Annotated in this window: 105 protein-coding genes, 1 tRNA gene and 5 pseudogenes (2 of these 111 running past the window's edge); 83 read left to right on the top strand and 28 right to left on the bottom strand. The window is 37.5% G+C overall.

From position 1 onward, the window contains the following. From NYE63_RS11315 to NYE63_RS11345, 7 genes are all read left to right on the top strand, one after another. On the top strand, window positions 1-1,430 hold the 3' portion of the coding sequence (locus NYE63_RS11315; protein ID WP_342605193.1) for a sugar ABC transporter ATP-binding protein. It extends 136 nt beyond the left edge of the window; only the last 1,430 of its 1,566 coding nucleotides appear in the window; the start codon falls outside the window, past its left edge; the stop codon is at window positions 1,428-1,430. After that, window positions 1,427-2,413: an ABC transporter permease gene (locus NYE63_RS11320; protein WP_034304565.1), complete on the top strand. Its 987-nt coding sequence runs from the start codon at window positions 1,427-1,429 to the stop codon at window positions 2,411-2,413. Before NYE63_RS11315 ends, NYE63_RS11320 begins: the two co-directional genes overlap by 4 nt. Before the next feature lie 55 nt (window positions 2,414-2,468). Further along, on the top strand, window positions 2,469-5,516 hold the full coding sequence (locus NYE63_RS11325) for a GH32 C-terminal domain-containing protein (protein ID WP_342605734.1): 3,048 nt from the start codon (window positions 2,469-2,471) through the stop codon (window positions 5,514-5,516). A gap of 117 nt (window positions 5,517-5,633) precedes the next feature. Next, window positions 5,634-6,599 (top strand): carbohydrate kinase, encoded by a 966-nt coding sequence (locus tag NYE63_RS11330; RefSeq protein ID WP_230163125.1) that lies wholly within the window; start codon window positions 5,634-5,636, stop codon window positions 6,597-6,599. Window positions 6,600-7,611: 1,012 nt separating this feature from the next. After that, window positions 7,612-7,857: an AbrB/MazE/SpoVT family DNA-binding domain-containing protein gene (locus tag NYE63_RS11335; protein WP_048689328.1), complete on the top strand. Its 246-nt coding sequence runs from the start codon at window positions 7,612-7,614 to the stop codon at window positions 7,855-7,857. Window position 7,858: 1 nt separating this feature from the next. After that, entirely contained in the window at window positions 7,859-8,260 is a 402-nt protein-coding gene (locus tag NYE63_RS11340; RefSeq protein WP_342605194.1) for a type II toxin-antitoxin system death-on-curing family toxin, read from the top strand. 25 nt (window positions 8,261-8,285) lie between these two features. Then, entirely contained in the window at window positions 8,286-8,405 is a 120-nt protein-coding gene (locus NYE63_RS11345) for a biotin/lipoyl-containing protein (protein WP_342605735.1), read from the top strand. 276 nt (window positions 8,406-8,681) lie between these two features. On the opposite strand, the gene NYE63_RS11350 is transcribed toward NYE63_RS11345, so the two are convergent. Both NYE63_RS11350 and NYE63_RS11355 read right to left on the bottom strand, forming a co-directional pair. Next, the gene (locus NYE63_RS11350; protein ID WP_342605195.1) at window positions 8,682-9,803 is read right to left on the bottom strand and encodes a type II asparaginase; all 1,122 of its coding nucleotides are present in this window, start codon (window positions 9,801-9,803) and stop codon (window positions 8,682-8,684) included. Window positions 9,804-10,112: 309 nt separating this feature from the next. Further along, complete coding sequence (locus tag NYE63_RS11355; RefSeq protein WP_342605196.1) at window positions 10,113-11,360, bottom strand: cation:dicarboxylase symporter family transporter; 1,248 nt, start codon at window positions 11,358-11,360, stop codon at window positions 10,113-10,115. A gap of 728 nt (window positions 11,361-12,088) precedes the next feature. On the opposite strand from NYE63_RS11355, the gene NYE63_RS11360 reads away from it, so the two are divergent. The 5 genes from NYE63_RS11360 (at window position 12,089) to NYE63_RS11380 (ending at window position 14,788) form a co-directional block, all read left to right on the top strand. After that, on the top strand, window positions 12,089-12,271 hold the full coding sequence (locus tag NYE63_RS11360; protein ID WP_342605197.1) for a hypothetical protein: 183 nt from the start codon (window positions 12,089-12,091) through the stop codon (window positions 12,269-12,271). Between the two features lie 260 nt (window positions 12,272-12,531). Continuing rightward, window positions 12,532-12,894, top strand: a complete 363-nt coding sequence (locus NYE63_RS11365; RefSeq protein ID WP_342605198.1) for a YrdB family protein — start codon at window positions 12,532-12,534, stop codon at window positions 12,892-12,894. A 183-nt stretch (window positions 12,895-13,077) separates the two neighbouring features. Beyond that, complete coding sequence (locus NYE63_RS11370) at window positions 13,078-13,869, top strand: putative protein N(5)-glutamine methyltransferase (RefSeq protein WP_098372689.1); 792 nt, start codon at window positions 13,078-13,080, stop codon at window positions 13,867-13,869. Window positions 13,870-14,184: 315 nt separating this feature from the next. Then, window positions 14,185-14,460, top strand: a complete 276-nt coding sequence (locus tag NYE63_RS11375) for a hypothetical protein (protein WP_053345726.1) — start codon at window positions 14,185-14,187, stop codon at window positions 14,458-14,460. After that, a complete protein-coding gene (locus NYE63_RS11380; protein WP_342605199.1) occupies window positions 14,453-14,788 on the top strand; it encodes a hypothetical protein in 336 nt (111 codons plus the stop codon). The genes NYE63_RS11375 and NYE63_RS11380 overlap by 8 nt, the downstream gene beginning before the upstream one ends. Before the next feature lie 167 nt (window positions 14,789-14,955). On the opposite strand, the gene NYE63_RS11385 is transcribed toward NYE63_RS11380, so the two are convergent. Further along, window positions 14,956-15,105: an ATP-binding protein gene (locus NYE63_RS11385; RefSeq protein ID WP_342605200.1), complete on the bottom strand. Its 150-nt coding sequence runs from the start codon at window positions 15,103-15,105 to the stop codon at window positions 14,956-14,958. Beyond that, window positions 15,075-15,269 (bottom strand): ATP-binding protein, encoded by a 195-nt coding sequence (locus NYE63_RS11390; protein ID WP_342605736.1) that lies wholly within the window; start codon window positions 15,267-15,269, stop codon window positions 15,075-15,077. The genes NYE63_RS11385 and NYE63_RS11390 overlap by 31 nt, the downstream gene beginning before the upstream one ends. Window positions 15,270-15,789: 520 nt before the next feature. Here NYE63_RS11390 and NYE63_RS11395 point away from each other — a divergent pair. From NYE63_RS11395 to NYE63_RS11425, 7 genes and pseudogenes are all read left to right on the top strand, one after another. Next, window positions 15,790-16,335, top strand: a complete 546-nt coding sequence (locus NYE63_RS11395; RefSeq protein ID WP_342605201.1) for an XRE family transcriptional regulator — start codon at window positions 15,790-15,792, stop codon at window positions 16,333-16,335. Window positions 16,336-16,470: 135 nt separating this feature from the next. Beyond that, the gene (locus NYE63_RS11400; RefSeq protein ID WP_342605202.1) at window positions 16,471-18,534 is read left to right on the top strand and encodes a hydantoinase/oxoprolinase family protein; all 2,064 of its coding nucleotides are present in this window, start codon (window positions 16,471-16,473) and stop codon (window positions 18,532-18,534) included. Further along, window positions 18,515-20,269: a hydantoinase B/oxoprolinase family protein gene (locus tag NYE63_RS11405; protein ID WP_342605203.1), complete on the top strand. Its 1,755-nt coding sequence runs from the start codon at window positions 18,515-18,517 to the stop codon at window positions 20,267-20,269. Before NYE63_RS11400 ends, NYE63_RS11405 begins: the two co-directional genes overlap by 20 nt. Window positions 20,270-20,406: 137 nt before the next feature. Then, window positions 20,407-21,750 carry an MFS transporter gene (locus NYE63_RS11410; RefSeq protein WP_342605204.1) on the top strand — a complete coding sequence of 448 codons (1,344 nt, stop codon included), beginning with the start codon at window positions 20,407-20,409 and terminating at the stop codon, window positions 21,748-21,750. Window positions 21,751-21,874: 124 nt separating this feature from the next. Next, the gene (locus tag NYE63_RS11415) at window positions 21,875-22,627 is read left to right on the top strand and encodes an aspartate/glutamate racemase family protein (RefSeq protein WP_342605205.1); all 753 of its coding nucleotides are present in this window, start codon (window positions 21,875-21,877) and stop codon (window positions 22,625-22,627) included. Between the two features lie 104 nt (window positions 22,628-22,731). After that, window positions 22,732-23,856, top strand: coding sequence for a DUF917 domain-containing protein (locus NYE63_RS11420; RefSeq protein WP_342605206.1), 1,125 nt, complete (start codon window positions 22,732-22,734; stop codon window positions 23,854-23,856). Window positions 23,857-24,078: 222 nt separating this feature from the next. After that, window positions 24,079-24,397, top strand: a pseudogene (locus tag NYE63_RS11425) (aldehyde dehydrogenase family protein); the annotation flags it as partial. Window positions 24,398-24,645: 248 nt separating this feature from the next. Here NYE63_RS11425 and NYE63_RS11430 read toward each other — a convergent pair. Continuing rightward, window positions 24,646-24,954 (bottom strand): annotated as a pseudogene (locus NYE63_RS11430) (glutamate dehydrogenase); the annotation flags it as partial. Here NYE63_RS11430 and NYE63_RS11435 point away from each other — a divergent pair. The 4 genes and pseudogenes from NYE63_RS11435 to NYE63_RS11450 all read left to right on the top strand — a co-directional run. Beyond that, window positions 24,936-25,115: pseudogene (locus tag NYE63_RS11435) on the top strand (glutamate dehydrogenase); the annotation flags it as partial. The pseudogenes NYE63_RS11430 and NYE63_RS11435 sit on opposite strands and share 19 nt — an antisense overlap. A gap of 63 nt (window positions 25,116-25,178) precedes the next feature. Next, window positions 25,179-25,331, top strand: coding sequence for a hypothetical protein (locus NYE63_RS11440; protein ID WP_342605207.1), 153 nt, complete (start codon window positions 25,179-25,181; stop codon window positions 25,329-25,331). A 202-nt stretch (window positions 25,332-25,533) separates the two neighbouring features. Next, complete coding sequence (locus NYE63_RS11445) at window positions 25,534-26,061, top strand: acyl-CoA thioesterase (protein WP_342605208.1); 528 nt, start codon at window positions 25,534-25,536, stop codon at window positions 26,059-26,061. A gap of 723 nt (window positions 26,062-26,784) precedes the next feature. Next, on the top strand, window positions 26,785-27,417 hold the full coding sequence (locus NYE63_RS11450) for a LysE family translocator (RefSeq protein WP_057276102.1): 633 nt from the start codon (window positions 26,785-26,787) through the stop codon (window positions 27,415-27,417). A 282-nt stretch (window positions 27,418-27,699) separates the two neighbouring features. Here the strand turns inward: NYE63_RS11450 and NYE63_RS11455 are convergent, their stop codons facing one another. Together NYE63_RS11455 and NYE63_RS11460 are read right to left on the bottom strand one after the other, a co-directional pair. After that, on the bottom strand, window positions 27,700-27,978 hold the full coding sequence (locus NYE63_RS11455) for a hypothetical protein (RefSeq protein WP_255264142.1): 279 nt from the start codon (window positions 27,976-27,978) through the stop codon (window positions 27,700-27,702). Window positions 27,979-27,983: 5 nt separating this feature from the next. Beyond that, window positions 27,984-28,931 (bottom strand): IS110 family transposase, encoded by a 948-nt coding sequence (locus tag NYE63_RS11460; protein ID WP_342602057.1) that lies wholly within the window; start codon window positions 28,929-28,931, stop codon window positions 27,984-27,986. 347 nt (window positions 28,932-29,278) lie between these two features. On the opposite strand from NYE63_RS11460, the gene NYE63_RS11465 reads away from it, so the two are divergent. Further along, window positions 29,279-29,710 (top strand): LysR family substrate-binding domain-containing protein, encoded by a 432-nt coding sequence (locus NYE63_RS11465; RefSeq protein ID WP_342605209.1) that lies wholly within the window; start codon window positions 29,279-29,281, stop codon window positions 29,708-29,710. A gap of 511 nt (window positions 29,711-30,221) precedes the next feature. Here NYE63_RS11465 and pcp read toward each other — a convergent pair. From pcp to NYE63_RS11480, 3 genes are read right to left on the bottom strand one after another with little or no spacing between them, the layout of a single operon-like run. Continuing rightward, complete coding sequence (pcp, locus tag NYE63_RS11470) at window positions 30,222-30,869, bottom strand: pyroglutamyl-peptidase I (protein WP_342605210.1); 648 nt, start codon at window positions 30,867-30,869, stop codon at window positions 30,222-30,224. 11 nt (window positions 30,870-30,880) lie between these two features. Next, a complete protein-coding gene (locus tag NYE63_RS11475) occupies window positions 30,881-31,843 on the bottom strand; it encodes a DUF979 domain-containing protein (protein ID WP_342605211.1) in 963 nt (320 codons plus the stop codon). A 32-nt stretch (window positions 31,844-31,875) separates the two neighbouring features. Further along, entirely contained in the window at window positions 31,876-32,553 is a 678-nt protein-coding gene (locus tag NYE63_RS11480; RefSeq protein ID WP_342605212.1) for a DUF969 domain-containing protein, read from the bottom strand. 495 nt (window positions 32,554-33,048) lie between these two features. Between NYE63_RS11480 and NYE63_RS11485 the strand changes: the two genes are divergently transcribed. From NYE63_RS11485 to NYE63_RS11520, 8 genes are all read left to right on the top strand, one after another. Then, window positions 33,049-33,438, top strand: coding sequence for a VOC family protein (locus tag NYE63_RS11485; RefSeq protein WP_148358832.1), 390 nt, complete (start codon window positions 33,049-33,051; stop codon window positions 33,436-33,438). 148 nt (window positions 33,439-33,586) lie between these two features. Beyond that, window positions 33,587-33,934 carry a glyoxalase gene (locus NYE63_RS11490; RefSeq protein WP_342605213.1) on the top strand — a complete coding sequence of 116 codons (348 nt, stop codon included), beginning with the start codon at window positions 33,587-33,589 and terminating at the stop codon, window positions 33,932-33,934. Between the two features lie 212 nt (window positions 33,935-34,146). Beyond that, window positions 34,147-35,442 carry an IS110 family transposase gene (locus NYE63_RS11495; protein ID WP_342603074.1) on the top strand — a complete coding sequence of 432 codons (1,296 nt, stop codon included), beginning with the start codon at window positions 34,147-34,149 and terminating at the stop codon, window positions 35,440-35,442. A gap of 494 nt (window positions 35,443-35,936) precedes the next feature. Then, window positions 35,937-36,416, top strand: coding sequence for a hypothetical protein (locus NYE63_RS11500; protein ID WP_342605214.1), 480 nt, complete (start codon window positions 35,937-35,939; stop codon window positions 36,414-36,416). A gap of 513 nt (window positions 36,417-36,929) precedes the next feature. Further along, window positions 36,930-37,124, top strand: coding sequence for a hypothetical protein (locus NYE63_RS11505; protein WP_061463105.1), 195 nt, complete (start codon window positions 36,930-36,932; stop codon window positions 37,122-37,124). A 455-nt stretch (window positions 37,125-37,579) separates the two neighbouring features. Beyond that, a tRNA-Ala gene (locus NYE63_RS11510) sits at window positions 37,580-37,650 on the top strand. A 283-nt stretch (window positions 37,651-37,933) separates the two neighbouring features. Next, window positions 37,934-39,472 carry a multicopper oxidase gene (locus NYE63_RS11515; RefSeq protein WP_342605215.1) on the top strand — a complete coding sequence of 513 codons (1,539 nt, stop codon included), beginning with the start codon at window positions 37,934-37,936 and terminating at the stop codon, window positions 39,470-39,472. 434 nt (window positions 39,473-39,906) lie between these two features. Continuing rightward, the gene (locus tag NYE63_RS11520; RefSeq protein WP_342605216.1) at window positions 39,907-40,794 is read left to right on the top strand and encodes an alpha/beta hydrolase; all 888 of its coding nucleotides are present in this window, start codon (window positions 39,907-39,909) and stop codon (window positions 40,792-40,794) included. A 385-nt stretch (window positions 40,795-41,179) separates the two neighbouring features. On the opposite strand, the gene NYE63_RS11525 is transcribed toward NYE63_RS11520, so the two are convergent. Next, window positions 41,180-41,458, bottom strand: a complete 279-nt coding sequence (locus tag NYE63_RS11525) for a hypothetical protein (RefSeq protein ID WP_255264142.1) — start codon at window positions 41,456-41,458, stop codon at window positions 41,180-41,182. Between the two features lie 5 nt (window positions 41,459-41,463). Continuing rightward, complete coding sequence (locus NYE63_RS11530; RefSeq protein WP_342602057.1) at window positions 41,464-42,411, bottom strand: IS110 family transposase; 948 nt, start codon at window positions 42,409-42,411, stop codon at window positions 41,464-41,466. 481 nt (window positions 42,412-42,892) lie between these two features. Here NYE63_RS11530 and NYE63_RS11535 point away from each other — a divergent pair, with 481 nt between their 5' ends. The 8 genes from NYE63_RS11535 to NYE63_RS11570 all read left to right on the top strand — a co-directional run bounded on the left by NYE63_RS11535 (window position 42,893) and on the right by NYE63_RS11570 (window position 49,483). Further along, window positions 42,893-43,201 carry a GNAT family N-acetyltransferase gene (locus NYE63_RS11535; RefSeq protein WP_342605217.1) on the top strand — a complete coding sequence of 103 codons (309 nt, stop codon included), beginning with the start codon at window positions 42,893-42,895 and terminating at the stop codon, window positions 43,199-43,201. 40 nt (window positions 43,202-43,241) lie between these two features. Further along, window positions 43,242-45,035 carry a XylR N-terminal domain-containing protein gene (locus NYE63_RS11540; protein WP_342605737.1) on the top strand — a complete coding sequence of 598 codons (1,794 nt, stop codon included), beginning with the start codon at window positions 43,242-43,244 and terminating at the stop codon, window positions 45,033-45,035. Between the two features lie 435 nt (window positions 45,036-45,470). Then, a complete protein-coding gene (locus tag NYE63_RS11545; RefSeq protein ID WP_342605218.1) occupies window positions 45,471-47,015 on the top strand; it encodes a 4-hydroxyphenylacetate 3-hydroxylase N-terminal domain-containing protein in 1,545 nt (514 codons plus the stop codon). 50 nt (window positions 47,016-47,065) lie between these two features. Then, window positions 47,066-47,290: a hypothetical protein gene (locus NYE63_RS11550; protein ID WP_342605219.1), complete on the top strand. Its 225-nt coding sequence runs from the start codon at window positions 47,066-47,068 to the stop codon at window positions 47,288-47,290. A 282-nt stretch (window positions 47,291-47,572) separates the two neighbouring features. Further along, window positions 47,573-47,761, top strand: a complete 189-nt coding sequence (locus NYE63_RS11555) for a hypothetical protein (protein ID WP_342605738.1) — start codon at window positions 47,573-47,575, stop codon at window positions 47,759-47,761. A gap of 157 nt (window positions 47,762-47,918) precedes the next feature. Next, window positions 47,919-48,470, top strand: a complete 552-nt coding sequence (locus tag NYE63_RS11560; protein WP_342605220.1) for an FAD synthetase family protein — start codon at window positions 47,919-47,921, stop codon at window positions 48,468-48,470. A gap of 25 nt (window positions 48,471-48,495) precedes the next feature. Further along, on the top strand, window positions 48,496-48,969 hold the full coding sequence (locus tag NYE63_RS11565; protein ID WP_342605221.1) for a flavin reductase family protein: 474 nt from the start codon (window positions 48,496-48,498) through the stop codon (window positions 48,967-48,969). A gap of 292 nt (window positions 48,970-49,261) precedes the next feature. Beyond that, window positions 49,262-49,483: a hypothetical protein gene (locus NYE63_RS11570; protein WP_342605222.1), complete on the top strand. Its 222-nt coding sequence runs from the start codon at window positions 49,262-49,264 to the stop codon at window positions 49,481-49,483. 671 nt (window positions 49,484-50,154) lie between these two features. On the opposite strand, the gene NYE63_RS11575 is transcribed toward NYE63_RS11570, so the two are convergent. From NYE63_RS11575 to hxlA, 5 genes are all read right to left on the bottom strand, one after another. After that, window positions 50,155-51,243, bottom strand: a complete 1,089-nt coding sequence (locus NYE63_RS11575) for a Ger(x)C family spore germination C-terminal domain-containing protein (protein WP_342605223.1) — start codon at window positions 51,241-51,243, stop codon at window positions 50,155-50,157. Between the two features lie 3 nt (window positions 51,244-51,246). Next, entirely contained in the window at window positions 51,247-52,359 is a 1,113-nt protein-coding gene (locus tag NYE63_RS11580) for a GerAB/ArcD/ProY family transporter (RefSeq protein ID WP_342605224.1), read from the bottom strand. Between the two features lie 4 nt (window positions 52,360-52,363). Next, window positions 52,364-53,851 carry a spore germination protein gene (locus NYE63_RS11585; RefSeq protein ID WP_342605225.1) on the bottom strand — a complete coding sequence of 496 codons (1,488 nt, stop codon included), beginning with the start codon at window positions 53,849-53,851 and terminating at the stop codon, window positions 52,364-52,366. A gap of 673 nt (window positions 53,852-54,524) precedes the next feature. Further along, the gene (hxlB, locus tag NYE63_RS11590) at window positions 54,525-55,082 is read right to left on the bottom strand and encodes a 6-phospho-3-hexuloisomerase (protein WP_342605226.1); all 558 of its coding nucleotides are present in this window, start codon (window positions 55,080-55,082) and stop codon (window positions 54,525-54,527) included. A gap of 8 nt (window positions 55,083-55,090) precedes the next feature. Beyond that, complete coding sequence (gene hxlA / locus NYE63_RS11595) at window positions 55,091-55,723, bottom strand: 3-hexulose-6-phosphate synthase (protein WP_098371994.1); 633 nt, start codon at window positions 55,721-55,723, stop codon at window positions 55,091-55,093. A 208-nt stretch (window positions 55,724-55,931) separates the two neighbouring features. Here hxlA and NYE63_RS11600 point away from each other — a divergent pair, with 208 nt between their 5' ends. From NYE63_RS11600 to NYE63_RS11625, 6 genes and pseudogenes are all read left to right on the top strand, one after another. Beyond that, the gene (locus tag NYE63_RS11600) at window positions 55,932-56,297 is read left to right on the top strand and encodes a winged helix-turn-helix transcriptional regulator (RefSeq protein ID WP_095394856.1); all 366 of its coding nucleotides are present in this window, start codon (window positions 55,932-55,934) and stop codon (window positions 56,295-56,297) included. Window positions 56,298-57,161: 864 nt separating this feature from the next. Continuing rightward, window positions 57,162-58,236 (top strand): annotated as a pseudogene (locus NYE63_RS11605) (cation:proton antiporter). Window positions 58,237-58,507: 271 nt separating this feature from the next. Continuing rightward, entirely contained in the window at window positions 58,508-58,678 is a 171-nt protein-coding gene (locus tag NYE63_RS11610; RefSeq protein ID WP_342605227.1) for a hypothetical protein, read from the top strand. Window positions 58,679-58,913: 235 nt separating this feature from the next. Beyond that, entirely contained in the window at window positions 58,914-59,057 is a 144-nt protein-coding gene (locus NYE63_RS11615) for a hypothetical protein (protein ID WP_342605228.1), read from the top strand. A 323-nt stretch (window positions 59,058-59,380) separates the two neighbouring features. Beyond that, window positions 59,381-59,593, top strand: coding sequence for a helix-turn-helix transcriptional regulator (locus tag NYE63_RS11620; protein ID WP_342605229.1), 213 nt, complete (start codon window positions 59,381-59,383; stop codon window positions 59,591-59,593). After that, the gene (locus NYE63_RS11625; RefSeq protein WP_342605183.1) at window positions 59,583-60,008 is read left to right on the top strand and encodes a hypothetical protein; all 426 of its coding nucleotides are present in this window, start codon (window positions 59,583-59,585) and stop codon (window positions 60,006-60,008) included. Before NYE63_RS11620 ends, NYE63_RS11625 begins: the two co-directional genes overlap by 11 nt. 1,052 nt (window positions 60,009-61,060) lie before the next feature. Here the strand turns inward: NYE63_RS11625 and NYE63_RS11630 are convergent. Next, the gene (locus tag NYE63_RS11630; RefSeq protein ID WP_342605230.1) at window positions 61,061-62,071 is read right to left on the bottom strand and encodes a hypothetical protein; all 1,011 of its coding nucleotides are present in this window, start codon (window positions 62,069-62,071) and stop codon (window positions 61,061-61,063) included. 461 nt (window positions 62,072-62,532) lie between these two features. Here NYE63_RS11630 and NYE63_RS11635 point away from each other — a divergent pair, with 461 nt between their 5' ends. The 4 genes from NYE63_RS11635 (at window position 62,533) to NYE63_RS11650 (ending at window position 66,500) form a co-directional block, all read left to right on the top strand. After that, entirely contained in the window at window positions 62,533-63,039 is a 507-nt protein-coding gene (locus tag NYE63_RS11635) for a hypothetical protein (protein WP_342605231.1), read from the top strand. A 224-nt stretch (window positions 63,040-63,263) separates the two neighbouring features. Continuing rightward, the gene (locus NYE63_RS11640) at window positions 63,264-63,926 is read left to right on the top strand and encodes a hypothetical protein (RefSeq protein WP_342605232.1); all 663 of its coding nucleotides are present in this window, start codon (window positions 63,264-63,266) and stop codon (window positions 63,924-63,926) included. Between the two features lie 584 nt (window positions 63,927-64,510). Then, complete coding sequence (locus tag NYE63_RS11645; RefSeq protein WP_342605233.1) at window positions 64,511-64,765, top strand: hypothetical protein; 255 nt, start codon at window positions 64,511-64,513, stop codon at window positions 64,763-64,765. A gap of 1,249 nt (window positions 64,766-66,014) precedes the next feature. Beyond that, window positions 66,015-66,500: a peptidoglycan-binding domain-containing protein gene (locus tag NYE63_RS11650; RefSeq protein WP_342605234.1), complete on the top strand. Its 486-nt coding sequence runs from the start codon at window positions 66,015-66,017 to the stop codon at window positions 66,498-66,500. A gap of 199 nt (window positions 66,501-66,699) precedes the next feature. Here NYE63_RS11650 and NYE63_RS11655 read toward each other — a convergent pair whose 3' ends face one another. Together NYE63_RS11655 and NYE63_RS11660 are read right to left on the bottom strand one after the other, a co-directional pair. Then, a complete protein-coding gene (locus tag NYE63_RS11655; protein WP_342605235.1) occupies window positions 66,700-67,575 on the bottom strand; it encodes a LysR family transcriptional regulator in 876 nt (291 codons plus the stop codon). Window positions 67,576-67,678: 103 nt separating this feature from the next. Beyond that, window positions 67,679-68,383: an amino acid racemase gene (locus tag NYE63_RS11660; protein ID WP_342605236.1), complete on the bottom strand. Its 705-nt coding sequence runs from the start codon at window positions 68,381-68,383 to the stop codon at window positions 67,679-67,681. 618 nt (window positions 68,384-69,001) lie between these two features. On the opposite strand from NYE63_RS11660, the gene NYE63_RS11665 reads away from it, so the two are divergent. The 13 genes and pseudogenes from NYE63_RS11665 to NYE63_RS11725 all read left to right on the top strand — a co-directional run bounded on the left by NYE63_RS11665 (window position 69,002) and on the right by NYE63_RS11725 (window position 77,859). Next, window positions 69,002-69,706, top strand: a complete 705-nt coding sequence (locus NYE63_RS11665; RefSeq protein WP_342605237.1) for a FadR/GntR family transcriptional regulator — start codon at window positions 69,002-69,004, stop codon at window positions 69,704-69,706. Between the two features lie 23 nt (window positions 69,707-69,729). Beyond that, window positions 69,730-71,124, top strand: a complete 1,395-nt coding sequence (locus NYE63_RS11670; protein WP_342605238.1) for an APC family permease — start codon at window positions 69,730-69,732, stop codon at window positions 71,122-71,124. 7 nt (window positions 71,125-71,131) lie between these two features. Then, on the top strand, window positions 71,132-72,361 hold the full coding sequence (locus NYE63_RS11675; protein ID WP_342605239.1) for an amidohydrolase: 1,230 nt from the start codon (window positions 71,132-71,134) through the stop codon (window positions 72,359-72,361). Window positions 72,362-72,923: 562 nt separating this feature from the next. Beyond that, on the top strand, window positions 72,924-73,184 hold the full coding sequence (locus NYE63_RS11680; RefSeq protein ID WP_342605240.1) for a metal-sensitive transcriptional regulator: 261 nt from the start codon (window positions 72,924-72,926) through the stop codon (window positions 73,182-73,184). 38 nt (window positions 73,185-73,222) lie between these two features. Beyond that, window positions 73,223-73,528, top strand: a complete 306-nt coding sequence (locus NYE63_RS11685; protein ID WP_342605241.1) for a monooxygenase — start codon at window positions 73,223-73,225, stop codon at window positions 73,526-73,528. A 117-nt stretch (window positions 73,529-73,645) separates the two neighbouring features. Continuing rightward, window positions 73,646-74,125 (top strand): DsrE/DsrF/DrsH-like family protein, encoded by a 480-nt coding sequence (locus NYE63_RS11690; protein WP_336866487.1) that lies wholly within the window; start codon window positions 73,646-73,648, stop codon window positions 74,123-74,125. A gap of 26 nt (window positions 74,126-74,151) precedes the next feature. Further along, window positions 74,152-74,517, top strand: coding sequence for a rhodanese-like domain-containing protein (locus NYE63_RS11695; RefSeq protein WP_342605242.1), 366 nt, complete (start codon window positions 74,152-74,154; stop codon window positions 74,515-74,517). 21 nt (window positions 74,518-74,538) lie between these two features. Beyond that, entirely contained in the window at window positions 74,539-74,835 is a 297-nt protein-coding gene (locus tag NYE63_RS11700) for a rhodanese-like domain-containing protein (RefSeq protein WP_342605243.1), read from the top strand. Between the two features lie 52 nt (window positions 74,836-74,887). After that, window positions 74,888-75,460, top strand: a complete 573-nt coding sequence (locus tag NYE63_RS11705) for a sulfurtransferase TusA family protein (protein WP_342605244.1) — start codon at window positions 74,888-74,890, stop codon at window positions 75,458-75,460. A 2-nt stretch (window positions 75,461-75,462) separates the two neighbouring features. Further along, window positions 75,463-75,582: pseudogene (locus NYE63_RS11710) on the top strand (DsrE/DsrF/DrsH-like family protein); the annotation flags it as partial. Between the two features lie 48 nt (window positions 75,583-75,630). Next, on the top strand, window positions 75,631-76,758 hold the full coding sequence (locus NYE63_RS11715) for an MBL fold metallo-hydrolase (RefSeq protein WP_342605245.1): 1,128 nt from the start codon (window positions 75,631-75,633) through the stop codon (window positions 76,756-76,758). A 42-nt stretch (window positions 76,759-76,800) separates the two neighbouring features. After that, window positions 76,801-77,028: a sulfurtransferase TusA family protein gene (locus NYE63_RS11720; RefSeq protein WP_342605246.1), complete on the top strand. Its 228-nt coding sequence runs from the start codon at window positions 76,801-76,803 to the stop codon at window positions 77,026-77,028. 51 nt (window positions 77,029-77,079) lie between these two features. Continuing rightward, the gene (locus NYE63_RS11725; RefSeq protein WP_342605247.1) at window positions 77,080-77,859 is read left to right on the top strand and encodes a sulfite exporter TauE/SafE family protein; all 780 of its coding nucleotides are present in this window, start codon (window positions 77,080-77,082) and stop codon (window positions 77,857-77,859) included. A gap of 225 nt (window positions 77,860-78,084) precedes the next feature. On the opposite strand, the gene NYE63_RS11730 is transcribed toward NYE63_RS11725, so the two are convergent. The 4 genes from NYE63_RS11730 to NYE63_RS11745 form a co-directional block, all read right to left on the bottom strand. Next, the gene (locus tag NYE63_RS11730) at window positions 78,085-78,567 is read right to left on the bottom strand and encodes a DUF456 family protein (RefSeq protein ID WP_342605248.1); all 483 of its coding nucleotides are present in this window, start codon (window positions 78,565-78,567) and stop codon (window positions 78,085-78,087) included. Window positions 78,568-79,090: 523 nt separating this feature from the next. Next, window positions 79,091-80,413 carry a citrate:proton symporter gene (locus NYE63_RS11735; protein ID WP_342605249.1) on the bottom strand — a complete coding sequence of 441 codons (1,323 nt, stop codon included), beginning with the start codon at window positions 80,411-80,413 and terminating at the stop codon, window positions 79,091-79,093. 393 nt (window positions 80,414-80,806) lie between these two features. Beyond that, window positions 80,807-81,934, bottom strand: a complete 1,128-nt coding sequence (locus NYE63_RS11740; RefSeq protein ID WP_342605250.1) for an AbrB family transcriptional regulator — start codon at window positions 81,932-81,934, stop codon at window positions 80,807-80,809. 47 nt (window positions 81,935-81,981) lie between these two features. After that, window positions 81,982-82,842, bottom strand: a complete 861-nt coding sequence (locus NYE63_RS11745) for a LysR family transcriptional regulator (RefSeq protein ID WP_342605251.1) — start codon at window positions 82,840-82,842, stop codon at window positions 81,982-81,984. 266 nt (window positions 82,843-83,108) lie between these two features. On the opposite strand from NYE63_RS11745, the gene tcuA reads away from it, so the two are divergent. Further along, on the top strand, window positions 83,109-84,620 hold the full coding sequence (tcuA, locus tag NYE63_RS11750; RefSeq protein WP_342605252.1) for an FAD-dependent tricarballylate dehydrogenase TcuA: 1,512 nt from the start codon (window positions 83,109-83,111) through the stop codon (window positions 84,618-84,620). Window positions 84,621-85,213: 593 nt separating this feature from the next. On the opposite strand, the gene NYE63_RS11755 is transcribed toward tcuA, so the two are convergent. Together NYE63_RS11755 and NYE63_RS11760 are read right to left on the bottom strand one after the other, a co-directional pair. Beyond that, window positions 85,214-85,360: a hypothetical protein gene (locus tag NYE63_RS11755; protein ID WP_169803979.1), complete on the bottom strand. Its 147-nt coding sequence runs from the start codon at window positions 85,358-85,360 to the stop codon at window positions 85,214-85,216. 58 nt (window positions 85,361-85,418) lie between these two features. Then, on the bottom strand, window positions 85,419-86,546 hold the full coding sequence (locus NYE63_RS11760) for a PrpF domain-containing protein (RefSeq protein ID WP_342605253.1): 1,128 nt from the start codon (window positions 86,544-86,546) through the stop codon (window positions 85,419-85,421). 148 nt (window positions 86,547-86,694) lie between these two features. Between NYE63_RS11760 and NYE63_RS11765 the strand changes: the two genes are divergently transcribed. Together NYE63_RS11765 and NYE63_RS11770 are read left to right on the top strand one after the other, a co-directional pair. Beyond that, entirely contained in the window at window positions 86,695-87,558 is an 864-nt protein-coding gene (locus NYE63_RS11765; protein ID WP_034313052.1) for a LysR family transcriptional regulator, read from the top strand. Between the two features lie 250 nt (window positions 87,559-87,808). Beyond that, entirely contained in the window at window positions 87,809-89,119 is a 1,311-nt protein-coding gene (locus tag NYE63_RS11770) for a citrate:proton symporter (RefSeq protein ID WP_342605739.1), read from the top strand. Window positions 89,120-89,213: 94 nt separating this feature from the next. On the opposite strand, the gene yyaC is transcribed toward NYE63_RS11770, so the two are convergent. Further along, window positions 89,214-89,786 (bottom strand): spore protease YyaC, encoded by a 573-nt coding sequence (yyaC, locus tag NYE63_RS11775; RefSeq protein ID WP_342605254.1) that lies wholly within the window; start codon window positions 89,784-89,786, stop codon window positions 89,214-89,216. Window positions 89,787-90,373: 587 nt separating this feature from the next. On the opposite strand from yyaC, the gene NYE63_RS11780 reads away from it, so the two are divergent. The 4 genes from NYE63_RS11780 to NYE63_RS11795 all read left to right on the top strand — a co-directional run bounded on the left by NYE63_RS11780 (window position 90,374) and on the right by NYE63_RS11795 (window position 94,532). After that, on the top strand, window positions 90,374-91,819 hold the full coding sequence (locus NYE63_RS11780) for an alkaline phosphatase PhoX (protein ID WP_342605255.1): 1,446 nt from the start codon (window positions 90,374-90,376) through the stop codon (window positions 91,817-91,819). A 57-nt stretch (window positions 91,820-91,876) separates the two neighbouring features. Further along, window positions 91,877-92,104 carry a twin-arginine translocase TatA/TatE family subunit gene (gene tatA, locus NYE63_RS11785; protein WP_342605256.1) on the top strand — a complete coding sequence of 76 codons (228 nt, stop codon included), beginning with the start codon at window positions 91,877-91,879 and terminating at the stop codon, window positions 92,102-92,104. A gap of 46 nt (window positions 92,105-92,150) precedes the next feature. Then, window positions 92,151-93,164: a metallophosphoesterase gene (locus NYE63_RS11790; protein WP_342605257.1), complete on the top strand. Its 1,014-nt coding sequence runs from the start codon at window positions 92,151-92,153 to the stop codon at window positions 93,162-93,164. A 1,140-nt stretch (window positions 93,165-94,304) separates the two neighbouring features. Continuing rightward, window positions 94,305-94,532 carry a hypothetical protein gene (locus NYE63_RS11795; protein ID WP_342605258.1) on the top strand — a complete coding sequence of 76 codons (228 nt, stop codon included), beginning with the start codon at window positions 94,305-94,307 and terminating at the stop codon, window positions 94,530-94,532. A 693-nt stretch (window positions 94,533-95,225) separates the two neighbouring features. On the opposite strand, the gene NYE63_RS11800 is transcribed toward NYE63_RS11795, so the two are convergent. After that, complete coding sequence (locus NYE63_RS11800) at window positions 95,226-95,984, bottom strand: GTP cyclohydrolase II (RefSeq protein ID WP_342605259.1); 759 nt, start codon at window positions 95,982-95,984, stop codon at window positions 95,226-95,228. A 762-nt stretch (window positions 95,985-96,746) separates the two neighbouring features. Between NYE63_RS11800 and NYE63_RS11805 the strand changes: the two genes are divergently transcribed. The 13 genes from NYE63_RS11805 to rhaB all read left to right on the top strand — a co-directional run. Further along, window positions 96,747-98,816, top strand: a complete 2,070-nt coding sequence (locus NYE63_RS11805) for a bifunctional aldolase/short-chain dehydrogenase (protein ID WP_342605260.1) — start codon at window positions 96,747-96,749, stop codon at window positions 98,814-98,816. 344 nt (window positions 98,817-99,160) lie between these two features. After that, window positions 99,161-100,414, top strand: coding sequence for an L-rhamnose isomerase (gene rhaA / locus NYE63_RS11810; protein WP_342605261.1), 1,254 nt, complete (start codon window positions 99,161-99,163; stop codon window positions 100,412-100,414). 996 nt (window positions 100,415-101,410) lie between these two features. Further along, window positions 101,411-102,448: an autoinducer 2 ABC transporter substrate-binding protein gene (locus NYE63_RS11815; RefSeq protein WP_342605262.1), complete on the top strand. Its 1,038-nt coding sequence runs from the start codon at window positions 101,411-101,413 to the stop codon at window positions 102,446-102,448. After that, window positions 102,438-104,273, top strand: coding sequence for a sensor histidine kinase (locus NYE63_RS11820; RefSeq protein ID WP_342605263.1), 1,836 nt, complete (start codon window positions 102,438-102,440; stop codon window positions 104,271-104,273). The genes NYE63_RS11815 and NYE63_RS11820 overlap by 11 nt, the downstream gene beginning before the upstream one ends. Window position 104,274: 1 nt before the next feature. Next, window positions 104,275-105,888 (top strand): response regulator, encoded by a 1,614-nt coding sequence (locus NYE63_RS11825; protein WP_342605264.1) that lies wholly within the window; start codon window positions 104,275-104,277, stop codon window positions 105,886-105,888. A 191-nt stretch (window positions 105,889-106,079) separates the two neighbouring features. Continuing rightward, window positions 106,080-106,769, top strand: a complete 690-nt coding sequence (gene rpe / locus NYE63_RS11830; protein ID WP_342605265.1) for a ribulose-phosphate 3-epimerase — start codon at window positions 106,080-106,082, stop codon at window positions 106,767-106,769. Next, the gene (gene rbsK / locus NYE63_RS11835) at window positions 106,766-107,737 is read left to right on the top strand and encodes a ribokinase (RefSeq protein WP_342605266.1); all 972 of its coding nucleotides are present in this window, start codon (window positions 106,766-106,768) and stop codon (window positions 107,735-107,737) included. Before rpe ends, rbsK begins: the two co-directional genes overlap by 4 nt. A gap of 23 nt (window positions 107,738-107,760) precedes the next feature. After that, window positions 107,761-109,308 carry a sugar ABC transporter ATP-binding protein gene (locus NYE63_RS11840; protein WP_342605267.1) on the top strand — a complete coding sequence of 516 codons (1,548 nt, stop codon included), beginning with the start codon at window positions 107,761-107,763 and terminating at the stop codon, window positions 109,306-109,308. Then, window positions 109,305-110,288, top strand: a complete 984-nt coding sequence (locus NYE63_RS11845) for an ABC transporter permease (RefSeq protein ID WP_342605268.1) — start codon at window positions 109,305-109,307, stop codon at window positions 110,286-110,288. The genes NYE63_RS11840 and NYE63_RS11845 overlap by 4 nt, the downstream gene beginning before the upstream one ends. A gap of 15 nt (window positions 110,289-110,303) precedes the next feature. After that, window positions 110,304-111,278, top strand: coding sequence for an ABC transporter permease (locus tag NYE63_RS11850; RefSeq protein WP_342605269.1), 975 nt, complete (start codon window positions 110,304-110,306; stop codon window positions 111,276-111,278). A gap of 68 nt (window positions 111,279-111,346) precedes the next feature. Further along, entirely contained in the window at window positions 111,347-112,384 is a 1,038-nt protein-coding gene (locus NYE63_RS11855; RefSeq protein WP_342605270.1) for an autoinducer 2 ABC transporter substrate-binding protein, read from the top strand. Window positions 112,385-112,478: 94 nt separating this feature from the next. Beyond that, complete coding sequence (locus tag NYE63_RS11860; RefSeq protein ID WP_342605271.1) at window positions 112,479-114,143, top strand: ribulokinase; 1,665 nt, start codon at window positions 112,479-112,481, stop codon at window positions 114,141-114,143. Next, window positions 114,143-115,343 carry the 5' portion of a rhamnulokinase gene (gene rhaB, locus NYE63_RS11865; RefSeq protein WP_342605272.1) on the top strand. It continues 260 nt past the right edge of the window, so only the first 1,201 of its 1,461 coding nucleotides appear in the window; it begins with the start codon at window positions 114,143-114,145; its stop codon lies off the right edge, out of view. The genes NYE63_RS11860 and rhaB overlap by 1 nt, the downstream gene beginning before the upstream one ends.

Below are 115,343 nucleotides of genomic sequence, written 5' to 3' on the forward strand. Positions count from 1 at the left end.
TACATGCATTAATGGGAGAGAATGGCGCTGGAAAGTCAACTTTCATGAAAATCCTCGCAGGCATTCATACACCTGATGACAATGGTGGGAAAATCTACTTAAAAGGTCAACCAATTTTATGGAAGGACCCTACTGATGCAAGGAACAAAGGAATTAGTGTTATTCATCAGGAGTTAAACCTTTCTCCTAATTTAACAATAAGTGAAAATATCTTAATGGGTTCGACCTTTCCTAGAAATGGTTTAGGAATGGTGAAATGGGATCAGGTCCATGAGCGTGCCCAAGAGGTGTTAGATTCAATGGGGTCGAATCTAAATCCACGCCAATTGGTTTCGACCTTAAGTGTTGCTCAACAACAAATGGTCGAGATCGCTCGAGCATTATCCTTTAATGCAGAGGTACTCATAATGGATGAACCAACCGCCTCTTTAACAGATAAAGAAATAAAAAAGCTGTTTGAAATTATTGATGATTTGAAAAAGCAGGGAGTTGCTATTGTATATATCTCTCACAGAATGGAAGAAATCTTTAAAATTTCTAATAGGTTCACTGTATTACGTGACGGCGAATGGATTGCAAGTGGGCCGATTGAAGAGACAAATCCTGATCATCTCGTAAAGCTAATGGTAGGACGGGATTTAAAGGACTTGTTTAATCGGTCAAAAGCTTTTGGTACAAAAAATCCAAAGGAAGTTTCACCTGTACTTGAATTGAAAAATGTTTCTGATAACACGATTGTAAAGAATGTATCTTTAAAAATTTACCCAGGTGAAATTGTTGGTTTAGCGGGGCTTGTTGGAGCTGGTAGAACAGAATTGGTTAGGGCTATTTTCGGTTTGTCCGAGTTGAAAAGTGGCGAAATATTGGTTGATGGTCAATCTGTTAGAATCAAATCCTCAATAGATGCTATTGCTAATAGGATTGCACATGTACCTGAAAGCAGGAAAGAACAAGGATTATTTTTATCAATGTCCGTAAAAGAGAACATCATAATGGCTGAATTGAAAAAACACGCTAAAGCAGGAATTGTTAGTTGGAAGCAAGCAAATGAAAGCGCTAACCAATATATTGAAGACTTAAATATAAAAATAGCTTCCCCAGAACAGCAAGTATCAAACTTAAGTGGTGGGAATCAACAAAAGGTAGTGATCGCTAGGTGGCTATCAATTGCACCAAAGGTATTACTACTTGATGAGCCAACACGAGGGGTTGATATAGGTGCCAAGACTGAAATCCACAAGATTGTTTCAAAGCTTGCAGATGAAGGATTGGCCGTTTTAATGATATCATCTGAACTTCCTGAAGTATTGGGGGTAAGTGATCGAATACTTGTCATGAGTGAAGGAAGGTTAACAGGCGAGCTTTCGAAGGAAGAAGCTACACAGGAAACAATTATGCGTTTAGCTACCAAAGGGGGGAGAGAGAAATGAGAGGGAATACGCAAACTATTACACATTCACAACGCCTAAATATAGGAAATGTCCTTTATTCTTTATGGAATAGGCTTGGCATGATCATGATTTTATTATTATTGTGTGTAGTACTTTCATTTACAGCACCAAATTTTTTAGATACAGCCAATTTATTGAATGTATTAAAACAAGTTTCTATTATTGCTATTTTAGCTGCTGGGATGACAATTGTTATTTTAACTGGTGGTATTGATTTATCAGTTGGTGCAACAGTTGCTCTATCTGGCGTTATCTCAGTCATGGTCTCTTCTGCAGGAGTTAATCCTATTATTGCGATGTTATCAGGCGTACTAGTAGGGTATGCAGTAGGACTGATTAATGGATTTCTCACAGCCAAAGCAAAGTTACCAGCATTTATTGTTACACTAGGCAGCTTCACATATGTTCGTGGACTCGCTTATGTCATTAGTGGTGGTTATCCAATTGTTTTACAAAACGAAACATTTAAATTCATCGGTGGTGGAAGTATTTTTGGAATCCCCACTCCTATTTATATCATGTCTTTAGTATATGTTGTGATGTTTTTTGTTCTTAAATATACGATGTTTGGTCGTCATATTTATGCGATTGGTGGCAATGAAGAGGCAGCTCGGTTAACTGGAATTAAGGTTGAAAAGTCTTTAATCAATGTGTATTCGATTAGTGGTTTACTAGCTGGTTTAGGAGGAGTCGTTTTAGCGGGAAGGTTGTTTTCTGGACAGCCAACTGCTGGTCAAATGTATGAATTAGACGCAATTGCTGCTGTTATTCTAGGAGGAACAAGTTTAACAGGTGGAAAAGGGAAAATAATAGGAACAATTATTGGGGTTTTAATTATGGGGGTAATCAGTAATGGGTTAACTCTAATGGATGTCAACTATTATTGGCAGTTAGTTGTAAAAGGTGGAGTTATTGTAGCAGCCGTTTTATTAGATCGATTGCGCGGAAATAGTCCAGCATAACGATCACATGTCATTTTAGATTTTAAAAAAGGGATGTGAAATAAAAGTGAATAGGATTATTAGTATTCTACTAATATGTTCAACTGTTACTTGTTTACCATTTAATAGTGCATATGCAGAAGACCCTGGGTATTATAATGAACCGTACCGTAATCAATTTCATTTTTCTCCTGAAGCTAACTGGATGAATGATCCGAATGGTATGGTTTTTTATAAAGGTGAATATCATTTATTTTATCAATATCATCCGTATGGAACGACATGGGGACCGATGCATTGGGGGCATGCTGTCAGTAAAGATCTTGTTAATTGGGAGCATTTGCCGATTGCTTTATCGCCGGATGAAAACGGTCAGATTTTCTCGGGGAGTGCTGTTATTGATTGGAACAATACAGCTGGCTTTGGAAAAGAAGCAATGGTTGCCATCTTTACGCATGCAGGGGATAAGCAAGTCCAAAGTATAGCGTATAGCCTAGACAAAGGAAGAACTTGGGAAAAGTATAAAGGGAATCCCGTAATGCCAGACCCTCCTATACAAGATTGGCGCGATCCTAAAGTATTTTGGCATGAAGAATCAAACCAATGGGTTATGTCGTTAGCGGCTAAGGATAAGATCATGTTTTATACCTCACCTAATTTAAAAGAGTGGGAGTATGCAAGTGAATTCGGCGAAGATGGTGGAATACAAGCAAATAGCTTAGACAGAACTTCTTATACCATGTCATCCCAGACAGGTGAATCATTTAGCTATGAGGGAGATATTACCCTTAATGAAAAGAATGGGAGAGAAGGGGCAGGCGGTTTAGTTTTTCGGTCAGATAGGAGGGCAAAGAACGGCTATGTTGCGAGCTTAGATGCCAAAAACGATGTCATAACATTAAGTAAGAATGTAGATGGAACAAACGAGGAAATTGCGAGAAAACCTTTTACCCTCAAAACTTCAACTACCTACCATGTGAAGGTGGAAACAGATGGGGATCAAATTCAAGTCTCTGTAAACGATCAATCTGTTATAAAAAAAACAGATATAGAATTCGATTATGGATACTATGGATTGTCAGCGTGGAATTCAACGGCTGCCTTTCGAAATGTGGAGTTCAAGAATACATCTAACTTTGAAACCAATTTATCAAAATGGACAGATGTAAACGGAAGCTGGGAGAACACGATGGACGGAAAAAGTGGAGCCTCTACGGAGGATGCTTTTGTAATGAGTGGTCAAACAGGGGATAACTTTCTTTATGAAGCAAACATTGAGATATCTGGGGAAAAAGGTGGCAACGGAGCTGGCTCGCTCGTTTTTCGTGCAGATCCTAATGCAACAAATGGTTATATGGCGAATGTCGATGCTTTAAACGATACAATAAAAATCATGAAAATTGAAAATGGAGACATATCCATTCTAGCTGAAAAAACAATAAATCTAGATACAGATAAAAGGTACCATTTAAAAGCAAGCACTCATGGAAAAAATATTAAAATTTCTTTAGATGGTAATCTCATTCATGATGTAAATGATTCAACTTTTTCATCAGGGCATTTTGGCTTAAATGTTTGGAATTCATCCACGTTATTCCAAGATGTTCAAGTTGGTAAGAACATCATGACAAATGAGAAGGAAATTACTAATCATGATTTTGAGACAGGTGATCTAACTGGGTGGAGTACAATCGAAGGTAATGCTTTCACAAAAGATCATGTGACAAATGTACCATCATACTGGGGAGGGGATTTCGGCCATCAAGGAAACTATCACTTATGGGGGTTTACTGATCTTCAAAAGGGAGATGACGCAACAGGTGAACTGCACTCCGCATATTTTAAACTAGATGGCTCTGGAGAAATCAACTTTCTGTTGGGCGGTGGTAATAATATCAACAACCGCTATGTTTCGTTAGTGAGAGCCTCTGATGATCAAGAATTAATTCGACAAGCCAATACCAAATTTAAAGAAGAAAAATATCAAAAATACGTCTGGGATGCTTCTAAATACATTGGAGAAGTGTTATATATTAAAGCTGTAGACCAAGCTACAGGTGGTTGGGGTCATTTAAACATGGATGATGTTAATGTTTATAATGAAGGGGCCATGCCAAATGAAGTAGACCAAGTTGCCAAAGAGCCTGAGAAAGACGATTCGAAAGAAAGCGGCATCCTTACAGACTGGTCTGCTGTTTCTGGAGAGTGGATACCTTCTACTCATGGTAGTAACGGAGGGATTTGGGAATGTCCTACTCTAATCGAATTACCAATTGATGGTGACCCTTCAAAAACAAAATGGGTACTACAGGTAAGCATTAATGATGGCGCTCCTGCAGGCGGGTCAGGTATGCAATATTTTGTAGGTACCTTTGACGGGAAAACGTTTAAAAATGAACACCCTTCCGATCAAGTGTTATGGACTGACTACGGGGCAGATTATTATGCCGCAGTTGATTGGAGCGGAATTGAAGGGAAGAATGGCGAAAAATATTGGATTGGCTGGATGAGTAATTGGCAATATGCAAATAATACACCAACTTCGACTTGGAGAAGTTCAACGACATTGCCAAGAAAGATGGAGCTAACTCAGACAGAAGAAGGTTTACGTTTAAAACAAACACCAGTTTCTTTAAAAACCATTCGAGATAAACGTGAAAAAATTTCATATAAAAATAAAGTCATATCTGGTGAAAGTAATCTCCTATCTAAACTATCAGAAGATACATTTGAAATGATAGCTGAGTTTGATGTAGATGATATAAAAGCAACTGAATTCGGCTTTCAAGTTCGTAAAGGTGCAACTGAATATACGACTATTGGCTATGATGTTGCCACCAAACAGTTATTCGTAGACCGTTCAAATTCAGGAAGCTTTGATTATGGGAACAATGTAGTTGGTAAGCATGACGGACCGTTAAATGCATTAAATGGGACTGTGAAAATGCATATTTTCATTGACCGATCTGCTGTAGAAGTGTTCGGAAACAAAGGTGGAACGGTTATTTCTGATCAAATTTTCCCGGATCCATCAAGTAAAGGATTACAAATTTATAGTAAGGGTGGAGAAGTTACATTAAAGTCTCTGAAAATATACCCTTTAAAGAGTATATGGAAAAGATAAAGACTAAATTTCAATCCTATTAAAGAGGGGTTGATAGTAAGAGTTTATGAAGGCTGTCGAAAATGATCGATAGCCTTTCATTTTACCTAAATCACAAGAATGGAGAGTGTAATGTAAATGAATAAAACAAACCGCGCAGTCATATGCGTTGGGGAGCTTTTGATCGATTTTTATTGTACAGATATTGATGTTAATTTAATAGAAGGTAATCATTTTCTAAAGAAAGCCGGGGGTGCACCAGCGAATGTCGCAGCTACTATTTCAAAGCTAGGTGGGGAAGCGAGTCTTATTGGAAAAGTAGGAAATGACCCATTTGGATTATTTTTAATAGAAACGATAAAAGAGGTGGGGGTTGATACATCGATGATTGTTACTGACGATTTAGCACCAACTACTTTAGCATTTGTTTCTTTACAAGCAAATGGTGAAAGGGATTTTGTATTCAATAGAGGAGCGGATCGAAATTTAACAGAGGATAACTTATACCTAGATAGATTAAGTGGTGCAAAGATCATTCACTTTGGATCTGCAACTGCATTTCTGGAAAACCCTTTTAAAACAACTTATTTAAAGGCAATGGAATTTGCAAAAAATAGGGGGATATTTCTATCGTTTGACCCTAACTTCCGACATGATTTATGGAAAAATAGAGTGGCTGAATTTATTAGTTTAGCTAGAAAGGGTATATCAATGGCTGACTTTGTAAAAGTAAGCGAAGTAGAGCTTGAACTAATCACGGGGAAAATGGATAAATATGATGGAATAGCAATGCTCCATCATTTAGGGGTAAAAATAGTGGCTGTTACCCTTGGATGGGAAGGCACTCTTCTTTCAAATGGAAGTGGAATGAGTGTAATAAACAGCGTCGAAGTAAATTCAATTGACTCAACTGGTGCAGGTGATGCATTTGTCGGTGCTGCTTTATTTCAATTTGCAAATCTTGAGACCTATGACACAATTCTTAGTGATTTTAGTAAACTTAAAGAGATCATTCTTTTTGCAAATAAAGTAGGTGCCGTCGTGTGTACGAAGGTAGGAGCGATTTCTTCTCTACCAAACGAAGAGGATATATATAAGATTTAGTCTTCATTGTATTGTTTCGGATTGTGAAAAAATCGCGGTACACCTGGCTTAGGAGGTCTAGGTGCATCGCGATTATTAGTTTATATAAGCGGTTGTTCAAAAAAAAAGCGATGGAAGTTCAGTCACAATGGTATAAAAAAACCTTTCCCATAAAACCGATATGCGAAGTTTTATGAAAAAGAATACTATTCAACCAATTAAACGTTTGTCACTTAGAGATGAGTGAAAGACAAAGGTTTCCCGATCACAATGCACCGAAAGTGGTAGAGGAGATCGGCTTTTAGGTTGGAATTCTCTTAGCGTATAAAATTTCCGAAATGGCGGTATAGCACTGTTGCTACCGTTCGTAAAAGTACACTTTAGCGAACGGGTATTTTTTATGCAAGATTACCTTGTTTTAATGTACGTTAAAGTTCGAAAACACTTTATGAACGTTCGTGATTTTGTATACACTTTTACGAACGTTATTAATAAAATAAGAGAGAAAAAAGTAGAAGAAGGAGTAAAAAAACGGATGTCAGTAAATTTGGATAGATAAGAGTGAGTAGCTAAGATCAAAAACAAAGTGGAAAAATTTCGATCGAGTTCAATATCAATTATTAAAGCGCATGATCCGGAAAGGGGATGTACTTTACATGTTAGCATTTATTTCGGGTGGAATTATTGCCGGATGTGCGGATCTTTGCTTTTGGGGTATTGTGAAAAAGCCAATTGAGGTGAGAACAAATTTCGATGATAAGCTGTAGCTTGGGCAGCTGGTCTAACCCAAGGTAACATGATCATTACTTGCTTATAAGATAATATAATATTGGCTGTACCATTTTATATTAGAATTGCTGGGATAATGGAGGTTGTTCTGCTTGTAGAATAAGGTCTTTCTAGGGTCTAAATCTGCAGGCTTTATTGTTCAAATCAAAAATAACAGGTTCCTGATAAAAGTAGTATAAACCATAAAGACTAATGTTATAATAGTAATAACAATTATAACTTTCTTTTGAAGGAGGAATGAATAATGGCCATTAGGAAATTAACTAAAGTCGGAAATAGCTTGGGTATTACATTTCCAGTTGAAATGTTGAAAACGGCAAATTTAGCTTTTGGAGACGAATTAGAGGTTGAGTTCAAGGGTGAAGAAATCATCTTAAGGAAAAATAAAAATGTGAAATTACCTAAAGGTGTAGATGCAGAATTTATGGAAATGTTATCAGATGTTATAAAAGAACATGACGAAGCATTCAAGGGATTGGTGGATAGATAATATGACGTTGGATATTATCTATCTTTCCACTAATCAAATTATTGCTATCAATGCCATTCAAATAAAAGTTTATTCTCCTACTGAACAAATCGGGGTGAAAGATCCCGGTCTCCTTGATTCTGCAGTGAACAGACCCAGACAAACTGTTTTCGAGAATGATGCTTACCCATCTATTCATGAAAAGGCTGCAGCCTTATTCGAATCCATTTCAAAAAATCATGCGTTCCACAACGCAAACCAGAGGACAGCACTCGCTTCCCTTATTATGTTTCTGAAGATCAATCATTATCAATGGCTAATGGGAATAGAAGAAGAACAGGATTTTGTTGTAGATGTCGTCAATCATAAATATGATTTTAAAGCTATCGCAAGAATCATCCAAGAGAACATAAAGGCTTTATAAAGGGTTCGAGATTCATGGAGTATTAATTACGGAAGCCATGAAAATGGAAACAACCGTCCAGGCGCCATTCCCTGGGACTATTAAAGGCTTCTTTGTTAAAGATGGTGAAGCGATTAGTACTGGTGATTTATTAATTGAGTTATAACTTAGCAGAAGATTTTCATTAAGATACGAATTTCTCTGAAAGGGTGTAATCGAACTTTCCCCTACCACTCAGAAAAAAATTAAAATGTGATTGATTATTTAATTACATCGCCCTTCTCTACTCAAATTGAGGTGTGTTCAGAAAAGGATAAATATAAATTAATAATTCAACCAAGGGATGGTTAATAATAAATAAAAGCATACGTTGGTGATTTATACCATCGTATGCTTAAAATTTCATTCACTATTAGTTAATCAAGAATTCTAATTTTAAATATTAATATTCGTTAAAAAATTGCTGAATTTCTTTTGGATCATCTGTTTTTGTTAATGCAAGCATCGTCAAAATGCGTGCTTTTTGAGGATTAAGTGAGTCCGCTGTAACAAAATTATTTTCATCGTCAATCTTTTCTCTCGTAACAATACCATTTCCTACACGGCTAGATCGAGTAATAATCACGCCTTTTTTGACAGCGTCTTTAGCACCCTCAAAAGCAGTATCAGAAGTTAAACCGTTTCCTTCACCTGCTATTATGATCCCTTTAGCTCCTGCTTTCACAGATGCATCGTAAAAATATCTACTATCATTTTGATAGCTATAAATAATGTCCACTTGAGGAAGTTTATCTAGTTTTGATATATTAAACACCGATTTGGTTGTATGTTTACGTGTGGGTTCATTGTAGAAAAATATTTTATTACCTGCGATTGCTCCTAAATAGCCTTGTTCCTCAGATTGAAATGTATCTGTCATGGTAGTATTGGTTTTAGTTATATAACGTGCAGAACCTATCCGGTCATTTAATGAGATTAAAACACCTTTGTTCTTAGCATCTTTACTAGCAGCAATTTTTACAGCATTATATAAGTTTAAAGGTCCATCTGCACTTATAGCTGTAGCCGGTCTCATTGATCCAACAATTACGACAGGTTTGTTGCTTTTTACGACCAGATTCAGAAAGTAAGCAGTTTCTTCTAAGGTATCTGTTCCATGCGTTACGACAATTCCATCAACGTCTTTAGATATTAATAACTCGTTAATTCGTTTCGCCAACTTTAATAAGGTTTTATTATCCATATTGTTACTGCCAATATTGGCGATTTGTTCACCACTCACATTTGCTACTTGTTTTAATTCAGGAACAGCTTTAATTAGTGTTTCAACACCAAGTGCACCTGCTTGATAACCAGTTGTGTCAGTATTGGATGTAGCAGAGCCTGCAATCGTTCCACCAGTAGCTATAATTTTCACATTGTTTAACTTGGGATTTGTTGAAGCTGCTTCTACTTTCTCTTCTTTTGGACTACTATTTGCTGAGCTATGGATAGCAGTGATAGATCCAGAAAATAATAGTGTAACTAATAGAAACGTGATTCCTAGATATTTTTTAATGTTCATGTCTAGTTAGCTCCTTCTTTATTAAATTATGTACCACATATGAAAATACTATCATATCTAGATATTACTCCGATTGCGGAAGATCGATATATAGTAGAAGATAACTGAAATTTGGAAATCACTCTAAATTATTTTGGATTACTTGCTTCAGATAAAGAGTCTTCCCAACTATAATCTTGAAGTTTTTGCACAAGAACCATAAAAACTTTATCGCGGTTATGTTGAGGATGAACTTCCAATCATTTACGTTAATTTCTTCAAAGAGAATTCCGATTCCTATTCTTAGTCATTAAACTCGGTCATGCAACATTATGCGACTTTATTTCTCACTTCATTAAATTGACCTTCCCATTTAGAGATGACGATTGCCGCAAGTGAATTACCAATAACGTTTACTACTGTACGTCCCATATCAAGAATACGGTCGATACCGGCAATAAATGCTAAACCTTCAATAGGAATACCAACTGTTCCTAAAGTCGCTAAAAGAACTACGAAAGATACACCTGGTACACCCGCAATCCCCTTAGACGTGATCATTAACACTAGCATTAGCGTAATTTGCTCATACGTGCTTAAATCAATTCCATACATTTGAGCGATGAAGATAGCTGCTAACGCTTGATATAATGTAGAGCCATCAAGGTTAAAAGAGTATCCAGTCGGAATAACAAACGTAGCAATATGTTTCGGACATCCCGCTTTCTCCATTTTTTCCATGATTTTCGGAAGAACCGCTTCTGAACTTGCTGTAGAGAACGCAAGAATCAGTTCCTCTTTTAGAAGTTTAATCAACGTAAAGATATTGAATCCTACAAATTTTGCTATAAGACCCAGAATGACAATTACAAAGAAAAGCATTGATCCGTATACAGAAAGAGCTAACTTACCTAACGGAATTAAAGATTCCAAACCGAACTTGGAGATGGTCACACCAATTAGTGCAAACACCCCAATAGGAGCAAATTTCATGACCATATTAGTTAGGTAGAACATTCCTTCTGCTGTACCTTGGAAGAAACGGAATACGGGTTTACCTTTTTCACCGATAGCCGCAATGCTAAGTCCAAACAACACGGAGAAGAAAATGATCGCTAGCATATCGCCTTCTACCATAGCTTTAACTGGATTGGATGGTACAATGTGAACGAGTGTATCTACAAAAGATTCATGCTGCTTAGTTTCTGCTGTATCAACATAAGTGGATATATCAGTTTGTTCCAGATTATTCATACTTACACCAGCACCAGGCTGGATGATATTCGCGGAAATTAAACCAACAGCAATCGCAATCATAGTTACCACCACAAAGTATGAAAGTGATTTAGCTCCTAGTTTACCTACTGCTTTTAAATCACCTACACCCGCAACTGCAACGATAAGACTTGACACAATGATTGGCACAACAATCATTTTAATCATTCGTAGGAAAATGTCTCCGAATGGCTGTAAAAAGTTTTGGGCCGTCTCATTACCATAAAAAATGGCACCAACGATAATCCCTAGAATTAAACCAATGAAAATTTGGCTAGCTAAACTTAATTTGAATTTCTTCATTTACTTTCCTCACCTTCCCTTTTTCATTATGCTTAAGCTCTTTTTACTTTTTGACCTTTGCTATCATGACTCTGAATCCCCTAACGATTAGCATTGTTAATAAAACTTAACTTTTCATTTACTTTATCATCAAAACTACATCATCCTACAAAAATCTACATTTTTTATTTTAGAATATTCTGAAATGTAAACGCACCCATTTTTTTACGCATGCAAATATGCGAAAGAACAATTATAGGAGTACTTGTTCTTTCGCATGTTTGTATAATTAATGATTCCTAATCGATCGCTTCGTTTCAAAATAAAGAACTTGAATGAATTTTTTCGCGTTAATTCGACTATGAGCAGAAGATAAACGGAGTAGCACTGTTTTGCTAACAAATGAAGGAGAAGAATTGCTCGCTTTAATTCAGGTGACGTTAAACGATAAATTACGCAGATCTCTAACAGATAGTGACTTAGAACACATACTTAAAATTGCAGATGAATAAACATTAGATAGCTGTTAGTTTACTTCAGTGGACATTCCTGTAATAAATGAAGAGGAAAGCTCTCTTTAGTTTATGGTGAAATCTATTTCAACTAACGGGTGCGTTAGCTGAAGATCGGAGCTGTCTTAAGGCAGATCTTTCTTTATGGAACTATAGGGGCAGGTTACTTCAACAAGAAATTGTGGGTTTTATGGTAAAATAAAGGGGGAAATTGAGTATTTGTTTGGGGGATTTTTGGTGGAGATTATCGTGTCTGTAGTTTTTTCTATTGTTGGGTTATTTATTCTATATATAGTTATTGAAACAGCAGTAAGGAAAGGTATTAACAGTTCAATAATTGGTCAATTTCTTGAAAAGAAGTATGGAATTAAAGAAGATAAAAAGTCATTTCTTTATGATGATTTAGATAATGATAAATAAAACGGATTATTGAGATAACGGAGGTTGCTGCGGCAACCTTTTTCTTAATGAACTAAAGGGGCAGGATAGTTGAAGAGTGTTGTTTAATCTTTGTTCAACAATTGGGCCATTTTCTGGAATAAAGCGATTGCTCAAATTACGGAATTTTGAAATAATTGTTATTAAGTTAAAGGGCAGATTTTAGAATATGGCCGAAACATATTGTATATAAAAAAATTAACATTAGTTTCTTAATTCTTTTTATTGGGAGGAAGAGTCGGATGGAAATAAAATGGATAGGTGTTAGCGTCCTCACCGGATTCTTTCTACTGGAGCTTGGTGCAATGGCTGCGTTCAGTTACTGGGGTTATCATATCAAGACAGGGGCAGCGGTCAAAATTATACTCGCGGTTGCCACGCCACTAGTCATAGCCACTCTATGGGGTATGTTTCTCTCCCCGAAGGCGTCGCTCCCCATCTTCTCCTTCCCCATACGAACTACGCTTAAGCTGGTTGTGTTCATTGTTGCTTCCGCAGCTTTGTTCGCAAGTGGGCAAAGCGCGTTCGCAGTTACTTTTCTGACGGTGTCCCTTCTTATCGTGGCAGCAGTCTTCATCTTGAAGCTTCATAAAGTAAATATGTGAAGTGGATTAGTCTAAAACCGACCTTCAATAATCGGGCGCTATCCTGGAACAAGGATAAGCGCTCATTTTCCTTTTTAGGGCCATTTTGTAGAAGAAGGGATATTTCCTATTTTTAACGAATACAGAATTAAAATAAACTTATCAAAAGTGGTGAGGTAGATAGAAAAAAAAGTTAATTTCTTTTTGGACTGTAAAACGGAAAAACATATTATTAACAGACTTCGAAGCGCCGGTTGTGTTTTCGCAGAAGATGAGACCCGGTTAATTATCTCAGAGGCAAGGACTCTAGAGGACCTCGATAAAATGGTAGAAATGCGAGCCAACGGTTTACCTCTTGAATACGTTGTTGGATGCACAGATTTCTGTGGTCTGCGGATAGAAGTGGATCAGGGCGTTTTCGTTCCACGCAAACGTACCGAGTTTCTTGTTCGCCAGGCAGAAGCCCTGTCATGTTCTGGTGATATCGTCGTTGACCTATGTTGTGGTTCAGGTGCTGTGGGTGTAGCACTGGCTACAGCTTTGGGACGGGTTGTGTTGTACTCTGTTGACATTGACCCTGTCGCAGTACGATGTGCTGAACGCAACGTAACGATTTTCGATGGTCACGTTTTTGAAGGTGACCTGTATAAGGCCTTACCCGACTCACTTAAGGGCCATGTGAACATCCTAGTTGCAAATGTACCTTACGTTCCCACCAAGGCAATCAAGCTACTTCCCCAGGAGGCTCGCCTATATGAACCGAAGGTGGCGCTTGACGGAGGAGAGGATGGACTTGACATTCAGCGAAGAGTAGCTGAAGAAGCATTACTTTGGCTAGCACCGGGAGGACATCTTTTGATAGAAACGAGCGAAATGCAGACACCCCAAACCTTTGAAATCTTTGATAGTGTTGGGCTGACTACGAAAGTGATCAGAGACGAGGAATTGGATGCTACTATAGTTGTCGGATCAAATTTTAGCTTTCATGGTAAATAAACAGTTAGTTCTAATCACAAATAAAATGATAATTTCTTGGCACTGTACTAATAACCAAAATTTCCTTATTCCAGAATCGCTTTTCTTAATGAACTAACGGGTGCGTTAGCTGAAGATTGGAGCTGTCTTTAAGGCAGCTTTTTCTAATGGAACTAACGGGGCAGGTTAGTTGAATAAGACAAGTAGGATTAAATAAATCTATTATTGAAAAAAAGAGTGATTAACAGAGAAAATTTTATTAAGCTAACTTGTGCTATAGTTCAAGATGTGTGGCTGCCACCACCATTATCAAATGAATTGAGGATGGAAATTGAAATGAAGAAAAATATGTTTAGTTTTACGTCAGCCATAGTTGGAGTTATGGCTCCATTACTTTTATTTGCTGCAATTGAAATAATTAAGTTTAGTGATATATTACTAATTAGTAGTTTAAGCCTGTATGGTGTTTCTATTATATGTACGATTATCGCTGTGATAAGGAAAGAACAACATAAGATGAAGTACATCCCATTCCTTACACTAATCCCCTTTACTCTTTATCAATTATTAATTTTATTGGTTTATTCATTAGGGAAATTCATAAATGGGTAAACTTACGGGGCAGCATTCTTTTTCGCTTATGCTGAAAATAAAAAAGATGTTAAGGCGTATGAATATCACTGATTTACTTGTTTTGTCTGTGGTTTTAGGCTTAATTAATGGTTTTAAGGACATGAAATTTAAAACGAAAAGTTTTTTCAACACGTCTTTAATATTTTTCACATCAGGTCTATTCTTCATCATAACAGGAAATCTATTTTTGAATGATTTATTAGATAAATATCTTCCTAATGAAGAATATGGGATATTGCTATTTGGAGGTTTGTTATTGTTATATCCTATTTATACAACAATTAAAGGATTAAAAAAATACGACTAACTCACTTCGTTAATTATCTATAGGGTGCGAACCTTTAATAAGGAAGGATGGCCTTTCTTATTGAACAAGCGGAGCAGATTTGTGAAAGAATGATTGTTAAACATTGATTGTCAATATCGGTTTACTTTCCCCATTTTCATCGGAATAAAAAACACCATTCATATAGGTTACTCAGTTACCTTGGTAGGGAAAATGCCTGCCTTTTTCTTTTCTTTGAGGCGATAAGATTCACCTTTGATATTAAAAGTGACGGAGTGATGAAGGAGGCGATCTAGAATCGCTGTAGCTAACACATCATCTCCAAAACCTTTCCCCATTCCATAAATGATTTATTAGATGTTAGGATCATAGCCCCGTTTTCATATCGTTTGGACACTACCTGAAAAAAGATATTGGCCGTTAGTTCATCAAAAGAAGAATATCCTACCTCATCGATGATGAGTAAATTGGGTCGGCTCCATTTGTTAACTAAGCGATTGATAGTTCATTTGGATTCTGCCTTTCGGCATTCTAATACCACTTCATCTGCCGTTTAAAATAAGGCAGTTTATCCTTGTGTAAGAGCTTCTATGGCGAAGGATATTGCCTAATGAGTTTTTCCTACACCTGGTGGACCTAATAGAATTAACGTATTAGGGCGGAAAAAACCAGGAAACAACAATAAAAAAGCAGCCATTTTTGGCTGCTTTCCTTGTTTTAAAGGTTTTGTTGTCCGTGAAGAAATGAATAGGAACCTACCGGAATGAGGGTTCTGGCGCAAAAATAATAGAAATGAGGGAAGTGCTTTTGGTGATATTCCTTCGTTTACGAAGTAATATCGAACAATGTATGGATGAATTTTTAATAGATTTCTTGCTCAAAAATAAAAATAAAAACTCTAAAAATTATTTTCAGAACATATTGACAACAAATAAAATATTTAATATATTAAATTATATTCAATATATTGTACTATATTCAATATATTGAATATTTCGAACTGAAAGGAAGATTAGCAAGTAATGGATGAAGTACATGAAAAAATCAAAAATTTAAGAATGGATAGTAAATTAACGTTGAAAGAATTAAGTGAAAAAACCGAGTTATCAAGCAGTTTTTTATCCATGATCGAACGTGGTTCTTCTTCATTAACTATTACATCTTTAAAGAAGATTGCTGATGCGTTTGAAGTAGACATTTCGTATTTTTTTGACAAACCTATTAACAATACAAAGTTTTATGTGAAAAAGAGTGAACAAAAAAATTTTCGTATTGAGGGTTCAGAGACATCCTATATTCGACTTAGCGGTAATTTTTCACACCGGACCCTAGAACCGCTTGTTGTCGTACTCCAACCTAATCAGCAAAAAGATTACGATTATAGTCATGCTGGTGAAGAATTTTATTACGTATTAAAGGGTCTCGTCCGCTTTAAGGTAGATGGAGAAGAATTTGATGTAACTGAAGGAGAATCTATTCATTTTCCTTCCCAGATTCCACATGATTATGAAAATCCCTTAGAGGAAGAGTCAATTTTGTTATGTGTGCTAACACCTATTCTTTTTTAACACTTGAAGAAAGTTTAACTTCGCTAAAGCGATAAAATTTGAGATTTAAAGTATATGAAAAATTTCGGCATTCCGCATTTGGACTCGACGGCATGCTGAGTTTTTCTAAAATAAGTAGCTAGAGGTGAGAAAATGATGAGAGTAGCAACAGATGTAGGAGGAACATTTACAGATCTTGTGTATGTGAAGGAAAATGGTGAGGTCGGATTTGCCAAAAGCAGTACGACACCGCCTCGTTTTGAAGAAGGAGTACTAAATGTTCTAAATGAAAGTCAGATTTCATTAGAAGAAATTGAAACATTTATTCATGGAACGACAGTGATTATTAATACATTGACGGAACGTAAAGGGGTAAAGACAGGTCTTATTACTACAAAAGGCTTTCGTGATGTCCTAGAAATTGCCCGAGGGAATCGTCCCGATTTATTCAACGTCCGCTATCAAAAGCCAGCACCTGTTGTGCCGCGTTATTTAAGAAAAGAAGTAGAAGAGCGTTTGAATTTTAAAGGTGAAATTGTTACACCGTTGGATAAAGAACAGCTAAAGGAGATTATAACCGAGTTTAAAAACGAAAAATTGGAAGCGGTTGCAATTGCTTTTTTACATTCTTATCGAAATCCTGTTCATGAAAAAGAAGCCGTAGAGATGATTAAAGAGCTTTGGCCGGAAGTTTCCATTACCGCTTCATATGAAATGACAAAGGAGTGGCGCGAATATGAACGGACAAATACAGCCGTTATGAATTCATATGTTAAACCAATTGCCTCTTCTTATATTAATCGTTTAGAAGAGAAACTGGCAGACAAGGATGTCACGGCCAAAAAGTATATCATGCAGTCAAATGGAGGAACGACTACATTTAGTTTGGCAAAAGAAGCCCCAATTAATATGGTCGAATCCGGTCCTGTTGCCGGAGTTTTTGGCTCTGCTATTCTAGGAGAAATTATTGGAGAGGAAAATTTGATTGCATTTGATGTTGGTGGAACAACTGCAAAATGTTCCTTAATCGAAAATGGACATGTAAAAATCACTACGGATTATCATATTGAAAGAACAGAGAAATGGGCAGGATATCCGCTTAAAGTTCCAGTCGTAGACATTGTGGAAATTGGAAATGGGGGAGGATCGATTGCCTGGCTTGATCCCGCCGGCTCGTTACGTGTGGGTCCACATTCAGCAGGTGCGGTTCCAGGTCCGGTTGCATATGGACAAGGAGGAGAAGAGCCAACTATTACGGATGCTAATTTAATTACTGGACGACTTTCTGCAAAGAACTTCACTTACCCGGTAGATTTGCAAAATGTAAAAGAAGTAATGGAAGAGAAGATTGCAAACCATTTTGATTTGCAAGTAGAAGAGGCAGCGCTCGGGATTATTCGTTTAGCTAACTCCAATATGTTAAATGCATTAAAACTTATTTCCGTCAGGAAGGGATATGATCCACGTGACTTTACGATGGTTGCGTTTGGGGGAGGGGGACCGCTCCACGCAACTTTTCTAGCAAAAGAACTAGGTATCCGTAAAGTGGTTATACCTGTAGCTTCCGCTGTTTTCTCCGCGTGGGGAATGTTAATGACCGATTTGCGTCAAGATTTTATTAAAACATATGTAAAACTGTTAGACGGTATGAATCTAAACGAGATGAATATAGAATGGAGCCATTTGGAAGAACAGGCTATCAAGCAGTACGTACAAGAAGGAATGGAAGAAACAAATATTATTTTTTCCAAGTATGCTGATATGAGATATGTTGGTCAGGAACATACGGTAAAAGTGCCGATACCAAATGAAAACTGGAGTCCTGAAATGATTCAGCAAATCATCGCTTCATTTCATACGCTGCATGAGAAAGCCTATACATTCCAACTTCCTGAAACACAAGTTGAGGTTGTCAATCTTCACCTTACAGCTTTCGGACGTGTTAACAAACCGGAAATCAAAAAAATAGAAGAGACAACAGATAAACATGCACCATTGAAAGAAGTACGAAATGTTTATTATGAAGAAAAAGGATGGGTGGAGACAAACGTATACGCTCGAAATGAAATAGCTCCTGGAATGAAAATTTTTGGACCAGCAGTCATTGAGGATCTAATGTCTTCTATCCTTTTGTATCCAACACAAGATTTAGAAATAGATAGCTATGGGAATTTATTGATCTACAATGGGGGAATGGAACATGCACAAAACGAAAATTGATCCATTTACACTGGAAATCGTAAAAGATTCATTAACCGCCGTCGGAGAAGAAATGTTTTATACATTAGGAAGAACATCGATGAGCCCCATTATTTATGAAGTACTTGACTATGCAACGGGCCTTACAGATGCAAAAGGTGATTTGCTCACACAAGGAAACGGTGTCGCAGGATTTATTGGAATGCTTAGCTTTATGGTAAAAGAAACGCTGAAAAAATTCCAAGATGACTTGAAACCGGGCGACATCATTATCATCAATGATTCTTACAATGGTGGGGGTTCCCATTTGTCCGATGTAGGTCTTGTCATGCCTATCTTTTATAAAGAGGAGCTTGTCGCCTTTTCTGCAAACAAAGCACACTGGACCGAGGTTGGGGGAAAAGACCCGGGTTCGTTTACAAATGATGCGACAGAAATTTACCAAGAAGGTTTGCAATTCCCTTGTGTAAAGCTTTTTGAGAAAGGGAATTTGAATCAAGCTTTGGTAGACATTATTCAGGCAAACGTACGACTTCCTGAACTCTCACTGGGCGATATGTGGGCACAAATCGCTTCATTGAGAATCGGCGAAAAGCGCTTCCTTGAATTATGCGGAAAATACGGTAAAGAAATTGTGCTGCAAACAACAAAGTATTTATTGAACCAAGGTGAGGTCATTTCGAGAAACGTTATTCAATCTCTTCCTAACGGTGAATATTATGCAGAGGATTATATTGACTCTGATGGACTAGGCAATGGTCCTTTTAAAGTTCAGGTAAAGGTAACAATTACAGAAGACGAGTTTGTATGTGATTTCCGAGGCAGCCATCCGCAAGTTCCTGGTCCAATCAATTGTTCATACACAACCTTAGTTTCTGATGTACGTACGGTATTTTTAGCCATCACGAGTGATGATCAGCATATTAATGATGGCGTGTTTCGTCCATTGGAAATTATCACGGATCCCGGTTCGATTTTTTCTTGTGAACGACCTGCTCCGATGTCTGTATATTGGGAAAGTGGTTCGATGGGGGGAGATCTTGTCTGGAAAGCTCTGGCGCCGGCCATCCCGTCCAAGTTGCCTGCCGGTCATTTCCTCTCAGTATGTGCGGTGACACTATCTGGAATTCACCCTGATACGAAAGATCCATTTTTAATTGTCGAACCATCATTAGGTGGATGGGGAGCAGGGAATGATCAAGATGGTGCAAGAGGACAGTTTTGTATAGGGGATGGAGAAACATACAATGTACCGGTTGAAATAGCGGAAGCTCGTTATGGAGTGATGGTGGATGAATATTCGCTAAATGCTGACGGTGAGGGTGCAGGTGAATTTATTGGCGGTGCAGGTGTTATCCGATCCTACCAGGCTTTAACGGATGGTCAATTTGCGACAGTAACTTTTGGTCGCCATCAATATGTTCCGTGGGGATTAAACGAAGGGAAAGATGGTTCCCCGAATCAATTTTATGTCATTAAGAAAAATGGTGAGGTAGATGGACCATATGGCGTTTATGCACGATATCCATTAAATAAAGGGGATGTACTTAAATTGGTTACCGGTAGTGGGGGAGGATATGGGCATCCATTTGCCAGACCGATTACTAAAGTTGTTGAAGATGTCAATAATGAATACATTACCGTACATCAAGCGAAAGAAGTTTTCGGTGTAATCCTTGATGAAGAGACGTATGACTTGATTGGCCTCTCATCTGTTCGTAAAGAATGGGAAGAAAACGTAGAGATGGGCATTTAACTACTACACAGTTACATGAGCTGTACCACCTACTTAAAGTAGGTGGTACAGCTGCTAGTGAGAGTATGGGTTTATTCTGCAGGTAGGTGTGTTTTACTTGATAGAAACTAATTAAGTAAAAGGGAGTGAAGGGGTAGATGAATGAAGTAGAAAAAGAGAAGTTGAATCAAACGGTAAAAGTAGGAGATTTGTTTAACAATATGTTATTGACAAAGAATCATTTCTTTGTAGGTTTTGTCCTCTTTATAACCTCTGTGATTGAAGCATGGGAAATGATGCTTATTATCTTTGTCAGTCCAAGTATTGCGAACGATTTCCAATTATCAGATTTGCAAATTGGATCTATTATTGGTTCCATCTATTTAGGTATGATTCCTTCTTCATATATTTGGGGGATCATTTCGGATAGGATTGGAAGGAAAAAATCATTAATATATAGTTTATTAGGATTTAGTATCATATCTGCTTTAAGTGCATTTTCAATAAATTTTGAAATGCTCTATGCTTTAAGATTTGCTGCTGGTGTAGCTTTAGGTGGTGTCATGGTAGCAGGGTATCCTTATTTTGAGGAAATGCTTCCTGTTAAACAACGTGGAAGAGGAATCGTCTATCTTTCTGCTGGTTGGCCATTAGGTACATTGATTGCACTTGGTATTACTTCACTTCTTTTAGAAAGAGATGGCTTGATTGGTGGCTGGCGTACTGTACTAATTTTGAGTTCCTTAGTTAGTTTATGGACAATATTGCTTAGGAAAATTCCAGAGTCCCCTTATTGGTTAGTAGCGAAAGGAAAACAGGAAGAAGCTAAGAAATCGATTGCTTATTTAAGTATGGGACAAATGGAAGTTAGAGAAAACGAAAATTTATGGATACAGCCAATTGAAAAAGGAAATTATTTCTCTATTTTTAAAAATAAATTACTGAAGATTACAACTTATCAAACGATTGTTAATTTTGCTTTTGCATTTGGATATTGGGGATTGTATACGTGGCTTCCAACATTACTTGCACAACGTGGTTTAGCTTTATCTGCAAGTTTAACATTTCTTGCTATATCTACGTTATTTCAAATTCCTAGTTATCTTATTGCTTCTCCATTAACAGGACGTTATGGACGAAAGAAAGTAATGATTGTGTTTGTATTATTAAGCGTAATTTGTGGCTTTGGATTCGCTTATTCCTCTAACATGATTCAAATGTATAGTTTCTATTTTGGATTATCATTTTTTAGTTTAGGAGCATGGGGTGTTTGGAATGCTTGGTTTGGTGAAATTTATCCAACTAATTCCCGATCTATTGGCTATAGTTTTGGTGCAGGAGCACAACGATGGGCTAATGCGTTTGCTCCATCAATAATAGGGTTGGTGATTGGTATGGGGTGGGCTTTTGGGCAGACGATTTCTTTTGTACAGGCATTTGTGGTTATTACTCTTATTACCATCATGTTTATTCCTGAAACGGAAGGCGAAATTTTGGAGTAAAGGTGAGTTTCACTTATTGGTGTTAATATTGGTTATGTTGTAAATTATTGGATAATAAGATGATTTTAAAAAAGTGACTGTTTGTTTTTACTTATAAATAATTTTCATTTGGAGGATTGACTAAATGAAGAAAATACTTTTCATTGATCCAGTTTACAATGATGAATACCTGCATTTTTTTTCTGAATATTTCGATAAATTAAAAGAGGATGATACAGATGTAGATGTAATTTCATTAGGAGAGAAACATGGCCCGGAACATTTGGAGTACAGCTGTTATGAAATAATGGTAATGCCCGACATTATCCGTACGGTGAAGAAAGCAGAAGAGAGAGGATATGATGCAGCAATTATAGGATGTTTTTATGACCCGGCACTTCGAGCGTGCCGGGAAGTGTCAGAGAAAATGGTCATTTCAGCTCCTGCAGAGGCATCACTGCATATTGCATCAACCCTGGGGGAGAATATTTCCATCATTGTAGGACGTCAAAAGTGGATTCCGGAGATAAAAGAGAATGTCCATAAATACGGGTTTTCCCAGAAAGTTGCCTCTATTAGACCACTTGAGTTAGGTGTTCTTGATTTCCAAAAGGATCACGCCCAAACACTAAAAAAAATGCGTACAGCTGCCATCGAGGCTGTCGAGAAAGACGGAGCGGATGTCATTGTTTTAGGGTGTACAGCAGAGATAGGATTCTTTGAAGAACTGCAAAAAGAACTAGGTATACCGGTGGTTGACGTAAGTTTAGCAGCATTTAAATATGCAGAGTTTTTAGCGAGCATTAAACAAAAATTGGACTGGACTCATAGTAAACGAATCGGTTATGAATCACCACCAATTAAAGAAATGGAAACTTTCCGTTTGTTCACATCATAAAAATGAAAGTCTATATCCATACCTTTTCAGTGAAAGAGACTGGGTAAAAAGGAAAGTTCATAGTTTACAATACAGCAGTGAAAATAGGAAGGAGAAATTCAAATTTGAGAACGTTACATTTACAAGAGGTTGAAGACATATTATACGGAGCCTGTATTTACGGAACTGGAGGAGGTGGAAGTCTGGATGAAGGTCTTGCACTAGTGCGTGAGCTGTACAAGGCCGGAAAACAGGTTACCATCCTGACTCTGGACGAAGTGAAAGATAATTGGTTGGTTGCGTCACCATATTACGTGGGATCTGTCGCTCCGCCGTCGAAAGAAGTTTCTAAACGGCTAGAAAATCTTACGATCGTTAAGGGGAACGTCTCAACGATTGCGGCCAGGACATTACAGGAACATCTTGGTGAACCGATCCAAGCCGTCATTGCTACTGAGCTGGGGGGAAATACAGCCTGGGCGATGGAAACAGCAGTAAGCTTGGGTGTCCCGCTAATAGATGCCGATCCAGCTGGACGAGCTGTCCCTGACCTTGCCCATACTACTTTTAACATTTTTGATGTTTCCATTACTCCTTTTTCCTTAGCGAATAAATATGGAGACACAGTAATAGTTGAAACAGCAGTTAATCATGATCGTGCCGAACAAATTGCACGCTCATTTGCCACCATTTCAGGTAACTTTTCAGGAGTGTGTGACCATCCGATTAAGGGTGAGAAGTTAAAGAATTCTGTTATTCCGGGAACCTTGACACAAGCTGAACGGGTAGGAAGAGCCATGAGGTTGGCAAATGATCAAGGGGATTCTCCTGTAAATGCCGTTATCTTAGCTGGTAAAGGGAAACTTTTAACTGAAGGAATCGTATCAGATGCAACGTGGGCGGATACGGGAGGATTTATCGAAGGCAGTATAGCCGTGCAATCGATAAATAATGATAGAGAAGATACTTCGCTAAACATTTGGTTTAGAAATGAATATATGATAGCTAAACGTGGAGAAGAGATCGTATCAGTCATTCCTGAACTAATCGTAATTCTAGACAGAAAAAATGGGGTACCCATTCTTAACCCTACTTGCACTACAGGGATGGAGGTAGCAGTAGTGACTTTTCCAGCACCGAAAGTGTGGGAGAGCGACAAAGGATTGTCTATTTTCGGACCTGAATATATCGGATTAAATCGAAGTACCTATTTCGAAGTAAAAAAAGAAGATCGTTGTCTTAAAGTATAAAAACAGAGTAATCAACTGGGATAAAATATAAGGTGCTACTCTGTGTAAAATCCCAAAGAGAATTAAAACTTGTTAAGTAGTCGTCCCGTTAAACCAGGTGATCCAAAAATTAGTAATGATATATGATTCTTTCTTAATATCCTCAACAATACCATCTATTATGAGTACCATAGTTATTCCAGAATAGGGCGCTTTAATGGAATAAGGATTATAGAAATGTTCGCCCGTTTAATGCAGGAAGAAATCTTCGTCTCAGTCGTTGCTTTTACAAAAGCGAAAAGCTTTGACGAGGGTCTTGAAATTGCCAATAACACAGAAATGGTTTGACCGGTGCTGTCATAACGACAAACTGCATTAACATGGAAAAAGCACGTGAAGACTTCCATGTCGGAAACTTGTATTTTAACCGCGGCTGCACAGGCGCAATCGTCGGCTATCAGCCATTCGGCGGTTCAACATGTCAGGAACTGATTCCAAAGCAGGCGGACTAGACTACTTGCAGCTTCATATGCAAGCTAAGACAACATCCGAAACGTTCTAATAGAGTACTATCAAAAGAAAAATGATGAAGAATGGAAATGAATAATAACCTTTTATGTAATGGGTCTCATATTCTAAGACACACACTTCACATTTCTTAAGTCAAAACCAGTTTATTTTGAGGAAGTGACAAAACAGGTTGCTTTCTCTTTTTTAATAAAAAAATATTTTTTGATACCTGAGTGCATCTATGTTGATTATCGGAGATTTGTATTTCCGATGCATATGGTGCTCTTTATGATTCACAAGGTTTTGTACCCATTCAAAGTAAGAAACCGTGACACCACCTGCACTGGCTATTATATCCGGAACAACAAGAACGTCTCTTTCATCTAAAATCTTTGTCGCATCAAGCATAGTTGGCCCGTTTGCTGCCTCCACGACAATAGATGCATTAATATGATGAGCATTTTTGGAAGTAATTTGGTTTGAAATGGCAGCTGGCACAAGAATATCACATTCTTTTTCAAATAGTTCTTTGTTCGAGATCACATTTGAAAATATATTCGTTACTGAGCCAAAATTATCTCGCCAATCAAGAAGATAATCAATATCAAGCAGAGAAAGAGGTGGCTGAAAAATTACGTTAAGTAATGGTCGATTCTTTTGAAAATATTTCTCAAACATCACTGAGACATCAAGTCAATATGCGTTTAGCGGCCTATATGGTGGGAATTAGAAAACCGGCTGAATCTTCCCGTTTCCGGGGCTGGATATAAAATGTAATATTCTCTATCATTCTATGGAAAAACAGATTTAAAAAACTTTTTATTGGAGGCATTATGTGGGTAATAACTGTTCATTCAAGAAACAACATTAAAATATTTGAGTTTGACACTGAAAAAGAAGCTAAAGAAGCTTTCAAGAGAATTCAAGGTTGTAAAATCCTAACAGAAGTAATTTATTTTAATGATTATGATTTAGTTAAAATATAAAAATTCAGAATTTTTAGCTAATTATAACTTTTTTCATTCCTTCTGTTGGTTGTAAGGATTATATAAAGATAGACGTACACTAGAATCTTGTTCAATATCAAATTGAATCGATATGAACAAGGCGGTTTCACCATTATGTAGGATTGAGTAATTATTTGGAATGGATATAAAGAAGTTTTATATATTATAGGGAGATATGTTTATGGAAGCTAAATATTGCAAAGAATCAAGAGTTATAAGAACAAGCCGTGTGTTTCCAAATGATGTGAATAATCATAATACGTTATTTGGTGGTCGTTTGATGAGTCATTTGGATCAAGTATCCTCTACTTCTGCAGCACGTCATAGTCGTAGGGATTGTGTAACTGCATCAACCGATTCCGTTGATTTTTTACATCCAGTTCGAACAACAGATGCAGTCTGCTTTGAATCTTATGTAACATGGACAGGTACCTCATCAATGGAAGTTTTTGTTAAAATTATTGCAGAAGACTTAAAAAGCGGTAAACGTAAAATCGCAGCAACTGCACTATTAACATTTGTAGCACTTGATCAACATAACCGGCCAACACGTGTTCCACAAGTTATTCCTGAAACAGAAGAAGAGAGAAAATTAAATGAAACCGCACCAGATCGAGCAAGAAAGCGTAAGGAAAGGAAACAAAAAAGTAAGGAGATGGCTGCATTTTTAACTACAAATTATCCCGGGGAGCAATATAACTCATGCTAAGCTTGGATTGAAGTAAACCTATAAATCTTAAAGTTTTCAATGAAACATATCAAAGAAAAAGGACATAGTATAAAGGATTTATTGATTCATTTGCTCATTTAAATATGAAACGTGGGAAATATTATCTCCTAGTGACTAACGGGGCAGGTTAGTGGAAGAAGGAAACAAGTGATTTAATGTAGTTTTATATACATGTTCTTCTTCAAGTAACGGGGTAGCATTCCTGTATTAACTGAAATACTAAAAAGTTTGTGAAGAAATCTATTTAAACTAACGGGTGCTTTACTTCATTAAGGGAGTTGCTTTGGCAGCTCTTTTTTTTATGGAGCTAAAGGGGCAGAATAGCTTTATAAAAATATTGATTATACTTAGATTAAATAAAAAAATCCCGACCAATTAAGGTCAGATTTTTCTTATACTATTTTTAGCAGAAGCCGCCATATCCATGACCGCCGGCACAACCTGTCATATCGAAACATCTCCTTATTTGATTTTTAAGGAGGAACTTAAATGGGTTATAATGTATAATTATTGCAGAAGAGAGAGGGATATTATATTTTGCAGAAGTTTCAGATGCACCATTAATTCAGGATTTAATGATTAAGACTTTTATGGAATATAAAGATGAATTTCCCTCATCAAGTGCCTTAGAGGAGACCGTACATTAGAAGAAATTTACGTTATTTAACGTGTATAGTGATGATTGAAAAGGGGGGCGATTTAATGATGGAATTAGGAACATTAGGCGCTTTTGCTCTAGTATCTTTAGGGATGGTCTGTTCACCTGGTCCTAATATGATTTATTTAATATCTAGAACAATTTCGCAAGGTAAAAGGGACGGGATAATTTCTCTTTTAGGAGTAATTACTGGTTTTTTGATTTATATCATCGCTACAATGTTGGGCTTATCCTTCTTGTTCGAATTAGTTCCAGTAATGTATGACATCATTAAATGGTTAGGTGTTATCTACTTGTTGTGGTTAGCTTGGAATGCAATAAAACCAGGAGCAAGTTCAATCCTGGAGCCACAGCATTTAGCCGTAGAGTCACCAAAAAAACTATATGTTATGGGCCTTATGACAAATTTGTTAAATCCCAAAATTGCGGTCTTGTATGTTTCACTTTTACCTCAATTTATGGATCCTAATAGTGGTTCACTGCTTGTTCAAACTGCTCAATTAGGAACGGTGCAAATTTTTGTTAGCTTTGCTGTAAATTTACTAATTGTTTTATTTGCTGGGCAGGTCGCGGTTTGGGTTGGAAGAAGACCTTTTTTGGTTAAAATTCAACGTTGGTTCATGGCATCTGTTTTAGGTGCCTTAGCTGTAAACTTAGCTTTTCATGAAAAGAAATAAAGATGAGTTTTATTAGCTCCTCTTGTTTTTATCACGAAAGAAAACGTGTGTTTAAATACGGTGGCTGTATTTAATGATTGCTTAATCAACAAAATCAGCTTGTATTTCTTATTTGTGAAAAAATGTACTTAAACTAACGGGTGCGTTAGCTGAAGATTGGAGCTGTCTTTAAGGCAGCTTTTTTGTATGAAAACATATTCGTGAAAGGCCATACTAAAATAAGCCCACCATATTCTAATTTTTTTGAAGGACGTAAATGTACTATGTCGTTATTTTAACTGGTTATGCAGTTTGTTGTTCAGATGGAGCGATTGTATAGCCTTTCTTTTTTAGGTATTCGATCATTTTTAATTCTTTGTTCATTTGTTTTTCTTCAAGGTAATTTGAGCCTAGTTCTTGATAGGGTTCCCCTGTTTTTAAGATGTTGTAAGCAATCGTTAATAGTAAATGAGCAGAAGCGATTCGTCCCTTCATTTTTCCCTGCCGTTTGGTAATCCTTTTTCGATGTGAAGCAATTCGATTATTTTGCCTTGATGTCGCTAGTACACACTCTACAGCCATCGTTTTTAAAGCTTTGTTACCTTGTGTGGTTTTACTCGTTTTTTTTTACCAGCACTTTCGTAATTTCCGGGACTCACACCAGCCCAAGAGGCAAGGTGTTTAGCTGACTTAAATACGGACATATCAACGCCCATCTCTGCAATAAAAGTAGCTGCGGCAGCTTTGTTCACACCAGGTATTCCATCCAATAATTCTACTTCTTTACGATAGGGGGACAGGAGTTGATCGATTTGTTTTTCCAATTCTTCTATGGCTTTTTCTAAATAACTCATATGCTCCCAATGGTAACGCAACATATCACGATGATGACGGCGAATACGACCATTAATTGCACTGGCAATGTCAGTAATACTTGCTTTTGTTCGCCAATCCACCATTTTTCGAAGACCATCGGTCTCTATTTTTTCACCGTTTAGAATCGCTTCAAGGATACGGCGTCCCGATACACCAAAAATGTCTGATAGTACGGATGTTAGCTTGATATTAGCATCTTGAAGAATTTTGTGAATGCGATTCTGCTCTGAGGTGCGATGATGAATCAATTTTTTTCGATAACGAGTAAGATCTCGTAAATCACGAATATCCTCCGGTGGAACAAAATTGCTTTCAATAAGTCCGCATCTTAGAAGCTTGGCAAGCCATTCGGCATCTTTCACATCAGTTTTACGCCCTGGAACATTTTTGACATGTCTGGCATTGGCAAGAACAAGGTGAAAAGAATCTTCGAGTATATTCCATATTGGTTTCCAGTAGACTCCAGTACTTTCCATCACAACATCGGATACCCGAAGGGTAGTTAACCAATCACTTAAAGCCAAGAGTCCTGTTGTTGTAGTTGAAAAAGTTTCAATAGAGGTATTTGGCTTTTTATCTAATGGACCAAATAATACACAGGCTACTACTGTTTCTTGGTGTACATCTAGGCCAGCACACCGTTCAATCATTGCTTCCATAGGAGAATCACCTCAATAAAAGATTAACAATACATATGACAGGAGATTTGTTACAAAAATTTTTGTATACGTACTTGTAGTACACTAAATGGTTCTTCAATACTGTCACAACCAGTTTCTTATACAGGGTATCTTCCTTAAGATCCACCAAAAAAGGTTCAGCCTGGTTGTATTGTTATCATCCATTATCGTCAAGGAGTTAAAGGGTTAGACTCTATTTTGAGTTTAGATTTTCGTAGTAGATGGTGGCGGCGAGAATCGCCGCCATAGAAGTTTCTTATGGAACTATCGGGGCAGTAGACATTGGTTTTGTAAGACCTCCTATTTTTGATACGCTTTAATCACTATTGTCAGTTTATCAAGAGACATGTATCGCTGTAGTACCGAAATTGCCTCCATTTGCGCAACGAGCTTCAATATCGTTGGGTGATCTGAGCACCGAACAATTTATTTTGGTGGAGAGGGAAATTTGGCCGAGTTGGTACGACGATATCATCTCTAAATGTCATGATGCTGGCTTCAGCCCAGTCATACGTCAAGGTGTGAAAGAAATACAGACAGTTATAGGGTTGGTTGCATCAGGTCTGGGTATTAGTATCGTACCAAGATCAACATCGAATTTTCATATGCGGGATGTCAGGTATGTAAACATAGAGCAAGAAGCCCCACGTGTAGAAATGAGTCTTGCTTGGCGGACGGATGAAGATTCAATTTTGGTTAAAAAATTTCTTGATACAGCAACACAACTCATTGAATGCGGCAAGCATAGCAACGGTTAAAATCACATCATGTTAAACCAGAATCAACATAAATATACAGGTTTTATTTGAAAGTCTTATTCGCATATCTCAAGGCTGTCTGAAATGTAAATTTCATGGATGCGTTATGTTGCTGGCATGGGATTAGAACATGGTTATATAGGAGACATAAAAAATGGGAATTGGTGTGGAGTTAGTAAGAGAATTATTAAGCAGGTTTAGAAATTGTTATCTTAACGTATGATCCCAAACATAAAAACTTTTATGAAACTTGTGGCTTTACCCCCTGTTCAGGTGGGTTATGGAAAAAACAGAAATGAACTTACAGGTGCTTTACCTCATTATCAGCAGCTCCTTTATTATGGGGATTATTGTAATGAACGAAAATGAGATTTGAGCACAAAAAGACCTCTTGATATGATGAAAGTGTTCTAAGCTCCCAAGCGAAAAGGACACTTTCATCATAAACATGAGGCCAATCATGAATTATAACCAAAACAGTAAATCGGTCAAATTTTAAAAAACGGTACAATTAATGGGTCGTCCCGCCGACTGTATGAATATCCGATTCATATTTAGCAGCTGTGACAGCAGCTATTTTTATGCCCTTAACAATTGTCTCAAGGCTTAAGCTAGGCGCTTCTTTATTAATGGTTTGCTCTGGAATGAAAGGAATATGGATAAATCCACCCCGGATGCTTGATGAGTTTAGGGTGATATAGTCCATTAATCCATAGAAGATATGGTTGCATACAAATGTTCCGGCGGTATGGGATACCGATGCAGGAATGTTGCTTTCCTTCATGTTTTCGACAATTCTTTTGATGGGGATCGTAGACCAATAGGCTACTGGCCCTTTGTCTGCAATCGGTTCATCAATAGGCTGGTTTCCTTGATTGTCTGGGATTCTAGCATCATCCATATTGATTGCTACCCGTTCAGGTGTGATGTGAAGCCGACCCCCGGCTTGTCCTATACAGATAACGATGTCAGGATTATGCTGCTGGATAAGGTGCTCCATTACTGCAATTGATTTCCCGAATACCGTTGGGATTTGTTCAGCAACTAGAGTCACATCATCAATAACTTCTCCATGTAACTGTTTTACTGCTTCCCAGGAAGGGTTTACTCTTTCTCCGCCAAAGGGCTCAAACCCGGTTAATAACACTTTTTGCTTCATGAAGATCCCTCCTATACTCCTAATGAAACAAGTAAGTACATAAGTACGATATTGAAAGCTAATACTGCCAAAGCTGTTGGAACTTGAACTTTTATGACATGGTTTTTATCTTTCAAGTCCAGTAAGGCTGCCGGCACAATATTAAAGTTGGCAGCCATTGGCGTCATTAATGTTCCACAATAACCCGCAAACATAGATATGGCAGCTATATGATTTGGATTAGCGTCAAATTGGTTAATCAGAAAAGGAATGGCGATACCTGCAGCCATAACTGGGAAGGCAGCAAAGGCGTTCCCCATGATCATAGTGAATATAGCCATACCGAGACAGAAAATGACCACAATCCAAAATAGCGAACCTTCGGGAATGATTGCTGTCACAGCTTTGGAAACGACTGTGCCAACCCCTGAATTTGTGTAAATGGTTCCCAATGTTGCAAGTAGCTGTGGCAGCAATACAGCCCAACCAATAGATTCTAGCAGGCGACGTGATTCTTTCACAGCTCCTGCAGGTGTTCCGCGTGTCATCACCATCGCAAAAATAATGGCAGTCAAACACGCCAGACCTAAAGCAACCATCGTTACATTAGATGGATCCAGCAAAGACTTTCCGCCAATTTTAACACCGTCTAGCAGCTTAGAACCAGCTAAGGTTAGAATAGGAATCAAGATGGCGGGTAGGAAAAGACGACCGCCAAGCCGTTTCCTTCTCTCTTCCTTTACAGTAATGCTTTCTTCAACATGTTGGCTTTTCTTTAACCCCCCACCTGCAATGATTAAAACCATAATAATAACCATAAGCCCAATGTAAAATGGCGGAATAATTTGGCCGAACATTAATGTAATTGAATAAATCAAGTAAAAGCTTCCCGAAGTCAATCGGCGGCTGTTCGTCCGATCGGTGAAAATATATAGGGAGCAGCCTAGAACAATGATGCCCATCAATACGTAAATCATTTCAACTGAGAATATCATAATAGATGCTCACTTTCTCTTTGGAGTGTTTTTTATTTTTTTCCACGATTGCCCAAACGTTTATCCAGCTTTTTATCAAACATACGGAGGCGAATGGCGTGTACGATAAAAGCAAAGATGGCAGTAGGAATTCCCCATAACGCCATTGATATTGGGTCAGCAGGGATATTGTTTTGTTCAAAAAATCCGTTCATCAATAGAATTGCACCAACCGCCACGAAAATATCTTCTCCGAAAAACAAGCCGATATTATCAGTAGCGGCAGCATGTGCACGGATTTCCTGCTGCTCTTTCTCAGGCAGCTTACCATATTTTGATATAGCAGCCCCTTCTGCCATTGGGGCAATCAGCGGGCGTACAGTCTGCGGATGACCACCAAGGCTGTTTAAACCAAGAGCAGCTCCGACTTCCCTAATCAATAAATACATAGTCAATACCCGGCCAACAGTGATGGCTTTAATTTTTGATACCACCTTTGAAGCTTGTTGCTGGAGACCATTTTTTTCAAGCAGCCCAATAACGGGAAGCGTGACTATTAGAATAGACATGTACCTGTTAGTTGTAAATGCTTCGCCAAATTGGGTAATAATACTGGTAATGGGAATACCGGCAATCATCCCCGTTACGAGGGCTGAAACCGTTACCACAACTGCTGAATTGAATCTAAGTACGAATCCAATCATGATTAAAAGAACACCAATTAGAACCATATATATCCCCTTTCTTATTATTAAAACTATTCTGCAAAAATATAAACTAAGTGCTATTGTATATTAAATTAAGAATTTTTTAAATAAATTTTTTATTGATCCAAGTGATTAATTATGTGAAAATCGAGGTTTTTAATGAAAGAATAGAAAAAATGGATCAAAAATACTTATTTACAACAGTAGTAAAACTAAAAAATAGGACACGCCTATTCGGTGGAAGAAGGAGCATTAAAGAGATTCAAGAATAATATCACCAGGAATAGGATTGTTATATAGTCTATTTAACTAACGGGTGCGAAGATTTAAGCTGACTTTAAGTTAGCTTTTTCTTTATACATCTATCGAGCGCAGTTTAGTTAAAGAAGGATTATTGATTCTAGTTGCCGAATTGTTTAAATTAACCGATCAAGCTTCAGATGCGGTGCGAGAGGGCATCTTAGCCATAAAACGACTACGGTAAAAAATAAATTAGTTGAAATGAAAGAAGTGAAGGTTTTGATTAAATATAAATGTCTCCATCATGTAAGTCTTACCGTGACAGATTTGGAAAGAGCAAAAGAATTCTATGGTAAAACTTTATGTTTAAAAGAAATACAGCGTCCTAATTTTGATTTTCCAGGAGCCTGGTATGAAATAGAGGGATATCAACTTCACTTGATAGTCGATCCCTCTTCACAGACGATTCGTAAGGATAAAAGATTATCCAGCAGAGAAGGTCACTTTGCCCTTAGAGTCGAGAACTACTATGACACTCTTAAATGGTTAAAACAGAATGCAGTTGAAATCCTTGAAAAACCATACGGGAAAAGTGGATTCGCACAAATTTTCTGTGCCGACCCTGATGGTAATTTGATTGAACTAAATGTTAATCAACAAGATCTATAAGTAGGCAAAGATAAGGGCTTCCATTACTGGCTCTTTTCTTATTGAAGTGACGGGGCAGTATAGTTGAAAAAGGAACTTAAATTTAAATCTCGAATATCTAATGTAATCGGATAGCTAAAAATTTGATGACAGACAGGAGTTAGATACGATGATAAAAGGTTTCGGAGGAATATTTTGGAGAACTAATAATCTTGAATCTGTAAAAAAATGGTACAATGAAGTGTTGAAGATTGAAATAGAAAATTGGAATGGGACTGTGATAAAACCCCAATTAGGAAATGAGACTATCTTTTCTTTCTTTACCGAGAATGACAGTTATTTTCCAACAGAACAACAAGTGATGTTAAATTTCCAAGTGCATAATCTGAACGAAACTATTAAACATCTTGAACATATTGGTGTACCTCTTGCAAAGAAAAAAGAGATTAGTGAATTTGGAAAGTTTATTTGGATTGAAGATCCTGAAGGTCGACTGATCGAGCTTTGGGAGAAATAAACGAGTTGTAATTCATTTGCTATTGAGCTAACGGGTGTGTTAGCTGAAGATCGGAGCTGTCTTTAAGGCAGCTTTTTCTTTATGCAACTAACGGGGCAGCATTCCTGTAATAACTGAAAATGAGGTTTGAACGATAAAAGACCTCTTGATAAGATGAATGTGTCCTGAGCTGGCCAGCTAAAAAGGACAAAAACATCTATCGGAGGCCTCAAATGAATTATAACCAAAATCATAAAATCACTCAAATTACTTTTGAAACCTTAATTGTCGGAGTAGACATCGCCAAACACAATCATGTCGCGAGAGCACAAGATTATAGAGGAATGGAATTGGGTAAAACGTGTTTCTTTGAAAATACGAAAGCAGGATTTCATTCGTTTCTAGATTGGATTAACCACCTAGTTAAAGCGTGTAAGTTAAATCAAGTGATTGTAGGCATGGAGCCAACCGGTCACTACTGGTTAAATCTAGCTCATCTCCTGAAAGAGAATAATATTAAGTTCGTATCTGTCAATCCACTACATGTTAAACGAAGTAAAGAATTAGACGATAATTCACCTACAAAGAATGACGTGAAAGATGCAAAAGTCATAGCACAGTTAGTCAAAGACGGAAGATACGCCGAACCAACAATTCCACAAGGAATTTATGCAGAACTCAGAGTGGCCAAAAAACTTCGCGATCTTCTCAACGTTGACTTACAGGTCGTTCAGGGACAAGTTCATAACTGGCTTGATCGTTACTTTCCCGAATTTTTGACGGTGTTCAAAAGTTGGGAAGGCAAGGCAGCTATTCATTTTCTAAAGCTAGAAGCCTTGCCACATGAACTTGTAAAGTATACGGATGAAGAGCTCTTACTTTCCTTAAGACAAGTGGTAAAACGCAGTATAGGCTTAAAGAAGATACGAGCACTTAAAGAAGCAGCCAATCGTTCGATTGGTATTCGTCAAGGGGCAGCTATGGCGAAATTAGAGTTGAGAGCTTTACTAGAGAAGTATGATTTTATTCAAATGAAATTCGAAGAATTAGATCATCAATTAGATCAGTTATTAGACCATATCCCAGGTGTCACACAGATGTTAGAGGTGTCAGGGATTGGTCGGGATACAGTAGCAGGTTTTTTCGCAGAGGTCGGCGACCTCAGAGACTATCAACATCCTCGCCAAATTGTAAAATTAGCAGGTTTAAGTTTAAAAGAGAACACATCCGGAAAGCACAAAGGTCAGACCAAGATTACCAAACGGGGCCGAAAGAAATTGAGGGCTCTCTTATTCCGAGCATCCATGATACTGGTGGCAAAGAACAAGGCTTTTAAAGCCCTTCATATCTATTACACAACACGTTCTCACAATCCCTTAAAGAAAATGCAATCTCTGATAGCCTTGTGTAACAAGCTTATTCGAATTCTGTTTTCAATCGGTAAAAAACAATTTACGTTTCAAGAAGATAAGATGTTAAAGGATATCCCTCATATGGAAACATTTGTAGCACATCAAACAGTCGCATAGATTATTGAATTTTAAGGTTACAAGTCATTTAATTAACACTCATTTAAAAGTGAAGCACGGATTAGTCGGCAAAGCAACTAACGTGAGGACTTAGATCCTGTGGGGCAGCATGACCGACATCCACCTCATGGAAAGGTTGAACGAAGGAATGTAGGAGCATCGACTCTGTGAGACATGGGAGGGTTGACCTCCATGAGACATGTGGATATCCAAAAGTGCGATCATAACATTGATTAAACCAATTTTTTCCTATAATTGGCTAGTTTAGCATACACTTTTTTCGATAAATCCCTATCCTTGAGGAGTAATGCCGAGCTTACATAGATAACGGTTAATGATATGACTATGAAATCCTAAGAATTCTAGAGCAATCGTGAGATTGTGTTTAGTTTATTGAGGCAGGTTAGTTGAATACGGAAGGACTATTAGAAAAATTACAGAATAAATAAGATTGGAGAAAAAAATTAATTAATTGAACAATAAGGAGAATTTAAATGAATAAAGCTCGCAACAATAAAATGAAAAAAACGTGGAAGTTAATTGGCATATTCATAGTGCTCTTCTTTGTTTATTATAGCTTTTTTTATTTTCCAACTGTACCAACTGCTTCGATAAAAAATGAGCATAAGACATATGAATTGAAAGCAAAAGATTATGATTATAGTGCTTTTGGAAAAAGTATTACAAAAAATCTTACTTATAAAAGCGTAAATGAACTAAATACATATTTACAAAATGAACCAGAAATAACGGTCCATTCTAACCATCATTTTACTTATAAAATTAGTGCATCAACTACTGCTACGAACATATTTTTTTACAGTGTAGATCGAAATAAAGTTATACCACGTTTTGAATCCGAATCAACCGTTCAATCCATTTCAGAACCTGGTCATTATATTCTTGAATACTTATCTGAATTTGAAACAGGAAAAGTAGCAAGTTATTTTGTTAAGATTAATGTAGTAAAATAATAAAAATATCAAAGAATTGAAGCAAAAAATCTGAAATTCCTTATGTAACTAACGGGTGCTTTACTTCATTAAGAAATAGTAAAATGGAAGAGGTTTTGTATGAGAATTAATGAGAATGAGAAAAAGAATTTATGGAAATCTTTAATAAATAATGGGTTCTTGAGTGCCCTTTTTGTTATGTTAATAGGAATTATAGTTTTGATTTATGTACTAATTTAATTTACTTGTTCAACGTGTGGCTTTACTTCAATATAGAGTAAAGCCATTTTCTTATTCAATGAGCAAATCTCTTCTATTAAACAAAACCAGCTAAGTTTGTGATTTAATACACTTAAACTAACGGGTGCGTTAGCGTCATAAGAAGGCAGCCAATTGGCGGCCTTTTGAATGTGAGATTATTGATTATTACCATTATCATACTTTCGAATTCAAGTAACCCCCAATTAACCGGTCAGTTTAATTGAAGAAGATACTGTATAATATTGATATATTTAATATTTTTGGAGGTCTAAAATGATTAACGGTGGAGATGGATTATTTGCTCTTGTAGCTTTTTTACCTATTATTTTTTATTTAGTTCTTACTGTTTTTGCTATTTATTTTGTAATTAAGGTAATAAAGTTCATGAATGAAAAAATAAAATTAGACAAAGAAAAAAATGAGAAGCTTGATGAATTAATTAAGGTCAATCAAAGTAAAAAAGATTAAATGATTTTAGATTAATTCAACAAACGGGCGCTTTTCTTTAATAAGAAGGCGTCTTTTTGTATTGCACCAGATTCTAGAACAACACATTTTAGGGATTGGATTATGTTAAAGTTTAGAAGAGATTGTGAAGGTTTCTACTTAAACTATAGGGTGCGTTAGCTGAAGATCTGAGCTGTCTTTAAGGCAGCTCTTTTCTTTCTTATGGAACTAAAGGGGCAGTTTAGTTTAAGATGAACTTCTATCTCTTCAGACAACGAAAAGTTTTAAATGATATGATTAAATATGAATTAATACAGAATTTTAGAGGGAAAGAGAAAAATTGTTCGATTCAAATAAAAAAGGAAGAGGGTGTTTCATATCTATAGGTAAATGTGTTCATTTGCAGTGTTCATATAACATTTAACCTTGTTTATATGTACAGAAAATAGAATGATTCTGATCCCATTTTTTAAAATGGGGTTGTAGCTCAGGGGAGAGCATTTGCATGGCAGGCAAAAGGTCGTGGGCTCAATTCCCATCAACTCCATACAAAAAAGAAAACACTTCCTTATTTAATAAATGAGGTGTTTTCTTTTTATTTGGATCTGTTAAATTTCATTATTGATTAAAAAGACTGCCTTAAATTGCAGTCTTCAATTGTTCTTTATCAACTAACGCCTCCGTTAGTTACACAAGCTTGCATAGAATATATCACGCACTTTTATTCATTTTGTCAACTGCAATCACCATTTGAATTTGTCATACAGAGCTTGTAATATTTATAACCTTTAGAAAGTAGGTAATTATAATTAGCAGAAAGGAGAGGAAATATGATTCTCTCTAAATTTGTAGATGAACTCCCTATTCCCCCTATTATAAAACCTCGATGGAAAGATCAGTTCTATACTTATTATGAAGTGAATATGACGGAATTTAAGCAATCACTCCATCGTGAGTTAAATGATACAACTGTTTGGGGATACGAAGGTGGCTATCCAGGACCTACCATTGAAGTAGAAAGAGGAGAAATCGTGTTTATCAAATGGATCAACAATCTTCCAGATAAGCATCTGTTTCCAGTAGACTATACGGTGCATGGAGCCCATATGGATGTACCTGAAGTACGAACGGTAGTTCATGTACACGGTGCATGTGTTGAATCGGAAAGTGATGGCTACCCAGAGGCTTGGTTTACAAAGGAATTCAAACAAGTTGGTCGATATTTTAGAAAGCAAGTATATCGATATGATAATTGCGGTCATGATTCCACCCTCTGGTATCATGACCATGCCCTTGGTATCACTAGGCTTAATGTTTATGCAGGGGTGGCTGGATTTTATCTAATCAGAGATCAACACGAACGTTTATTGAATTTACCAAGTGAGCAATATGAGATCCCTCTTATGATACAAGATAAGACTTTCAATAAGGATGGTTCACTATATTACCCTAAACAGCCAGATCAACCAATCCCGAAATTAGAAACGTCGATCATTCCTGAATTTGTTGGAGATACGATTATCGTGAATGGCAAAGTACATCCATATTTAAAAGTGGAACCTCGTAAATATCGATTTAGACTACTAAACGCATCCAACACCCGTTTTTTTAGAATGAAGCTTGATTCGGAACAACCTATGTATCAAATTGCGACGGATGGAGGATTAATGCAGCACCCAATAGGTGTAAAAGAAATCATGTTAGCGCCTGCAGAACGTGCAGAAGTAATCATTGATTTTACCAATCTTGAGGGTAAGTATATTATCATGACAAACGATGCTCCAGCTCCATTTCCAACCGGAAATGGAAATCAGATAAATGAAAATACAGGCACAGTGATGCAATTTAGAGTGATTCTTCCATTATCAAGTGTCGATACGAGTGTTATTCCGGCTTATATGATGCCTGTTCCCAAAATAAGAGAACAATTAGCTTCGAAGGTGAGATATCTAACATTAAATGACAATATGGATAAGTACGGTCGTGAATTTATGTTATTGGATAATAAACAATGGGATGCCCCAATAACTGAAAATCCAAAATTAGGATCAACCGAAATATGGTGTCTTATTAACTTAACTACGGATACACACCCTATCCATCTCCACTTAATTGATTTTCAAATCTTAGATCGAAGAGATTTCGATGTAGAAAGGTATAAAAAGGAGAAAATTATCCATTATACAGGTCCTGTGATTCCTCCAGAACCTTATGAACGAGGATGGAAGGATACCGTTCAATCTAACCCTAATCAAGTAACTCGTATTATCATGAAGTTTGATCCTTATACAGGTTTGTATGTTTGGCACTGTCATATATTAGAACACGAGGATTACGAAATGATGAGACCATATATAGTTATCCGATAATTAGATTTTTCCGAATAACAAAATTAATCTATAAAGATCATTGGGACTTAACACCCAATGTTTTTTACATATAAAGCTAACCTGCTCCGTTAGCTGCATAACAAAAATAAAAACGACCTGCAAAGGGCGATTTGAAAAAGTCGTTCTTCTTATGCCACTAACCTGCCCGTTTGTGGCATAAGAAATCAAGATTACTCCTTTACTAGGCCTGAAGATCAATTACGGTGAGCCGTACCATATTGGTGGTTGGGGTCGGGGTTAAAACAATTGCCTTTTCTACAAATTGTTATTTTCACAGTTTGGAATCAGTACGGTTATTTCAGTTTCTCCACCGTTCTCTCTTGCGGCTTTTTTTGGCGGATCGAGTGTGGGACCTCTCAACCGCAGTGGGCATAAGCTGATAGTATATGTCGATTTGAAAGGATGTCTTGTACATGTTTCCTTATCTCCAAGAAATTTATCAATTCCCCTATCCCGATTATAGGTTTATGCCCCGCGGCTATTATTACTCCCCTTATTCTGAAGGATGGTGGCTCTGGAGCAATGGTGCCCTCGAATCGGATGAAAGATACCGTTTACCCGCACAGCAACGGCTTACCTTCGTACTTGTGCATGGTTCTTGGGCTGACGCTCACTTCTGGGACGGCGTAGCGGCGGTGTTGCGCAGTCGAGGGCATGCCGTCTATACGCCGGAATACGCAGGTCACGGCAAAGATCCGAACAAAGATGTCACGCATGCGATGATCACGAAGTCGGTCGTTGATTTTATAACGAAACTGAACCTACGCAACTTTGTTCTAGTCGGGCACAGCTTTGGCGGAACTGTCATCCAAAAGGTTGCAGAACAGGTACCGGATCGCATAAAGCGCCTTGTCTTCTGGGACGCGTTCGTACTGAAAGACGGCGAATCGGTTGCCGACGAGTTCTCGCCCCAAATGAGGCAAGGTTTCGAGCAGCTCAGAGCCGGCTCGAAGGACGATACTGTCATGCTTCCGTTTCCGCTGTTTCGGGATTTGTTCGTCAATACGGCCACTTTGGAGGAAGCCAAACGGATGTATGCAGGCATCACTCCGGAACCGGCTAAGCCGCTTTTCGAGAAGCTAGATCTTAAAGCGTTCTACGCGCTGCCTACGCTCAAAAGCTATGTATATTTCTACCAAGACAACGCATTGCCACAAGGAGAGGGCTTCGGCTGGCATCCGCATATGTCCATGCGGCTCGGCCAGTTCCGCCTGATCGTCGGCGACGGCGACCACTTTACGGACACGCGTACAAGGCCGGCTATGGTGGCTCAGAAGTTTTACGAGGCGGGTCGGGACTGATGTGCTATAAGAGCATTTTATTGTGTGGCCAGAGCAAGATCAATCCGTAATCCGCCAAAATTCGGGAATTGATCGGTAAGGAAACAAGAGGTGTTTAAAAAGGCCATCCTTTGCAGGGTCCCTTTTTAAGTATTAGTATTATCTAATTAACTAACACTTAAAGTGTTTCCAAATACTCTATATAGAATTAACGGAAGTAGTAGGAGCAACCAGGCAGTGATTATAAGCATGAGTAAGCTAGCGGGTGCGTTTGCTGAAGATCGGGGCTGTCTTAAGGCAGCTTTTTTGTATGAAAACATATTCGTGAAAGGCCATACTAAAATAAGCCCACCATATTCTAATTTTTTTGATGGACGTAAATGTACTATGTCGTTATTTTAACTGGTTATGCAGTTTGTTGTTCAGATGGAGCGATTGTATAGCCTTTCTTTTTTAGGTATTCGATCATTTTTAATTCTTTGTTCATTTGTTTTTCTTCAAGGTAATTTGAGCCTAGTTCTTGATAGGGTTCCCCTGTTTTTAAGATGTTGTAAGCAATCGTTAATAGTAAATGAGCAGAAGCGATTCGTCCCTTCATTTTTCCCTGCCGTTTGGTAATCCTTTTTCGATGTGAAGCAATTCGATTATTTTGCCTTGATGTCGCTAGTACACACTCTACAGCCATCGTTTTTAAAGCTTTGTTACCTTGTGTGGTTTTACTCGTTTTTTTTTACCAGCACTTTCGTAATTTCCGGGACTCACACCAGCCCAAGAGGCAAGGTGTTTAGCTGACTTAAATACGGACATATCAACGCCCATCTCTGCAATAAAAGTAGCTGCGGCAGCTTTGTTCACACCAGGTATTCCATCCAATAATTCTACTTCTTTACGATAGGGGGACAGGAGTTGATCGATTTGTTTTTCCAATTCTTCTATGGCTTTTTCTAAATAACTCATATGCTCCCAATGGTAACGCAACATATCACGATGATGACGGCGAATACGACCATTAATTGCACTGGCAATGTCAGTAATACTTGCTTTTGTTCGCCAATCCACCATTTTTCGAAGACCATCGGTCTCTATTTTTTCACCGTTTAGAATCGCTTCAAGGATACGGCGTCCCGATACACCAAAAATGTCTGATAGTACGGATGTTAGCTTGATATTAGCATCTTGAAGAATTTTGTGAATGCGATTCTGCTCTGAGGTGCGATGATGAATCAATTTTTTTCGATAACGAGTAAGATCTCGTAAATCACGAATATCCTCCGGTGGAACAAAATTGCTTTCAATAAGTCCGCATCTTAGAAGCTTGGCAAGCCATTCGGCATCTTTCACATCAGTTTTACGCCCTGGAACATTTTTGACATGTCTGGCATTGGCAAGAACAAGGTGAAAAGAATCTTCGAGTATATTCCATATTGGTTTCCAGTAGACTCCAGTACTTTCCATCACAACATCGGATACCCGAAGGGTAGTTAACCAATCACTTAAAGCCAAGAGTCCTGTTGTTGTAGTTGAAAAAGTTTCAATAGAGGTATTTGGCTTTTTATCTAATGGACCAAATAATACACAGGCTACTACTGTTTCTTGGTGTACATCTAGGCCAGCACACCGTTCAATCATTGCTTCCATAGGAGAATCACCTCAATAAAAGATTAACAATACATATGACAGGAGATTTGTTACAAAAATTTTTGTATACGTACTAGCAGTACACTAAATGGTTCTTCAATACTGTCACAACCAGTTTCTTATACAGGGTATCTTCCATAAGATCCACCAAAAAAAGTTCAGCCTGGGTGTATTGTTATCATCCATTATCGTCAAGGGGTTAATGGGTTAGACTCTATTTTTGAGTTTAGATTTTCGTAGTAGATGGTGGCGGCGAGGAGCGCCGCCATAGGAGTTTCTTATGGAACTAAGGGGCAGGTTACTTGAAGAAGAGCTATGTTAAAAGTTCAACTAATTCTACTAATTTATGGTAACGTTAACGTTAAATTAATGAATTTTATTAGGGGAGCTAAAATTATGGGTATTATAGTTTCAATCTTTTACGGCTTTGCTGGTTTAGTTATTCTATTTTTTATTGTTCAATATGCCATTAGTAGTGGGATTGACAATTCTAAATTTAAAATTCACTATAGAAGATAAAATTATTGGCTCGGTGAGAGGACATGAAAAAAACGGCGTTTGTTATGTCGAGCGATTAATGGTACATCCGGATGCTCAAAAACGGGGAATTGGCAAGCAGTTAATGATGGAATTGGAAAAGTATTTTCCTACTTGCGCGCGATTTGACCTATATACTGGGTCCTTAAGTTTTGGTAATATTCGTCTATATAAATCCATCGGTTACAAAAGTTTTAAAATAGAAATGATCCGTGAAAATATAGAGTTTGTATTTATGGAGAAAATCAATTGAGCAAAACTTTCAGCTGACAAATAGGGAGGAAAAAATGTTGATGAAAGCTAATCAGTTACTTTTGCAAAACTTGATAGATATCAATCCGCGCACAGGGGTAATTAAGCTTCATGATAAACGAATGGCATTAATCTCTGTTGAGGCACTTGGAATTTTACGTAATGACTTAATTAATACACTCGGTAAAGAACGAGCGAAAGGATTTCTAATGCGCTACGGCTGGGCTTGTGGCAAACGAGCTGCTGAGTCACTCAAGGAAAATTATGAATGGGGATCAACAAAGGAATTGATGCTGTCAGGAACAGCGATGCATACATTTGAAGGCATTGTCACAGTAGAACCCGATATTTTAGAAATAAATGGTGATCATTTATATTTTACAGGGTATTGGAAAAATTCATTTGAAGTCACCAATCATCTAGTTGGAAATAAGATTGGTCCTGAGGCAACCTGCTGGACGCTCATCGGTTATGCAAGCGGGTATCTAACGAGCGCCTTCGGGAAAGAAGTGGTTGCTTATGAGAAATACTGTCACGGGAAAGGTGATCAAGAATGTTACTTCGTCGCACAAACCGTTGCGCACTGTGATGAAGAGAATTTAAAAGATCTGCGCTATTACATGGCTGAATCATTACAATCCGTGTTAGAAGACGTCTATACGGAAATTGAGCAACTAAACGAAAATATTATAGAATCCGAAGAAGTCCAAAATCAGTTGACTGAACTTTTTTTAGAAGACAAAGATATTAACGATATTACGCATACGATTTGCGATATACTTGGACGCAGTATCGTAATTGACCATTTCAAGGAAGTGTATTCTGCGCATTTTAAAAGTACAGAAGATTTACTAGCATATAATAAATGGAAAAATAGTCGTGTTGTGACAAAGCAGCAAGAAGGTTTGTTTTTTGAGTCATTCAGTATTAAAAGCCATAAGATTCAACTTGGCAGACTAACGGTTATTGGGGATAAAAAGCTTGACCAAAGGGAGCAATTAATCATCAATCGTGCATTAATGGTGTTTACCATTCAAATGTATCATAAGCGTAAAATTACGGAATCCATATGGAAAAAAAGAGAAGACTTTTTTGATGAAATTATTGACAATAAGTTGTTAGATGAAACGACTTTGATAAGACAAGCGACAATTTTCGGCTTTAATCCAAATGAGCCTCATCGCATTATTGCGATTAAAGTCATTCCAAGAAAGATGAAAGATAAAGTCTTAAATTTTCTTTCGAATAAATACCCTGAACTCGATTTATTCATAAAAGATGGATATATCGTGATGATTATTGCGGAGGATAAGGAACAAGATATTGAAAGAATGTCTATGAATATCCTTGATGAAATCAAAAAACACATACCTGATGTCATCATACATATTGGTTCTGGACGTACCGTAGAATCGATACACATGATGAGAAATAGTTATATTGATGCAACCCGGATTTGCGATTTTGTTCAATTGACGTACCCAGTTAGCAGTAGACAAGCCACGTATAAAGAGTTAGAAGGCATTATGATGTTCTTAAAAGGCGCAGATCATAAGGAATTAATCAAATTTTATACAAAGACAATCGGAAGTTTAATAGAATACGACAATGAGAATTCTGGGAGTCTTCTCATTACGTTAAAATCATATTTAGATAATAACGGAAATCTTCAACAAACGGCGGATGATTTACATTTATCAATTGCTGGTCTACGTTATCGGATTGAAAGAATTGAGTCACTTAGCGATATTGATTTGAAAAAAGGATCAGGACGATTTAATGGGCAGTTGGCCACTAGAATCTATTTTGCGTTAAAAGTTGTGAATAGCCAATAAGAAAGGCGCAAGGCTCCTGGAGTATAGACAGATTAGGAAAATAAAATACTTTGAAAAAGGATGAATCGCTCACTGGTTCGTCTTTTTTAGTGAAAAGCTATAACACAGTAAAATTTGTTCGAAATCTTTTACGGTTACTAATATTCCGAATATAAAGTAATGTTTGAAATGTTCGTTGGTTATATAAAAAAGGAGGTTGTAATTAAGTATTGATTGATCCGTTATGCGGCGGATATTTTTTGAAGAAAGTTACGTAGGACGAATCACTTGTTTTCTCCTGTATTAAAGGTGCTTTTTAAGCAGACGAATTAACTGCTCAGCAAATTCTGTTAGTCGGTGGGCGCTTATTAGTATTTATTTACAGTTACCAACATTCAGAATGTAGCGTAATATTCAGTTTAGTAAGCGGTTACAAAAAACAAAGGGGGCACGTTAATGACTACAAAAGAAGCAGTTAGAATACCTATGACAGGAGCAGAATACCTGGAAAGTTTGAGGGATAATCGTGAAATTTGGCTCCACGGAGAAAAAGTGAAGGATGTTACAATTCATCCGGGATTCAGAAATAGCGCGCGTTCTATCGCAAGCTTATTTGACGCATTGCATAATCCAAAATATAAAGATATTTTAACAAGAGAAACTGACACTGGAAATGGTAGCTTTACACAACGCTTTTTCCATCCAGATCACACACCAGAAGATTTATTTAAAACGCGTGATGCGATTGCACAATGGGCGAAAATGTCTTATGGCCAAATGGGTAGATCACCGGATTATAAAGCTTCGTTCCTTGCGACACTTGGCGCAAACCCAGAGTATTACGGAAAATATGCGGACAATGCCAGAAGATGGTATAAAGAAGCGCAAGAGAAAAACTGGTTCTTCAACCATGCGATTATTAATCCGCCGATTGATCGCGATAAGTCGATTGATGAAGTGAAAGATGTCTTCATTCACTGCGTTGGTGAAACGGAAGAAGGCATTCTAGTGAGTGGTGCGAAAATGGTCGCAACAGGATCTGCACTTACAAACTATAACTTCGTTGCACATTACGGTGCACTCGCAATTCCAAGCGAAGAGTATGCACTCGTTTTCGTCGCAGATATGAATACACCGGGCATTAAACTTATTTGCCGCTCTTCATATGAAATGAACGCAGCAGTTACAGGAAGTCCTTACGATTATCCACTAAGCAGCCGTTTCGATGAAAATGACTCAGTGCTTGTATTTGAAAACGCACTCATTCCATGGGAAAACGTACTCGTCTATAAAGATATTGAAAAAGCGAATAGCTTCTTTGCAGAAAGTGGATTCCTTCACCGTTTGACATTCCACGGTGTTACAAGATTCGCAGTAAAACTAGATTTCATTTCAGGTCTATTGATCAAAGCATTAAGAGGAAATGGGACAGATTCGTTCCGCGGCGTTCAAGCCAATATTGGTGAAGTAATTGCCTACCGCAATATGTTCTGGGCCTTAAGCGATGCAATGGCATTGAATCCCGAAAAAGGTGCAAATGGAACAGTCTTGCCAAACTTAGAATACGGATTGGCATATCGGGTATTCATGTCCGATGGTTGGTCACATGTGAAAAACATTATCGAAACAGTCGTCGCAGGTAGCTTAATTGTACAGCCGTCTAGTTCAGCTGACTTTAAAAATCCTGAATTACGTCCCATTATCGATAAGTTATACCGTGGTTCAAATGGTATCGATGCAGAAGAAAAAATCAAAGTCATTAAATTACTATGGGATGCGATTGGTACTGAGTACGGCGGTCGTCATGAATTATACGAACGTAATTATTCAGGTAACAACGAAAACATTCGTTTAGAAAACTTGACGATGGCGAAAATGAGTGGCCAAGCACAAGAGTTTGAAAATTTCGCGCAACAGTGTATGGATGATTATGACTTAGATGGTTGGGTAAACCCGACTTGGATTAACAATGATGATGTCCAAGCTTATCAGAAAAAATAATTGAACAGATTTATTACTGATTAAAAACAAAAAAATGGGCTGTAATATAAATGGCTAATGAAAGAGTAATCGACATTTTTGAAGGTTTATTAAAAACGAAAGAACTGATTGCGGAAAAGAATTTTACACATGCAGAGTACCGTGAGTTTTGCCTTTGGTTTGATAGACTAGGACAATCTAGAGAAACTCCATTGTTTGGAGATGTATTTTACGAAACACACGTATTGCGCGGCATGTACGGCGACCTTACTATATCGAAGATGGACCAGTACTAACGGAGCCTTATACTACGCACTAATGAAAAAGGCGAAGTATTCCTCTTTACAGGGAAAATCAAATCATTAGATGGTACGCCTTTAGGGAATACGCATATTCGTATGTGGCATGCTGATGAAGAGGATTTTATTCACATTTTGCAGATTGTATTCCTGAATACAATGGAACTTTACGGTTAAAACAATTATTCCAACTTCTTATCAAATTCCAATGGGCGGACCGACTGGTGAATTTGTAACGCATATTGGCTCGCAAACCGTCCTGCACATCTTCACTTCATCATTGATGCAGAAGGTCATGGATTGCTCATTACACAAGTTTTCTTTGACGGTGACGAATGGCTAGAGACAGACGTAGCTGATGGTGTACGCGATTCTTTAGTCATTAAATTAGACAAAAAAGACTATTACACAGAAGGATCACTTGAATTTTCATTGCGCCCTTGCAAAGTTTTAATAAACACAAAGTAATTAATTAGATAAATAGCTAGACGAAGCATCCCAATAAGTGGATATAGACGGCACTATGAAAAAGGTAGTGCCGGTTCTGCTTCATTTGCTCAAAGGATACCTACCATTTCATGACACCTAGTAAATAAAATCATAACGAACAGTGAGGGTACTTTAAATGAGATCATTCCAAAGTAATCAACTTGAACTTGAACATTCTGTAGTCACGATTGGTGCTTTTGATGGCATTCACCGAGGACATCAAGCTTTGATTAGTAAAGCAAAAGCACAGGCAAATTCTTATGGCGTTCCGCTTGTGGTTTATACATTTGATCCACCGCCTAAAGTCTGTTTTCAAAACCAATCGATGCTTACATCGTTACCCGAAAAGAAGAAATTTCTTGAAGAGCTAGGCGTTTCCTATACAGTTTTCGCTTCGTTTGATCAAGCTTACGCAGCGAGAAGTGCACAGGACTTCATCGATGAACTGAGTCGAATAAACCCAAAAGAAGTGTGGGTCGGACCTGGTTTCCACTTCGGCAAAGGGAAAAGTGGTTCTATTGAAGATTTGGACAAGGCTTTCAATGCATTTCAGCATCCTGTCGTCACTTGCGCAGCAGGAGAGGTTATATCATCGACACGGATTCGTAATTTATTACAGCATCAACAAGCCGAGCAAGCATACTATTTACTTGGTAGGGAGCCGTATTCTTTAAATAGTACACAATAAGAATTTACAGAAGGAGGATTTACATATGGATGCTAGAGAGTATAGGAATTGTATGGGACGATTTGCAACTGGCGTCACGGTTGTGACATGCAGAACTGAAAGTGGTCATCACGGACTGACAGCGAACTCATTTACTTCGGTATCACTAGATCCACCACTCGTATTGGTCTCTGTCGACCGGAAAACGAAAGCGTTCGAGCATATGAAAAATAATGCGTTCACGATTAATATTCTAAAGTCTTGTCAAGAAGATGTGGCCATGCATTTTGCAGGACGTCCAAAAGAAGAAGAACCTTTCACATGGATTGAAGGCGATCATACACCACGCCTTGCTGAATCACTTGCTTTTATTGAATGTGCACCGTGGCAAGAATATGACGGTGGAGATCACGTCTTATTTGTTGGAGAGGTCGAAAATTTTGCGTATACGGATGATGACGCACTCACTTATTTCTCGGGCAAGTTCGGACGTTTAGCCGCAGAAACACAGAAAGCTTGAGACTATTAATACCAATTCAAAGATTGCTTATGCGAGCTGTTAACAATCGAGGAATTGTGGGGTCTTAGATCCAAATCAAGAGTTAAAGTTTAGAGTTTTGTCTTTGCAGGAGCATTTGGAAACTAATCTGTACCGTTAGTTGAACCAGAAAAAGGGCGTTAAATAAAGTCATTTCTGAAAATTTAAGGAATGGATGAATTTTTCCATCAATAGATTAATATTAACATTAGTTGTTAGATTTAAAACAAATGGAAATACAACCTTATCGAAGTTTCTGGTGCGAAAATAGACTTTGAAAAAACAGATAGCAGAAGAAGTAAAGAAAACTTTTGAAGAAATGGCTACCGCAAAAGTCGAAGAGTTGAAAAGCCAATATGAACTATTACTAAACGGCTTGCCCAAACCACCATCTATAGAAGAAAGAAAGAACCAAAGCTTTCAAGCGATGGTGATCCAGAGAAAGATTGAAAGTTCACTGGAAGAGGAGGCGAACCAGGCATCCCAACTTGCCTGAGGATCAACGCCTTAAGAGGGTGGGTTTTTTTAGAAAAGACATCGATTTGGAGAAAAAGGACTAGTTTGTCCGTACTTATATCAATGAACGTTTTGTGGAACGGTTGAAAAAAGAAATGGAACTTGATAAGTGAGTCATGGAAGGACTTTTAATATCTAGCCCCAAAAATCAACCCTGGATTCGGCCTATTTTTGGCGAATCCAGGGTTGATTTCTTAGTTTTAATAAAGGGGGTTGTAAACTAGCTGTTTCTAAAAATGACCGTACATAACCATAATTTAATGATAAGAATATTTTCATTCTCTAATCCAACAGATCCACTTAATATAACAGTAAATACTACAGTTTTCCAATAATATTTCATGGTTTCAATTATGGACGTAAAGAAATGGAGGGGCTTAATTGAAAGACGTCTTAGAGAAAATAGCAAGACATGAAAACCGATTATCGCTGGAAACATTAAGGGATCATTCCCGTTTTTTTAATTAGAGAGTACTTAAATCAATCACAATCATTGAGACCTGAATAAGGTCTTTTTTTATTACAATTACTTTACTTAAAGGGTTATCCTAGTCTTTTGATAACCTTGTTGCCCTCCAAATCTCGTCATATGGTTTGCTAGGGGAATTATAGAAGTGCAACTGTTATATAGTAGCACCTTACTTTACAAAGTTAATCTTGGACATCAATTAAGGGATCTAATTCGAGATGATAGTTTACATTGATTTTCATATTACTCCATTTTTCAAACCATTTTTCTTCACTCATCGGTTTAGTGAAGGGCGTGAACGTTTTAGTTCCAATCTGTAGTGGATCAACGTTCCACTCCTGATTCTTTTGTAAAAATGCCTTTGTTTTGGTTTCCAAATAGGATTCAATCTCGGTTTTCAAAACCGTTATTTCAGCTAGATCATTTAAATTCTTTGTACCACGATACTCATCTATCGTACCTGTAAGTTCTACATTGACGGTCAATGTTGATAAATCTTGATTTAATGCCATATTCATATTTGATCGTACTTGACCTAAAACAGTAGATAAGTTTGTCATTGGCAAATATTTTAAATAGTCGTCATTTCCTATAAGCTGGTAGATTTGATCTTCCATATGACTAACTGTTGAAATTAGCTTGTCGTCTTGAAAGATCGCTGTCCCCTCATAAGTGAAACTACCTTTCTCTGCCTTAAAAACTGGCAATATCGGGTCAGAGTAAACGGCATATAGTTTCTCCATAAATTGATGCAAGTTTACAATCGACATCTCGCCTTGATGTTTTTCCTCGTAGTGTTTTAGCATACGATAAAGGAAATAATCTGGATTTCCCTGATTGTCTTGCAGTTCATTTTTTATATACTCTTCAAAGTTTCCTCTTACTATTACGAGATAGAGACGCTGAGATATGTTGGGGTCAGAAAATACCGTATCGATAATTGTTTTCATTCCCTTTTTAGCAAGCTCTTCATTAATTAGTAAAATCCGAAGTTGTCCTGTTTTCAACTCACGGTAATATTTAAAATTAAAGGTTTTCCCACCTTGTTTCAGTAGCTCAACTTCCATAGTGAGCAGACGTTGTTTTTCTTTAACCAAGGGAGGCACGACTGTGCTTGCTTTTAATTTCCCTTCTCCAGCGTCATCTAATGACCAGAAAATCACTGGTGCAATTTCTTCAATCTCGTTATTTTCCACAAATGGGGAACAACCAGTAATCCACAAGATGCTACTCACTATAACCAGCAATATAGCCTTTTTAAAGGATGTCATATTCTACATTCGCCCCTTTCTTTTACTTGATATGAAAAGCAATGAAGGGACCAATAAGTATGTAAATGACCCACACCATATTTGAAGATTAAGTAAAAGGCTTTGGTGATCTTCCTGCCAGATCCATTTGTTTGTGGCAATGAGGCCTACAATTAGTACCAAACAAGTAAATTGGAGCCCCTTTCTGGTAGGTTGGTTTTGTGATTTTTTCCTTATGATTCGATAGGCACCATAGATACATAACAAAAAGATTGACACAGCAAACACTAAGTTAAAAACCTGTAAAGAAATCATGATGATATCGATTCTCTCAAATACAGGTGTCTGTAAGTACTTAGCCATTGTTGCCACAGGAAATTTGCTTTTGCTTAAATATTCGGATCCAAAAAAGAATAAGGAGCCCATAAATAAAAGCACATATTCCAGTACAGATAGTGTATTGGCATAAGTGAAATATCGAACCAAATTTTCTTTGGATTTTAGCCAGGGAACTAAACAGACGATATACTCAGGTCCCGAAAAAGACGACCATATCAACAACAATCCCCTCCAAGACTCCTTAGACCATTCAGTTGGTACTAGTGGATATAGATCATGTAGTGAAGCAATCTCGGGAAAGAAAAAAGGATAAAATAAGACAATCATCCATATCGTACATAGGAAGGCGATTACTACAAAACGAATCGAGTTACTCATTCCTAGTGATGCTACATAACAGCAGATCACCATTATAAATACAACCAACCAATTTGCATTCATCGATGGAAACACAAGTTGATGGATAATTTCCACGTAACCTAATGTAAGGACGACTACTTTCACTAACATAAGAATGACACCGAAAAATGTAAATAAACGTACCAACCAGTCCCCAAAAATCTGCACAAACCCTTGATAACCTTTTGAAGCATGATCTGAAGATACCCATTTTGACAACACCATTAAATTGAGTTGAGAAAGCATTCCTACCAAGATAATTCCCCAAATCATATATGGGTGGGTTAGTATTGTTGGCATAATAAATAGAAAGTAAAGCATTTGGAGCCGGTTCACCAAAAAAAAGACATAAATGCCACTGAAGGATGATGTTTTATCATATAAAGAAAATGAATTCACGAATTCACCTCCTTTTACCATAACGCCATTTCTGTAATGGATGTAAATGCTCAGGCCTAGTTTTCATCTTCGTTAACGGTCCGCGTATGAAAAGATCAATCCAATCCTCCCAGTAGAAAGGGGCTACCGGTGCTAAATAAGGTTGTCTAAGTGACGTAAGTCCGTTTAAGTGGGCAAGAATTGCTATCATACCCAGCACGATCCCAACTATCCCGAGAAATGAAGAAAGCACAAGAAAAACAAACTGAATCAATGTATTAGCTTTTGTCACTAAATAGTTGGGGACCAAAAAAGAAGCGATAGTTGAAATACCTACCAGCACAATCAATACCTTACTGGCAAAACCTGCTTCTACTGAAGCTTGGCCAATGACTATTCCGGCAATTACACCTAGTGTTTGACTGGATTTTGATGGCATTCGCAGGCTGGCTTCTTTGATAATTTCCAAAATGATAAGCATGAGCAGCGCTTCCCAGAAGGGAGTGAATGGCAATTTACTCCTTGATTCCACTAGTACAAAAAGAATTTGCAAAGGAATCATATGATAGTGATGAGTAGTTAACGCTACATAAAGGGGAATTAGTGCAATAGATAAGAAAAAACTGATATATCGTATAGTGCGTAAAAAGCTCGCGACTGGCCAGCGGTTAATATAGTCCTCAGGTGATTGAAAAAGATGGAAAAATGTAACAGGGCCAACTAATACAAACGGTGTATTGTCGACCAAGATAATCAGTTTACCGAGACCTAAAGAATAGGCACAAACATCCGGACGGTCCGTTTGTTGAAATTGTGGAAATATACTATGTTGATGATCTTCCATAAAAGCCGCAATTTGAGACGAATCAAAAAATAAATCAAAATCAATCTTGGAGATTTTTTCCCTGGCAACAGAAACGAATTCAGGATTGATTACCCCCTCCATATACATAAGGACAACAGTTGTATCGCTTAAAGAGCCAACTTTAAACTTCTCTGCTTTTAATTCGGCTAATGGCAGTCTCCTACGAATTAAAGTCATATTAACTTCTATTTGCTCACTAAAGCTGTCTTTCGCTCCGTATAATATCGTTTCAGTGTCAGACGTTTCGATAGAACGGCCTATGTTATTCCTGAGAGGTGCAGTCAACCATTGGTTTCCAATCACGTCATAAATAATAATGGAACCTTTTAATAATTGTTTTTGTGCTTCTGCTAAGGTGAAAATTTCAGAGACTTTAGTAGTGGACATACAATCAAGGATTGTGTCATGAGTACAGAGAATCACAGGTTCTATTATGGATTCATTCATTCTTTCCTCATCAATCAATGTTCTTATGTATACGAATGTGACATTTTGATCTTTTGCATTTTGTCTTTCAATGATTTCTGCATCATCCAAATTTGCTAAAACCTGCTTTAATAGGTCCATGGAAATTTCTTGTTGACCTGTCGTTTTTAGAGATATTTCCATAAATGCACCGTTTTGCCTTTTATTCTTTTTCCAAAACATATAAATCCCTCACTGTAGTCATTTATTAGTCACGCGGCGATTATAAAAAAGGGAAAGTATAATATATTTAAAGGCTACACCTATTATGTTTCATCAAACACGAAACTATTCAGTAGGACTAATTTGTGTTTCAGGATCAATACTAGTGGTTATTTACTTATATCCAGAAAATGTAGGAACGCAAGAAGTTTTCACTTACACTTTTCTCGCGGTCGAATTATTGGCGAATGACAAATTATCCGCTACAAATGTTGAATTCCACCAATAACAAAAATTAAAGGTTTAATCAAAGGGTTATTAAGCGAAATCAAATGAGGATATACTTTCTATAAAAGAAAATTGCTAAGCATCGGTACAACAAATAGTGAGCAATATGATTTGATGAAAAAAGGAACTTTATCGAGTTGTCAAGTTTGTAGGCGATCGGGAGGTATATCACATCTTCATAGTGTATGAAGCATTTTGACAGTGAACTTTTTATGAAATCAAGGTTAACGCTTGGACATCGTTGTCCAGCATCCATTTCCTACAGTTGTATAGTGTCCGATTTAAAATTTCGCATAAAGCATATAAATTACAGCCTACGCCAACCCTTTTGCCAAAAAAAGACCGCAGAAAATTCAGAAGAATTCCTTGCGGTCTTTTTATATCTTACTTTTTAGTTATCATTTCTTTACTCGAGATTTGCGTGTCGGCCATACATTTTATTGGTATCCAATCCCTTTTTATCCATGAACCTCAAAATGACACCATCGTAAAAAAGTAAGAGAGTTTGCTCAAATAGAGAGCCCATTGGTTGGATTGTTTGATAATCACCTTCTGACTGATCTTTAGGTGAACCAGGCAATTTTATTGCGATATCCGCCAATTTTCCAATGGTGGATTCAGGGGAAATTGTTGCAGTCGCAATGGTTCCACCGATACTTTTTGCTTTCTCAGCCATGGAAACCAAACTTTTTGTTTCTCCTGAACCGGTTCCGATGATCAAAATGTCGTCTTTTTCGAAGGTAGGGGTGACCGTTTCACCTATTACATACGCATCTATCCCCATGTGCATCATTCGCATGGCAAAGGATTTACCCATAAGCCCGGATCTTCCTGCACCCGCTACAAAAACTTTCTTTGATTCAAGAATCCCATTAACCAGTTTTTCAGCTTCTTCGTCAGCTATTAAGTCTACTGAACGATTTAGCTCTTTTATGATTTCAGCTAAATATTGAGAAGTCTGCATGATGGATATTAGCCTTGTTTTACTAATTTTTGTATTTGGGCAGCTGTCCCTTTAATATCAGCTTGTCCAGTGATACCTCCACCAACAATGACAAGGTCAGGTTGTGCTTTAATGACTTCCGGAAGTGTATCTAATTTTATGCCGCCTGCTACAGCAGTTTTTGCATTTTTTACAACACGTTTAATGGTTTGAAGGTCCTCAAAAGAATTTTTTCCAACAGCTTGAAGATCGTAGCCAGTGTGCACACAGATGTAGTCGACGCCAAATGCATCCACTTCTTTAGCACGAGTTTCAAGATCTTTCACAGCGATCATATCAACAAGGATTTTTTTGCCTTGTTTTCTAGCTTCTTCAACAGCCCCTTTGATGGACATATCTTCAGCTGCACCAAGAATCGTGATGATATCAGCGCCAGCTTCAGATGCTTTCATCACTTCATAACCGGCTGCATCCATAATTTTTAGGTCGGCTAATACTTTCAAAGAAGGGAAAGCTTCTTTCATTTCTTTAACAGCCCTAAGCCCTTCATTAATAACCACAGGTGTACCGATTTCTACGATATCAACATATTCCTCCACTTGTTTAACCAATTCAATACCTTCTTGAATGTTTACTAAATCCAGTGCCAATTGTAATTCCATTTATCCTTCACTCCTAATAGTATGTTTTAGTTTGTTGCACAGTAAGTATGTCCCTCTGGCACTCAATCATTGCACAGCAAGAAATTCATATCGACTGTACAATGTATCGTATACTAAGTATAATATTTTTGTAAGTACGCACTTTAATTTTACATAGTGTTAAAAAGTATACTATGTGATTTAGGATTTATATTTGGAGGTGGTTTGAATGACAAGGCTACAGAATAAAACATTCAATTGTGAGAAGGAATTGACCCTTTCTGTTATTGGGGGGAAATGGAAGATGCTTGTTTTATGGCACCTAGGCAAGCAGGGGACCAAGCGTTTTGGTGAACTGAAGGCTCTTATGCCGGGCATCACTCAAAGAATGCTCGTTAACCAGCTTCGAGAGCTGGAAGAAGATCTTATTGTTCATCGCGAAGTCTATCCAATTGTACCTCCCAAAGTGGAATACTCTCTGACAGAACAAGGAGAAAGCCTGATGCCGATTCTTGATTCGATGTATAATTGGGGTAAAAATTATATGGAGAATAATGTTGGGGACCAAGTAAAAAGAAAAGAGGATATCAAGTAGAAAAACTATCCCTTCTTCCTTATTCAAAGATGTTTTCTCCTTTTTCTTTACCTTGATATGGTCACGTATCAAATTAAGGTAGAGAAAAGCACAACATTTTATAATCAGTTATTAAAAGCCAAGGTTAGCGATTTTTGTATAGTCGCTGACCTTGGCTTTTTCACATGCACCTGGCATTGGTGCAATTCTCTAGCCATGGTGTACGGTTAGCTTAATGAAGGAGTGTCTACTCTGAGGGGAAAACCTGTACGTTTCTAGGAATATTATACAAAGACACAGTAATTAGTATACTTTATTACACTATGTAATTTTATTGATACTATAGGATTATAAAGTGCGTACTTACACAAAATAAGTATACGTAATATACTAATTTAGCACAAGGAATTGTGAGTTAAGGGAAGGCTATAACAAGCACGAAAAACAAACTGAATAATCTGAAAACCATAAGTTTTCACTTTGTTTTTGACTATGATAAATTGAATAGCCCTTACTCGAAGTGAATAGGGGCGATTTTTTTGTTGTAGGCTGTTGTTGATTTTCTTGATGAACAAACGAGAATGTTACATATTGTTAATTGGTTATGCGCGGGGGTGGCAACTTTTACAGGCCATGATTAAAAACCTAAAAGGAAGTAAAGGGAAATTTCGGGTGAAGAAATTCCATATATAGTTTTGAGTAGATAAGTATTAATAGTTTTTCTGGATGAGCCTTGAACCAGAGGATAATTATGTCCTGGCGACAGGCTTTTAGTGTATTTTTTTACTTTTCATCAAATAATAAATCATATGAGGTGATCTTTAGATGTTAATAGTTCAGTTAGCCATAATTTTAGTTGCAGCCAAAATAGCAGGAAGCTAAAATGTGAGATTGGGGCAACCTTCTGTCCTTGGTAAACTACTGATTGGAATTGTTATTGGACCATCTGTTTTAGGACTAATCCATGAGACAGAAACTTTAGCGGAATTTAGTCAAATAGGAGTTATATTGCTTATGTTTATTGCGGGGTTGGAAACAGATATTGATGAATTTAAACGAACTGGAAAAGCATCAACATTTGTCGGACTTGGTGGTATAGTTGTTCCCTTGATTTTGGGTTATTTCGCGCGAATGACGTTAAATCTTACATCAATGCAATCCATGTTCTTAGGTTTATTGCTTTCCGCTACCAGTGTCAGTATCTCTGTGCAAGCTCTTAAAGAGATGAACAAATTACAAACCCGTGAAGGGACAACAATCTTAGGGGCAGCAGTAATAGATGACGTCTTAGTTATTATTGCATTGGCATTCCTTATGAGTTTGGCTGGGGGCGATGTTAATTTATCAATGGTTGTATTGAAGAAGGTATTATTCTTTGCCGGAGCCATTCTTGTAGGCTGGAAAGTAGTTCCTTGGTTCTTGAATAGATTTTCATCATTAAAAGTAACTGAAACCGTAATTTCATCTGCATTAATTATCTGTTTTGTTTTTGCTTACCTAGCAGAATACACGGGAGTTGCTACAATTATTGGGGCTTATATAGCCGGTGTAGCCATTAGCGTAACAAACTTTAAACACGAAGTAATTGAAAAAGTTGAAACAATTAGTTATTCGGTATTTGTTCCTGTATTCTTTACGTCTATTGGTGTTACTGCCCAGTTTTCTGATAATTAGCGAAAATTTAGGACTAATTATATCTTTAAGTATAGTAGCGATACTAACAAAGTTGATTGGTGCGTCAGCTGGTGCAAAACTGTCTGGGTTTAATTGGAATAGTTCATTAGGGATAGGTTCAGCAATGGTTTCCAGGGGAGAAGTGGCACTCATTATTGCTGCAATTGGCTTAGAAGCTAATTTGCTCACTCAAGATATGTTTGCTGTTATTGTAGTTGTGATATTGGTTACAACGATTGTTACTCCTCCAATGATGAAATGGTTCTTATCAAGCAACTTAGTTTGAAATAGTTTACAAGAACAGAAAAAAAAATCGCTATCTCTAGCTGTTAGAAGGGATCTTTCTAGGTCGGAAGGATTCTTCTAATCAGCTGAATAAAAGATAAAAGCGTCGTTCCCATTATGATTTATTTTTTAGATGTCATACATCACATGTATTATAACCAGTATCTTTACACTCCCCTGTCTTTGAATATTCTCAAAATTTTTGTTAATAAACATGACTAGAAGTTTAAACTTTCGCAAGAATGGTGAAACCGTAAAGGAGGACTTATAAAATGACACATAAACAACAATATCAGCAAGCTATCATTGCGGCTCAACAAGCACAACGGGTTTTTCAAACTGCTCAAGCTAATGCAAACCTACAACAATTCCATCAGGCACAGCAGCAACTTGAACAGGCTCAACAACATCTTCAACAAGTCCAACAGTTTTGGTTCAACTAATAAACTTTATACTGAATCAATATGAATAAAAACACATGAAGAAAATAAAAAAGGTGGATTAGTGAAAAACATTTGCTTTTGTTTGCGGGAACCGTCGAGAATTAAATGAAATGGCCATTACGATGCCGAAGACAATAAAAAGATATACATAGCTTACATGGAGAAAATAGATAGGAAATGGGAATGGCGAAAAACAAGAGGTACAGAATGGGAGACACCTCAAAAGTGGTCAGTAATGGATACAGCTCCATACATTTATTCTGGGGCAATATCAGACCCCTCAATTTCAAAGGTCCTTGTCGGAAATGATGAAGCAGAAATCATTGAAGTAAAGGGTAATAATCGTTTTTGGTATTTTACCGGTAAAACAATGGATTAAAAAAATTATGACTATTAAAGTAGATGGTTCAGAGGAAATATTAAATGAATTTGAGTTTAGTTAAATAAAGTGTTCCTAAATGAACTAGCGGGTGCGTTAGTTCATTTAGGAACACAAAAATGATTAAACTTTGTTTCAAAGCTACGGCATAAACGATTATTTCTAAGATGAGAAAACCCCTTGGCCGACAAGGGGTTTTAGTTTTGATTGGTTCCTTTAAGAGTGATTATGTTATTTGTTTTTTTATGGAAAGCAAACTTTACATATATACCTTTTTGTGTTAATTTTATGGAAAGTTTACTTTCCGTATTAGAGGTGGTTAGTTGAAAAATAAGCTAGAAATAATCCGAAAACAGCATGGAGTTAAACAGGAGGAACTTGCCGCAGCCTTAGAGGTATCTAGACAAACGATTGGGTCTTTAGAAAAAGGGCGATATAACCCTTCAATAATTCTAGCTTTTAAGATTGCACGTTATTTTAATTTAAGCATTGAAGAAATTTTTATCTACGAGGAGGAAATAAATAATGAAAAATAAGGCACTTTGGATTTTAACCTTCAGTGGAATTGTCTTAATATCATTTGGAATATTCGTAACTTTTCCCGTGGCAAATGAGATTCGTTCCATATTTATCCGTCCGGATCTAGTTTCCATAGCTATTATTTTTACTGGGGTCTTTCTCACCTTTTCTGGAGTAACATCTATTTCAAGTGAAAGATTTAAAACTAAAGCACAAGAGATTGAAGAAAATGATGAGCGTAATATAAAAATCAATCAATTTGCAAAGTCTAAAGCCTTTGATTTTATGTCCATTTTATTTGGTATTGGTTTATTATTTTTAGCATTGCTAGGTTATATGAATAAGGTGTCTTTTTTCTTTTTAATTGGTTTGTATTTTATTAGTTATTTTTATTTTCTTTATCAAAACTGGCTAATCAGAAAAGCTATTTAACCTAATTACGGATAAAAATGTTTTATACAAATCGAGCCGACGGACTATAAAGGACCTAACTATAATGTGTCCATGAAACTATACTAACCCCATAATGTGCTTTACTTTAATAAGGGAGTTGCTTTTGCAGTTCATTTTCTTATGGAACTAAAGGGGCAGGGTAGTTCAACAAGAATAGTCTCTTCGAATTGTGTGGATTATTTCTAAAAAAGTGTTTTAATGGTAAAATTAGTTAGGGGTGGTTTTATTGAATAGTAATAAAGGTTATAAATTTAATTTTATAGTTTCTTTAACTTTTCTCATTTTAGGTTATATTTTCATAAATATCTTCACCAATATAGTACCTACCATTATTCTTTTTGGTTACTTCTTTCTGTACTACCTCATTAGTGGCCTTTATCGCTTATCCCAACATAAGAAACAAAGCGGATCGAACTCATATAATTAATTTTCATACCGTCTCATTTGCGTCAGCGCTTCAGTAAGTCTTATGCAACTAACGGGTGCGTTCGTTCTATAAGAAGAAGTAAAAAAGTCGATTCCTTAACGTAGAGGAGATCGACTTTTTAGGTTGGAACTCCCTTAGCGTATAAAATTTACGAAATGGGCGTTATATAGCATTGTTGCTAACGTTCGTAAAAGTACACTTATATGAATAAGAAAAAGCCCTTAATAGAAGAAAAAAGGGCTTTCGTATTTTATTTCCTATAAGATGAATTATGTTAATTGGATTTGGATAAAGTATTCATTTCTAGATCCCCTTACAGGGGTAAGACAACCATTCGAGAAATACGGGACAATATGTTAATATTTTCTGATTGATAGAATTCATTTTTTCGTGGTAATAACTTGATACCAAACCTACCAGGGAAAGTAAAAATCGAAAACATTCTAGAGTTTTCCGTTTAATTAATGAAGGGGTACCGTTAACATTTCGCAATGAAGTATGCTATATAAAAAAGGTGTATCATATTTCTGGTTGACCTTTTTGTATAGGGTCTTATTATACAATACCACTGTTACTGATTTGGCGAAGATGCTTGCGGCCAAGCTTAATTGCTTTCGTCTGATGATTCGCACGTATCATCATCCCAGTCGCGCCGGTAATCCAGTGTCGCGGGGTTCGTATTGCCAAACGTCAGATACCACGGCTCCCCTAATGGACCTCCCGCTGAATGAGAAGGCACAAACACATCGAATGTCTTATGATGATGATGGACGCTGTAGCGCCGCACCGAACCTGTGTCAGGTCCGTCGCCTGTAATGGGGACAAACAGTTTTCCGTCCGGTCCGAACAGGAGTGCCTGCGCAAAGGCGCGCGGGTGTCCGACGACATCGAGATCAATCTTGTCGAGAAACTTGCCCGTATCGCCGTCGAAGATCAGAATTTTGTCCGTGTCACTCGCGTCCCTTCTAAAACTGGTGATATAGAGGTTGCCGTCGGGACCGAAGACCAAACCTTCAGGACGGTTGAGGTCGTTGACGGTGTTGCTCTCAATGAACACTCCAAGGAACTCCCCTGTCTTCGGGTTGAAGCGCAGCACCGATCCGCCTTCCGGCTGTGGAATGTTGCGTACTGAGACATAAAGCAAGTGGTCTGGACCGATGACCACAGCACGGGGATGGAACTGCCCGCTGAAGCCAGAGTGGTTGAGGTTGCCAAGAAACACCCCAGTGGTGCCATTATACTTCCGCAGTTCTCCCGGAAGGTCTACGTCACCCATGTCCGCCACAAACAGGATATTTTGTTTCGAGAGGACGATGCCCCGTGGTGCGAACGGGGCGCCTGGTGCGTTGGATTGGACAAGTTCGCCCAGAAACGCCCCGGTCTGTCCATTGAATTTCAATACGTTGCCATTCTGGGGTTGGCCGACGTTTTGGTTGGTTACAAGGAGATTGCCCACATGGTCGAAGAGAAGCCCTCGAGGACCGTGCAGACCGTTGCTGCCTGGTGCGACAAAACTGCCAAGAAACCTCCCTGTTTCTGCATCAAAAGTTTTCACGGTGTCGTCGCTGCCGTCACCAATATATAGAAAGTCTTTTCTTATTTTCAATCTATGCATAAAAATCCCTCTCCTTTCTAAAATATTTTTTTAAGTAAAAAACTAGTTTTTACTTAATTTAATTTATTCGTAGGAGAGCTTTTCCGAAAGGGACAAACTTGCTGATAAAATAATACAAGTTCAGAAAGGAGTATCACCATTGGTAGGACCTACCACGAATGGTGAAGCTGGCGACCTAGCTGGCACCCACTTATAAAGCAGTCAGACTCCCTTCTCCACTAATTAACGATCCATCATCCATTAGTAAAACTTCCAATTCTATTATACAAAGGTCTCCATCTCTGTTCATTGGATAAAATGTTGGAGTACCTCTTATTGAGCTAACAGGTGCTTTACTTCAATAAGGGAGGTTGCTGCGGCAACCTTTTTCTTACGGAACTAAAGGGGCAGGATAGTTTAATAATCATGGATAATTTTCCAATTTCCATATAATGTAGAAGGAAGAAATGGAGGGATGAAATTTGAGATTTTTCAAGATGTTTTCTTTTTGTACTTTAATGATAGTATTCTTAAATGCTTGTAGTTTAGATACTACAAAAACGAAAAGTGGAATTTTAGAAATACCTAATATAGATGAATATACAACCTTATTAGTGCAAAGTGTTGATGAGAAAGGGGTAGCTTCCGATTCAACTTCAAAGGTCATTACAGATATTAATGAAATACAAGCTTTTATAGAAAAAGTGAACAAAATGGAAGTTGTGCAACCTCCTAATAAGGAGTTATTGGAGAAGAGTAAAGAATTAAATAAAAAAGGGAATTACATTTTTATATTATCCGATAAAGAAACCATGGATAACAAAGTGTACACTATGAATTTTTTTAGTGATGGAAGGATTATGTTTCAAGAACCGAACGGAAAGAAGCAAGAAGCAAATAGAGCAGAACAGATAATGATGTATTTATCAAAAGAAAAACATACTGATGTTCTTCTTGAAATGAAAGAATTATTAAATATTAAGTTTTAATTAATCCTTAATCAACTAACGGGTGCGTTAGCTGAAGATCGGAGCTGTTTTAAGGCAGCTTTTTCTTATGGATTATTGGAAAAGGCATTAGCACCTCTGGTAAAGATGACCTACTTGGAATCCTTTTCAGGTATTTTTTTGTATGATTCGGAGACCGTTTAGGTATAAGGTTTGTTATAATTGGTTGAAGTATGATGGAAAAGTTATAGAGATGAGGAGAATATTTGAAAAAGGCATTAATTGTTTTCTTTTCTATTTTATTATTGGGGTTATTGGGTTGTGAAGCATTAAACATGGAGAACAAGAAAGCCAATTCTGATGATAAAATAGTCAAAGAAGATGAAGAAAAAACAGTCAAAGAAGATGAAGAAGTTAAATCTCTTTATACGGTAGACAGTTATATGAAGTCAGTGGAAGAAAACCTTGAAGCAAAATCGGAAACATTAATCAGTAATATAAAGGAGTTACATAAATACACCATTTACTCTAAAGTGGAATTATTGGATTTTATAGCATTTGTAGATGATCCTTCCGAGTTTGACTTATCCATTACTATGTTCTCAATGGATAGACAAGCTAATGAAGTCTTTAACGAGGGTAAGGATTCTACTATCTTTGCAGGTAGTCTGGGTATGATTGAAAATGTAAGATACACCCACCTTTTAGGTAATCAAACAGATGACTTTTGGGATTTCTACGAAAAAAATGAAGAAGAACTTAACCTTGCAGAAAAACAAGCGTTTGCTACTTGGGTCGCAGATTGCTGGAAAAAAGCAGATGGACAAGCAATCACATTGCCAGCCTACTTTTCTCTTCACGATGATTATGAATCCTTTGATTTAAAGAAAAATCAGTGGGTTACAGATGATGAGAAATGGTCTTATTGATACATTAACGGAGGGGCCTTTTTCCACATTGTTCCTCATATGAGTAAAGACCTTCAATTGAAGGTCTTTTTTGTTCGCACATCGGTTACATAGTAAACCTGCAATGGCTAAAGAAATGAAATCTAAAATTGTACATAGTGTGGATTTAAAATAAAGTCACGATGTTTATAAAAAAGATGCGATATTTTGAATAAAGTCGCGATGTTTGCAAAAAAGTTACGATGCTTTGCCCCTTTGAATGGTTATCTAAAGGGGTTTTCTTATAGTGAAAGGAAAGTACATCTGAATCAAAAGGTGGATTAGAAAATTGTTGAGTAACAATAGAGTTGTTCCGTTACCATTTTCTTGAACAAAAGTTTTAAAGAAAATTGGCTATATATTGGTTCAATCTCTAAAGAAAGATCATTGATTCATAAGTCTGATAAAAATATTTAGGGAATATTTACCTTATAATCCATATTTTTAATCTGTAAACTAATACTTAGTTGATTAAGCATTATATGATTCTAAATCCACCAAAAGATCTAATAGAATTGAAAGAATTAGTTGGAAAATACAGTAAATAACATCCAGTTGAAGAAGAAATGAAAGTAATAGAAGGCAAAAACAGGATTTTTGATATGTCCTTTTATAGGGAAAGTGAGGATTTGCAAAGAGACTGGCAGCTTGATGAAAGTTACATGAATACAGAGCGGCTAGAACATCATAAGAATGATCTAATTGCATATATAATTTGGTCAGATGCTGAACCACAAAAACAATACAATGTTTATGATAAAAATAAGGAAGGAAAGGTAATTAAGAGGGTGCATTTTATTGAGGGTCAGCTTGTTGAGTGATACACTAAAAAATAAAGAAATGGAAATTGTTAGAAACTATAACAGGAACACTACATGATAGACTGGGGATCACTATGAATATTTCCATAGTGGCCGGTCATTACTCGAATCGTTTCCATAAACTAATTTTTTCTTTGTTCCGTTAAAGAGCGCAATTCAGGAGTAAGAATTGCGCTCTTTCTTTATGTATAGGGCCAGATTGTTTAGTAACGTCTAGTAAGATAAATGGATATTGTGAAGAAATGCATTTAAACTAAAGGGCAGGTTAGTTGTATAAGAAGGATAAAATACGTTTCTAGAAGTCGTCTGTAAAAAAATAAGAACACGAATGTTTCCTTATTTTTTTACGGTTCTTTGTGTTTATATTTCACCAACTTGATTGGAGGGTACGAACATCTTATAACTAAAATAAACCCTTGAACTACGCAAAGGTAAATTAATTATCAATTTCTATATCATCGTAATATTGTTTACCTAAGGTTCTTGCTCCAAAACTTATTAAAACTCCTAATATTAAGCCAACAATACCTATGATGAGTGACAATGTAGGACTACCACCAGTAATATAAACTAGAAATGTTATCAATAAAAAACCTAAACCCCCCAGGCCAAAGAAAATAAAACACTTAATAAAAGATATAGACGGGTGAAAAAAATAAACATTAAAAAAGTAAAAGAAATAATAAACGTTGCAACTCCATTAAAGTTGAATTTCTCAACACCCAACCATGTTAAAAAACCACATTATACTAATAATTCAAACGCATTAAATCCTGAAAAATTCTTACTTTCCCATAATTAACCATGCCCTTTCTGATATTTCGTGAACTCATAGTTAATCTCCTTTTTATATATAATACCATTTCATTTCCATTATTTTGGATAATAATTAAAAAGTACAAATTAGTATAGAATAGTAGGTTGATAACTTTTTTGCTAACCTAATTTTTATTTTTCATTCCAGCGTAAACAATCTCCATTCTTAAAAACCAAGTTGATATAAAGGTTTTGCCAACCCATATAAGAGTAAAAAAACACCTCTTAGATGACCATGATGCTGTAATAATTGGCCCTATTACAAAACCTCCATTTGGATTAAAAGCTTTGATCGGGATATCGGCGATGAGCTATGGTTCATCACTGTTTGTTTAGCAAATTCAAAACAGGACATTGGTCGGAAGGGAAATATAAAATCTGAGGGGAAGTGGTAAGGTAGTTCGGATGTACAAAAAAAGAGGGAGATGGAGCTATGAAGAAATTACTTACTAGTTTGGTAGTATTGGCAATGGCCCTTGGGATATCCTTTTCCACCGCTTCAGCATCTGCTGGAGGTTTTCACCACCCCGAAAGCTGGGATAAAAACTCCATTTTCCGGAAGGACACACATGGGGTGGAGGTCAAAAATATGCAGTGTATCCTGAATGTCATGGGTTTTTATACAGATTCAGCAGTGGTTGACGTTGATGGAATTTTTGGACCCAAAACCGAAGCGGGTGTAAAGAAATATCAAAAAGAAAACAACTTGAAAGTTGATGGTGTGGTTGGCCCCAGGACGTGGGATAGCTTCTCGCAATATATTAAGAAGAATGGCAATGAAACATATGGAGCAGGCGGAAACATGGGACTCAGAATTAAATGGAAGTACGACAATTCTTCCTATACTTCTGGCTCTAAAGCCTATATTTACGGTAATGGGGATACATTAAGCGACCAATATCGCTTGTATGCGAATTAAGATACAGGAAGGACCAATTAATTTCCCCTTCAAATAAAAAACGTGTTCACAAATGGGCACGTTTTTATTTTTGGCTTCACTAGTTGATTGTTATGCCATACCCATGATCGGAACTTTCTGATCATTATGCAATTGAAGTGGATTAATGAATATATACATTAATTAAAACAACACTAAACCGATTGATGTCTCAATCGGTTTAGTGTTGTTCAAACATTTTATCTTTTAAGAAATCCATAAAAACAGATTTAGGTTTACCTTTTAAATAAATAAAATCAATACTAATATTTGTTTTCACAGGAGGTGTCATTTCTACCCGAAATAGCTCTTCATTCTCAAATTCTTTTTTAACACAATGCTCAGGTAGAAAGCAGATACCTACGCCTTGCAGTACAAGATTTTTAGCTGTTTCCATATTATCAACTTCTAAGTATATATTTGGATTCAAACCCTTACTTAAGAATAGACGATGAATTGTAAGCCAATCCATAGATCCATAATCAAAAAGGATAAGTGGTTGTTTACTTACATCTTCTACTGTTACACTCTCTTCTTTTAAAAAAACATGATTTCGAGGAACGAAAAGACTGATAGGATCATTATAAAGACGAATTGAGTCTATTTGAGGGTGAGTTTCTGTACGTACAATGCCAAAGTCTACATCTTTATTAATCACCTTGTGCAAAATGTCTTTAGAATGCCCTGTTATAATTTTTATTCTGACGTCCTTAAACTCCGAGATAAAAGATGGCAAAATATCAGGAAGAATGTTATTAGAGATTGACAAAGCACTCCCAATTACGAGCTCATATGGGATGTTTACCTGTTGTAGGCCGTACTTTGCTTCCTGATATGATTGAAGAATTTTTTGTGCATGTGGAAAAAAATACTCTCCTTTTTCAGTTAAGGAAATTTTATTTCCGTTTCGATGAAAAAGCTTTATATTAATTTCACGTTCTAGGGATTGAATCCGTGCTGTTACAGATGGTTGAGTTAAATAAAGAGCTTCTGCTGCTTTATTGAAACTACCCACTTGACATACATAGATGAAGGCTTCAATATTTTCAATATTCATGTTTGGCTGCTCCTAATTTTTATCTACTATAACACTTCCCTATACATTATACATTTAAAAGGTAAAAGGACGTAAACCCCCATGTCTTCTTTTACCTTTAAAATTATACCAAATGAATTTTCTTATTTGTTTCATTAGCTGTTTTAATTACCGTTTTTGCTAAAATTTCTGTTGGATCAATGATACAAATACCTTGGGCCGATTTAAGCACAAGAGGAATCTCTGTACAACCTGCTATAATAGCTACTGCTCCCCGTTTTATCAATTTATTAGCAACTTTTGAAAGGCAAAAAAGCCCTTTCTCTAAATTACTACCTTTAATAGCATAAATTCCATCCATCACCTCTTTTTGCATTTCTATATTAGGCTCAATGACCTCAATATCGTAGTGTTGACAACTATGTTGATATAGTTTTGTATTAATCGTCCCGTCTGTAGCTAACAAACCTACTTTTCTATAACTATTTTCTTGTAAAAAGCGAGCCGTTTCTAAAGGCATATGCAAGATAGGAATACTAACAGATTTTTGTACTAATTCAAAGAAAAAATGAGCAGTATTACATGCAATTACTAGAAAATCTGCACCAGCGTTCTCTAGTCGCTGTGCTGATTGTATAATATATGGAGTAGGATCTGTTCCTTTTCCCAAAATGGCTGTAGTTCGATCAGGTATTTGAGAATAGTTGTCGGCAATGATATGGATATGATCTTGATCCTTCATTGCAGGTGTAAAAGAAATAATTTTATTCATTAAATCAACAGTTGCTAACGGGCCCATTCCACCAATAATTCCAACTACTTTTTGCATTTCGTCACCACTTTTAAAGTTATTTTAAAACTAAACTTTCAATGAAAGCCTACTTTTTTTAATGTGTTTAGTTACTTTTCTTTATTATAGTTTTTGTTTTAGGAGATGAATTATAGAAATAATCTATACAGTAATAGAAACTATATATTGACCAGTAGTTTTGAAATAAACACTCTTTTCATAATTACAAAGAAAGCCCCAGAAATTCATAAGTTCCTGGGGCTTTCTTTGTAATTATATTTCGTTCAGGATACATATTTTCTAATTGATGTTGTTCTTCAATTAACCTGCCACGTTACTTAAAGTACATTCCTTCCACAATCCCTATTATCATTAGAATTTAGGTTTTTTGCATCTCGAAATTTTAAAAAACAACTATCAATTATGCAATATTAAATTTTTTATTCTAATATGCATAATGATTTTGCTGATTTTACTAATAGTTAGCGTTATAACAGTATTTTGTTAATTTGGAATGGGATTTGCATATTGAATATAGAAAATTCAAATAATAGGAAAGGGGGAGGAGAGAAATCTCTAGTCAAATAACTAGGGTGTTTTTTTGTATAAACTGGTCTGACCGGTCTGATATCTAAAGCTATGGAGTTGAACTTAAAGATGGCAATTGTAAGTGAAACGGTTCAAAAATTTTTATGTGATTTTATTCTTAAAAATAATCTTACATGTGGTGACCAGCTTCCGTCTGAAAGAGAATTGGCAAAACTATTAGAAGTCAGCAGATCTTCTGTAAGAGAGGCATTGCAATCACTTTCTGAAAAAGACATTATTGAAAAAAAAGTAGGAAAGGGGGTGTATGTAAAGAAAAGTTTACAGCTCAATGATAAAGCATTTTCAAGCACATTCGATATATCTGTCAATATAGAGAATTCTCTAGACTTATTAGAACTTCGCAAAGTGATTGAGGCTGAAATCGTTTATTTAGCTGCAAAACGGATAAAACCAAATGAAATCAATATCCTTGAACAATCGCTTGTCGACTTAGAAGTGAGTATTAAAATGGAATCTTCTATTATTGTTCCTGATCTTGTATTTCATAGAACGCTTGCACGATCTACAAACAATCAAGTGATTATTGATATGTATAATAATATTTCAGAATTTTTCAAAAAAGTAAGGATTGAAATGGCAACTTATGATGATACAAAAAATGCACTTTATTACCATCAACAGATCTTGAATGCGGTGAAAAAAGGAGATTCAGATAGAAGTTCTGAATTAATGAAAGAACATATTGAAGATGTGAAAAGCCATTATATCAAAATGGTAGAGGAGTATAAGAACTTTCAAAGCACATACACCTGATACCAATAATAGGGGGAATTATATTGAGAGCTAAAGCCACCGTTACTACTGGTTTAATTCAAGAAGAGCCGAATTTTAAGAGAGTTCTAACCCTTCCTTCCCTTGTATTTTACGGCCTTGCTTATTTAATACCTACGACAATTTTTGATATGTATGGAATTGTATCTAATATAACTCACGGAATGTTTTCTTTAACTCACGCTTTAACCGCAATAGCTATACTGTTTACAGCATTTAGTTATGGAAGCATGGTTGCCGCTTTCCCGGTTTCAGGTTCTGCATACACGTATGCCCAACAGGCAATAAATCCATATATTGGTTTTTTAACAGGTTGGACTGTTATGATGGATTATCTTCTTGTACCTATGCTGTCTTACGTTATTGCTGCTAACTATATGAATGCGATTTTCCCCGAAATACCTAATTGGATATGGATCCTCGGATTAACTGTCCTTGTGACAACGATTAGCTATGTTGGCATTAACGTTACTGCCAAAGTAAACAATATGATTGTTTTGGTTCAACTCTCCATTATAGCTATTGTAACGATTTTTTTAATTAAATTTATTGCCCAAGGTGGAGGAATGGGATCCTTTTTCTCGTGGGATGTATTTGTAAACTCTAGTGAGTTTGCTAAACCCGAAGTAGGATGGGGAGTCATTTTTACTGGTGCATCTATACTGGTACTATCATATTTTGGATTTGATGCTGTAACAATGGTAGCGGAAGAAGCTATAAATCCGAGAGTTAATGTTCCAAGAGCGGTATTAATAATTTGTGCGGGTGCGGGGCTTTTATTTACAATCGTATCTTACTTAATGCTATTAGCCTGGCCTGCAGGCTGGAGTGAATTCACAGATGTAAATACGGGAGCACTTGAATTATTTAAAAAGATTGGATTAGGTATACTCGCTGTTATCTATCCTTTTTTCACCATGATTGGAGCAATAGCGGGTCCTTTAGCTGCACAAACCTCTTGTTCCCGTATGCTGTGTAAAATGGGTGGCGACAGAATTATACCAAAGTTTTTTGGCTACATTCACCCTAAAAAAGCTACTCCAACAAATAGTATTTTATTTATCGGGTCTCTTAGTTTAACTGCTTTGTTTCTTGATGTAAAAACAGTCATTTCTTTAGTAAACTTCGGCGCACTGTTTGGCTGTACCTTCGTAAATATATCTGTTATATTTTATTATTTTATTAAGCAGAAAAAACGTAAAGGCATAAATATTGTACGATATTTGTTATTCCCTTCTATTGGAGCAATAATCACGCTATTCTTTTTATACAAATTGGATATGTATGCAAAGACTGCAGGTTTGATTTGGTTGACAGTTGGAGTTATTTACCTAGGACTAAATACAAATTTCTTCAAAAAACTTCCACCTGAATTAAATATGAATGAAATGAAAGGATGATGCTTTAATGACACAAACATATTGGTTAGCAAATGCATTAATTGAAAGCGCTTTCCTTCGTAAGGATGGAATGGTTACAAAAACAATTACGGAAAACTGTCATATCCTTGTTGAAGAAGGAAAATTCACTAAAATAATCCCAGCTCATGAGAATTTACCCGTTGGGTTGCCAGTTCAGGATACAGGCGGACTGCTTATGCTGCCAGGTTTTCAGGATATGCATATTCATCTGGACAAAACATACTATGGAGGTAAATGGAAAGCATGTACCCCATTTGTGGATGTATTTGGCCGAATGAAAGAAGAAGAAGACATGCTTCCGTCTCTTCTCTCTGTCGCGGAAGAAAGGGCGAAGAAGATTTTGGAGCTGCTTTTACAGAATGGAGTAACCCACATACGGGCTCAGTGTAATGTTGACCCTATAATTGGGTTGAAAAACATGGAAGCAGTTTTACAAGCATTAAAATCATACGATGGACAGCTTTCTTACGAGTTAGTTGCTTTTCCTCAGCACGGACTCTTGCGAAGTAATTCCGTTCCACTTGTAAGGGAAGCATTGCAAATGGGAGCTACTGCTGCAGGGGGATTGGATCCGGCCATAGTAGATGAAAATATTGAAGCTTCATTACATGCACTCATAGAGCTTGCAGTTGAAGCGGATGCAGATATAGATTTGCATTTACATGAACCTGGTCACCTGGGAATTTATACGATGAAACGATTGGCTAAACTTACAGAAGAAGCAGGCTGGCAGGGGAGAGTTACAATTGGACACGCGTTTGGACTCGGAGATGTTCCAGTTAAAGTGGCAGCCGATGCGGCGGAAACTTTAGCTCAAGCGGGTATTTCAATTGCTTCTACTGTACCTATCGATATTCCCACAATTCCAATCCCGTTGCTTCATGAAAAGGGTATAAATGTCTCGCTTGTAAATGACAGCATAACGGATCATTGGGACCCATTCGGCACAGGGGACGTGCTTTACAAAGCTAGTCTGATGGCTGAACGTTTCGCTTGGATTGATGAGTGGTCATTAGGACGGGCCCTTGGTTTTATTACTGGCGGGAAAACACCTCTTAATTCAGAGGGGGAGCGAGTTTGGCCGACTATTGGCGATAAAGCGGATGCTGTTTTTGTGGAAGCAAGTTGTTCAGCGGAAGCAGTAGCAAGACGTGCAAGGCGCCTTGCGGTTATGCACAAAGGGAAAATTGTTTCAGGCTCTTTTAATAAATCTTAGCAAAAAATTAATTTTATAACGAAAAAACGCTATTCTTTTTGTAGAAATATACAGAAAGGATGGCGTTTTTTATGAGTTTTTCTGTTTTAGACTAAATGAATCTCTATTTTCAAAAACTTCACGCCTTTTTCTCTCTGTCTTCTCTACAACAATTAGCTAAAGAAGTTGGTTTTGTTCAACATAAAAGTAAATATCAAACACAAGCATTCTCTATGGAAAGAACCGCGACATATGTATTTAGAAAGGATTCCACTGGAACCTGGCGCTGCATAATCGACAACTCTTATGGTGCTGAAATAATTGAAGAATGGAATTAATTAGTGAAAGCTGCCGTATATGGTATCTTTTATTTTTTTTCAAAAAAAGTGTGAATTAAACGGCTTGACAATATACCCCTATAGGTATAATATGAACTCACAAGTTAAGAACGCATAAATTCACGAGTAAAATGCCCAAACTCACGAGTAAAGCGCAAACTCACGATAATTAATTCTAATAAATTGGAAGTGAACTTGGGGCTGCGCTTCTTAACAGGAAAAGTATATAGATGGGTGGGCGGAGTATGGAGTATGATAAAAATGTCATTAATCGCTTGAAGCGGATTGAAGGACAAATCAAGGGTGTTCTTGGAATGATGGAGCAGGGAAAAGATTGCAGGGAAGTCGTCACTCAGCTGTCTGCTGCACGTAATGCCATCGATAGGACCATGGGTGTTATTGTAAGTGACAATCTTGAGAAATGCGTTCGGGAAAACGTCGAGAAAGGCGAAAGTACTGAACATCTAGTCAAGGAAGCGGTTGAGTTACTGATTAAAAGCAGGTAAAAGAATTTGACCTGACCGTAGAAAAAGGAGTGTTATTCATGTCTTATATTTTACAAGTGGATTTTAAAATGGAGGGACCATTCGGTCACGAAATGGTAAAAGAATTTACGGATTTAGCAAAAAGCATTAATGATGAAGAAGGATTGATCTGGAAGATTTGGACCGAAGACAGTGAGGCAAAGGAAGCTGGTGGCATTTATCTGTTTGAAACGAGGGAATCCGCATGTAAGTACTTGACTATGCACACAGCTCGGTTAAAAGGGTTTGGTATAGAGAAGGTCAATGGAAAAATATTCGAAGTGAATGAAGGTTTGACTTCAATCAATCATGGACCAATTAAATAAAGAAAACCCTATTCCGTTCATTTTTTAGTGAATAGGGTTGACGAACTATATTTTTTAACATATTTTATACCCCGTATGGTATATATGAAATGGAATATCGATCAGGAGGAAAACATAATGACTGAAAAGAAAAGAACGACGATCATTTTATTTAGTGGTGATTATGATAAGGCAATGGCTGCTTATATCATAGCAAATGGGGCGGCGGCTTACGATCATGAAGTGACCATCTTCCATACATTCTGGGGCTTGAATGCTTTAAGGAAGGATGAGCCGATTTCATTAAAAAAAGGATTTCTTGAAAAGATGTTTGCAAAAATGATGCCGCGTGGTTCTGATAAAATGGGTCTATCAAACATGAACTTTGCTGGGATGGGGCCTAAAATGATCAAACACGTGATGAAAAAACATAACGCCATGTCACTGCCAAATTTAATTGAGCTGGCCCAAGAACAGGAAATCAAACTAATAGCCTGTACGATGACAATGGATTTATTGGGCTTGCAGCAAGAGGAATTATTGGATGGAATTGAGTATGCAGGTGTTGCGGCTTATTTAGCTGAAGCAGAGGATGGAAATGTAAACTTATTTATATAAATTTGGTACTGGAGGGATGAGTTCAAATGGGAACTATATTTAATATCATCATACTAGGTGTCATCGTTTGGTTTTTATTTCAGCGATTTGTCCCTGTAAAGGGGATAAAAAATATAAATGCGGCTGAGTTAAAAGCTGAACTGAGTAACAAAGGAAATAAGCAATTCATTGATGTCCGTACTCCTAACGAATATAGGGGCAACCATATTAAGGACTTTAAGAATATACCTTTAAGCGAACTTGGCAAAAGGGCACAAGAACTTACAAAAGATAAAGAAGTAATTGTAATCTGCCAAAGCGGAATGAGGAGCAGTGGTGCGAGTAAAGCATTGAAAAAACTCGGATTTAAAGAAGTAACCAACGTAAAAGGCGGCATGAGTTCTTGGCACTAATAAAAGGAGGATATCAAAACGATGAAAGAAATTTTACCGAATGAAGTGAAAGCATTATTAATGGGAGACTCACCAGTCCATATTATTGATGTGCGGGAGGTGGATGAAGTAAAGGCAGGGAAAATACCAAATGCTTTGAATATCCCGTTGGGTCTAGTGGAATTTAGAATGCAGGATCTGGATAAATCAAAAGAGTATATCATGGTCTGTCGGTCAGGGGGCAGAAGTTCAAGGGCCGCACAGTTACTTGAGAATCATGGATTTAAAGTGTTGAACATGATGGGTGGTATGAATGAATGGGAAGGTCCCACAGAATAATTTTACATCCGAATATACCCCCACCCCTATAAAAATACCAGGAGGAAATAAAATGATTAACACAAATTCCGTTTTGGATGCTAAAGGTTTAGCTTGTCCAATGCCAATCGTAAAAACGAAAAAAGCCATGAATGGCCTTGAAGCGGGGGAAGTACTGGAAGTTCAAGCGACTGATAAAGGGTCGACTGCCGATATGAAAGCCTGGGCGGAAAGTACAGGTCATCAATATTTGGGTACGGTTGAAGAAGGAACCACACTAAAACATTATCTTCGGAAAGCAAGCGGAGAAGAAACAGAAGTGAAGAAGCATGAAAAAATCATTTCAAATGAAGAACTTTTACAAGTGATGGAAGAAAACAGAAATACGATCATCCTGGATGTAAGAGAATCTGCGGAATACGCTTTTAATCATATTCCAGTAGCTAAATTCCTTCCATTGGGTGAATTGGAACAACGTATGGGTGAACTTGATAAGAAGTCAGAGATTTTCGTGATTTGCCGTACTGGCAGCCGAAGTGATCTTGCTGTACAAAAACTGACGGCTGCTGGATTTGAACAGGTATTCAATGTTGTCCCCGGCATGAGTCAATGGAGCGGACCTTCACAAAAATCCGTAAAAGAATAAAAGGACGGCAAATGACCATGGACGTTATGGGCTTGGAAAAAGAAGCTTTCCTTGACGGTATCGAAGTAGGTGGAGTGATCACATTTTTAGAGTTCGCTAAAGATGTTACATTAACTGTTTAATGGAGGTAAAATTTTTTGTAATTTTTAATACTATAGGGGGTATATGGGATGACGATTAAGCAAATGACAGCCGCTGAGGTTTCAAAGAAAGTAATCAATAAAACTGACTTATTTATTTTGGATGTTCGAAATGAAAGTGACTTTAATGATTGGAAAATTGAAGGGCAAAACTTTGAATTCCTTAATATTCCGTACTTTGATCTACTGGATGGCGTGGAGGAAATCCTCAATCAAATCCCGGCCGATGAAGAAATCCTTGTAGTGTGTGCAAAGGAAGGCTCATCTGTTATGGTAGCTGAAATGTTATCTGAAGCTGGGTTGGATGTTTCTTATTTAAAGGGCGGTATGAAAGCATGGAGTGAACACTTGGAACCAGTGAAAATCGGCGAATTGACCAATGGCGGCGAAATTTACCAATTTGTTCGACAAGGTAAAGGCTGTCTATCTTACATGGTCATTTCCAATGGTGAAGCAGCCGTTATTGATTCTTCAAGAATGATTGATGCTAATCTTGACTTCGCCGATGGTATCGGAGTGAAAATTACACATGTTTTGGATACGCACCTACATGCCGATCATATTTCAGGTGGAAGACGATTAGCCGAAAGAACAAATGCAGCTTACTGGCTGTCGCCAAAAGATGCGGCTGAAGTAACTTTTGAATATCAGCCATTAGAAAGCGGTAAGGTGATAACGGTCGGTCATACAGCGATTGATATCCAAGCATTATACTCCCCTGGCCATACCATAGGATCCACTTCATTTGTGGTCGATCAAAAATATTTGCTAAGCGGGGATATACTATTCATCGATTCCATTGGCAGACCGGATTTAGCTGGATTGGCTGAGGATTGGGTAGGGGACTTGAGAGAAACACTGTATACACGTTATAGGGAATTATCAGACGAGTTAATCGTATTGCCATCTCATTTCATGATCATCGATGAATTGAATCAAGACGGAAGTGTCGCTAAAAAGTTGGGTGCGCTGTTTGCTGACAATCATGGTTTGAACATTGAGGATGAAACGGAATTCAGAGAGCTGGTAACAGGTAATTTACCGCCTCAACCAAACGCTTATCAAGAAATTCGTGAAACCAATATGGGGAAAATTGAGCCTGATGATGAAAAACAACGTGAAATGGAAATCGGACCAAATCGTTGTGCGGTTCGCTAATACTGATGAAAATAGAAGCCAAGAAAATAGGAGAGAAATAATATGCATTCAGATAAAGTGTTAGATGCTAAGGGACTTGCATGTCCAATGCCGATTGTTAAAACGAGAAAAGCCATGAATGATTTGCAAACCGGGCAAGTGCTGGAAATACATGTAACCGATAAAGGAGCTAAAGCCGACTTAGCGGCTTGGTCAAGATCCGGTGGCCATGAATTGATGGAAACGGCAGAAGAAAATGATATACTGAAATTTTGGGTCAGAAAAGGCTGATAAAGAGAAGGGAACCAATAGGGTTCCCTTCTTTTAAGGGAGGCACTTACAATGGATATCACCTTTATCATTACCATCTTTTTGATTGGTTTTATAGGTTCATACGTTTCTGGAATGCTCGGCATTGGTGGCTCGATAATAAATTATCCAATGCTTCTGTTTATTCCCCCAATCTTCGGTTTAACGGCATTTAGTGCACATGATGTGACAGGTATAAGTGCTGTACAAGTCTTATTCGCTTCCATCGGAGGTATATGGAGCTATCGTAGGAGCGGACATTTAAATAAAACGCTTATTCTCTATATGGGGATCAGTGTGTTAATCGGAAGCGTGGTTGGAAGTTTTGGATCACGATCGATGTCAGAAAACGGAGTGAATATCGTTTATGGCGTTTTGGCGTTGATAGCGGCTGTCATGATGTTCATTCCGAAGAAAGGAATAGATGACATTCCTTTGGAACAAGTTACCTTTAATAAATGGCTTGCGGCCATCCTTGCCTTAATCGTTGGTTTAGGTGCCGGTATAGTCGGTGCTGGAGGGGGCTTTCTATTAGTTCCGATCATGCTTATCGTTTTAAGAATTCCAACCAGGGTAACGATTGCGTCTTCATTAGCCATCACTTTCATTTCATCCATTGGTGCAACAATAGGGAAAATCTCAACGGGACAAGTTGATTACTATCCGGCACTGATCATGGTTGTAGCTAGTTTAATAGCCTCTCCGCTTGGGGCAATAGCCGGTAAAAAAATGAAGGTAAAAGTCCTGCAGGTCATACTGGCTCTATTGATTTTAGCGACGGCAGTGAAAACGTGGGTGGGGATCATGTCTTGAGGTACTCTTTGACAGGGAAGGAAGAGTTGTGAAAAAAATATTAGAATTCTAAAAAGAGTTCTATCGTTAAAGAACTGTTCACAATAGGCCACGCAAATAGTTCCTTTTCCGCCATCACTTTTTTCTCTGATTATCTTGTACCAGATAAGTCAATGGGACTTCTGTTAATAGAAAAAGCTGACTGTTGAAAGTCAGCTTTTTCCTAATGTGGCCGTTGATAAATAATTAAAAAATTACCGCTAAAATAAAAAAAACAATCATCAATAATTGAATTAATACTTTGGCTAAACTGCCGCCTAAAAAACCGATTATAGTAGCAAACCCAACTTTAGAAGCCTTCACTATATCTTTTTGGATGATTAATTCCGAAACGAGGACTGCTAAAAATGGTACGAGAATTATCCCAAAAGGAGGGAAGACAAATGAACCAACAATCGTGGCAATAGCTGCTATTGTCTCGGATGTTTTTGACCCCCCATACTTTTTAACAAAATAACTATTTGCGATAATGTCGGCCGCGATTAATACACCGCTCAACACAACCATACTAATCCAGAACCATAAGGATAACTCATCAGAATTAATGAGGAATTGATAAACTGCATATCCTCCCCAAATGGCAACAACCGAGGGAATAATAGGATAGACAATTCCTACAAAACTTAAAGCAAATAAAACGATCGTTAATCCCCACCATAAAATATCCAATAAAACTCCACCTTTTCATACTTACTTATCATATATCTACTAAATTATATTTCTATTTAGGGTCAAAAACCATTTATTCTTTTGTTGTATATTCGAATCCCTCATAGGTCATCAACTACCAAAGGCTCAAATCCTTGATATCACAGGGGTTGGGGCCTTTTTTTATTTTGTCTAACGGGATGCGTTTAGATAAACGTTAATCTAACGGGTGCTTTAGTTAAATAAGGTTTAGGTATTCCAAATAAAGTAACTCGCCAATTACTATGGCGAGTTTTTGCTTTTTTATATACCAATACCGATGTCAAAACGACTGCCATTTCAGCACGGATTTTTAGAAAAGTACCTTAAAACGGAACCCTTTAAACTTTAAGGTAAGCCTTTTTGTTTTGAGGTTTCCATATAGGGAAAATAAAAAACAACAATGAAAGCAGTTGATTTCACCTAAGAAATACAACTGCTTTTAGCTTTTGGAAAGGAACCTGCGGATATTTCCTAGCAAACTAGTATACAAGGACTTAATAATTTACAAAAAAGAAATAGCACCACTAATTATAGCTAATACTGTTAAGATTAACGATGTCAAGATGGCCCATTTGTATGCGAATTTCTGATATTCTCCAAGGTCTTTATCAACCATGCCAACTAATAGAATGGTTGATGCAACAAGTGGGCTCATTAAATGAGCGGGTTGTCCCAATATAGAAGCCCGAGCAATTTCTAACGGACTAATACCATAGGCTGAAGCTGCTTCTGCAAGAATAGGGAGAACTCCAAAATAATAGGCATCATTCGATAAAACGAAAGTGAATGGCATACTTGTAATGCCAACAATGACAGGAAAAAACTGTCCTAATGAAGCAGGTATTATCGCAACCAGTCCATTAGCAATAGCATCAACCATTTTTGTACCGGAAAAGATTCCTGCAAATACTCCTGCCGCAAAAACTAATAGAACAACAATTAAAGCGTTTCCAGAATGTGCTAAGATACGTCTTTTTTGCATTTCCAGATTAGGGTAGTTAATCATTAAAGCAATGGCGAAACCGACCAAAAATAAAATAGGGGAAGGTACCAATCCCATGATAAGAATGACCATAATGCCTACCACAATTAATAAGTTAACCCACAAAAAACGAGGACGTTTAATGTCAATATGAGGAAATGTTTCAGTGGCTTCATTTTCTACAGTAGCAGCTATTTCATTTTTCAACTCTTCTATGTGTATTACACCCAGTCGTTTACGTTCTTTTTTCCCTAAAATAAATGCGACGAAAATAACCCAAAGAGCACCACCAATCATGGTAGGAATAAGCGGAACAAAAAATTCGGATGCATCAAGTCCCAATACTGCTATTGCTCGGGTAGCAGGTCCACCCCAAGGGGTCATACCACTCATAACACTTAAAGCTAGCATGGCTACTGTGGCTAAAACCAATGGATTCATACCGATTCGTTTATAAAGTGGATACATAGCTGAAACAGTAATGATATATGTTGTTGTACCGTCTCCATCTAGGGCCACGAGTAATGCAAGAATTGTGGTACCCATCGAAATTTTGACAGGATCTCCCTTGACGACTTCTAATAACTTTTTGATAAGTGGGTCAAATAAGCCCGTGTCTATCATAATACCAAAAAACAATATGGCAAATAATAATAGAGCTGCAGAAGGAGCGACTAGCTTAATGCCTTCCATCATCATAGTCCCAATTTTACTTCCAAAACCACCAACTACTGCAAAAACGATCGGAACTAAAGTTAAAGCAACAATGGGTGATAAACGTTTGGACATAATTAAATAGGTAAAAACGGTAACCATGGAGATGCCTAAAATTGTAACAAACATTATTAAATCCCCTCCTATATTTTGAATGCGCTTTCAATTGATTTCTGGATGACTAAGAAATAATTTTGTGACTCTTCAGAAAAATTAACTGGTATATTAATTAGTTTTACACTTTGCTAAGCGCTTTTCTTTATTAAAGGTAATACAGAGAGAACAATAAGTTAAATACATATTTTTTTTGTATTGATATCAAAATTATTTATTCTTTAAAAAGGATGGGGAGTAGAGCAAAGAAAGCCAAAGGATAAGTTATTCAATAACGAAATTTTTAAAAAATTTAATGATATTTTTAGTATTTAAAAGAAGGTCATCATCTAAATATTGTGGATGATAACCTTCTTTTCTTTATAAATCAGACTTTTTCAGTGTCCTTGAGTAAAGCTCTCTTCTTTTTTATTTCACATTTAGTTTTACATTACTGTTCTTGTCTTTTTTTCTTAAACTTAATTTTAATACTATTCTTAGTAATGGAGGCACTGCGACATAAATAAAAGCCATCCGAAATAGTTGATAGCTGGTAACAGTAGATACATCAGCATTTACTTCTTGTGCAATGATTCCCATTTGATCCATTCCACCAGGGGCTAAACTTAAAAAACCCGTAATAGTCGATAAATCATAAAACCGCGTCAGTAGAAAACTAAAAAACATTGTTGCGCAGATCAAAATTAGTCCGTTCATCAAAGCCAATAATAAGGTTTTTCTTTTGTTGTCAAGTTGTTCCGGTTTTAATAGTAAACCGATATAACCGCCAACCATAAATTGAGATATATCAAGAAGTGAAGGGGGAAGTGGTGGTCCCTGCAAACCTAAAAGACCTATTGCAGCAGCAACGATTACTGGTCCTAAAAAGTAAGGAGCTGGTAATTTAAATATTTTACCTATTCTTGCTGCGAGAAAACAAATAAGCGCGAATAGAAAGATAAGAGGAAATAAATCACTCCACTCTGGAATAACGTTATTCATTATTTTAGATGAGTCATTGGTACTTTTCGCTGCAAAAATGGGACTGAAAATTAAAAGGGGAACTAAGAAAACAACCATTATTACTCTTGTAACATGGAAAAAGGTTACAAGAGTAATATCAATACCTTTCATTTCTTCTGCAAACACAACGATTTGTGACAAACCTCCAGGAATACTACTCGTTAAGGAGGTAGGATAGTCAATACCGGAATATTTTGACATAACAAAAGCCGAACATACACACACAAGGACAATTAAGGTTGTAAGGATCAACATTGAGGGAAGGTGACTAATCATGTCAGACAGTGAGCTCTTGGTAAAAGAGATGCCAATTGAATAACCTACAATAATTAATCCAGTATTTCTCATCGAAACGGGCCAAATTAATTTAACGTTTTTGAAACGTGATGCAATTAATAGGGCTGCCATTGGACCTAGAAGCCAGGGGATTGGCAACCTGATAAGAGAGAAAAGGCCGCCTCCAATAAAAGCAGTTAGAAGTGCAGCTGAAAATTGGATTGTCTTGCTTGCATTATTTAAATCCCACTTTTTCATATTAATTCTCTTCCTTTGTACTAGTTTTATTTCGATTCGTCTTATTTCTATTGTTTAGAATCATTAAGAAAATCAATAAATGCTTTTACTTGTGCCAAATCCATAGTCACATCCCGATAAAAAACCCAAGTTTCTCTAAGCAAATAGCTATTATCGCTTAATACAATGGGGAAAGTATACAGTGGTTCATCATTTTTAATACAGATTTCTGGTAAAATGGCATATCCTAAACCATTAAGAACCAGTTCTTTACATGTTTCAATCCGATCTACCTCCATTGAAATCTTAGGTGGTACCGCAAATGTTTCCTGCCACCAGTTTTCAATAGTATTCCTTAACGATTGGTCTGTCTGATAATTAATTCTAGGAAGAAAAGGAAGTTCTTTTAATTCAATTTTTTTACTGGAGGCAATACAAATCTTTTCTTCTTGAAATAATACTTTATTTTCCTGCCATTTGTAAGGACCTCTAACTATCCCGAGGTGTGCTTCTTCTTTTTGAAGCATTTGATGAATTTGAGAACTCCATCCAGTTTTCAAACTAATTTCAACCTCTGGATATAGGGTTAGAAATTCTTTTAATAATACTGGTAGTTTATATCGGGCAAACAAGCCAGATACACCCAATCGCAAAGTTCCTTTTACTTTTTTATCCAAATTTGAAATCTGCTCTTTTGCAGCTCCTAATTGCTTACGCATATTTTTCGAATATTTAACTAGGTATTCCCCTTCAACTGTAAACTCGACACCTCTTTTGCCTCTAGAGATTAAATTTGTTTTGAACTCTTTTTCCAGCTGTTTTATACGATAGGATAAAGCTGGTTGAGAAATAAATAGTCGTTGTGCTGCCTTTGTTATATTTCTTTCTTCGTAAAGAGTAATTAAAATTAGCCAGTCTTTTTCATCCATAAAATTTTTCTCCTTTAACCATAAAAAAAATTTATGGGTAATTATAAATAATGATAATTTATTTGATTTCTAAAAGTATAATACAACTAATGAATAAAAGAAATCTATCTTTTTATGTAAATCAATAGACTCACAATAGTTTGCGTTGCCTGCATTTTTTCATAAAATTTTTCTATGGCAATGAATAAAAAAACAATATTATTTTTATTCATTATTTTCACTTAATATTTAAATGAAGAGTTCACTACTTAACAGGAGGGGTAAAAATGTCAAATACACAAAATTATGATGTAGTCGTAGTAGGGGCAGGAAACGCAGCTTTATGTGCCGCAATCTCAGCAAAAGAGGGAGGTGCTAGAGTTCTTGTATTAGAACGAGGACCAGTGGAAAAGCGTGGAGGGAACTCTTTCTTCACGGATGGAGCCATTCGTGTTGCATACAATAATTTAGACGCAATCAGAAATATAATACCTGAATTAACAGTTGAAGAATCCGAGTTAATTGTAATGCCTGAATACTCGGAATCCGATTATTACAATGATCTAATGCGAGTAACAGGTGGACAAAGTAATCCTGAGTTAGCAAAACAGCTGGTTTCTAGTTCGTATGAAACAATTACGTGGATGCGTGATCAGGGAATAAAATTTGAATTGAATTATGAAAATCAATCTTTCGTACAAGATGGCAAGCGCAATTTCTGGGGAGGACTGCCTATCAAAACGGAGGATAAAGGCGTTGGCTTAATGAGACAGCTCTTTGCGCGGACAGAAGAAATCGGCATCGACGTTTGGTACGATTCACGTGCTGTGGAGCTTGTATCAGAGCATAACACAATAACCGGTGTCGTTGTTGAGAAGGATCATACAATGGTAACTGTTCAGACATCCGGTGTGATTTTGGCTTGTGGCGGCTTTGAAGCCAATAAGAAAATGAGAAGTGAAAATATTGGTGAAGAATGGGAAGCGGCTATTGTTCGTGGAACCGAGTTCAACACAGGAGACGGCATTTCCATGGCTATGGCAGTGGGGGCTCAAAAATTTGGGCAGTGGTCTGGATGTCATTCTATTGGGACAGATTATAATGCGCCAAAAGTAGGGGACTTCACAAAGCCGGGAGATATTTTTAAAAAGCATTCTTATCCTTATAGCGTCATGCTTAATAATGAAGGGAAACGGTTTGTTGATGAAGGAGCAGATTTGCGAAATTACACCTATGCCAAATACGGCCGTGAGGTATTAAAACAGCCTGGACATGTGGCATATCAAATTTATGATGTACAGGTACGCCCGATGCTGCGTAAAGAATATGACCTTGAAGAAGCGACTATTTATAAAGCAGATACGCTGGGGGAGTTGGCTAGTTTACTGCCGGTCAATCAAACACAATTTCTTAAAACGATCGAAGAGTATAACAGTGCCGTACAAGATGGCGAGTATAGACCCGCAGAGAAAGATGGCAAAGGAACGAAAGGAATTACCCCTCCTAAATCCAACTGGGCACTTCGAATTGAACAAGGTCCATTCTATGCTTTCCCTGTAACGTGCGGAATCACCTTCTCGTTCGGTGGTTTGCATGTAGATACAACGGGTCATGTGTTAGACAAAGAAGAACAACCGATAAAAGGTCTCTTTGCGGCTGGTGAAATGATTGGGGGGATTTTTTATGAAAACTATCCTGGTGGATCCGGGTTAATGTCTGGAGCAGTCTTTGGAAAATTAGCAGGTTCATCCGCAGCCCGCTATACTCAAGAAAAGGTTGAAACGATCAATAATCACTGAGTCTTTTCCATGAATGGTTTATTAGATAAGAATGTGTTCAAAAAATAATAGAGCTACGTGTAGTAGAAGAATGAAAAATAGCCAAGGCTTAAAAAAGTCCTTGGCTGTTTGGTATTTTAAAATATTAAAAGTCTTTATGCTTTGACTAAAACTCATATCATATAGGTATATAAAAGGTCAAACTTAGTAACAGTTTATCTATTGGAGTTTTTTCAGGTGGAGTGATTGTATAGCTTTAAGCGTCCTGATGGCCAGACAATAAGATTCTTCATCCTAGCTTTTCGAGTTCAGCACCAGCTTGAATGGATCAGATGGGCATTAACGTGCATGAAGCCAGTTCTAACTTATCAAGATTTACCAGTTATATTGCTGTTTATCACTCCGATGCTAAAATTCAGCATGAAAAAGGGTAGTGGATTTGTTTATTGGATAGTAACCATAAAAATTTGATTTCAGTATCTGTACCCTAATTTGTATAGGGGTTTTAGCTTATCTGGGGAAATTTACTTCTATTCTCAATCTAGTTTATTATTAAATTTGAAGACATGTTTTAGGTGAAATACATTAGAGTCTGGGCTCTTTTGAAGTCTCACTTATACAAAACAAGGATCATTGAAGTAAACAATTTCTGAAAGGATTTTAGTGCCTTTCATATTTTTGAATAGTTCTTTCGCTTCTTTTTCTGTGTCAAATTCAAATATTTTAATATTTTCTTTTAAAAAGACAGTGATGACCCACATTTGACAAGCCTCCAAGTGATAGAAAATTTTTTTGCTGTAATTTGCAGATCAATTCAAATCAAGCTAATTGATAGGAAAGCTCATAATATTTTTTCGTGTACACGTATCCCTCCAAAATGATTCTTGCTGTGCGTACCACTTTAATAGCGCGTATGTGTCCTGCCAATAAATCAACCTTTGTTTCCATTATCCCGGCCGGATGGGCTAATCGAAAAATTTCGTGTTTAATATTTACCATCTCAGATAAAACCGTTTCCTGTAAGTAAGCCCCTGCTGTTGCACAGATGGCTCCTGTAATAGCAAGCGCTTGATGGGGCTTTTGCATGGACATCATTCGGATCATCAAATCCATCTCTGACGCTTTTCTTTCCGATCCGTTTAGATCGACGTAATCCATAGGAGGAGCAATTAGGGTCATTTTAGGTACAGCAGGAGAATTGACAGTAGCTGTTTTCTTATCGGAAAATTGACACATTTCAGCTGCAATTGACCGGATTTCTTCCAGTTCATTTAATTTTTCCTGTGAATAATCAGTGGGCAATTCGCTTCCGCTTAGACCAATATCCTGTGCCCTTACAAAAACGAGTGGATTGGCAACATCAATAATTGAAACTTGAATTAGTCGATCCTTGGTTTTAATCATGTCAATCGGATTTCCTGTAGGGAAAAGTTTTCCTGTAACTGCTCCTTCTGCACGAGTAAAAGAAAGATAGATAGGTGATCCTTTACCAGGCACCCCAGGAATTGAGCAGCATCCTTCTGATTTTACTTGTCCATTTTCAACCTCTACTTCTGCAATAATCAATTTTTGTGTATTCACGTTAAAAATTTTCACCGTTGTAACAGGTTCTTTTGCAGGGACTAATCCTTGCTCAATTGCGTAAGGTCCTACAGCAGATGAAATATTTCCACAATTTCCTTTAAAATCAACCATTTGATTATCGATGCTAATCTGAGCAAATGTATATTCCACATCGAATTCTGGTGAATCTGATTTTTTGATAATCGCTGCTTTACTTGTCAATGAATTCGCTCCTCCAAGACCATCAATCTGTCTCCGGTCCGGACTGCCCATCACGTCAAGTAAGAAACCTTCCCAGTGTAAGGGATTCGAAGGCATATGTTCATAGTTAAGGAACACACCTTTACTTGTCCCGCCACGCATTACAACTACAGGTACTTTCATTGTATAACCACCTTTTCTCAACCAATATTTATAGCACTACCGGTTCCTTTGAAAATATAGTATGATAAGTTTGTTCATAAGTAAAATACATATTTTTTTAATAAAAATGATAAAAAAACTTATAATCCGAAAAGTGGGAGATGGTTAAGTGGACGAAAAAGATTGGATTGCGATAAGGGTACTTTATGAAGAAAAAAACATTAGCCGTGCCGCAGAGCGTTTATATATATCGCAGCCGGCGTTAACGTACCGGCTTAAAAATTTAGAAAAAGAATTTAGCACGAACTTATTTTTCAAAATAAAAGGAGGCATTGAGTTCACTTCAGAAGGGATACATTTAGCGGGCTATGCGGAAGAAATGGTGAAAAAGTTGCAAAAAACGAAAGATTATATGCTGAATATGAAAAATGAGGTAAGAGGAACGTTAAGGCTTGGCGTTTCCAGCAACTTTGCCCAATATAAACTACCAGAAATATTGAAAAAGTTTTCAACACAATATCCTCATGTACAATTTAATGTGAATACAGGCTGGAGTACTGAAATCATGCATCTTCTGGATTCCTCTAGTGTTCAATTAGGCATTCTGCGTGGAAATTATGAATGGTATGGAATCAAATCGCTACTGCATAAAGAAAGACTTTGTTTAATTTCTAAGAAAGAGGTAGACTTGGATAATTTGCCAGAACTCCCATTCATAAATTATAAAACCGACAGTTCTTTAAAAAACTTAATAAATGGCTGGTGGCATGATAGATTCCCGGAGCCACCATTTGTAACTATGGAAACAGATCGGCAGGAGACGTGCAAAGAGATGGTCAAAAATGATCTTGGTGTTTCTATTCTGCCAGAAATATGCCTGCAGCCTTCAGATAATTTGCATACATACGGGTTATCCTACAAAAATGGGAAGCCGGTGTTAAGAAATACATGGTTAATGTATAACCAGGATTCATTAAAACTCTCTACTGTGAAAAACTTTATTGATTTCTTGAATAAAAATTCCAATCTTTAACGAAAAACACAATGAAATTATTGACAATTTCATTGTGCTTTTTTGATTTCTTAATTTAATATAAAATGGATTATAAGTTTTTTTTTCGAAAAAGTACAAAAAATATGTATTTCACTTATTTAATGATATGAACTATTCTAAAAATAGAAAACAAAGCAACAGAGAAACAGAAAATAATATGTTATATTTTTTGACTATTCAAACATTTTATCTGATTTGTAAGCGGTTTCTTTAATAGGAGGGGATTCATATTCTAACGTTACTTGGAACTTCAATGGTCGTTGTCTTTACTTATTTAATTATGTCTAAACGGTTATCACCTGTTACTTCTCTTGTAGTCATTCCAATTATCTTTGCATTAATTGGGGGATTTGGTCCAGAGCTCGGAGATATGATGCTCGATGGAATAAAGGTTGTCGCACCTTCAGCCGCTTTGCTATTGTTCGCTATTTTGTTTTTCGGAGTTCTGATTGACGCTGGATTATTTGATCCACTTATTAAAACTATGTTGAAAATCGTAAAAGGGGATCCGGTTAAAATAGCGATAGGAACAGCAGTAATCGCAATGACCGTTGCCTTAGATGGTGATGGTACCACGACTCATATGATTACGATTTCCGCTATGCTGCCTCTTTACTTACGACTTGGTATGAATCCACTTATTCTTGCCACTATTTCTATGCTGGCTGTCAGTATTATGAGTGGTATGACTCCTTGGGGAGGACCTGCAACTAGAGCAATAGCCTCTTTAGGTCTGGATGCAAATGAATTTTTTGTCCCGATTATCCCAACACTATTCTCGGGAATAGCAGCTATTCTTTTTACCGCTTATATACTTGGTAAAAAAGAGCGCAAAAGGCTTGGCGTTGTTTATATCAAATCTGCACCTGAAATGAAAGGGGCTCTTGCTGAAGCAGCGGTAGCTTCCGCCATACAAGACGATTTAAAGCGCCCTAAATTAATATGGGTCAATCTTTTGTTGACGCTCACAGTCATGGTCGTTCTTATAATGGGCTTAGTACCGGTACCGGTGTTATTTCTAATCGGGTTTGTGCTTGCTTCGATCATTAATTACCCTAATTTAGAACAGCAAAAAGAGCGAATCGTGTCACATGCAGGAAACGCTATAACCGTTGTCACATTAGTATTTGCGGCTGGTATTTTCACAGGGATCTTTTCCGGAACGAAAATGGTAGACGCCATTGCAAATTCATTAGTGGCCATCATTCCGGATTCTTTAGGCTCTTTTTTACCGATGGTCGTTGCGTTCACAAGTATGCCATTTACGTTCGTTTTATCCAATGATGCTTACTACTTTGGTGTTCTGCCAATTCTTGCCGAAGCAGGAGAAGCTTATGGGGTGAGTCCTTTAGAAATTGCCAGAGCTTCCGTACTGGGCCAGCCTGTACATTTCTTAAGTCCACTCGTGGCCTCGACTCTTTTACTGGTAGGGATGGTAAAGACAGATATCGGGGAACTACAGCGGTATGCATTAAAATGGGCTCTAATTTGTTCATTAGTCCTAATCATTGTTGCTATCTTAACAGGGGCTATTATTTAAGTATAACGTTATCTAATAAATTCTTCGAACTTAAACAAATTAGGGCTGTGCCAAAACCAATTATTATTAGTGGTTTTTGGGACAGCCCATTCTTTTAATAAGGTCTAGAAGTCTCGCCGGTCGCTTGAGTAATGATTTTTACGATTTTATTCGCCAGGTTCATAACCGTGTATAGACGAGTATCATTTAAAAATTGCATCGTTGGCAGCGGATCTATATAATTTACCATTCCTATAATATGATAGTCTCCCACTTCAGGTAATACTTTTTTTAAAGCTTTCCCTGGGACAAGAGGTCCATTCTTCAAGAAAACATAACCGACCTGGTTTTGATCCCCTAAACAAGCATCCACACTAAAAATAAGAGGCTTTTTGAATTGTTTTTTAATTTCTTTCAACGTCTCTTTTAAATTAAATGCATGAACGGGATTTTCCAAGGTACCGTAAACACTATAAGGCACCGTATGTTCTTTAAGCATCGTCCCGACTAAAGGGCCCAATGAATCCCCAACCGATCGGTCTGAACCAATGCACAGAAAGATTACATCTTCATTTTGACATCCTGAAGAATGAATAATATCTTTGACTTTTAATGCTAAACTCTTTATTTCTTCGCCTTTTGGTTCCACAGAACAAATCTGCTCCCTCTTTTTGTAAATTAGACTCATTTTGATTCCCCTTTATTCTATTATACGAATTAAAAAGATATCATGCATGTAAATATGAGCATATGCTTAAGACTGATGGATATTTTTAAATTATTAGTATTTAACACTCTGAAAAATGGCAGTAATTCAAAAAATGCCCTTTAATTTATTTGGCGAGGAAGTGGGAGTAGGTTTACAACTAGAATATTTCTAGATCAATTATATAGCATGGCTTTAACCGTTTCCTCTTTCAAAAAATTCATTAGATTTGGGTAATAATCGGGTTACCTAGTTTGTAATAGTGTTAATCTCTTATATTTACATACTATTAATAAGATTTAATATTCTGCATCGGACTTTTTATGACAAAATCCTTAGTTTTTTCTCCACTTTAGACTAATACCATCAATTTTCACCCTTTTCATGTTACTAATATGGTTATAACCTCCACTTTTTTCGATAAACCGTGACTTTTGGTTTATTTTTCATGCGAAGGAATAAAATCACATGGGATTAACAGAGCATTTAAAAAAGTCTGTTAATTTTGAGGGTAGGGTTTGCTATAAGGAATATAGCATCCCTCAAAAAGATTTTTGGAGGTAATGTTGATGATATCTAGCAATAGGGGTTTAAACAGACGTAATTTCTTAAAAGTTGGCGGAATGAGTACTTTAGCATTAACACTTGGTTCAACGGGGTTATTTTCTCTTGCGGGAACTACAAAAGGATTTGCAGCGAAATCCAGCAATCCAACAAGCGGATTTGGTGGATATGGTCCACTAGTAAAGGATCCAAATGGAGTTCTTGATTTACCAAGGGGATTTCATTACAAAATGCTTTCACGAACTGGTGATATCATGCCTAATGGTGACCTTGTCCCTTCTGCTCACGATGGAATGGCTGCCTATAAAGGAGAGAAGGGTACTACCATTCTTGTAAGAAACCATGAAAATGGGACAAATTCAGATTACCCTGTAAACGGAAAAAAACCTTGGAGTGCTGGTGCTGCTGGCGGCACAACCACGTTAATCGTTGGACAAAATAACAAGGTCATTGATCAGTATGTATCAAGTTCAGGTACAATCCGTAACTGTGCGGGTGGAGCTACAACTTGGGGCACTTGGTTAACAATGGAAGAAACTCGTGATATGGGACATGGCTTTGTATTTGAAGTAAATCCGCTTGATCCTGAAAACGAAATGTCAAGATCACCGATCCGTGATATGGGTTATTTCTCACATGAAGCTGGGCATGTTGACCCTTCAACAGGAATTTGGTATTTAACCGAAGACGCAAGTCCAAGCTTCTTGTACCGTTTTACACCACATGACCGAAGTCAAAAGCTAGGTTCTCTGCAAAAGGGCGGTATTCTTGAAGCAGCAGCGATTGATGAATTACCAGCTGCAGCTGCAAGTCAATTTAGTACTAGACAAAAATTCGGGATTGTTTGGAAAAAATTAAATCCTGAAATCGCACAGCAAGATGCTAAGGATAAAGGCTGTATTCAGTTTAGCCGCTTAGAAGGGGCTTATTTTTCTGAAGGTACTTTATGGTTTGATGATACAAGTGCAGGTTCAGCACGCCTTGGCCGTGTTTATCGCTACACGCCAGCGACAAACACCTTAGAACTATTCTATGAGTCTACTGAAAAAAATGATTTAGAGGCACCAGATAACATTACAATCACTCCTTGGGGAGATCTTTGGATCGCCGAAGATGGTGGCGGTAATGACCGTATTGTCGGATTAACTCCTGAAGGAAATATTTATACTTTCGCTGAAAATATGATGAACGGTTCTGAATTTGCTGGCCCTACATTTTCTCCAGATGGAAATACTTTCTTTGTAAATATGCAAACACCAGGTATCACCTTTGCGATTTGGGGACCATTTGCACGCAGAAGTTCTACCCGTAGACGAGCTATGAACCAGGCTCTACCGCCATCAAGTCTTGCTCCTGATGTTTCGGATAAACTTACTGCATTCGCAGAAGAACAAGGCATGTCTATATTAGAAGCAGCAGCTTTAGAGCGTCATGGTATGCCAATTTTATAAGTAATGATCGTATTTTTTGAGTACTAACAAACCATCTTGGTATAGGAGGTGAGACGTTTGTTATCTAGTATCGGCATCCCTGGCCTAATTCTCATTCTAGTCATTGCGTTAATCATTTTTGGTCCTTCAAAATTACCTGAAATCGGAAGGGCTTTTGGGAACACTTTAAAAGAATTTAAAAAAGCAACAAATGATTTGATCAGCAATGACAAAGAAGAAAAAACTAACTCTGAAGACAAAAATAAACTAGTGGCTCTTGAGAAATCCGAGAAGACTGGAAACTAAATAACTTGTTTTACAATTTAATAGAGTAATTGCTTGGAGGAATTATATGAAAAAAATAGGAAAGATTTTTTTGACGGGCTGCTTTTCGTTGGCGATGGCTGCCACTTTTGTCGCAATGCCCGTTACGGCAGATGCGGAGGAAAAGCTCAAGGAGGGAGAGAAGTTTAAACTCACCATTCTCCAGACGAATGACTTTCATGGTCATTTGGATGACATCGTCACGCTGGATGATGGAACCGTTCATCACAATTCTATTGCGAAGTATGCCACCATCATTGAAAATGTGCGCAATGAAGAGGAGAATGTGCTTCTCGTCGATGGCGGGGATGTCTTCCTGCGCGGCGAGTTTCAGGCGGGTCAAGGAGAGTTGGAGACGTCTCTTTTGAAAGCTTTGGACTATGATGCGATGGCTCTAGGAAACAACGACTTCCGCGTTTACCCTGCCGGGGAGGGCACACCTGACAGCCGTTATGAACAGTTAAAGGAATACCACCGCAACGTGAATTTCCCCATCCTTACTGGTAATGTCATTTACAGGGAAACAGGAAAGTACATACAGAATGTCAAACCATGGAAGGTCTTTACTTTCACTGGCGTTAAAGTCGGCATGATTGGCCTTACTTCGATGAAGCCGGAAATTCGCGGTTGGGATGATGTTGCAGACCTCGATTTCATCGAACCGGTTGAAGCGTTGAATACGCTGCTTCCTGAAGTGAGTGAAAAGTCAGACGTTAACATCGCCCTTTCGCATGCCGGAAATCCTGAAGACCATAAGCTGGCCCAGGTTCCCGGAGTTTCGGCAGTAATCGGCGCAGATACACACAAGGTCATCGAAACTCCCGAATACGAATTAAACGGAGAGGTGATGGTGCCAATTACTCAAGCCGGCGGAGAACAAGAACATTATTTGGGCCGACTGGATTTGATTTTTGAAGTCGTTGACGCCAAAATGACTTTGGTCGAATCCAATGGATTCCTCTACGACGTCACAAATGTTCCGGCTGATCCGGAGATACAAGCGATTATAGACGATTATCGTGCAGAGTTGAAAGCGCAATAATCCAACTGAAGTCTTCATAATGCTATAAGGTATGGACAAAGCGAGGTTATTCGCTTTGTCGTTTTTTATTAATGATAAAGTAAGAATGAAAGGGGGGGGTCCAGAAAGTCGGTGAAAACTAACTGACTGGAGGCCTTTTTATTTTTGCTCATTTCCCGCCATTTCCACTGACGAGTTTAGTGTAGGTATTATCTGTTTAGTATAGCTTAATTCCACTATTTAATTTGCTAAAAAGGATCGTTAGGAAACTAAGCATTTGTTATGCCATTGAGATTGCGAATAATTTTACTTAAATTACCATAAAAACAAACGTCTGTAACTGATAAAAAAGACAATACCAACTAAGACCAATCCCATTCCCATTCCCATTCCTTAAAAAATGGAACCAATAAAAATATCCTTAGCTAATGAATCAATAGGCTTTTTTTTCGATTTGTGCAGCCTTTTTTAATTGCAGAAAATCGATTGAAAGAGTACTAATGAGTTCATTCACCAAGTTTCCTTCATATAGATATAACCTGATTTTAAACAATTCTTTGATATCCATAAAAAACCAATTATATTTTGCCCACGGATGGTTATTATAAATAAAGAAGAAGGGGCTAGTCATTACGTATGATTCACATCATATAGAAAATGAGGTGTCGGTTAAAGACGTTTAACTTAACTACTGGAAGCTTCATTAAAAAATCGATTCGAGCAAGGAGATGGTTCTCTTGCACGTAAAAGCAGAAAACTCATTCAATAATTGTCATTTATGCTTTGAAAGTAGATAATACTTTTAAGATATAGGGGATGGTTGCTTTGGATGGTACACTCTAGTCAGATACCAGTATTTACTCTAATGTAGATGAGGTGTTTATCGCAGAGAATTTATGCTGATTCGAAATGAAGCAAACCCCTTTTTCAGGCAGGGTGCAACTTTCCGTTGCATCCTGTTTTCATGTATTTTCTTGTTTTCACTAGCGTTAGCCATTTTATTTATATTCTCTTTACTCGTATGTTTTTTCATTTTACAGTAACCTGTGATGTTATAAATAAAAGAACTTAATAAGGAAAAGCATATGGGTAACAAGATGATAAAAAAATAATACACTATTATGGGAAAGACATAAATCAAACAAGAAGGATGGGATCCTGATGGTTGATGAAAATAAACAAAAAAACATACGGGAACAATTTAAAAAGCAAGTTATGAATAATCTGAAGAGGGAAGCTGTCAAAAATATCATAGCAGGAATGGGAGACCTAGCAAGATTAGATGCTAAAGTCAATAATACTTACACTGTATACATCAAGAATGGAAGGGTGATAAAGCAACCTACAAATGGGAAGTGTGTTGTCATTAATGGAAAAATCCAAGATTAACTGAGAAGGGTTGGAAAAACATAAAGGATTTTTTTTGTGATTTAACTCCAGCTGCTCTTCTATTAAAAGATTTCTACAATCCAATTTTTAATTAAGAAATGATGACAAGAAATTGCTGCGATTTGCCAGGACTGCCACAATTGTTATAGGGTTGATTCCCATTCCATTTGCGATCCAGATATACTAAGCATGGTCTTCTTTGCTATGGCATTAAGTATCACTCTAGCCGTCATTATTGTTTTGATGATTTATATCCGCGTTTTAGCAGTGGCCGAGGAGCAGTAATGGGAATGCTCTTTGCAGTAGTTACAGTTTTGCAAAACGAATCGAGCAGCATAAGCAGATAAGGAAGGTAAGGTCATCATATGATATAGAAAGAGGGGGATATTCCCTCTTTTTTTAATTCATCAAAATCATGAATGACATTGTGAGGAACTCGGTATTGGATATGTCTTTATGGAATAAATCCCTTTTTCAACAACTAGTTTGGTCGAATCGAAAAACTTTTCTTGCTTTTTATCAAAAAATCTTTTAATAACACATCTGATTTCCATGACAAATGATTTTGTAAATGATATTTACAGGATAACACATACAACGATTCTTTTGGTTCCCCCGATTATTTCAACAATTCGGAAACATTCGAATAAACCTATTCAGGGGTATAAAAAATTTCATATAAAAACAAATCAGTCATTCATTTTTAATATCTTTTAAATGACCGGAACGTACCACTTTAGTTTTTAAATATTTTTCATTAAACTCTGAAATATCTCCCCATAACGGAACTCTGCCTGCAACATTGGCACCTGAGTTTTGAAGGGCTTCTAATTTTTTCGGATTGTTGGTGATAAGGGTCACTGGATTAGAGCGCAGGTTTTTTAACACTCGAATGGCGTCATCATAGTTACGTGCATCATCCACAAATCCAAGCTCCAAATTCGCTTCCACCGTATCTAACCCTTTTTCTTGCAGTACATAAGCCATGGCTTTACTAAATAATCCGATGCCTCTTCCTTCGTGATTCGCTAAATAAAATAAAGCACCGGTTCCTTGAGTGGCAATCATTTTCATAGCCTGCTTTAATTGAAAGCCACAATCACAGCGTTTGCTGCCAAATATATCGCCAGTATGACAAATACTATGCATCCGGATAAGGGCATCGGGGGAACCATGAAAATCTCCATACAGTAACACACTCGATTGCTGCATTTCCGCTAAGTTGGAAGAGGCTAAAGTTTCAATGATCTTTTCTATATTATAAGTGCCGTCACCACAAAAATGACCTGCCATATTCTCACATCGTAACCAGCAATACCATTGGAATATAATTGTTTCGCCCTCTAAGTTAACGGGTAATTTGATGGGGCCGACTAAATAAATGGATGTTTCATCACTTTTAATAACGTTAATTTTATCTTCTAATATCAAAGCCACTTTTTCATTAATCATTTACTTCCTCCTGATGCTTCAAAATATTTAGTTTACTGTTTGTCAAAATATTATTTTGGACTATTTATACTTTATAGTTCTGTTCATATTGTACCCAATCACTCTTTTGTGAATCTTTTGTTTTAAAAGAAAAAAGCTCCAAATATAACTAAAGCGAGAGAAAAGAGTAAAAGGATATCCCCTACATTGGAGTTAAAACCGCTCTTGTCAACTTGAACAATAACTCATACAACCTCAATAATACAGAGCTGTAGATTGTACCCTCAGCTCCGACTTTTAAGATGGAATTCCCCACTAAAAACACTGTATCTCTCAAATTCAGCAAAAAAGGATTTCCCTAATGTAGAGGCATTATTGCATCGATGGTATTCGGTTTAAAAGATATTTGTCTTCAGCTGCCTGTTTACCCCGGAAAATGATGTTTTTGCTTTCCGAGGGAAATATCCTGGGAAGTCTTTGGGAAGTTCATCGGTCAGTCTTCTACTAAGATGGAAAGGACATGGTCTTTTCAATCATGGTCATTTGTTGTACTTACGTTTATTTTACAAATTTCATCTAAGTAAAATCGTGATTTTTAAATTGATTATAACCTTGCAGAATGAGTTTGATTGTCGAAAATGGCGGATACAGCCTTGGTCTTTCACGCTCAACCACTTTCATTATTTTCGGAAAATTGGTAAGAATTAAAAAAATCTTCAAAAGAAAACAAATGTGTTATACAATGAAACAAACATAAATAAAAATAAACGGAGGTAAAACAAAATGGTTGAAAGTTTATGGACTGAAAAAGAGGCGTCAAAAGTAACATCTGGAGTAGAAGAACTGGTATATCGGTCTAATTTAGTCGGTACAGATCGAGCCGTCTGCAACTGGGGTGGAGGTAATACATCCATGAAAACAATGGTAAAGGATTTCCGCGGCCGTGAAATTGAAGTCATGTGGGTAAAAGGAAGCGGTTCCGACCTTGCGACAATGAAAGCGGGCAATTTCACAGGTTTGAATCTAGCGGATATTCACCCGTTATTCGACCGTGATGAAATGCCTGATGCGGATATGGTTGAATATTTGTCACACTGCATGATCGACAGTAAGCATCCACGTATGTCGATTGAAACTTTACTTCATGCCTTCCTTCCCTTTAAACATGTTGACCATACACATCCGGACGCAATTATTAGTCTTTGCTGTGCAGACAATGGAAAAGAAGTCGCCAATGAAATTTTCGGTGATCGTTTTGTCTGGGTACCATATGAGCGCCCTGGTTTCACTTTGTCTAAAATGATCTCAGAAGGTGTTAAAAATAACCCGCAAGCAGAGCTTGTTTTAATGGAAAAACATGGGTTGGTTACTTGGGGTGAAACATCGAAAGAGGCCTATGAAAAAACAATTTCGATCATTACGGAAGCAGAAGAGTTTATTAACAGCCGCCAGCATGAAGAGGATGCATTTGGTGGACAGGCATTTGACTCTTTATCTAAAGAAGAGCGCAAAAAAGTACTTGCTTCGGTTATGCCGGTTATCCGCGGTGCTGTGGGCGAGGAGAAAAAAATGCTTTTAACTTTTGACGATGCTGATGATGTCCTGCAATTTTTGAATAGCAAAAATGCGGCAACCTTATCACAAGTCGGTGCCGCTTGCCCGGATCACCTAGTACATACCAAAATGAAGCCGCTTTACATTAACTGGGATCCTCAAAATGAACGGACAGAATCCTTGGTTGAAAAAGTTAAAACGGGTATTCAACAATATAAGGAAGAATATAAGCAATACTTCGAGCGCAATAAAAACGAAGGCGATGTGATGTTTGAGGCGGCACCCAGAGTTATTTTGATTCCAGGTGTCGGAATGGTCAACACAGGCAGAAACGTAGCCATGGCAAACGTGAGCGGAGGACTTTATCATCGTGCGATTGCGGTTATGAAAGGGGCAACAGCACTTGGCGAGTTCGTATCTCTCAGTGAAAATGAGTCATATAACGTTGAATACTGGCCACTCGAGCTTTATAAATTGTCTCTTTCCCCGGCGGAAGCGGAGTTCTCACGCAAAGTAGCCTTCATTACAGGCGGTGCGGGCGGTATTGGAAGCGCAACTGCACGGCGTTTAGTTTCTGAAGGTGCCCATGTAGTTCTAGCTGATTTAAATATTGAAGGTGCAGAAAAAGTTGCGGATGAAATCAATAAAGAATACAGGGAAAAACGCGCTGCAGCTTTTCAAATGGATGTCACCAGTGAAGAACAGGTACAGACTGCCTTTGAGAAATCAGCTCTTACATTTGGCGGAATTGATATTATCGTCAACAATGCTGGCCTTGCGACATCCAGCCCGTTTGATGAAACAACCTTAAAAGAATGGAACCTAAACATGAATGTACTGGGGACAGGCTATTTCCTTGTAGCGCGTGAAGCTTTTAAGCAAATGAAACGGCAGGGTACAGGAGGCAATATGGTATTTGTCGGATCGAAAAACTCTGTTTACGCTGGAAAAAATGCTTCTGCTTACAGTTCAGTCAAAGCACTTGAAACACATCTTGCACGTTGTATTGCTGTGGAAGGCGGGGAGTTCGGAATCCGTGTTAACTCTGTTTTGCCAGATGCCGTATTACAGGGCTCTTCCATTTGGGGATCGGGTTGGCGTCAAGAGCGTGCCGCTGCATACGGAATAGAGCCAGACCAGCTTGAAGATCACTACAAAAAACGCACGACATTGCTGGTGAATATATTCCCGGAGGACATTGCTGAGTCCATAGCGTTTTTCGCTTCATCAAAAGCAGACAAAACAACGGGTTGCATGGTCACTGTAGACGGCGGTGTACCTGGAGCTTTTAATCGCTGAATAGGTTTTGCCTGTTTTCCATCATGCTTGAAGGATATTGTTGTTTTAAGTGGAGAGTTTGTCATTAGTGAAATCAATCTATCCAAAAATGAAAGAAATATAACGCCTGCGTAGGGATTTATTGTGAAAGACTGAATCCGTTCCCATCGATCGTTTGTTTGCAAAAAGAAATCTGAAACTTGCACCAGGATTAAATCATTAGCGGAAGAAAACAGAGTTGTTCGATCTGATGGTAAAAGATTAAGTTTGTCCTGCACATCGTGATAAATTAAGAATATATGATTAGGAAAAGTAGTAGGAATCGTGGAGTGATCAATTCAATCCGTTAAAAAGGATGGGACGATATGACAATTAAAGAACAGTACGAAGCAGCGAAACAAGCGTATGCGAATTGGGGAATTGATGTTGATACAGCACTCGAAACACTGAAAAAAGTGGCCATTTCGATTCATTGCTGGCAGGGTGATGATATTGGTGGATTTGAAGTGAACAAAAGTGCATTATCGGGCGGTATTGATGTAACGGGAAATTATCCAGGAAAAGCCACTACGCCGGAAGAGCTACGCATGGATCTTGAAAAAGCGCTATCTCTTATTCCGGGGAAACATCGGGTCAATTTGCATTCCATTTATGCGGAAACAAATGGAGAAGCAGTCGAACGCGATCAGATTGAGCCAAAGCACTTCGAAAACTGGTTGAATTGGGCTAAAGAAAACGGTCTTGGTTTGGATTTTAACCCGACACTATTTTCCCATGAAAAAGCAGCAGACGGCTTGACACTTTCTCATCCAAATGAAGAAATACGTGAATTCTGGATTAATCATTGCATCGCCAGCCGAAAAATCGGAGAGTACTTTGGCCGTGAACTAGGCAAGCCCTGCTTAACAAATATATGGATACCTGACGGCTACAAAGATATTCCAAGCGACCGTTTGACACCGAGAAAGAGATTAAAAGAATCCCTTGATCGAATTTATACAGCAGAAGTGGATGAAACATGTAATTGGGATGCAGTGGAAAGTAAAGTATTCGGTATCGGCTCCGAGTCATATGTCGTAGGATCGCATGAATTCTATCTTGGCTACGCACTGAAAAATAATAAGATTTGCTTAGTGGATACAGGTCATTATCATCCGACCGAAACTGTATCGAACAAAATTTCTTCGATGCTATTATACAGTGATAAACTAGCACTTCACGTTTCGCGCCCGGTTCGATGGGACAGTGACCACGTCGTCATTTTAGATGATGAGCTTCGTGAAATTGCGCTTGAAATTGTTCGCAATGATGCATTAAACCAGGTGATCATTGGTCTTGATTTCTTTGATGCCAGTATAAACCGTGTTGCAGCCTGGACGATTGGTACGCGTAATATGATTAAAGCCCTCTTATATGCCTTACTTGTACCGAACGATCATTTGAAAGAGCTGCAAGAAAAAGGGGATTTTACAGAGCGCCTGGCATTAATGGAGGAATTTAAAACCTATCCATTTGGTGCAATTTGGGATTATTACTGTGAGCAAATGAATGTGCCAGTGAAGGAAAGATGGCTGATGCAAGTAAAAGATTATGAACGTGATGTGTTAGCAAAACGTTAAATTAACAGGTTATCCTGAATCGGCAAACCGATGTACGACTAATCCCGCCGAATTAATATGGGGTCTATCGATTTGTCCCGAGTGAATGGTCTGGAATTTCCAAAGTATAACGGAGAGAGGGGAAAAAAGAAAAAAGATTTTTGTTTTACAATAAAATTAAAATAGTTAAAAGAAAAACCTTTAAGAAAGGTAATTTCTTTATAAGATATACCTATAACGATCTATTACACAGGTCTCTCTATGGGTATATTTTTTTTTTGATTGCTTAGAAATGTAAAATCTGGAATGAGATTAAGTACACCATTTTGATTTAATCAGTTAAAAATTAGACTGAGGAATGAGGAAGAGTCATTATGGTAACCATTTTCTAAATGGGGAGGATCTGGATTGAAGGCATCAATCTACAGTTAAAAAATAATAAAAGCACTAGTAAAAAAGGATAAAGAAAATGTAATTACGTAGACTGCTTTCCAATTTTCCAATACAACTAAAATTGAAACATTATGAGCAAGTGAAACTATATGAAAATATTATTTGAATTTTAAAAATATTTGTAAAATTTAAATTGACAAACCTTTCAAAAACAGTAAAAATCAATAATAAAACGAAAAATATGATGGGGCTCAAATGTAGAATAGAGGTATTTTTTATACATATAGAAGAGAAAGAGAAAGGGCCTTCACTCTTGATGCTAAAATACGATTTTTCCAGTTACCATTCCACTTTTCGTGTAGGTTAGTTAGCGGAACATAACATAACAGAGAGGGTCATGGCTGGACAATAAATTATAGGGAAACCTGAAAGTATATAAAGGTTTTCCTATTTTAGTAAAGAATTTGCGCTTCCTGTAAGTTCCATTTTTTGCGAAACCGCTTTCTTGGATAAGAAGCAGTAGTGAACTTACCTGTATGAGAAAAGCATTTCTTAAGTCATTCCTTATTATTGTATCTATGAAACGAGCTAATGTTTAGAATTTAAGAAAGCAGGTAGCTAATCATGTTAAGGAAGCCCATCTTTTTTATTTTGTTTTTATTTATACTAAGCGGCTGTGATCATTCTTCAGAATACGAGGTTATTTACAATGATGAAGAAAGTATAGATGTCACTACAAAACCTGTAGAGAAAAAAAAAGATCCGTATACTATAGCTGTTATACCTAAAATTGACGGAATTCCTTATTTTAACGCCGTAGAAGAGGGGGCGGTAGAGGCGGGAAAAGACTTAGGTGTTAAGGTCTTATATACAGGCCCTCCTACCCCAAGCTCTGAAAAGCAGGAAGAGATTATAACAAAATTAATTGAAAAAAAAGTGGACGTAATTGCGGTATCTGCAAATGATCCATATAAATTAGGTAGGGTGCTGCAAAAAGCAAAGAGTAAAGGAATCAAGGTGATCACCTGGGATTCTGATACTAATGCATCATACAGAAGCTTTTTTGTTAACATGATAGATCCTGAGATAATCGGCAGGCATGTAATGGATACTCTCGCATTGGAAATGGAAGAAAAAGGGGAGTTTGCGATTATGACGGGATCCCCTACCGCTGCCAATCTTAATACATGGATTGATTGGATTCAAATACAACAAAAAGAATATTATCCAACTATGAAACTAGTTGAAGTGGAATATACAAACGAAGATATTCATAAAGCGTATAAGGTAACACAAAATTTATTTAAAAAATACCCGGGCCTAAAAGGAATAATTGGTATTTCAACGGTTAACCCCCCTGCTGCGGCTCAAGCTGTGAAAGATGCAGGGAAAATCGGGCAGGTTGCCGTAGTCGGTACATCAACTCCTAATTTAATGAATGAGTATTTACAAGAAGGGGCTGCCCAGACCATTACGTTATGGAGTCCACAAAAATTGGGTTACTTGACTGTTAGTCTAGCAAAAAACTTATTGAATGATGAATTTCCTTATGAGGGACAGAACATTAAGAACATAGGTACGATTAAATTCAACGGTGATATGGTCATTATGGGAGAGCCCATCGATTTTACAAAGGGAAATGTGAAACAGTATGATTTTTAAAGGGAAAAAGCGGATCCAGATTAAAAACTTGCGTCTAACGACAAAATTAGTTACAACCTATACATTATTAACGGTTCTACCTATGGCCTTCCTCGGGTTCATTGCATACTGGCAATACACAAAATCAATAGAAGAAGAAGTAGGAGAATATATTCCCCGTCTTGTCAAACAGGTAAATGGCAACATTGAAAATGAAATTCAAAAACTAGAGACCTTACCAGATTTAATTTATAATTCCGGTGATGTTATGGCTATTTTAAGAGACAGCCAATCAAAAAAAAAATCGGTTTTGCTCCACGAGGAATATATCATGAAGAGTTATTTGACAAGGACCTATTTAAATAACAATTCATCTCATATTTTAGGGGCGTTTCTTGTTTCCAAGAATCGTATATTTGCAAGTACAAGTCTGCATTATGACAGCTTTGGGTTTGAAGATGGTTCCTTGCCATATGCAGATGAACTCGGATTGTTAGGCGGGATGCAGTTGCTCCTTCCTAATCAGACAAATTTAACGTTTGAAGGGAATCCATCCTATTTTATGCTGGTCAAACCAATTACTGATTTCGATAATAGAAAAAATCTAGGAACGCTCTATATAGCCATAGATGTAGCCTTTTTTGAGCAATCACTTCAGGATTTGCAGAAGGAAGAGAATGTTACGATGTGGATCATGAATAAGCAGGGGAAGATAATTTATCATAAGGATCATTCAAAAATTGGTACAGTGGAAAAAGGGATACAGGAATACCCATTACTGAATGGTAGTTTTCGTACAGAAATCGATGGAAAACGGAATTTAATCAGTATAAGTGAATCAAATGAGCTGCCATGGGTACTCGTTCATAGCATGCCAATCAAAAACATGACGGAAAAAACGGATGTTATCAGAAATGTGACAATTTTCATTTTTATCCTTTTCACACTCATTACTACATTGATCTCTATCTTTTTTGCCTGGACTGTTACACGTCCACTAAACGAATTAGGAGATATCATGAAGCGGGTGGAAAAAGGTGATTTATTAGTAGATATACCCATACATTCCAAGGATGAAGTCGGGATGCTCGCGAACAGTTTTCGATCAATGCTTGCAGAGATAAGAGAGCTGATTCAAAAAAACTACCACATTGAACTGCGCAAAAAAACAGCTGAATTATACGCCCTTCAATCTCAAATAAATCCTCACTTTATGTATAATACGCTGGAAACCATAGGCATGGCTGTGGAAGAAGGTGAGAGCGAGGAGGTCGTGAAGATGGTGACTCTGCTTGGCAGAATGATGCGCTTTTCAATCAGTAATAAAGAAAGCTTGGTTCCTATAAACAGTGAAGTTCAGCACATAGAAGATTATTTAAACATCCAACAATTCCGTTTTGAAGATCGTTTGCATTTTATGATAGAAAAAGGGACAGATACGGTTAATTATTATATACCCAAGTTTGTTTTACAGCCAATCGTTGAAAATTCCATTAAATATGGACTGGAAAAAAGAAAGGAAATAGACATTAAAATACATATTTCTGAAGAGGAAACTCAGATAGGTGAGGAAGATCTTTTGCTGATAGTCAGCGATAACGGACCAGGGATAACAGAAAATAAATTAATTGAATTAAATGAAAAGTTACGTTTGGATCCAATGATGAAACGAGACTCTGGCTTTGGGATTATCAATGTAAATGCAAGAATTGGCATGATGTTCGGAGAACAATATAACCTTCAAATTAATAGCGAATACGGAAAGGGAACGACTGTGGTTATACGACTTCCCAAAATAAATGCCCAACAAGTATGCATGTACGTTCAAGGAGAGGAGAAGAACTGAGATGATACAAAGGGTCAAGACGGTCATTGTAGATGATGAACCAAGGATAAGAAGAGGCATTGAAAGACTAGTAAAATCTTGTGGGGAAGAGTGGCAGGTTGTAGGTGTATACTCCGATGGCCAAGAGGCATACGATGCAATTATCAATCATGTAGAAGCAGTTGATGTATTAATAACAGATGTACAAATGCCAGTCATGGACGGGTTAACGTTAATTCAACAGTTGAAAAAAACTAAACCAACGCTATTTCCATTCATTATAAGCGGGTATGATGATTTTCTCTATGTACAGACTGCCCTAAGGGAAGGTGCTGTTGATTATATATTGAAACCGATTGATCGAGAAAAGTTCAAACTGCAATTGAAGAATGTGCAGGAAAAAGTAATTGAGGCTCGAAAGGAAAGGGAGAAGATAGGAGAAATAGAAGAAAGAGCCTTGATATTAACCCATGAAAAACAGCTTCAATTGTTGATGGAAATAACGTGGAAAGATGCATTGGACTTATCATTATTAGAATGGACACGCCAATTTCCAGAAGGAACCTATTCCCTGATCCATATTGGCATCGATCAAACATCTGCCAAAACCCAAAGTTTTTCACCAGAAGATTGGGGGAGATGGAATGAAGTTATAAAAAAGCTGATAAAAGATTTACTGGATGATCATTCAACGCATTGGATGTGGAAAGATAGTCTACATGCCAGTTGGTTATTGATTAAGGATACTACCCCTACAGCTCTGGAGCAATTGTGTATAACATTAAAAACAACTGTCCAACGGCAAACCCCTTTTACGGTTTCTATTGCCCTTGGGAATGAGTTTAATGACCTTGCCCTTTTAGTAAATATTAAAGATGAATTACGTTCTACCTTGCAATATCGAATGATACAAGGAGGCAATAAAATTTTCAGAACTGAAATGCTTAAACATGTATCATATAATAAAGTGATCGAAGTGCCGCCATCCATCTATAAATGGGCAGAAGAGACAGTGGAGGCGATGGAGCATGGGGAAGAAGCTGCCATACGTTCTCTCATGCAATTTTTTAACGAATTGAAAGATGTCACGTCCCCTTTCGTAATACAAGAATCGGTTCGTTATTTGTCTATTAGAATTATTAATAGATGGATTAAAAGTGATGGATTTAAAGAGCTTCCGCTATTACTTGAGGAAGCATTTAGCATCGCTGAGGATTCTTCTCATTTTAATCATTTAAAAAAGGAGACGGAGCGCTGGGTCATGAATATGTTAAAAAAGCAAGCAGCATTTCAAAATGACCAAACAGATCCCATACGCCAGGCAAAAGAATGGATTCTAAAACATATAGGCGATAACATCACAATAAAAAAAATCGCCAATCATGTCCATTTAAATTCAACTTATTTTTGTGAGTATTTTAAAAATCAGACAGGTGAAACCGTTCTTGACTATGTAACCAATCAACGGTTAAAAGTGGCGAAGGAATTATTAAGTCATACAGATTTAAAGATTTACGATATTGCTTCAAAAGTAGGCTATCAAGATACCAAATATTTTAGTCGGCTGTTTAAGCAATGGACAGGACAACTGCCGTCTCAATATCGAGATACTCATGAGTGTATTGTGAAAGAGTAAAAGCTTCCATTCGGGGCTTTTTTTTTTTGCCTCCATGGAAAATGTCCCGAAGAAAATCCCCCCTACCCGAATTTTATCACCTACCAGCTTATGCCAAATCCCTTTATAGTGAAAGTATCAACAAAGAAAGCGCTTCCTTCAAAAAGGAAACGCTTTCTTGATAAAAGCCAAAATGGAACGGGAGTGTTTTTATGACCTTAATTGGACCCTCACTTATGTGTGCAGATATGGGGAATTTACAAGAATCAGTATTGAAATTAGACCGTGCAGGTGTTGATTTCTTTCATCTGGATATAATGGATGGATCGTTTGTTCCTAATTTTACAATGGGCCCGGATCTAATTAAACGCATTAGGCAATTCTCGGATAAACCATTTGATGTTCACTTAATGGTTGAAAGACCGGAAGACCATTTAGATCTTTTCATTCAGTCGGGTGCAGATATGATTTCCATTCATGCAGAGGCAACTGCCCATTTACAGAGATCATTACAAAAACTGAAGAATGAAGGGATTAAAGCAGGGGTAGCCTTAAATCCATCTACCCCCATCACAGAGCTTGAACATGTATTGGATGTAGTCGATTATGTAACGGTGATGACGGTGAATCCTGGTTTTGCAGGGCAGTCGTTTGTACCGCTTATGTATAAGAAAATAAAAAAGATTAAAGAATTAATTCAATCGGAAGGCTACCAAATTGATATTCAGGTAGATGGAAACATTGGATTCGAAACCATTCCGGGTGTATTGCAAAATGGAGCTGACATGTTGGTTTGCGGTACGTCCTGTTTATTTAAAAACGATGTATTACTGGAAGATGCAGTTGGCCAACTCCGGTCATTCTTAGAGCAAACAAAAATGAAAAACGAGGGTTGTGCATGAGAGGGATTGTAGTGGTTGGGAGTATTAATATGGATATTGTCGCAGTCACTAATCAGTATCCAGCCCATGGGGAAACGCTCTTTGGGGAAAATATGAAACTATTAAGTGGTGGAAAAGGCGCTAATCAAGCAACGACGTGCGCTAAACTTGGAAAGCCAGTAAAGCTAATGGGTGCAGTTGGCGAGGACGCATTCGGGCATGAAATAGAACGTTCTCTTCTTCAAAATAACGTGAACATATCCTCCTTGAAACATGTTGCAGAACATCCAACTGGATGCGCAGTCATTACAGTAGATGCTACAGCAGAAAACACCATGCTTGTCATTAAAGGGGCCAATGAACATTTGACAAGAAGTGATATTGACATTTGTTTTTCTACCATCAGTGATGACTATGCTGTTTTACTTGTACAGATGGAAATTCCTGATGAGGCTGTTCTACAAGCCATGAAAAGAGCTAAAGAAAAAAATATGTTTATTATCCTGGACCCTGCTCCTGCAGAAGGAGTAACGACTGAAGCACTGACGTATGCCAATTTGATTACGCCGAATTGGCAGGAAACAAAAGTATTGACTGGGATCCACGTCAACTCGAAGGAAAGTGCATGCAAAGCGGGTGCTTTCTTTGAGAATCATTTTGGCGTGGAGAATAGCATTATTAAGTTGGGCAACAAAGGAGCATTGGTTTATCAAAACGGTGAAACAACCTTTATCGAGCCCATTGCTGTTAAAGCTGTTGATACAGTGGGGGCAGGAGACTCGTTCGCTGGCGCCCTTGCCTGTGCCATTGCAGACGGGGAGACGATCGAATCTGCAGCAGAATTTGCTTCAATTGTAGCGGCGATGAAGGTAACAAAAATGGGGGCCCAAGATGGTGTGCCGACGCTAGCAGAAGTGGAACATTTTTGTGAAACCAATAACATTAATTACTATGGAAAAAAACAAAAGTTGAATCAAATTTATGACTGATTAAGGTTGGAAAGGAGAGAAACATGTCTGATTTCTTATTGCAAATGACGAATGTCAGTAAAACCTTCCCTGGTGTAAAAGCACTGGATAGCGTTCAGCTTAAAGTGAAAAAAGGAGAAGTTCATGCGCTAATAGGTGAGAATGGTGCCGGGAAATCAACGCTCATTAAAATATTAGCCGGCATTTATCGACCGGACCCAGGCGCCAAGTTTTACTTTGAAGGAAAAGAAGCCGAAATTCAAAAACCGATTGATGCTACGCTAAAAGGTATTTCAATTATTTATCAGGATTTAAGTTTATTTTCAAACCTATCTGTAGCAGAAAATATCTATATTGGCCGGGATAGTGACAAAAAACCATGGAAAAAGATTAGATGGAAGGAGATGGAGGACACTGCAAAACGGGCACTTAAAGAACTAGAATTTGAGATTGATGTTCATACACCCGTTGAAAAATTAAGCATTGCTCAACAGCAACTGATTGAAATCGCCAGAGCCCTCGCTTTTGATTCAAAGTTGATTGTAATGGACGAACCGACTTCATCCCTATCCACCGGGGAAGTTGAAAAGCTTTATAAAGTTATACAAAAATTAAAAGATCGCGGCATTTCCATTATCTTTGTCAGCCACAAGTTAAAAGAGTTATTTACTGTTTCCGATCGATTTACAATATTGCGCGATGGGAAATATGTAGGCACTTACGAAACTGAAGAACTTGATGAAGAAAAATTAATCACATTAATGGTGGGACGTCAGATTTTATATAAAAAGAATATGGTAAAAGGAAAAACGGGAAAAACTCTTTTGGAACTGAATGGATTATCAAAAGAAGGTAACTTTAAAGATATTTCCTTTGAATTGAAAGCTGGAGAAGTCCTTGGGATTACAGGACTTGTCGGATCTGGAAGAACAGAGCTTGCACAGGCGATATTCGGGGTCAACAGGCCCTACGATGGAAGTATGAAAATAAATGGGGTTTCTACTAAAATCAAGTCTTCTGAACATGCTGTAAAACAAGGGATTGCATATATTCCAGAAAGCAGAAAAACGCAAGGACTCATCCTTCGCCAGTCCATAATCAATAATATTTCATTACCTGTTTTGAAACAATTGAGAAATAAATTCAATTTAATTAAGCGAAAGGAAGAAGTTAAGCTGGCTGATCACTATATGAAAACGCTAGATGTTAGACCGGCTTTGCCTAAAAGAGCAGCTGGTGACCTGTCAGGCGGAAATCAGCAGAAAGTTGTGATCGGTAAGTGGCTTTCCACTAAACCACAAATCCTAATTATTGACGAACCGACGAATGGAATTGATATTGGGGCGAAGTCGGAAATTCATAAGTTAATGAGGGAACTGGCTGCTGAAGGAATGGGCATTATTGTGATTTCTTCAGAGCTTCCAGAAGTTCTTGCTGTCAGTGATCGAATTTTGGTCATGAGACATGGAAGAATAGCCGGAGAACTTGGTATAGAAGAAGCAACACAGGAAAATATCATGAATTATGCTCTGCTTGGTTCTCAATCGCCTTCCAAAAAAGGGCTTCCGCTAAAAGAGGAGGTACGTGCATGAACGTAATTTTGAAGTCGAAGGAAATCAGCATCGCAATGATTGTTTTGCTTCTATGTATTACATTGACATTCTTAAGCCCATATTTTTTAACTGTAGACAATTTGCTGGATGTACTAAAAGGGAATGCTGTACTTGGAATTCTGGCGGTGGGTATGACACTTGTCATCATCACTGGCGGGATTGACGTATCGGTCGCCGCTGTTACAAGCGCTGTCTGTGTCATCGTTGGAAAAGTGATGATGCTCATGCCTGACCATCCCATCTCTATACTATTACTTTTTTTGATTGGGCCATTTCTTGGGGTTTGTTTAGGTGCACTGAATGGAATGCTTGTTGCAAAGGTCCAAATTCCAGCTATTGTCGTGACACTTGGAATGATGAGCATCATTAATGGGCTCGTGTTGTACATTACGAATGGACAGTATTTGAACAGCAGCAGTTTTCCAACCGTATTCATCAAGTTTGCTAGTTTTGAGGTGTTTGGTATATCTATTATCATTCTAATTTTTATCGCCGTTGCTCTGTTTACTTGGTATATTTTGAAATACACATTAATCGGTCGCGAAGTATTGGCGATTGGCGGTAATAAAGATTCAGCCATTCGGGTTGGGATAAATTTTGATAAAGTTCAAATATTTGTTTTCTCCTATATGGGGTTTCTTGCCGGAATAGCAGCCATTGCTCAAACAGCATATACAAAGGCTGTGGATCCTAATGGAATGCTTGGTCTTGAGCTGATGGTCATAGCAGCAGTTGTTTTGGGCGGTGCGAACATCATGGGGGGACGCGGTACCATTTTGGGAACGGTTTTGGGCGTTCTTCTCTTAGGCATTGTACAAAATGGTCTTATCTTGGCAAAAATTGATACCTTCTGGCAAAAAGTATTCACTGGATTGATTATATTACTGGCTGTGTCATACGACCACATTCAATATAAGCGCTCAAAAGATAAGTTAGCAAAAATTGAAGTGGAAGCGTAAGAAAGAGGTGGAAAAATGAAACGGCTTTCAATATCAAAAGAAAATACTTTAGGTGTAATTACAGCAGGCTTGTTTGTGTTAATGAGTTTTTCGATACCTGGATTCTTTTCTTCAAATAATTTAACCAATATGATGTTCCAGCTCCCGGAGTTTGGTTTAATCGCTTTAGCAATGATGGTGGTGATTGTGACTGGAGGGATTGACCTATCAATTACGTATACGGCTGCCTTGTCTGGTGTGACAATCGCACTTATGGCAAGCAGCGGATACCCAATGCTCGTCGCTATCTTAATCGGTGTATTAGTCGGACTGAGTTGCGGATTAATTAACGGCGTACTTATATCAAAAATCGGTGTTTCGCCAATACTGGTGACACTTGGAACGATGGTCCTTTTTGAAGGTGTGATCTTAAGCATTACGAAAGGAAATTCGATTTCAGGATTTAGAGAGGGTTATAGCTTGATTGGAAACGGTTACTATATGGGGATCGTTCCTCTTTCCATCATTATTTTTGTACTATTTGCTATATTAACAGCGATATTGCTGTCAAAAACCAAATGGGGCAGAAGCGTTTATATGGTGGGAAGCAATCCGATCGCCACATTATTTTCAGGGGTAAATAATAGCAGGGTATTAATGAGGGTATATTTATATGCGGCACTTCTTGCCACAATTGCTTCTATTATTATGACATCTCGTTATAATACAGCAAAAGTGGATCTGGGATCTTCTTATTTATTACAAAGTGTAGCGGCAGCCGTGCTTGGCGGAACGGAAATTCAAGGTGGATATGGCAAAGTTATCGGCACTGTTTACGCAGTGGTCATTTTCCAAATGTTATCAAGTGGATTGAATTTAATGGGGGTACCACGTTCGATCGTGACTGTAATGATGGGGGTTATTTTAATCACGGTATTGGTCATAAACTTCGTGAAAACGAAATTAGATGAAAAAAGTCAAAAGAATTTACCTTCAAACTCTGTAGCGTAATGTACAGGACCATGTAATCTCTGAAAATACTTTAGAAAAAAATAAGAAAAAATTCAAGGGGGATCATTATGAAGAAAATGACCGGAATCTTAGCAACAGCTATTTTAGCTGGGGGACTGTTAGCAGGCTGTGTATCAAAAGAAGGAGCAACGGGAAACAGTGAAAAAGAAACTAGTGGCGGAGGTGGTAATGAGAAGTTGAAAATTGCCGTAGTTCCAAAGTTAATGGGGATACCATATTTCAATGCCTCTGAAAAAGGAGCGATTCAAGCAGGTAAAGATCTTGGTGTGGAAACCATTTACACAGGACCTACGGAACCAGATGCTGCACAGCAAGTAAAAGTCATTGAAGATTTAATTAGTCAAGATGTGGATGTAATCGCGGTAGCGCCAAATGACGCTGCATCACTCTCACCAGTCCTTCAAAAGGCGAAGGATGAAGGGATAATTGTAATGGACTGGGATACACCAGCTGATCAATCCCTTGTAGAATTATCAGTCCACCAAATAGACGATGAAGCATACGGTCGCCATATCGCTAAATCCCTCGTAAAACAAATGGGGGTTGAAAAAGGGCAAATCGCTATATTAACAGGAGGGCTTTCAGCTGCAAACTTAAACACTTGGATTGCTGCAGCAAAAAAAGAACTGGAAGAGAATTATCCTGGTATTGAATTAGTATCGGATAAAATCGCGACAGATGAAAAACAACAGGTGGCATACCAAAAAACACTGGATTTAATAAAATCAAATCCTGAATTAAAAGGAATCATGGCTTTTTCTACTCCAGCACCTCTTGGGGCAGCCCAAGCTGTTCAGGAAAAAGGACTGCAAGATGATATTACAGTTGTTGGAACTGCCCTGCCGAAAGACTCTTCACCATATTTAAATGATGGATCTCTAGATGTAGCCATTCTTTGGGAGCCAGACAAACTAGGTTATTTAACCGTTGCCCTTGCCAAACGTCTAGCTGAAGGGGAGAAACCAGAAGATGGTTTGAAAGTTGAAAATGTAGGTGAAATTGACGTGTGGGAAGATGGAAAAACAATCATCATGGGACCACCGACAGATTTTACTAAAGACAATGCAGCTGATTTTAATTTTTAATGTCAGATAGACATAAATGTCCCCTCTCAACTAACTAGAGGGGGCTTTTTATTAAAAATCATGAGTGACTTGCATGTTAGGAGATGTTGAAGGGATGAATGACAGATATACAATTGGAATTGATTATGGTACTGAATCAGGCAGAGTGCTGTTAGTAAATATAGCGAACGGCAATGAAATGGCTACACATGTTACACCTTATCGTCATGGAGTAATGTCTAATAGGCTTCCAGACGGACGTAAACTTGAAAAAGATTGGGCTCTCCAGCATCCAAGTGATTATTTGGACGTTTTATACACTTCCGTTCCTGAAGTGATGCGGTTAAGTGGAGTAGATGCGAATGATGTGATTGGCATTGGAATCGATTTTACCTCATGTACCATTTTGCCAATTGATAAGAAGGGAGATCCCCTTTGTTTTGATGAGAAGTGGAAAAGGGACCCTCACAGTTGGGTGAAATTATGGAAACATCATGCCGCACAAAAAGAAGCGGATGATATTACACGCATTGCACAGGAAACGAATCAACCATTCCTGCAACGATATGGCGGGAAAATTTCTTCTGAATGGATGTTCCCTAAGATATTACAAGTGTTGCGTGAATCACCTGATATCTATGAAGAAACGGATCTATTTATGGAAGCCGGGGATTGGATTACCTTCTGTCTGACGAATGAGCTGGTACGCAGCAGTAATATGAGCGGTTATAAAGCACTTTGGCATAAAAAAGATGGATATCCGGACCCTGCTTTTTTAGCGGCTATTGATGAACGTCTTCTGGATATACTGGATACAAAAATGCGTGGTGAAGTGTTACCCATCACTGGGCGGTCGGGTGGTTTAACAGAAGGGATGGCTAAGAAGATGGGGTTGAAACCCGGTACGGCTGTTTCTGTATCCATAATCGATGCCCATGCAGGTGTTCCAGCTGTAGGAGCTGTCCATCCAGGCCAATTTGTGATGACGATGGGAACGTCTACTTGCCACATGTTAATTTCTGAGAAAAAACAAACAGTAGAGGGTATTTGTGGGGTAGTGGAGGATGGAATAATTCCCGGATCATTCAGTTATGAAACGGGACAGGTGGCTGTTGGCGATTCGTTTGCATGGTATATTGAGCAAGCTGTTCCGGAGTATGTAAAGAAAGAAGCTGAGCAAGAGGGTGTCAATCTACATGGCTTAATGGAAAAAAAGGCATCCTGCTTAATGCCTGGTCAATCAGGGTTAGTGGCGTTAGATTGGTGGAATGGCAACCGAACAGTCCTTGTAGATGCGAACTTGTCAGGTGTCATTGCAGGGATTACTCTTTCTACGAAGCCGGAAGAAATATACCGTGCACTTTTAGAATCAACAGCTTTTGGAACAAGGAAGATCCTTGAAACATTTGAGAATGCCGGTATAGAGATAAACGATTTGTTTGCCTGTGGCGGATTACCTCAAAAAAATAAACTATTAATGCAGATATATGCCGATATTTTAAATCGCGAAATAAAAATCGCGGATGGAGAACAAGTGGTTGCACTAGGAGCGGCCATATACGCTGCCACGGCTGCCGGCCGTACAAATGGTGGGTATGATTCCATAGAGGAGGCAGCATCTAAAATGGCAAAAGTAAAAGAAGAGACTTTTATACCGGTTAAAGAAAATGTAAGGATTTATAAACAACTCTATGCTTATTATTTAGAACTGCATGAATTCTTTGGCCGTGATCACATTTCCATAATGCATGGTTTAAAGAAATTGAGGAGTGTGGACTAATGATACATATTGCGGTGGATATTGGTGCTTCAAGTGGCCGGCTGGTCTTAGGAAAAATGGAGAACGGGAAATTAGTAATTGAAGAAATCCATCGATTTGCGAATGGTTTCACCACCCAAAATGAAACATGTTTTTGGGATATTGATCATTTATTGAATGAAATCTTAAAGGGGTTAGAATCAGCAAAAAAGCTTGGATACGACCACTGTACACTTGGCATTGATACGTGGGGAACGGATTATGTATTGTTGGATGATGATGGACAAAGAGTGCAAGAAGTTATCTCTTATCGTGATAAGCGCACCGAAAATACAATCGAAAAGGTCACAAGAACACTACCTAAAGAAATCATTTATCAAAAAACGGGGATTCAATTCTTATCATTTAACACGTTATACCAATTGTACGAAGAAGATATAAAGAATCTGAAAGTCACCAGGAATGTCATGACTGTGCCTGATTATTTAGGTTACTGCCTAACGGGAAAAAAGGTTACAGAAGTTACAAGCGCTTCTTCGATGCAATTATTGAATTTAAACTCTAAGAAGTTTGATGAAGAGTTACTGAACCTGATTGCATTATCAAAAGACCAATTCCCGCCTTTTGCTAATCCGGGAGAACGATTAGGGAAACTGATGAATGAACATTTTTCTACTTTTGATCTTCCCGATACAGAAGTGATTATCGTTGCTTCACATGATACTGCTTCCGCCATAGTCGGATCACCTGGTAATGGAGAGAAATGGGCCTATATTAGTAGCGGAACGTGGTCGTTGCTTGGAATTGAAAGCGATAAACCGATCGTGAATGAGTTAGCCCTCAAAAACAATTATACAAATGAATGGGGTGCATACGGAACCTTCCGCTTTCTGAAAAATATCATTGGCATGTGGGTTATTCAAGAAGTCAGAAGACATTTGAAGGAAGACTATAACTTCGAGCTGTTTGTATATGAGGCAGAGAAAATAAATGAGTGCAGGCAGTTTATCAACTTTAATGATAAACGATTTTTAAATCCAGAAAATATGATTCAAGAAATTCAGCAGTATTGTCGGGAGACGAATCAGGAGATTCCACATACAGTGGGCGAATTAGCGAACTGTATATTTACAAATATGTCTATTATTTATGCGATGTCCATTCGGCAAATAGAAGAGATAACGGGGAAAAGAATCGAGCAACTTCATATTGTCGGCGGAG

The sequence above is a fragment of the Peribacillus sp. FSL E2-0159 genome, from assembly GCF_038643155.1.
GTDB lineage: Bacteria > Bacillota > Bacilli > Bacillales > DSM-1321 > Peribacillus > Peribacillus simplex.

What these genes read in the sequence shown, in the direction of transcription:
- NYE63_RS11690 (WP_336866487.1), top strand. Translation starts at nt 73,646, where the DNA reads ATGACTGAAAAGAAAAGAACGACGATCATTTTATTTAGTGGTGATTAT.
- NYE63_RS11840 (WP_342605267.1), top strand. Translation starts at nt 107,761, where the DNA reads ATGTCTGATTTCTTATTGCAAATGACGAATGTCAGTAAAACCTTCCCT.
- NYE63_RS11845 (WP_342605268.1), top strand. Translation starts at nt 109,305, where the DNA reads ATGAACGTAATTTTGAAGTCGAAGGAAATCAGCATCGCAATGATTGTT.
- NYE63_RS11700 (WP_342605243.1), top strand. Translation starts at nt 74,539, where the DNA reads ATGAAAGAAATTTTACCGAATGAAGTGAAAGCATTATTAATGGGAGAC.
- NYE63_RS11780 (WP_342605255.1), top strand. Translation starts at nt 90,374, where the DNA reads ATGATATCTAGCAATAGGGGTTTAAACAGACGTAATTTCTTAAAAGTT.
- NYE63_RS11450 (WP_057276102.1), top strand. Translation starts at nt 26,785, where the DNA reads ATGATGGAATTAGGAACATTAGGCGCTTTTGCTCTAGTATCTTTAGGG.
- NYE63_RS11475 (WP_342605211.1), bottom strand. Translation starts at nt 31,843, where the DNA reads ATGATATTCTCAGTTGAAATGATTTACGTATTGATGGGCATCATTGTT.
- NYE63_RS11720 (WP_342605246.1), top strand. Translation starts at nt 76,801, where the DNA reads ATGCATTCAGATAAAGTGTTAGATGCTAAGGGACTTGCATGTCCAATG.
- NYE63_RS11685 (WP_342605241.1), top strand. Translation starts at nt 73,223, where the DNA reads ATGTCTTATATTTTACAAGTGGATTTTAAAATGGAGGGACCATTCGGT.
- NYE63_RS11740 (WP_342605250.1), bottom strand. Translation starts at nt 81,934, where the DNA reads ATGAAAAAGTGGGATTTAAATAATGCAAGCAAGACAATCCAATTTTCA.
- NYE63_RS11565 (WP_342605221.1), top strand. Translation starts at nt 48,496, where the DNA reads ATGGATGCTAGAGAGTATAGGAATTGTATGGGACGATTTGCAACTGGC.
- NYE63_RS11665 (WP_342605237.1), top strand. Translation starts at nt 69,002, where the DNA reads ATGGCAATTGTAAGTGAAACGGTTCAAAAATTTTTATGTGATTTTATT.
- NYE63_RS11715 (WP_342605245.1), top strand. Translation starts at nt 75,631, where the DNA reads ATGACGATTAAGCAAATGACAGCCGCTGAGGTTTCAAAGAAAGTAATC.
- NYE63_RS11395 (WP_342605201.1), top strand. Translation starts at nt 15,790, where the DNA reads ATGGATGAAGTACATGAAAAAATCAAAAATTTAAGAATGGATAGTAAA.
- NYE63_RS11655 (WP_342605235.1), bottom strand. Translation starts at nt 67,575, where the DNA reads ATGAATATTGAAAATATTGAAGCCTTCATCTATGTATGTCAAGTGGGT.
- NYE63_RS11495 (WP_342603074.1), top strand. Translation starts at nt 34,147, where the DNA reads ATGAATTATAACCAAAATCATAAAATCACTCAAATTACTTTTGAAACC.
- NYE63_RS11335 (WP_048689328.1), top strand. Translation starts at nt 7,612, where the DNA reads ATGGCCATTAGGAAATTAACTAAAGTCGGAAATAGCTTGGGTATTACA.
- NYE63_RS11815 (WP_342605262.1), top strand. Translation starts at nt 101,411, where the DNA reads ATGTTAAGGAAGCCCATCTTTTTTATTTTGTTTTTATTTATACTAAGC.
- NYE63_RS11480 (WP_342605212.1), bottom strand. Translation starts at nt 32,553, where the DNA reads ATGGTTCTAATTGGTGTTCTTTTAATCATGATTGGATTCGTACTTAGA.
- NYE63_RS11825 (WP_342605264.1), top strand. Translation starts at nt 104,275, where the DNA reads ATGATACAAAGGGTCAAGACGGTCATTGTAGATGATGAACCAAGGATA.
- NYE63_RS11515 (WP_342605215.1), top strand. Translation starts at nt 37,934, where the DNA reads ATGATTCTCTCTAAATTTGTAGATGAACTCCCTATTCCCCCTATTATA.
- NYE63_RS11800 (WP_342605259.1), bottom strand. Translation starts at nt 95,984, where the DNA reads ATGATTAATGAAAAAGTGGCTTTGATATTAGAAGATAAAATTAACGTT.
- NYE63_RS11745 (WP_342605251.1), bottom strand. Translation starts at nt 82,842, where the DNA reads ATGGATGAAAAAGACTGGCTAATTTTAATTACTCTTTACGAAGAAAGA.
- NYE63_RS11855 (WP_342605270.1), top strand. Translation starts at nt 111,347, where the DNA reads ATGAAGAAAATGACCGGAATCTTAGCAACAGCTATTTTAGCTGGGGGA.
- NYE63_RS11455 (WP_255264142.1), bottom strand. Translation starts at nt 27,978, where the DNA reads ATGGCTGTAGAGTGTGTACTAGCGACATCAAGGCAAAATAATCGAATT.
- NYE63_RS11600 (WP_095394856.1), top strand. Translation starts at nt 55,932, where the DNA reads ATGACAAGGCTACAGAATAAAACATTCAATTGTGAGAAGGAATTGACC.
- NYE63_RS11540 (WP_342605737.1), top strand. Translation starts at nt 43,242, where the DNA reads ATGAAAGCTAATCAGTTACTTTTGCAAAACTTGATAGATATCAATCCG.
- rhaA (WP_342605261.1), top strand. Translation starts at nt 99,161, where the DNA reads ATGACAATTAAAGAACAGTACGAAGCAGCGAAACAAGCGTATGCGAAT.
- NYE63_RS11340 (WP_342605194.1), top strand. Translation starts at nt 7,859, where the DNA reads ATGACGTTGGATATTATCTATCTTTCCACTAATCAAATTATTGCTATC.
- NYE63_RS11645 (WP_342605233.1), top strand. Translation starts at nt 64,511, where the DNA reads ATGAAAGTAATAGAAGGCAAAAACAGGATTTTTGATATGTCCTTTTAT.
- NYE63_RS11760 (WP_342605253.1), bottom strand. Translation starts at nt 86,546, where the DNA reads ATGAAAGTACCTGTAGTTGTAATGCGTGGCGGGACAAGTAAAGGTGTG.
- NYE63_RS11680 (WP_342605240.1), top strand. Translation starts at nt 72,924, where the DNA reads ATGGAGTATGATAAAAATGTCATTAATCGCTTGAAGCGGATTGAAGGA.
- NYE63_RS11355 (WP_342605196.1), bottom strand. Translation starts at nt 11,360, where the DNA reads ATGAAGAAATTCAAATTAAGTTTAGCTAGCCAAATTTTCATTGGTTTA.
- NYE63_RS11320 (WP_034304565.1), top strand. Translation starts at nt 1,427, where the DNA reads ATGAGAGGGAATACGCAAACTATTACACATTCACAACGCCTAAATATA.
- NYE63_RS11625 (WP_342605183.1), top strand. Translation starts at nt 59,583, where the DNA reads ATGAAAAATAAGGCACTTTGGATTTTAACCTTCAGTGGAATTGTCTTA.
- rpe (WP_342605265.1), top strand. Translation starts at nt 106,080, where the DNA reads ATGACCTTAATTGGACCCTCACTTATGTGTGCAGATATGGGGAATTTA.
- NYE63_RS11615 (WP_342605228.1), top strand. Translation starts at nt 58,914, where the DNA reads ATGGATACAGCTCCATACATTTATTCTGGGGCAATATCAGACCCCTCA.
- NYE63_RS11520 (WP_342605216.1), top strand. Translation starts at nt 39,907, where the DNA reads ATGTTTCCTTATCTCCAAGAAATTTATCAATTCCCCTATCCCGATTAT.
- NYE63_RS11550 (WP_342605219.1), top strand. Translation starts at nt 47,066, where the DNA reads ATGGCTAATGAAAGAGTAATCGACATTTTTGAAGGTTTATTAAAAACG.
- NYE63_RS11445 (WP_342605208.1), top strand. Translation starts at nt 25,534, where the DNA reads ATGGAAGCTAAATATTGCAAAGAATCAAGAGTTATAAGAACAAGCCGT.
- NYE63_RS11530 (WP_342602057.1), bottom strand. Translation starts at nt 42,411, where the DNA reads ATGGAAGCAATGATTGAACGGTGTGCTGGCCTAGATGTACACCAAGAA.
- NYE63_RS11415 (WP_342605205.1), top strand. Translation starts at nt 21,875, where the DNA reads ATGAAGAAAATACTTTTCATTGATCCAGTTTACAATGATGAATACCTG.
- NYE63_RS11375 (WP_053345726.1), top strand. Translation starts at nt 14,185, where the DNA reads ATGAAGAAAAATATGTTTAGTTTTACGTCAGCCATAGTTGGAGTTATG.
- NYE63_RS11805 (WP_342605260.1), top strand. Translation starts at nt 96,747, where the DNA reads ATGGTTGAAAGTTTATGGACTGAAAAAGAGGCGTCAAAAGTAACATCT.
- NYE63_RS11365 (WP_342605198.1), top strand. Translation starts at nt 12,532, where the DNA reads ATGGAAATAAAATGGATAGGTGTTAGCGTCCTCACCGGATTCTTTCTA.
- NYE63_RS11695 (WP_342605242.1), top strand. Translation starts at nt 74,152, where the DNA reads ATGGGAACTATATTTAATATCATCATACTAGGTGTCATCGTTTGGTTT.
- NYE63_RS11460 (WP_342602057.1), bottom strand. Translation starts at nt 28,931, where the DNA reads ATGGAAGCAATGATTGAACGGTGTGCTGGCCTAGATGTACACCAAGAA.
- NYE63_RS11380 (WP_342605199.1), top strand. Translation starts at nt 14,453, where the DNA reads ATGGGTAAACTTACGGGGCAGCATTCTTTTTCGCTTATGCTGAAAATA.
- NYE63_RS11585 (WP_342605225.1), bottom strand. Translation starts at nt 53,851, where the DNA reads ATGTTTTGGAAAAAGAATAAAAGGCAAAACGGTGCATTTATGGAAATA.
- NYE63_RS11405 (WP_342605203.1), top strand. Translation starts at nt 18,515, where the DNA reads ATGCACAAAACGAAAATTGATCCATTTACACTGGAAATCGTAAAAGAT.
- pcp (WP_342605210.1), bottom strand. Translation starts at nt 30,869, where the DNA reads ATGAAGCAAAAAGTGTTATTAACCGGGTTTGAGCCCTTTGGCGGAGAA.
- NYE63_RS11350 (WP_342605195.1), bottom strand. Translation starts at nt 9,803, where the DNA reads ATGAACATTAAAAAATATCTAGGAATCACGTTTCTATTAGTTACACTA.
- NYE63_RS11575 (WP_342605223.1), bottom strand. Translation starts at nt 51,243, where the DNA reads ATGACATCCTTTAAAAAGGCTATATTGCTGGTTATAGTGAGTAGCATC.
- NYE63_RS11610 (WP_342605227.1), top strand. Translation starts at nt 58,508, where the DNA reads ATGACACATAAACAACAATATCAGCAAGCTATCATTGCGGCTCAACAA.
- NYE63_RS11725 (WP_342605247.1), top strand. Translation starts at nt 77,080, where the DNA reads ATGGATATCACCTTTATCATTACCATCTTTTTGATTGGTTTTATAGGT.
- NYE63_RS11850 (WP_342605269.1), top strand. Translation starts at nt 110,304, where the DNA reads ATGAAACGGCTTTCAATATCAAAAGAAAATACTTTAGGTGTAATTACA.
- NYE63_RS11705 (WP_342605244.1), top strand. Translation starts at nt 74,888, where the DNA reads ATGATTAACACAAATTCCGTTTTGGATGCTAAAGGTTTAGCTTGTCCA.
- NYE63_RS11820 (WP_342605263.1), top strand. Translation starts at nt 102,438, where the DNA reads ATGATTTTTAAAGGGAAAAAGCGGATCCAGATTAAAAACTTGCGTCTA.
- NYE63_RS11330 (WP_230163125.1), top strand. Translation starts at nt 5,634, where the DNA reads ATGAATAAAACAAACCGCGCAGTCATATGCGTTGGGGAGCTTTTGATC.
- NYE63_RS11410 (WP_342605204.1), top strand. Translation starts at nt 20,407, where the DNA reads ATGAATGAAGTAGAAAAAGAGAAGTTGAATCAAACGGTAAAAGTAGGA.
- NYE63_RS11755 (WP_169803979.1), bottom strand. Translation starts at nt 85,360, where the DNA reads ATGTGGGTCATCACTGTCTTTTTAAAAGAAAATATTAAAATATTTGAA.
- NYE63_RS11400 (WP_342605202.1), top strand. Translation starts at nt 16,471, where the DNA reads ATGAGAGTAGCAACAGATGTAGGAGGAACATTTACAGATCTTGTGTAT.
- NYE63_RS11795 (WP_342605258.1), top strand. Translation starts at nt 94,305, where the DNA reads ATGGTTGATGAAAATAAACAAAAAAACATACGGGAACAATTTAAAAAG.
- tcuA (WP_342605252.1), top strand. Translation starts at nt 83,109, where the DNA reads ATGTCAAATACACAAAATTATGATGTAGTCGTAGTAGGGGCAGGAAAC.
- NYE63_RS11560 (WP_342605220.1), top strand. Translation starts at nt 47,919, where the DNA reads ATGAGATCATTCCAAAGTAATCAACTTGAACTTGAACATTCTGTAGTC.
- NYE63_RS11860 (WP_342605271.1), top strand. Translation starts at nt 112,479, where the DNA reads ATGAATGACAGATATACAATTGGAATTGATTATGGTACTGAATCAGGC.
- NYE63_RS11660 (WP_342605236.1), bottom strand. Translation starts at nt 68,383, where the DNA reads ATGCAAAAAGTAGTTGGAATTATTGGTGGAATGGGCCCGTTAGCAACT.
- NYE63_RS11505 (WP_061463105.1), top strand. Translation starts at nt 36,930, where the DNA reads ATGATTAACGGTGGAGATGGATTATTTGCTCTTGTAGCTTTTTTACCT.
- NYE63_RS11675 (WP_342605239.1), top strand. Translation starts at nt 71,132, where the DNA reads ATGACACAAACATATTGGTTAGCAAATGCATTAATTGAAAGCGCTTTC.
- NYE63_RS11650 (WP_342605234.1), top strand. Translation starts at nt 66,015, where the DNA reads ATGAAGAAATTACTTACTAGTTTGGTAGTATTGGCAATGGCCCTTGGG.
- hxlA (WP_098371994.1), bottom strand. Translation starts at nt 55,723, where the DNA reads ATGGAATTACAATTGGCACTGGATTTAGTAAACATTCAAGAAGGTATT.
- hxlB (WP_342605226.1), bottom strand. Translation starts at nt 55,082, where the DNA reads ATGCAGACTTCTCAATATTTAGCTGAAATCATAAAAGAGCTAAATCGT.
- NYE63_RS11440 (WP_342605207.1), top strand. Translation starts at nt 25,179, where the DNA reads ATGTGGGTAATAACTGTTCATTCAAGAAACAACATTAAAATATTTGAG.
- NYE63_RS11385 (WP_342605200.1), bottom strand. Translation starts at nt 15,105, where the DNA reads ATGGGGAAAGGTTTTGGAGATGATGTGTTAGCTACAGCGATTCTAGAT.
- NYE63_RS11790 (WP_342605257.1), top strand. Translation starts at nt 92,151, where the DNA reads ATGAAAAAAATAGGAAAGATTTTTTTGACGGGCTGCTTTTCGTTGGCG.
- NYE63_RS11490 (WP_342605213.1), top strand. Translation starts at nt 33,587, where the DNA reads ATGATAAAAGGTTTCGGAGGAATATTTTGGAGAACTAATAATCTTGAA.
- NYE63_RS11500 (WP_342605214.1), top strand. Translation starts at nt 35,937, where the DNA reads ATGAATAAAGCTCGCAACAATAAAATGAAAAAAACGTGGAAGTTAATT.
- rbsK (WP_342605266.1), top strand. Translation starts at nt 106,766, where the DNA reads ATGAGAGGGATTGTAGTGGTTGGGAGTATTAATATGGATATTGTCGCA.
- yyaC (WP_342605254.1), bottom strand. Translation starts at nt 89,786, where the DNA reads ATGAGTCTAATTTACAAAAAGAGGGAGCAGATTTGTTCTGTGGAACCA.
- NYE63_RS11525 (WP_255264142.1), bottom strand. Translation starts at nt 41,458, where the DNA reads ATGGCTGTAGAGTGTGTACTAGCGACATCAAGGCAAAATAATCGAATT.
- NYE63_RS11630 (WP_342605230.1), bottom strand. Translation starts at nt 62,071, where the DNA reads ATGCATAGATTGAAAATAAGAAAAGACTTTCTATATATTGGTGACGGC.
- NYE63_RS11545 (WP_342605218.1), top strand. Translation starts at nt 45,471, where the DNA reads ATGACTACAAAAGAAGCAGTTAGAATACCTATGACAGGAGCAGAATAC.
- NYE63_RS11735 (WP_342605249.1), bottom strand. Translation starts at nt 80,413, where the DNA reads ATGTTTGTTACAATTTTAGGCATCTCCATGGTTACCGTTTTTACCTAT.